Annotated in this window: 107 protein-coding genes, 1 tRNA gene and 1 riboswitch (2 of these 109 cut by a window edge); of the genes, 61 read left to right on the top strand and 47 right to left on the bottom strand. The window is 69.6% G+C overall.

What is annotated here, in order from left to right:
* Positions 1–181, bottom strand: the start of a protein-coding gene (locus AC4FS1_RS07525) for a glycosyltransferase family 2 protein (RefSeq protein WP_491153835.1). 647 nt of this gene lie to the left of the window's left edge; the window shows 181 of its 828 coding nt (coding positions 1–181); it begins with the start codon at positions 179–181; its stop codon lies off the left edge, out of view.
* A 160-nt stretch (positions 182–341) separates the two neighbouring features.
* On the opposite strand from AC4FS1_RS07525, the gene AC4FS1_RS07520 reads away from it, so the two are divergent.
* A complete protein-coding gene (locus tag AC4FS1_RS07520; RefSeq protein WP_491153834.1) occupies positions 342–839 on the top strand; it encodes a GtrA family protein in 498 nt (165 codons plus the stop codon).
* A gap of 9 nt (positions 840–848) precedes the next feature.
* Here the strand turns inward: AC4FS1_RS07520 and AC4FS1_RS07515 are convergent, their stop codons facing one another.
* Complete coding sequence (locus AC4FS1_RS07515) at positions 849–2,279, bottom strand: DUF2142 domain-containing protein (RefSeq protein ID WP_491155671.1); 1,431 nt, start codon at positions 2,277–2,279, stop codon at positions 849–851.
* Between the two features lie 371 nt (positions 2,280–2,650).
* Here AC4FS1_RS07515 and glf point away from each other — a divergent pair, with 371 nt between their 5' ends.
* From glf to AC4FS1_RS07480, 7 genes are read left to right on the top strand one after another with little or no spacing between them, the layout of a single operon-like run.
* Positions 2,651–3,787 (top strand): UDP-galactopyranose mutase, encoded by a 1,137-nt coding sequence (glf, locus tag AC4FS1_RS07510; RefSeq protein WP_491153832.1) that lies wholly within the window; start codon positions 2,651–2,653, stop codon positions 3,785–3,787.
* 30 nt (positions 3,788–3,817) lie between these two features.
* Positions 3,818–4,546, top strand: coding sequence for a glycosyltransferase family 2 protein (locus AC4FS1_RS07505; protein ID WP_491153830.1), 729 nt, complete (start codon positions 3,818–3,820; stop codon positions 4,544–4,546).
* Entirely contained in the window at positions 4,543–4,980 is a 438-nt protein-coding gene (locus tag AC4FS1_RS07500; RefSeq protein ID WP_491153828.1) for a DUF2304 domain-containing protein, read from the top strand. The genes AC4FS1_RS07505 and AC4FS1_RS07500 overlap by 4 nt, the downstream gene beginning before the upstream one ends.
* Complete coding sequence (locus AC4FS1_RS07495) at positions 4,964–6,202, top strand: hypothetical protein (protein WP_491153826.1); 1,239 nt, start codon at positions 4,964–4,966, stop codon at positions 6,200–6,202. Before AC4FS1_RS07500 ends, AC4FS1_RS07495 begins: the two co-directional genes overlap by 17 nt.
* Before the next feature lie 59 nt (positions 6,203–6,261).
* Positions 6,262–7,287 (top strand): GDP-mannose 4,6-dehydratase, encoded by a 1,026-nt coding sequence (gene gmd, locus AC4FS1_RS07490; RefSeq protein WP_491153824.1) that lies wholly within the window; start codon positions 6,262–6,264, stop codon positions 7,285–7,287.
* A gap of 6 nt (positions 7,288–7,293) precedes the next feature.
* Positions 7,294–8,232, top strand: a complete 939-nt coding sequence (locus AC4FS1_RS07485) for an NAD-dependent epimerase/dehydratase family protein (protein ID WP_491153822.1) — start codon at positions 7,294–7,296, stop codon at positions 8,230–8,232.
* Positions 8,229–9,416: a DegT/DnrJ/EryC1/StrS family aminotransferase gene (locus AC4FS1_RS07480; RefSeq protein WP_491153820.1), complete on the top strand. Its 1,188-nt coding sequence runs from the start codon at positions 8,229–8,231 to the stop codon at positions 9,414–9,416. Before AC4FS1_RS07485 ends, AC4FS1_RS07480 begins: the two co-directional genes overlap by 4 nt.
* Before the next feature lie 6 nt (positions 9,417–9,422).
* Here AC4FS1_RS07480 and AC4FS1_RS07475 read toward each other — a convergent pair whose 3' ends face one another.
* Both AC4FS1_RS07475 and AC4FS1_RS07470 read right to left on the bottom strand, forming a co-directional pair.
* A complete protein-coding gene (locus AC4FS1_RS07475; protein ID WP_491153818.1) occupies positions 9,423–10,478 on the bottom strand; it encodes a glycosyltransferase family 4 protein in 1,056 nt (351 codons plus the stop codon).
* Positions 10,479–10,565: 87 nt separating this feature from the next.
* Positions 10,566–11,468, bottom strand: a complete 903-nt coding sequence (locus AC4FS1_RS07470; protein ID WP_491153816.1) for a glycosyltransferase family 2 protein — start codon at positions 11,466–11,468, stop codon at positions 10,566–10,568.
* 28 nt (positions 11,469–11,496) lie between these two features.
* Between AC4FS1_RS07470 and AC4FS1_RS07465 the strand changes: the two genes are divergently transcribed.
* Both AC4FS1_RS07465 and AC4FS1_RS07460 read left to right on the top strand, forming a co-directional pair.
* Positions 11,497–12,288 (top strand): ABC transporter permease, encoded by a 792-nt coding sequence (locus AC4FS1_RS07465; RefSeq protein ID WP_491153814.1) that lies wholly within the window; start codon positions 11,497–11,499, stop codon positions 12,286–12,288.
* Positions 12,288–13,034 (top strand): ABC transporter ATP-binding protein, encoded by a 747-nt coding sequence (locus tag AC4FS1_RS07460; protein ID WP_491153812.1) that lies wholly within the window; start codon positions 12,288–12,290, stop codon positions 13,032–13,034. The genes AC4FS1_RS07465 and AC4FS1_RS07460 overlap by 1 nt, the downstream gene beginning before the upstream one ends.
* Here the strand turns inward: AC4FS1_RS07460 and AC4FS1_RS07455 are convergent.
* The 4 genes from AC4FS1_RS07455 to AC4FS1_RS07440 are packed head-to-tail and all read right to left on the bottom strand — an operon-like array spanning position 13,019 to position 18,702.
* The gene (locus tag AC4FS1_RS07455; RefSeq protein WP_491153810.1) at positions 13,019–13,996 is read right to left on the bottom strand and encodes a glycosyltransferase; all 978 of its coding nucleotides are present in this window, start codon (positions 13,994–13,996) and stop codon (positions 13,019–13,021) included. The two genes, AC4FS1_RS07460 and AC4FS1_RS07455, sit on opposite strands and share 16 nt — an antisense overlap.
* A complete protein-coding gene (locus tag AC4FS1_RS07450; RefSeq protein ID WP_491153808.1) occupies positions 13,993–15,903 on the bottom strand; it encodes a glycosyltransferase in 1,911 nt (636 codons plus the stop codon). The genes AC4FS1_RS07455 and AC4FS1_RS07450 overlap by 4 nt, the downstream gene beginning before the upstream one ends.
* A 52-nt stretch (positions 15,904–15,955) precedes the next feature.
* Entirely contained in the window at positions 15,956–17,302 is a 1,347-nt protein-coding gene (locus tag AC4FS1_RS07445; RefSeq protein ID WP_491153806.1) for an O-antigen ligase family protein, read from the bottom strand.
* Entirely contained in the window at positions 17,299–18,702 is a 1,404-nt protein-coding gene (locus AC4FS1_RS07440; RefSeq protein WP_491153804.1) for an O-antigen ligase family protein, read from the bottom strand. Before AC4FS1_RS07440 ends, AC4FS1_RS07445 begins: the two co-directional genes overlap by 4 nt.
* 42 nt (positions 18,703–18,744) lie before the next feature.
* On the opposite strand from AC4FS1_RS07440, the gene manA reads away from it, so the two are divergent.
* From manA to AC4FS1_RS07420, 4 genes are all read left to right on the top strand, one after another.
* Positions 18,745–19,914 carry a mannose-6-phosphate isomerase, class I gene (manA, locus tag AC4FS1_RS07435; protein WP_491153802.1) on the top strand — a complete coding sequence of 390 codons (1,170 nt, stop codon included), beginning with the start codon at positions 18,745–18,747 and terminating at the stop codon, positions 19,912–19,914.
* Between the two features lie 144 nt (positions 19,915–20,058).
* Positions 20,059–20,385, top strand: a complete 327-nt coding sequence (locus AC4FS1_RS07430) for a WhiB family transcriptional regulator (RefSeq protein WP_491153800.1) — start codon at positions 20,059–20,061, stop codon at positions 20,383–20,385.
* A 67-nt stretch (positions 20,386–20,452) separates the two neighbouring features.
* The gene (locus tag AC4FS1_RS07425) at positions 20,453–23,281 is read left to right on the top strand and encodes a glycosyltransferase family 2 protein (RefSeq protein WP_491153798.1); all 2,829 of its coding nucleotides are present in this window, start codon (positions 20,453–20,455) and stop codon (positions 23,279–23,281) included.
* The gene (locus tag AC4FS1_RS07420; RefSeq protein WP_491153796.1) at positions 23,278–24,672 is read left to right on the top strand and encodes a DUF5719 family protein; all 1,395 of its coding nucleotides are present in this window, start codon (positions 23,278–23,280) and stop codon (positions 24,670–24,672) included. Before AC4FS1_RS07425 ends, AC4FS1_RS07420 begins: the two co-directional genes overlap by 4 nt.
* A gap of 111 nt (positions 24,673–24,783) precedes the next feature.
* Here the strand turns inward: AC4FS1_RS07420 and AC4FS1_RS07415 are convergent, their stop codons facing one another.
* A complete protein-coding gene (locus AC4FS1_RS07415; protein WP_491153794.1) occupies positions 24,784–25,215 on the bottom strand; it encodes a metallopeptidase family protein in 432 nt (143 codons plus the stop codon).
* A 69-nt stretch (positions 25,216–25,284) separates the two neighbouring features.
* Here AC4FS1_RS07415 and AC4FS1_RS07410 point away from each other — a divergent pair, with 69 nt between their 5' ends.
* Positions 25,285–25,491, top strand: coding sequence for a DUF3499 family protein (locus AC4FS1_RS07410; protein ID WP_491153792.1), 207 nt, complete (start codon positions 25,285–25,287; stop codon positions 25,489–25,491).
* Between the two features lie 512 nt (positions 25,492–26,003).
* Here AC4FS1_RS07410 and AC4FS1_RS07405 read toward each other — a convergent pair.
* Positions 26,004–26,822, bottom strand: coding sequence for an RDD family protein (locus AC4FS1_RS07405; RefSeq protein WP_491153790.1), 819 nt, complete (start codon positions 26,820–26,822; stop codon positions 26,004–26,006).
* A gap of 16 nt (positions 26,823–26,838) precedes the next feature.
* On the opposite strand from AC4FS1_RS07405, the gene AC4FS1_RS07400 reads away from it, so the two are divergent.
* The 3 genes from AC4FS1_RS07400 to katG all read left to right on the top strand — a co-directional run bounded on the left by AC4FS1_RS07400 (position 26,839) and on the right by katG (position 31,231).
* Positions 26,839–27,834, top strand: a complete 996-nt coding sequence (locus AC4FS1_RS07400; protein WP_491153787.1) for a stage II sporulation protein M — start codon at positions 26,839–26,841, stop codon at positions 27,832–27,834.
* 677 nt (positions 27,835–28,511) lie between these two features.
* Positions 28,512–28,973 carry a Fur family transcriptional regulator gene (locus tag AC4FS1_RS07395; RefSeq protein ID WP_491153785.1) on the top strand — a complete coding sequence of 154 codons (462 nt, stop codon included), beginning with the start codon at positions 28,512–28,514 and terminating at the stop codon, positions 28,971–28,973.
* Positions 28,970–31,231: a catalase/peroxidase HPI gene (katG, locus tag AC4FS1_RS07390; protein ID WP_491153784.1), complete on the top strand. Its 2,262-nt coding sequence runs from the start codon at positions 28,970–28,972 to the stop codon at positions 31,229–31,231. Before AC4FS1_RS07395 ends, katG begins: the two co-directional genes overlap by 4 nt.
* 64 nt (positions 31,232–31,295) lie before the next feature.
* Here katG and AC4FS1_RS07385 read toward each other — a convergent pair whose 3' ends face one another.
* Genes AC4FS1_RS07385 through AC4FS1_RS07365 form a run of 5 tightly spaced genes read right to left on the bottom strand, consistent with a single transcriptional unit; the run spans position 31,296 to position 36,724 of the window.
* Positions 31,296–32,597 (bottom strand): DUF58 domain-containing protein, encoded by a 1,302-nt coding sequence (locus tag AC4FS1_RS07385; protein WP_491153782.1) that lies wholly within the window; start codon positions 32,595–32,597, stop codon positions 31,296–31,298.
* 2 nt (positions 32,598–32,599) lie between these two features.
* Positions 32,600–33,589, bottom strand: coding sequence for an AAA family ATPase (locus AC4FS1_RS07380; RefSeq protein WP_491153780.1), 990 nt, complete (start codon positions 33,587–33,589; stop codon positions 32,600–32,602).
* Positions 33,586–34,752 (bottom strand): DUF4350 domain-containing protein, encoded by a 1,167-nt coding sequence (locus AC4FS1_RS07375; protein ID WP_491153779.1) that lies wholly within the window; start codon positions 34,750–34,752, stop codon positions 33,586–33,588. The genes AC4FS1_RS07380 and AC4FS1_RS07375 overlap by 4 nt, the downstream gene beginning before the upstream one ends.
* Positions 34,749–35,396, bottom strand: a complete 648-nt coding sequence (locus AC4FS1_RS07370; RefSeq protein ID WP_491153777.1) for a DUF4129 domain-containing protein — start codon at positions 35,394–35,396, stop codon at positions 34,749–34,751. The genes AC4FS1_RS07375 and AC4FS1_RS07370 overlap by 4 nt, the downstream gene beginning before the upstream one ends.
* Entirely contained in the window at positions 35,393–36,724 is a 1,332-nt protein-coding gene (locus AC4FS1_RS07365) for a glycerophosphoryl diester phosphodiesterase membrane domain-containing protein (RefSeq protein ID WP_491153776.1), read from the bottom strand. Before AC4FS1_RS07365 ends, AC4FS1_RS07370 begins: the two co-directional genes overlap by 4 nt.
* Before the next feature lie 156 nt (positions 36,725–36,880).
* Between AC4FS1_RS07365 and mtrA the strand changes: the two genes are divergently transcribed.
* From mtrA to hpf, 5 genes are all read left to right on the top strand, one after another.
* Positions 36,881–37,561, top strand: coding sequence for an MtrAB system response regulator MtrA (gene mtrA / locus AC4FS1_RS07360; protein ID WP_491153775.1), 681 nt, complete (start codon positions 36,881–36,883; stop codon positions 37,559–37,561).
* A 7-nt stretch (positions 37,562–37,568) separates the two neighbouring features.
* Positions 37,569–39,233, top strand: a complete 1,665-nt coding sequence (gene mtrB, locus AC4FS1_RS07355) for an MtrAB system histidine kinase MtrB (RefSeq protein WP_491153774.1) — start codon at positions 37,569–37,571, stop codon at positions 39,231–39,233.
* On the top strand, positions 39,230–40,894 hold the full coding sequence (locus tag AC4FS1_RS07350; protein WP_491153772.1) for an LpqB family beta-propeller domain-containing protein: 1,665 nt from the start codon (positions 39,230–39,232) through the stop codon (positions 40,892–40,894). Before mtrB ends, AC4FS1_RS07350 begins: the two co-directional genes overlap by 4 nt.
* An 89-nt stretch (positions 40,895–40,983) precedes the next feature.
* The gene (locus tag AC4FS1_RS07345) at positions 40,984–41,646 is read left to right on the top strand and encodes a ComF family protein (RefSeq protein WP_491153770.1); all 663 of its coding nucleotides are present in this window, start codon (positions 40,984–40,986) and stop codon (positions 41,644–41,646) included.
* A 108-nt stretch (positions 41,647–41,754) separates the two neighbouring features.
* Positions 41,755–42,414, top strand: a complete 660-nt coding sequence (hpf, locus tag AC4FS1_RS07340; RefSeq protein WP_491153768.1) for a ribosome hibernation-promoting factor, HPF/YfiA family — start codon at positions 41,755–41,757, stop codon at positions 42,412–42,414.
* A 132-nt stretch (positions 42,415–42,546) separates the two neighbouring features.
* Here the strand turns inward: hpf and AC4FS1_RS07335 are convergent, their stop codons facing one another.
* On the bottom strand, positions 42,547–43,860 hold the full coding sequence (locus AC4FS1_RS07335) for a hypothetical protein (RefSeq protein WP_491153766.1): 1,314 nt from the start codon (positions 43,858–43,860) through the stop codon (positions 42,547–42,549).
* Between the two features lie 182 nt (positions 43,861–44,042).
* Between AC4FS1_RS07335 and secA the strand changes: the two genes are divergently transcribed.
* The 3 genes from secA to AC4FS1_RS07320 all read left to right on the top strand — a co-directional run bounded on the left by secA (position 44,043) and on the right by AC4FS1_RS07320 (position 48,661).
* Complete coding sequence (gene secA, locus AC4FS1_RS07330) at positions 44,043–46,874, top strand: preprotein translocase subunit SecA (protein WP_491153764.1); 2,832 nt, start codon at positions 44,043–44,045, stop codon at positions 46,872–46,874.
* Positions 46,875–46,977: 103 nt separating this feature from the next.
* Positions 46,978–48,204: a pyridoxal phosphate-dependent aminotransferase gene (locus AC4FS1_RS07325; RefSeq protein ID WP_491153762.1), complete on the top strand. Its 1,227-nt coding sequence runs from the start codon at positions 46,978–46,980 to the stop codon at positions 48,202–48,204.
* 109 nt (positions 48,205–48,313) lie between these two features.
* Positions 48,314–48,661, top strand: a complete 348-nt coding sequence (locus AC4FS1_RS07320; protein ID WP_491153760.1) for a hypothetical protein — start codon at positions 48,314–48,316, stop codon at positions 48,659–48,661.
* A 12-nt stretch (positions 48,662–48,673) separates the two neighbouring features.
* On the opposite strand, the gene AC4FS1_RS07315 is transcribed toward AC4FS1_RS07320, so the two are convergent.
* Positions 48,674–49,114 (bottom strand): Rv3235 family protein, encoded by a 441-nt coding sequence (locus tag AC4FS1_RS07315; protein WP_491153758.1) that lies wholly within the window; start codon positions 49,112–49,114, stop codon positions 48,674–48,676.
* Positions 49,115–49,263: 149 nt separating this feature from the next.
* On the opposite strand from AC4FS1_RS07315, the gene AC4FS1_RS07310 reads away from it, so the two are divergent.
* On the top strand, positions 49,264–49,881 hold the full coding sequence (locus AC4FS1_RS07310; RefSeq protein ID WP_491153756.1) for a hypothetical protein: 618 nt from the start codon (positions 49,264–49,266) through the stop codon (positions 49,879–49,881).
* Positions 49,882–49,886: 5 nt separating this feature from the next.
* On the opposite strand, the gene AC4FS1_RS07305 is transcribed toward AC4FS1_RS07310, so the two are convergent.
* A complete protein-coding gene (locus AC4FS1_RS07305; RefSeq protein ID WP_491153755.1) occupies positions 49,887–50,168 on the bottom strand; it encodes a helix-turn-helix domain-containing protein in 282 nt (93 codons plus the stop codon).
* A 97-nt stretch (positions 50,169–50,265) separates the two neighbouring features.
* Here AC4FS1_RS07305 and AC4FS1_RS07300 point away from each other — a divergent pair, with 97 nt between their 5' ends.
* From AC4FS1_RS07300 to AC4FS1_RS07290, 3 genes are read left to right on the top strand one after another with little or no spacing between them, the layout of a single operon-like run.
* A complete protein-coding gene (locus AC4FS1_RS07300) occupies positions 50,266–50,895 on the top strand; it encodes an SAF domain-containing protein (RefSeq protein ID WP_491153754.1) in 630 nt (209 codons plus the stop codon).
* Positions 50,892–52,148, top strand: a complete 1,257-nt coding sequence (locus AC4FS1_RS07295; RefSeq protein ID WP_491153753.1) for a CpaE/TadZ family protein — start codon at positions 50,892–50,894, stop codon at positions 52,146–52,148. Before AC4FS1_RS07300 ends, AC4FS1_RS07295 begins: the two co-directional genes overlap by 4 nt.
* Before the next feature lie 9 nt (positions 52,149–52,157).
* Positions 52,158–53,651 (top strand): sensor histidine kinase, encoded by a 1,494-nt coding sequence (locus tag AC4FS1_RS07290; RefSeq protein ID WP_491153751.1) that lies wholly within the window; start codon positions 52,158–52,160, stop codon positions 53,649–53,651.
* A gap of 125 nt (positions 53,652–53,776) precedes the next feature.
* On the opposite strand, the gene AC4FS1_RS07285 is transcribed toward AC4FS1_RS07290, so the two are convergent.
* Positions 53,777–54,025 carry a WhiB family transcriptional regulator gene (locus AC4FS1_RS07285; RefSeq protein WP_019182239.1) on the bottom strand — a complete coding sequence of 83 codons (249 nt, stop codon included), beginning with the start codon at positions 54,023–54,025 and terminating at the stop codon, positions 53,777–53,779.
* 213 nt (positions 54,026–54,238) lie between these two features.
* On the opposite strand from AC4FS1_RS07285, the gene AC4FS1_RS07280 reads away from it, so the two are divergent.
* Complete coding sequence (locus AC4FS1_RS07280; RefSeq protein WP_491153750.1) at positions 54,239–54,625, top strand: histidine kinase; 387 nt, start codon at positions 54,239–54,241, stop codon at positions 54,623–54,625.
* A 13-nt stretch (positions 54,626–54,638) separates the two neighbouring features.
* Here the strand turns inward: AC4FS1_RS07280 and bcp are convergent, their stop codons facing one another.
* Genes bcp through aroA form a run of 3 tightly spaced genes read right to left on the bottom strand, consistent with a single transcriptional unit; the run spans position 54,639 to position 57,510 of the window.
* Positions 54,639–55,112 carry a thioredoxin-dependent thiol peroxidase gene (bcp, locus tag AC4FS1_RS07275; protein WP_491153748.1) on the bottom strand — a complete coding sequence of 158 codons (474 nt, stop codon included), beginning with the start codon at positions 55,110–55,112 and terminating at the stop codon, positions 54,639–54,641.
* A complete protein-coding gene (gene rsgA / locus AC4FS1_RS07270; RefSeq protein ID WP_491153746.1) occupies positions 55,109–56,161 on the bottom strand; it encodes a ribosome small subunit-dependent GTPase A in 1,053 nt (350 codons plus the stop codon). Before rsgA ends, bcp begins: the two co-directional genes overlap by 4 nt.
* A gap of 14 nt (positions 56,162–56,175) precedes the next feature.
* Positions 56,176–57,510 (bottom strand): 3-phosphoshikimate 1-carboxyvinyltransferase, encoded by a 1,335-nt coding sequence (aroA, locus tag AC4FS1_RS07265; protein ID WP_491153745.1) that lies wholly within the window; start codon positions 57,508–57,510, stop codon positions 56,176–56,178.
* Between the two features lie 103 nt (positions 57,511–57,613).
* Here aroA and AC4FS1_RS07260 point away from each other — a divergent pair, with 103 nt between their 5' ends.
* The 3 genes from AC4FS1_RS07260 to AC4FS1_RS07250 all read left to right on the top strand — a co-directional run bounded on the left by AC4FS1_RS07260 (position 57,614) and on the right by AC4FS1_RS07250 (position 59,872).
* The gene (locus AC4FS1_RS07260; protein ID WP_491153743.1) at positions 57,614–58,210 is read left to right on the top strand and encodes a sigma-70 family RNA polymerase sigma factor; all 597 of its coding nucleotides are present in this window, start codon (positions 57,614–57,616) and stop codon (positions 58,208–58,210) included.
* A 12-nt stretch (positions 58,211–58,222) separates the two neighbouring features.
* Entirely contained in the window at positions 58,223–58,462 is a 240-nt protein-coding gene (locus tag AC4FS1_RS07255; protein ID WP_491153741.1) for a zf-HC2 domain-containing protein, read from the top strand.
* Between the two features lie 108 nt (positions 58,463–58,570).
* Complete coding sequence (locus AC4FS1_RS07250) at positions 58,571–59,872, top strand: GNAT family N-acetyltransferase (protein WP_491153739.1); 1,302 nt, start codon at positions 58,571–58,573, stop codon at positions 59,870–59,872.
* A gap of 74 nt (positions 59,873–59,946) precedes the next feature.
* On the opposite strand, the gene AC4FS1_RS07245 is transcribed toward AC4FS1_RS07250, so the two are convergent.
* A complete protein-coding gene (locus tag AC4FS1_RS07245; RefSeq protein ID WP_491153737.1) occupies positions 59,947–63,705 on the bottom strand; it encodes a multifunctional oxoglutarate decarboxylase/oxoglutarate dehydrogenase thiamine pyrophosphate-binding subunit/dihydrolipoyllysine-residue succinyltransferase subunit in 3,759 nt (1,252 codons plus the stop codon).
* 142 nt (positions 63,706–63,847) lie between these two features.
* On the opposite strand from AC4FS1_RS07245, the gene guaB1 reads away from it, so the two are divergent.
* From guaB1 to AC4FS1_RS07230, 3 genes are all read left to right on the top strand, one after another.
* On the top strand, positions 63,848–65,305 hold the full coding sequence (gene guaB1 / locus AC4FS1_RS07240; RefSeq protein ID WP_491153735.1) for a GMP reductase: 1,458 nt from the start codon (positions 63,848–63,850) through the stop codon (positions 65,303–65,305).
* A gap of 135 nt (positions 65,306–65,440) precedes the next feature.
* Positions 65,441–66,784, top strand: a complete 1,344-nt coding sequence (locus tag AC4FS1_RS07235; protein WP_491155670.1) for a hemolysin family protein — start codon at positions 65,441–65,443, stop codon at positions 66,782–66,784.
* Positions 66,781–67,827, top strand: a complete 1,047-nt coding sequence (locus AC4FS1_RS07230) for a hemolysin family protein (RefSeq protein WP_491153734.1) — start codon at positions 66,781–66,783, stop codon at positions 67,825–67,827. Before AC4FS1_RS07235 ends, AC4FS1_RS07230 begins: the two co-directional genes overlap by 4 nt.
* Before the next feature lie 7 nt (positions 67,828–67,834).
* On the opposite strand, the gene AC4FS1_RS07225 is transcribed toward AC4FS1_RS07230, so the two are convergent.
* A complete protein-coding gene (locus AC4FS1_RS07225; protein WP_491153732.1) occupies positions 67,835–68,902 on the bottom strand; it encodes an NADH:flavin oxidoreductase/NADH oxidase in 1,068 nt (355 codons plus the stop codon).
* Between the two features lie 30 nt (positions 68,903–68,932).
* On the opposite strand from AC4FS1_RS07225, the gene AC4FS1_RS07220 reads away from it, so the two are divergent.
* The 4 genes from AC4FS1_RS07220 to AC4FS1_RS07205 all read left to right on the top strand — a co-directional run bounded on the left by AC4FS1_RS07220 (position 68,933) and on the right by AC4FS1_RS07205 (position 72,627).
* Entirely contained in the window at positions 68,933–69,778 is an 846-nt protein-coding gene (locus AC4FS1_RS07220) for an ADP-dependent NAD(P)H-hydrate dehydratase (protein ID WP_491153730.1), read from the top strand.
* 61 nt (positions 69,779–69,839) lie between these two features.
* Positions 69,840–71,063 carry a hypothetical protein gene (locus tag AC4FS1_RS07215; protein ID WP_491153728.1) on the top strand — a complete coding sequence of 408 codons (1,224 nt, stop codon included), beginning with the start codon at positions 69,840–69,842 and terminating at the stop codon, positions 71,061–71,063.
* 9 nt (positions 71,064–71,072) lie between these two features.
* Positions 71,073–71,390 (top strand): thiamine-binding protein, encoded by a 318-nt coding sequence (locus tag AC4FS1_RS07210; protein WP_491153726.1) that lies wholly within the window; start codon positions 71,073–71,075, stop codon positions 71,388–71,390.
* Positions 71,391–71,409: 19 nt separating this feature from the next.
* Complete coding sequence (locus AC4FS1_RS07205; RefSeq protein ID WP_491153724.1) at positions 71,410–72,627, top strand: MFS transporter; 1,218 nt, start codon at positions 71,410–71,412, stop codon at positions 72,625–72,627.
* Positions 72,628–72,668: 41 nt separating this feature from the next.
* Here AC4FS1_RS07205 and metX read toward each other — a convergent pair whose 3' ends face one another.
* Positions 72,669–73,874: a homoserine O-acetyltransferase MetX gene (gene metX / locus AC4FS1_RS07200; protein WP_491153722.1), complete on the bottom strand. Its 1,206-nt coding sequence runs from the start codon at positions 73,872–73,874 to the stop codon at positions 72,669–72,671.
* 130 nt (positions 73,875–74,004) lie between these two features.
* Here metX and AC4FS1_RS07195 point away from each other — a divergent pair, with 130 nt between their 5' ends.
* Positions 74,005–74,946, top strand: a complete 942-nt coding sequence (locus tag AC4FS1_RS07195) for a hypothetical protein (protein WP_491153721.1) — start codon at positions 74,005–74,007, stop codon at positions 74,944–74,946.
* 90 nt (positions 74,947–75,036) lie between these two features.
* Here the strand turns inward: AC4FS1_RS07195 and AC4FS1_RS07190 are convergent, their stop codons facing one another.
* A complete protein-coding gene (locus AC4FS1_RS07190; protein ID WP_491153720.1) occupies positions 75,037–76,359 on the bottom strand; it encodes a bifunctional o-acetylhomoserine/o-acetylserine sulfhydrylase in 1,323 nt (440 codons plus the stop codon).
* Between the two features lie 127 nt (positions 76,360–76,486).
* On the opposite strand from AC4FS1_RS07190, the gene AC4FS1_RS07185 reads away from it, so the two are divergent.
* Positions 76,487–77,257, top strand: a complete 771-nt coding sequence (locus AC4FS1_RS07185) for an SDR family oxidoreductase (RefSeq protein WP_491153718.1) — start codon at positions 76,487–76,489, stop codon at positions 77,255–77,257.
* Between the two features lie 91 nt (positions 77,258–77,348).
* Here the strand turns inward: AC4FS1_RS07185 and AC4FS1_RS07180 are convergent, their stop codons facing one another.
* Positions 77,349–78,842 carry an MFS transporter gene (locus tag AC4FS1_RS07180; RefSeq protein WP_491153717.1) on the bottom strand — a complete coding sequence of 498 codons (1,494 nt, stop codon included), beginning with the start codon at positions 78,840–78,842 and terminating at the stop codon, positions 77,349–77,351.
* Positions 78,843–79,021: 179 nt separating this feature from the next.
* Between AC4FS1_RS07180 and AC4FS1_RS07175 the strand changes: the two genes are divergently transcribed.
* The 3 genes from AC4FS1_RS07175 (at position 79,022) to AC4FS1_RS07165 (ending at position 80,969) form a co-directional block, all read left to right on the top strand.
* Entirely contained in the window at positions 79,022–79,519 is a 498-nt protein-coding gene (locus AC4FS1_RS07175) for a phosphoribosyltransferase (RefSeq protein ID WP_491153716.1), read from the top strand.
* Between the two features lies 1 nt (position 79,520).
* Entirely contained in the window at positions 79,521–80,216 is a 696-nt protein-coding gene (locus AC4FS1_RS07170) for a uracil-DNA glycosylase (protein WP_491153714.1), read from the top strand.
* 141 nt (positions 80,217–80,357) lie between these two features.
* On the top strand, positions 80,358–80,969 hold the full coding sequence (locus AC4FS1_RS07165) for a GNAT family N-acetyltransferase (RefSeq protein WP_491153712.1): 612 nt from the start codon (positions 80,358–80,360) through the stop codon (positions 80,967–80,969).
* A gap of 2 nt (positions 80,970–80,971) precedes the next feature.
* Here the strand turns inward: AC4FS1_RS07165 and AC4FS1_RS07160 are convergent, their stop codons facing one another.
* The 8 genes from AC4FS1_RS07160 to AC4FS1_RS07125 all read right to left on the bottom strand — a co-directional run bounded on the left by AC4FS1_RS07160 (position 80,972) and on the right by AC4FS1_RS07125 (position 88,515).
* Complete coding sequence (locus tag AC4FS1_RS07160) at positions 80,972–81,337, bottom strand: protealysin inhibitor emfourin (protein WP_491153710.1); 366 nt, start codon at positions 81,335–81,337, stop codon at positions 80,972–80,974.
* A complete protein-coding gene (locus tag AC4FS1_RS07155) occupies positions 81,318–82,379 on the bottom strand; it encodes a M4 family metallopeptidase (RefSeq protein WP_491153708.1) in 1,062 nt (353 codons plus the stop codon). Before AC4FS1_RS07155 ends, AC4FS1_RS07160 begins: the two co-directional genes overlap by 20 nt.
* A 126-nt stretch (positions 82,380–82,505) precedes the next feature.
* Entirely contained in the window at positions 82,506–83,297 is a 792-nt protein-coding gene (locus AC4FS1_RS07150; protein ID WP_491153706.1) for an ATP-binding cassette domain-containing protein, read from the bottom strand.
* Positions 83,294–84,097: an ATP-binding cassette domain-containing protein gene (locus tag AC4FS1_RS07145; protein WP_491153704.1), complete on the bottom strand. Its 804-nt coding sequence runs from the start codon at positions 84,095–84,097 to the stop codon at positions 83,294–83,296. Before AC4FS1_RS07145 ends, AC4FS1_RS07150 begins: the two co-directional genes overlap by 4 nt.
* Entirely contained in the window at positions 84,094–84,981 is an 888-nt protein-coding gene (locus AC4FS1_RS07140) for an ABC transporter permease (RefSeq protein ID WP_491153702.1), read from the bottom strand. The genes AC4FS1_RS07145 and AC4FS1_RS07140 overlap by 4 nt, the downstream gene beginning before the upstream one ends.
* Positions 84,978–85,928 (bottom strand): ABC transporter permease, encoded by a 951-nt coding sequence (locus tag AC4FS1_RS07135; protein WP_491153700.1) that lies wholly within the window; start codon positions 85,926–85,928, stop codon positions 84,978–84,980. Before AC4FS1_RS07135 ends, AC4FS1_RS07140 begins: the two co-directional genes overlap by 4 nt.
* Positions 85,925–87,439, bottom strand: a complete 1,515-nt coding sequence (locus AC4FS1_RS07130) for an ABC transporter substrate-binding protein (RefSeq protein WP_491153698.1) — start codon at positions 87,437–87,439, stop codon at positions 85,925–85,927. The genes AC4FS1_RS07135 and AC4FS1_RS07130 overlap by 4 nt, the downstream gene beginning before the upstream one ends.
* A gap of 128 nt (positions 87,440–87,567) precedes the next feature.
* Positions 87,568–88,515 (bottom strand): alpha/beta fold hydrolase, encoded by a 948-nt coding sequence (locus tag AC4FS1_RS07125; RefSeq protein ID WP_491153696.1) that lies wholly within the window; start codon positions 88,513–88,515, stop codon positions 87,568–87,570.
* 79 nt (positions 88,516–88,594) lie between these two features.
* Here AC4FS1_RS07125 and AC4FS1_RS07120 point away from each other — a divergent pair, with 79 nt between their 5' ends.
* The 3 genes from AC4FS1_RS07120 to AC4FS1_RS07110 all read left to right on the top strand — a co-directional run bounded on the left by AC4FS1_RS07120 (position 88,595) and on the right by AC4FS1_RS07110 (position 90,337).
* The gene (locus AC4FS1_RS07120; protein WP_491153694.1) at positions 88,595–89,071 is read left to right on the top strand and encodes a carboxymuconolactone decarboxylase family protein; all 477 of its coding nucleotides are present in this window, start codon (positions 88,595–88,597) and stop codon (positions 89,069–89,071) included.
* Complete coding sequence (locus tag AC4FS1_RS07115) at positions 89,068–89,793, top strand: tyrosine-protein phosphatase (protein WP_491153693.1); 726 nt, start codon at positions 89,068–89,070, stop codon at positions 89,791–89,793. Before AC4FS1_RS07120 ends, AC4FS1_RS07115 begins: the two co-directional genes overlap by 4 nt.
* Positions 89,794–89,872: 79 nt before the next feature.
* Positions 89,873–90,337: an SIP domain-containing protein gene (locus AC4FS1_RS07110; protein ID WP_491153691.1), complete on the top strand. Its 465-nt coding sequence runs from the start codon at positions 89,873–89,875 to the stop codon at positions 90,335–90,337.
* Positions 90,338–90,744: 407 nt separating this feature from the next.
* Here the strand turns inward: AC4FS1_RS07110 and AC4FS1_RS07105 are convergent, their stop codons facing one another.
* From AC4FS1_RS07105 to AC4FS1_RS07090, 4 genes are all read right to left on the bottom strand, one after another.
* A complete protein-coding gene (locus tag AC4FS1_RS07105; RefSeq protein ID WP_491153690.1) occupies positions 90,745–91,200 on the bottom strand; it encodes a Fe-S oxidoreductase in 456 nt (151 codons plus the stop codon).
* Positions 91,197–92,006: an arginase family protein gene (locus tag AC4FS1_RS07100; protein WP_491153688.1), complete on the bottom strand. Its 810-nt coding sequence runs from the start codon at positions 92,004–92,006 to the stop codon at positions 91,197–91,199. Before AC4FS1_RS07100 ends, AC4FS1_RS07105 begins: the two co-directional genes overlap by 4 nt.
* Before the next feature lie 154 nt (positions 92,007–92,160).
* Complete coding sequence (locus tag AC4FS1_RS07095; protein ID WP_491153686.1) at positions 92,161–92,922, bottom strand: PspA/IM30 family protein; 762 nt, start codon at positions 92,920–92,922, stop codon at positions 92,161–92,163.
* A 95-nt stretch (positions 92,923–93,017) separates the two neighbouring features.
* Entirely contained in the window at positions 93,018–95,072 is a 2,055-nt protein-coding gene (locus AC4FS1_RS07090; RefSeq protein ID WP_491153684.1) for a TPM domain-containing protein, read from the bottom strand.
* Positions 95,073–95,186: 114 nt separating this feature from the next.
* Between AC4FS1_RS07090 and AC4FS1_RS07085 the strand changes: the two genes are divergently transcribed.
* The 6 genes from AC4FS1_RS07085 (at position 95,187) to AC4FS1_RS07060 (ending at position 99,837) form a co-directional block, all read left to right on the top strand.
* Positions 95,187–96,020, top strand: coding sequence for a DUF3097 domain-containing protein (locus AC4FS1_RS07085; RefSeq protein ID WP_491153682.1), 834 nt, complete (start codon positions 95,187–95,189; stop codon positions 96,018–96,020).
* Positions 96,021–96,125: 105 nt separating this feature from the next.
* Entirely contained in the window at positions 96,126–96,860 is a 735-nt protein-coding gene (gene trmB, locus AC4FS1_RS07080; protein WP_491153681.1) for a tRNA (guanosine(46)-N7)-methyltransferase TrmB, read from the top strand.
* Positions 96,857–97,729, top strand: coding sequence for a CPBP family intramembrane glutamic endopeptidase (locus AC4FS1_RS07075; RefSeq protein WP_491153679.1), 873 nt, complete (start codon positions 96,857–96,859; stop codon positions 97,727–97,729). The genes trmB and AC4FS1_RS07075 overlap by 4 nt, the downstream gene beginning before the upstream one ends.
* 154 nt (positions 97,730–97,883) lie before the next feature.
* Positions 97,884–97,948: riboswitch (guanidine-III (ykkC-III) riboswitch) on the top strand.
* A gap of 8 nt (positions 97,949–97,956) precedes the next feature.
* Complete coding sequence (locus AC4FS1_RS07070; RefSeq protein ID WP_491153677.1) at positions 97,957–98,277, top strand: DMT family transporter; 321 nt, start codon at positions 97,957–97,959, stop codon at positions 98,275–98,277.
* 108 nt (positions 98,278–98,385) lie between these two features.
* Complete coding sequence (locus AC4FS1_RS07065; protein WP_491153675.1) at positions 98,386–99,675, top strand: hypothetical protein; 1,290 nt, start codon at positions 98,386–98,388, stop codon at positions 99,673–99,675.
* A gap of 86 nt (positions 99,676–99,761) precedes the next feature.
* Positions 99,762–99,837, top strand: a tRNA-Arg gene (locus AC4FS1_RS07060).
* Between the two features lie 25 nt (positions 99,838–99,862).
* Here the strand turns inward: AC4FS1_RS07060 and AC4FS1_RS07055 are convergent.
* A complete protein-coding gene (locus tag AC4FS1_RS07055; RefSeq protein WP_491153674.1) occupies positions 99,863–100,987 on the bottom strand; it encodes a site-specific integrase in 1,125 nt (374 codons plus the stop codon).
* Positions 100,988–101,050: 63 nt separating this feature from the next.
* Positions 101,051–101,635, bottom strand: coding sequence for a hypothetical protein (locus AC4FS1_RS07050; RefSeq protein ID WP_491153673.1), 585 nt, complete (start codon positions 101,633–101,635; stop codon positions 101,051–101,053).
* A 127-nt stretch (positions 101,636–101,762) separates the two neighbouring features.
* Here AC4FS1_RS07050 and AC4FS1_RS07045 point away from each other — a divergent pair, with 127 nt between their 5' ends.
* Entirely contained in the window at positions 101,763–101,942 is a 180-nt protein-coding gene (locus AC4FS1_RS07045) for a DNA-binding protein (protein ID WP_474591279.1), read from the top strand.
* A 19-nt stretch (positions 101,943–101,961) separates the two neighbouring features.
* The gene (locus AC4FS1_RS07040) at positions 101,962–102,663 is read left to right on the top strand and encodes a hypothetical protein (protein ID WP_491153670.1); all 702 of its coding nucleotides are present in this window, start codon (positions 101,962–101,964) and stop codon (positions 102,661–102,663) included.
* 145 nt (positions 102,664–102,808) lie between these two features.
* Here the strand turns inward: AC4FS1_RS07040 and AC4FS1_RS07035 are convergent, their stop codons facing one another.
* From AC4FS1_RS07035 to AC4FS1_RS07020, 4 genes are all read right to left on the bottom strand, one after another.
* The gene (locus tag AC4FS1_RS07035; protein ID WP_491155736.1) at positions 102,809–103,003 is read right to left on the bottom strand and encodes a hypothetical protein; all 195 of its coding nucleotides are present in this window, start codon (positions 103,001–103,003) and stop codon (positions 102,809–102,811) included.
* Positions 102,921–103,376 (bottom strand): DUF6578 domain-containing protein, encoded by a 456-nt coding sequence (locus tag AC4FS1_RS07030; RefSeq protein WP_491153669.1) that lies wholly within the window; start codon positions 103,374–103,376, stop codon positions 102,921–102,923. The genes AC4FS1_RS07035 and AC4FS1_RS07030 overlap by 83 nt, the downstream gene beginning before the upstream one ends.
* A gap of 154 nt (positions 103,377–103,530) precedes the next feature.
* A complete protein-coding gene (locus AC4FS1_RS07025) occupies positions 103,531–104,583 on the bottom strand; it encodes a hypothetical protein (protein WP_491153667.1) in 1,053 nt (350 codons plus the stop codon).
* A gap of 305 nt (positions 104,584–104,888) precedes the next feature.
* Complete coding sequence (locus AC4FS1_RS07020; protein ID WP_491153665.1) at positions 104,889–105,239, bottom strand: PadR family transcriptional regulator; 351 nt, start codon at positions 105,237–105,239, stop codon at positions 104,889–104,891.
* 211 nt (positions 105,240–105,450) lie between these two features.
* Between AC4FS1_RS07020 and AC4FS1_RS07015 the strand changes: the two genes are divergently transcribed.
* From AC4FS1_RS07015 to AC4FS1_RS07000, 4 genes are all read left to right on the top strand, one after another.
* Positions 105,451–106,050 carry an RNA polymerase sigma factor gene (locus tag AC4FS1_RS07015; protein WP_491153663.1) on the top strand — a complete coding sequence of 200 codons (600 nt, stop codon included), beginning with the start codon at positions 105,451–105,453 and terminating at the stop codon, positions 106,048–106,050.
* On the top strand, positions 106,013–107,212 hold the full coding sequence (locus tag AC4FS1_RS07010; protein WP_491153661.1) for a hypothetical protein: 1,200 nt from the start codon (positions 106,013–106,015) through the stop codon (positions 107,210–107,212). The genes AC4FS1_RS07015 and AC4FS1_RS07010 overlap by 38 nt, the downstream gene beginning before the upstream one ends.
* A gap of 441 nt (positions 107,213–107,653) precedes the next feature.
* Entirely contained in the window at positions 107,654–108,055 is a 402-nt protein-coding gene (locus AC4FS1_RS07005; RefSeq protein WP_491153660.1) for a hypothetical protein, read from the top strand.
* A 179-nt stretch (positions 108,056–108,234) separates the two neighbouring features.
* Positions 108,235–109,473 (top strand): Fic family protein, encoded by a 1,239-nt coding sequence (locus AC4FS1_RS07000; protein WP_491153658.1) that lies wholly within the window; start codon positions 108,235–108,237, stop codon positions 109,471–109,473.
* 882 nt (positions 109,474–110,355) lie between these two features.
* Here AC4FS1_RS07000 and AC4FS1_RS06995 read toward each other — a convergent pair.
* Both AC4FS1_RS06995 and AC4FS1_RS06990 read right to left on the bottom strand, forming a co-directional pair.
* Positions 110,356–111,276 (bottom strand): alpha/beta fold hydrolase, encoded by a 921-nt coding sequence (locus tag AC4FS1_RS06995; RefSeq protein ID WP_491153656.1) that lies wholly within the window; start codon positions 111,274–111,276, stop codon positions 110,356–110,358.
* Positions 111,276–111,900 carry the 3' portion of an SDR family oxidoreductase gene (locus tag AC4FS1_RS06990; RefSeq protein ID WP_491153654.1) on the bottom strand. The gene runs 158 nt beyond the window's last position, so only the last 625 of its 783 coding nucleotides appear in the window; the start codon falls outside the window, past its right edge; it ends in the stop codon at positions 111,276–111,278. Before AC4FS1_RS06990 ends, AC4FS1_RS06995 begins: the two co-directional genes overlap by 1 nt.

The following is a 111,900-nucleotide window of genomic DNA, read 5'->3' as shown; positions in this document are numbered from 1 at the left end:
GGATCACCCGCGGGTCGCCGCCGAACTCGGCCATGACGGCCGTGGTGTTGTCGGAGGAGGCGTGGTCGGCGACGAGAAGCTCGAGGTCCACATCCTGATCAAGCACCGAACGCAGCGTCTCGGCAAGCGTGCGGCCGTTATTGTACGCGGGCACGACCACGCTCAGCAGGGGAACGGACACGATGCGGGGGCTCCTTCCGCGCGGCTCCGGTTGACGGCGTACTCTGGCGCCGTTGGGGCTGCCGATGGCCGCGGACGGTCAGCAATCGACTTTACCGGAGGTGCTCAGAGCGTTGCCTGAGCGCGCCGGAGCGGGGGAATCCGGAGTGTATCTTTGCGTGATGCGACGCCTTGTCCGGGAGGCCTCCCGCCGGCCGGAGGTGAGGTACCTCGTCTTCGGCGGACTCAATACCGCCTTCTCCTACGGACTGTTCACCATCGCGCTGCTCATGCTGCATGCCGCAGCCGTTCCCGGCGACTACGCGATCGCGATCACCTTCAGCTGGCTGGTCTCCAACCTCACGTCGTTCGCGCTGCAGCGTCGCTTCGTGTTCCGCGGAACCGGCCACCCGGTGCGCGAGCTGTTGCGGTTCACTTCGGTGACGTTCGGTTCCTTCCTCGCGAACCTCGCGCTCAGCTGGTTCTCGGTGACAGTGCTGGGCTTCGACGGTGCCGTGGAGAAGCTGATCAGCCAGCTCGTGGTGACCGTGGTGCTCGTCGCGGCCACGTATGTCCTCCACAAGACGTTCTCCTTCCGGAAGGCGGGAGCGGCGCCCGCCGGCATGGTCGCCGTCGAGGAGATTCCTGATGCCGGCACGGACGCCGAAACGGAGCGGTAGCGGCTCCTGTCAGGTTCCAGGATCGACAGCCGCGGTCGCGGCACGTCTCCCGGGCTGGACAGACCGGTATTGCGTGTACAGAACCGCCAGCGCGCCGGCGAGGGCGACCGCGCCGATGATCCACACCGCCCACGCGGGCACCCACGTTTCCCACCACCACTCCGCACCGTCACCGAGTACCGCGGTGCGGGCGTCGAGGCCCGTCGCGTAGCGATTGATCTGTACGTGAAGTGCGACGGCATTCGTGAACGCCAAGAACGCCGTCCCGGTAACCACGAGGCCGGTCGGCAGAGCGGGTGCGACCCCCGCGCGGGTGCTCCACAGAGCCACGCCGACGAGGATGACCGCTAGCGGGAGGATGTACCTCGGCTGGACCTGCGTACCGACGAGCGCGCGGGACTGCCAGAGCAGGGCGAACGGAACCAGCCAGAAGGCGGCGAACGCCGCAACGGCCGCGACGCTCTTACGCGGTGTGAGGCTCCGCAGGCCGACCGAGATCGTCATCGCCATCACCGCGAAGCCCAGGACCCCCACCGCAGCCGGGAGTGGTGTGTCGAACCATCCCAATCCCCAGCCGCCGAAGATGCCCACCCACAGGTCGGGGATGCCGAGGAGATTCTCCACGTGCTGCCAGGCCGTCAGCGGCGGGCCGGTGGTCGACAGACCGTCTCGCACCGCCTTGGACTGACCTGCCGAGAGGTAGAAACCGACGCTGATGGCGACCACGGCGATCCCCGCGCCCAGGACCGGAAGGAGGCGCGCATCACGGCGCGCGCCCAGGACCGAGGCCACCAGCACGGCGAAGACTGCGAACGCAGCTGCGTCGGCGCGCGCCCCCGCGCCCAGGATCCCCGCGACGACTGCCAGACCCAGGAGGAGCCGACGTCGCCTTCCCTCCACGAGGGTGGCTGCGTAGAGCGACACCCACAGCACGGCTGCCGACATCAAGGCCCATGAGCTCGCGTTCGTGGAGGGGACGATGAACATCCCCAGCGGCACCATCGTGACGACCAAAGGCACCACCGCCAGCCGCCGGAGAGCCGAGGGCAGGGCGAAGGCGGTCGCGGTCATGAGCCCGGTGAACAGCGCGGCATTGAACAGCCGCATCGCCAGGACGGACAGGACAACGTCGGAGCCGGCGAACACCGACATCGCACCGTAGAAAAGCGGCGGGTAGAGGGGGCCGACATTGACCCGGTCCGTTTCGACGAGGCCGTCCGCGTCCCCTTCCCAGCACGCCCCGGATTCCGCCCCGTCTCGCGCGTAACACGGTTCGCCGACGAGGGGCGCGGGGACGCGGCGTGTGGCGGGGTCGCCCGAGGGTTCGCACAACCCAGGCCGCTCGCCCAGGCCGCACCAGATGCTTGGGAGATGGAAGTCATCGTCTGGGCTCGACCCCACAGGGGAAGACAATGCCCATGCCGCGAGGGAGACGAACACCAGCAGGGGCGCGAGGATCGCGAGCGGCAAACGTGCCCCGCGGCCTCGCCTCCCGTCGGCGGCCGGCCCGGCACGGGGCGCGGGCGTAGAAGCGGCTGGGCCACCGGGCGTCGGCTCGGCACGGAGCGTACGAGCTGCCGCACGACGAACGGAGAACACCCCGCAACACTAATGCGCGCTGGTGTCCAAGCCGCGGCGGCGCGCGAACGCGCGATGTGACGGTCGCCACTCCCAGGTCGCCGGTTCGCCGCGTCTCCTGGAGCGCTTCCAGGTTCGCGTGCGCGCCGCCGATAGGCTGTTGAGCGCCGCAGCGGACGACCCGCGCAGCCGTGTCGCGTTCCCGCGCGGTGCCTAGGAAGAAAGCGAAGTGGATGGACCTCCTCATTGTGGGCTCGGGCTTCTTCGGCCTCACGATCGCCGAACGCGCCGCGGCCACCGGTCGTAAGGTGACGGTGATCGATCGGCGGTCTCACATCGGCGGCAACGCCTACAGTGAGGACGAGCCGCAGACCGGGATCGAAGTCCACCGGTACGGTGCGCACCTCTTCCACACGTCGAACCCCACGGTGTGGGAGTACGTCAACCGGTTCACGTCGTTCACGGACTACGTCCACCGGGTATATACGACTCATCGTGGGGAGGTGTACCCGCTCCCCATCAACCTCGGCACCATCAATCAATACTTCCGTGCCGCGCACGCGCCGGACCATGCGCGCGCGCTGATCCAGCAGCTCGCAGTCGAGTACGACCCGAAGCAGGCTCGCAACCTGGAGGAGCGCGCGATCGGCCTCATCGGTCGTCCGCTTTACGAGGCGTTCATCCGGGACTACACCGCGAAACAGTGGCAGACCGACCCGGTGAACCTGCCGGCGGAGGTGATCAGCCGGCTTCCGGTGCGCTACACGTACGACAACCGCTACTTCAATGACACATGGGAGGGTCTGCCCGCCGATGGCTACACCGCGTGGCTGGAGCGGATGGCGGATCACCCCAACATCGAGGTCGTGCTGGACACCGACTTCTTCGACGAATCCCAGGCGCTCAACAAGCGGGCTACCGTCGGCCAGGTCCCAGTCGTGTACACCGGTCCTGTAGACAGGTACTTCGATTACGCTGAAGGCGCCCTCGGGTGGCGCACGCTGGACTTCGAGAAGGAGGTCCTGCACGTCGGCGACTTCCAGGGAACATCGGTGATGAACTATGCGGATGCGGACGTGCCGTACACCCGCATCCACGAGTTCAAGCACTTCCACCCGGAGCGCTCTGACCGCTACCCCGAGGACATGACTGTCATCATGCGTGAGTTCTCGCGCTTCGCGTCCCGGACGGACGAGCCGTACTACCCCGTCAACACACCGGAGGACCGTGCGCGCCTGATGTCCTACCGACAGCTCGCTGGCGGCGAGAAAGACGTGCAGTTCGGAGGCCGACTGGGTACGTACCAGTACCTCGACATGCACATGGCAATCGGCTCGGCCCTGTCCATGTGGAACAACAAGCTCGCATGATCGCCCGTCGTGCGATAAGGGGAGAGGTCGATGCAGGCAGTGAATGAGCGCGTCCTCGTGATCGTGCCGGCCTGGAACGAGGCGGGAGCCGTCGCTCAGACCGTCACCGAGATCCGCGCGTCGGACCCGTCATACGACGTCGTCGTCATCGACGACGGCTCGACGGACGGCACCGCGGAGGTGGCCAGGGAAGCGGGTGCGCTCGTCCTCGCGCTTCCGTTCAACCTCGGGGTCGGTGGCGCGATGAAGACCGGCTTCACCTATGCGCATCGTTATGGGTACCGGCGGGCGATCCAGGTCGACGCCGACGGTCAGCACAACCCCGCGGACATCGCCCGCGTGCTCGCAGGACTGGAACACGCCGATATCTCGATCGGTGCTCGCTTCGCCGATGTCGGCGACTACGCCGTGCGTGGCCCCCGGCGCTGGGCGATGGTGTTCCTTGCCAAGGTCGTCTCCGGCGTGGCTCGGAGCCGTCTGACCGACGTCACCAGCGGATTCCGTGCGGCGAACTCGCGCGCCATCGCGCAGTATGTGCGCTATTACCCCGCCGAGTACCTCGGCGACACTATCGACTCCCTCGTCGAGGCCATCCACCGTGGGCTGACCGTGACGCAGGTCCCCGTCGCGATGAGGCCCCGTGCGCACGGCGTGCCCAGTCAGAACCCCCTGGGTGCGACGGTGTATCTCCTGCGATCGGTGTTCGCACTCGGCCTCGCGCTCATGCGTGGCGTTATCCGCGGGAGGCTTCGCGCATGATCGCACTCATCGGCATCGCCTTCGCACTGGTGGTCCTCATCATCATCCTGTCGTTGCTGCTTCGCCGCCGGCTACGTGAGAAGTACGCGGTCATGTGGCTGCTCATCGGGTTGCTGTTCCTGATCCTGGCCGCTTTCCCGGGAACGCTGGGGTGGCTGGCCGGCCTGCTCGGCGTCGCTGTGCCCTCCAACCTGCTGTTCGCGCTCGTCCTGGCGCTGCTGGTCGGGGTGTCGCTGCACCTGTCCTGGGAGCTGTCTACCCTGGAGGAGGAGACGCGGCGCGTCGCCGAGGAGGTCGCGATCCTGCGCGGGGACGTGGCGCGCCTTCAGCAGCTCGGCGGCCCCCAGGGGGCGGGAGGCAGGGAACCGGCCGTGGCCGATGGTCGTGAATCGGCGGACGATCGCGAACCGGGCGGCGATGAGCGAACCGGCTGAACGCCGCTCGCGAGGACTGATCTACATCCTCGCGGCCACGGGCGTCGCCGGGGCGTGCGGCTACCTCATCCAGCTCCTGGCACCCGGTCTGCTGGACGACGCCGAGGACTATCTCGCCTTCAGTGTCTTCTGGAGCACGATCTACCTGTTCGTCTCCGCAGTGGGGGGTGTGCAGCAAGAGGTGACGCGGGCGACGCACCCGGCGACCGATCCGCCGCCGAGTGCGACTCTGCGGAACTTCACTCTCATCGCAGCCGCGGTCCTGGCCGTGGTGGCCGTCGCCGGCGGTGCGGCCTTCGGGCAGGTCGCCTTCGCCGCCGATCCGACCATCATGACGGTCGCTTTCGCCGTCGGCCTCGTTGGTTACCTGGCCACCGCCGTTCTGGCCGGGGTGCTCTACGGTCTGTCCGAGTGGCGGGCGATCGCCGCGTTAATGACGCTGGACGCGTTGCTGCGTGCGGCAGGAGTCTCGGTGGGGCTGCTCCTAGATGCCTCCGCGGGAATGCTCGCGATGCTCGTCGCGGTTCCTTTCGGCCTGGCCTTCGGGCTGGTGTGGCTGGCCGTGCGATCCCGTGTTATCGGACGCTTCGCCCTGGATGTCAAAGCGTCGCGGCTCACCTCCAACGTCGTGGGGACGGTTGGCGCCGCAGCCGCCACTGGCGTCATGGTGACCGGACTGCCTCTACTCCTGCGCGCCCTGATCCCGCAGGCCGATCCGTCCGTGCTGGCGGGACTGGTGCTGAGCATCACCGTGTCGAGAGCGCCCCTGATCGTCCCTATCATGGCGCTGCAGAGCTACCTCATCGTCGACTTTCGCCGGCGCAGCACGGTGGCGGTGCGGGTCCTCGCCTACGCCGGGGTCGTGGCGGCCGCCACGGCGCTGATAACCGTGGCCGCCGCGCTGTGGGGGCCGTCGTTGCTCGAGGTCCTCTCCGCGGGCCGATACCACGTGGGTCCGCTGACCGCGGCGGTCGTCGTCGTCAGTGCCGGGCTGGTGGGCCTGCTGTGCCTGACGGGGCCGGCGCTGCTGAGCCAGGGCCGTCACGCCGTCCACGTCGGGGGATGGGGGGTGGCAGCAGCAGCGACCATCGTGGTGCTGCTGATACCGGGGGAGACGGTCGCCCGGGTGCTCACGGCTCTCACCGTCGCTCCCGCACTCGGGCTGGTGGTCCACGCGGGTGGGCTCTTCTCCCGGAGCGGCGCGGCGAGCGCGGTTCGATAGACTTAGCGGATGCTGCGAGGTGCTCTCGTCGGCAACCCCATCAGGAGGTCATACCCCCCATGACGACGACTGCCCCGAGGCGTGCCCTGATCACCGGGATCACGGGTCAGGACGGCAGCTACCTCGCGGAGTTGCTCCTTTCGAAGGGTTACGAGGTCCACGGCCTCATCCGACGATCCTCCTCGTTCAACACCCAGCGGATCGATCACATCTATCAGCCCGCCCAGGCGGCGGACCACCGGCTGTTCCTCCACTTCGCCGATCTCTCCGACGGGTCCCGGCTGGTGACCCTCCTCAACGAGATCCGACCGCACGAGGTCTACAACCTGGCCGCGCAGTCGCACGTGCGGGTGAGTTTCGACGAGCCGGAGTACACCGCCGACACCACCGGACTGGGCAGCATCCGGCTTCTCGAGGCCATCCGCGCGGCCGACATCGATACTCGCTTCTACCAGGCCTCCAGCTCCGAGATGTTCGGTGCCACGCCGCCGCCGCAGAACGAGGAGACCCCCTTCTACCCGCGATCGCCGTACGGTGTCGCCAAGGTCTACTCCTACTGGATCACGAGGAACTACCGGGAGGCGTACGGCCTCTTCGCCGTGAACGGCATCCTGTTCAACCACGAGTCTCCGCGCCGCGGCGGAACCTTCGTCACCCGCAAGATCACGCGTGCAGTCGCACGCATCAAAGCAGGCCTCCAGTCCGAGCTGTTCCTGGGAAATCTCGACGCCGTTCGGGACTGGGGCTATGCGCCCGAGTACGTCGAGGGGATGTGGCGAATGCTCCAGCACGACGCGCCCACCGATTACGTCCTGGCGACGAACACGGCATACACGGTGAAGGACTTCCTGCGGTTCTCCTTCGAGCACGTCGGGCTGGATTGGGAGAAGTACGTCCGTTTCGACGAGCGCTACCTGCGCCCGACCGAGGTCGACGCCCTGATCGGCGACTACGGCAAGGCCAAGGAGCGGCTGGACTGGGAGCCGAAGGTGCACACGCCACGCCTGGCACAGATCATGGTCGACGCGGACATCGCCGCGCTCGAAATCGAGGGTCGCCACTTCGTCGACGAAGTCCAGAGCTGATTCCACGTGCGCGCGCTGCTCACCGGTGGCGGCGGCATGCTCGCATCGAGCGTCGCCGCCGCATGGCGGTCGCTCCGTCCTGACGACGAGCTCGTCGTCCTGGCGCGCCGCGACGCGGACCTGCGCGATCTGCGGGAGACCCGGACGGCGATCGATGCCTCCGCCCCCGACGTGGTGATCCATACCGCTGCGTTCGTCGGAGGCATCGGTGACAAGCTCGCGCGTCCGCTGCCCTACTTGATGGAGAACGTGCGGATCGACGCGAACGTCCTCGAGGCCGTGGTGACGACGGGCGTGGAGTCCTACCTGTACACCGCGAGCGCGGCGGCCTACCCGAGCGAAGCCGCCAACCCCATTCCGGAGAGTGCGCTGTTCGGCGGGCCGCTCGAATCGGCGAACGAGCCGTATGGGCTGGCAAAACTCACCGGCCTGACGGCGGTGGGCTATGCCGCGCGCGAGACCGGTCACGCGTACCGTGCCATCCTTCCCTCCAACCTCTACGGACCGCGCGACTCCTTCGATCCCGCGCGCGCCCACCTGATCGCGTCCACTCTGCTGAAGACCCACCGCGCGAAGGCGTCGGGAAGCGACGAGGTGGAGGTGTGGGGCGACGGGACGGCGCGCCGCGAGTTCACGTTCGCCCCCGACCTTGCGGGGTGGCTCGTGCGCGAACTGGACTCGATCGCGCGATGGCCCATGGCGATGAACGTCGGTGCCGGCATCGACCACACCATCAGCGAGTACTACGAGGTGGCAGCGGAGATCGTCGGTTTCGGGGGCCGCCTGCGGTTCGACCCGACCAAGCCCAGCGGCGTCGCACGTCGCCTCATCGACTCATCCCTCGCCCGCGCCCACGGCTGGTCCGCCAGCACAGCGTTGAAAGACGGTGTCATCGCGTGCTACCAGGCGTTCCTCGACCGATCCGCGAACGGAGAACCGTCATGACCGATGCCACCCCCGGCTATCCTCTGGCCACCACCACCTGGGACGAGGCGGAGTACGCCGCGCTTCAGCGGGTCATCGACAGCGGTCGCTTCACGATGGGACCGCTCGTGAAGGAGTTCGAGGCCGCCTTCGCCGCCCACTTCGGCTCGGCCTACGGGGTCATGGTGAACTCCGGGTCCTCCGCCAACCTCATTGCCGTCGCCGCGGCGGTACTGGACCCGCGTCTCGATCTCAGCCGAGGCGACGAGGTCATCGTTCCGGCCGTATCGTGGCCGACGACGTATTACCCGTTGACGCAGTACGGCCTGCGTCCACGGTTCGTGGACGTCGACCTGGAAACGCTCAACATCGATCTCGACCTCGTCGAGGCCGCCATCACGCCCGCGACGAAGGCCATCTTCGCGGTGAACCTGTTGGGCAACCCCAACGACTTCACCCGGTTACGCGCGATCGCCGATCGCCACGGCCTGATCCTCCTCGAGGACAACTGCGAGTCGCTGGGCGCCAGCAGCGACGGCATCAACGCCGGCACCGCGGGATTGGCGGGGACGTTCAGTTCCTTCTTCTCCCACCACATCGCGACGATGGAGGGCGGCATCATCCTCACCGATGACGAGCAGCTCTATCAGGAGATGATCTCGCTCCGCTCCCACGGGTGGACGCGCGATCTCCCCGTGATCAACCATGTGCACGACAAGACAGGGGATGGCTGGGACGACCTGTTCCGCTTCGTCCTACCCGGCTACAACGTCCGCCCGCTCGAGATGGAGGGCGCCCTCGGCTTGGAGCAGCTGAAGAAGGTGCCCGACCTCATCCAGGGCCGCCGCGACAACGCCGCCTACTTCCGTCAGCGCCTCGCGGGGGTCGAAGGCGTGCGCACGCAGCGTGAGACGGGCCAGAGCAGCTGGTTCGGGTTCTCCATGATCCTCGAGGGTCCTCTCGCCGGACGTCGCACCGACGTTGTGCGCGGGTTCGAACGCGCCGGCATCGAATCACGCCCCATCGTGGCGGGGAACTTCACCCGCAATCCTGTGATGGCCCACCTGGATGCCGTCGTACCGGACGCCCTGCCCGTCGCTGACAAGATCCACGTCGACGGGCTCTTCGTGGGTAACCACCACTATCCGGTCCACGAGGGGATCGACCGCATCGCGGATGCGCTCGAACATGTCGTCGCGGGCTGATAGGACTCAGCGGCGCCGCGGCTCGGCGAGGGCCCGCTCGAAGGAGCGCAGCGTGGCCTCCGCCGTGCGCTCCCAGGAGAACAGTGCTGCACGCTCGCGTCCACGCTGGGACAGTTCGGCCATGAGCTCGGGGGAGCCGGCGGCGGTGCGCATCGCCGACGCGATCGATTCCAGGCTGGTGGGGTCGATCAGCAGTGCCGCGTCCCCCACCACTTCCCGATAGACGGGGATGTCGCTGATCATGACCGGCAGGCCCGCCATCATCGCCTCCAGGGCGGGCAGTGAGAACCCGTCGGCGAAGGAAGGCATCGCGAGGATCGTTGCGCGCGAGTACAGGTCGCGCATCTCGTCGTCGTCGACCCACCCTTTCAACTGAACCCAGTCAGACATCCCCGTCTCCTCCACCACGGCACGCAGCGGGTCCTCGCCGTGGCTGCCGGTTATCACGAGGCGTGGACGCTCGGCTGCCGGGATCAGTGGAAGCGCGCGGATCAGCGAAGCCCAATTCTTGTGGGGGCGCCGGTTTCCCGTCGCGAGCACCATCGGGTGTGGCTGGGACGCGAGCGAGCGATCGGCGCCGGGAACCTTGGTGCCGGCGAGCGGGACCAGATCGACGCGATCGGAAGGCACGTGCAGGTAGCGCAGGATGGCCTGGCGTGACTCCTCGCTGATCGTCAGGATCCTCGTCGCGTTGCGGGCGGCCATCCGCTCCATCCACTTCACGGGCTCCGTGAAGAGAGGGGTCGACATGTACTCCGGGTGACTCCAATACAGCATGTCGTGCATGGTGATCACGGTGGGCATCGTCGTCCTGCGCGGCCCGAGGAGCGCCGGACAGTGCACGAGGTCCGCGCTGAACCTTTTCGCGGCGCGGGATACCGAGAACAACTCGCCCCAGGCCCAGATTGGCCGACTCTCGCCGCTGATGCCGGAGTCGACGGTCTCGCCGGGGAACCAGGTTCGATCCAGCCGATATCCCTCGCGGCTGAAGTAGCCGATGAACTCCCAGCCCTCGGCCATCGTCCCCAGGCGTTTGTACAGTTCACGGGCGTAGATTTCCATCCCGCCTTTCGTTCCTGTATAGGACAGCAGGTCAACGATCACACGGGGCACGGTCGGACAGCCTAACGGATGCGTCTGTGCGCGACCTCAGCCGAAGGCGAGCGCCAAGGCCGCTCGGCGCGCCGACGATGTCCCCTTGACCAGGACCGTCGGTAGCACCGAGAGGCCGTGCAGACGTGACATCAGCCGCCATCGGGCGGCGCGGTGCGCGCGGTGCCAACCACGCGCGCGAGCTGCCGCGGCGGTGGAGCGGTAGTACCCCCGCTCGTCGGTGAACCGCGTTCCGTCCAGGATCGTCTTCTGCGAGAGGCTCTCGCCGTGGCGTCGGTAGGAGAACGCCGCTCCGGGTTCATAGCGCAGGCCCCCACCGGCGAAGGCGATGTCGACGAGAAGTGCCAGATCCAGGATGATTGGCAGGTCATCTCGGAAGTCGATCTCGCGCAGGCGGTCGGTGCGGAACAGGAGCGATGGCCAGTACAGCCAATCCCCGACCAGCAGGCTGCGTGCCATCTCCTCGGCGCGCAGCGTGGTCGCGCGCCGAGGCGTCAGGATCCGCTGCTTGACGAAGTCGGCGAGTGAGGCCGTGGGGGAGCCGTCGGCGCCGATGACGTCGACGCCGATCTGGAAGACGTCCACGTCCGGATGGGCGCTTGCGAGCGCGCGCATACGGGAGACGAAGTCGGGGTGGAGCAGGTCGTCGCTGCCCATGATCACGACGTAGGGTCCATCCGCAGCCGCGACCGCCCGGCGGAAGTTGGCCGTGATCCCGATGTTCCGCTCGTTGCGAAGGTAGGTGACGCGCGGGTCATCGATCCCCTGGAAGTACTCCGGCACCGATTCGTCGGGGTAGCAGTCGTCGATCACGGTGAGGCGCCATGCGTCGTCGTCCTGAGACAGAACGGATCGGACGGCGGCGCGAAGGTCGTCGGGGTCGCCCCAGAAGGGCATGCAGATGTCGATGATCATGGGAGTCCGATGGGTGCGAACCACCAGCCTATCCGCCCTCTAGACTCTCTTCGTGACCACCGCCGCCGTGGGCGTACCCGGATCGGCCCGGCGCTACCTTCACTCGCTGTGGCTGCTGTCGGCCCGCGATTTGCGTGTGCGGTACGCCACCAGCGGCTTGGGTTACCTGTGGTCGGTTCTCGACCCCCTGGTGATGAGCCTCATCTACTGGTTCATCTTCACGCAGGTATTCCAGCGCTCCGTCGGCGAGGAACCGTACATCGTCTTCCTCATCACGGCCCTCCTGCCGTGGGTGTGGTTCAACGCCTCCGTCACCGACTTCACACGAGCTTTCAACAAGGATGCGCGGTTGGTGCGATCGACCTCCATTCCTCGCTCGATCTGGGTCAACCGCATCGTGCTGAGCAAGGGGATCGAGTTCCTCTTCGCCATCCCCGTGCTCGTGCTCTTCGCGGTCTTCGGCGGCGCGACCGTGGGCTGGGGCCTGCTGATGTTCCCGGTGGCTGTCGCGCTTCAGACGGTGTTGTTGGTCGGGCTCGGACTCCTCGTAGCGCCGTTGTGCGTTCTTTTCGGCGACCTCGAGAGGACGACGCGACTCGTTCTGCGAGTGCTCTTCTATGCGTCGCCCGTCATCTACGGCGTCGGTGATCTGCCCGGGATCTTCCCCCAACTCGCCGCGTTCAACCCGCTGTCCGGCATCTTCACCCTCTTCCGCGTCGGTTTCTTTCCCGACCAGTGGGACACGTTCTCCGTCGTCATGTCCGCTGTGATTTCGATCGGTCTCCTCCTCCTCGGGCTGTTCGCCTTCCCGCGGCTGGAGCGACCCCTGCTCAAGGAGCTGTGATGAGCACTCCGCACGCCGCCATCGAGGCTCGAGACCTCGGTGTCCGGTTCCGCCGCAACAAGCGGGGCAAGCGCACGATCAAAGACCTTTTCGCCGGCTCGTCACGGCGGACACGTCCCGGCGAATTCTGGGCCCTGCGCAACGTCACTTTCGACGTGCAGCCCGGCGAGTCGATCGGGGTGGTGGGGCGCAACGGTCAGGGAAAGTCCACGCTGCTGAAGCTGGTCGCCGGCGTGCTCCTTCCCGATGAGGGTGGGGTGACCGTCCGCGGGGGAGTCGCGCCTCTGATCGAGATCACGGGAGGATTCGTCGGTGACTTGTCGGTCCGCGAGAACGTGCGGTTGGCGGCCGGCCTACATGGGATGTCCCGCGCGGAGGTGAACCGCCGGTTCGATGGCATCATCGACTTCGCCGAGATTCGCGACTTCGTGGACACGCCGTACAAGCATCTGTCGAATGGGATGAAGGTTCGGCTTGCGTTCTCCGTGGTTTCTCAGCTGGACGAACCGACCCTGCTCGTCGACGAGGTCCTCGCCGTCGGTGACCGGGCGTTCCGGGAGAAGTGCTATCGCCGCATCGACGAACTGCTAGCGGAAGGCCGAACATTGTTCTTCGTGAGCCACAACGAGAAGGACCTCCGGCGTTTCTGCACGCGCGGCCTCTACCTCGACAAGGGCGCGCTCGCCATGGATGCGCCGATCGCTGAGGTGCTCGACCGCTACAACGCCGACTACGCGACCGGCTGAGACTCCGTCAAGGGTGGCATCGGCCGCCACGCTCGGTCACGGGCGATGCGCCCGCCGTCACGGAGCCCGCGGAACAGGTGGCTCGTGCCGCGCACTGTGCGCTCCACGGCCAACAGCCGGATGAGCTCCTTCACGAACGTCAGCGCAGTGCCCGCGGCGAAGGGGAGCGGCTTGTAGACGCCCAGCGCGCGATAGTACTGCTTGATATGGGCCCGGTTTCGCATGATGTAGTACCGGTACGCGTCACTCGACGCGTTCATATGACGGATGCCCATGTCCCACTGCTTGATCTCGCGCGTGCGGCGGAGGACGAATTCGTCCACGATCACCGACGTGGTGTGGCGCGAAGCGAGCCAGCCGTAGAGCTGATCGTCCCAGTAGATGAAGAAACGCGGGTCGGGGAGGCCGATCTTCGCGACGATGTCTCGGTGGATGAACATGCCCTCGAAGCACCCCGAGTTCATCTCCTTGTAGCCGGATTCGTCGAAGCTTGCGGGCGCGAACGGGATGGGGATGCCCATCGATTCGGCGACGCGGTACTGCCAGTAGAACTCGCTACCGTCGTAGTCGTAGCGGCGGCCCTGGATGCTGCGGAAGCGTGGCGTCCACGCGCCCATGCGCGCGAGCCCATCGGGGATGACCTCGACGTCGTCGTCCATGAGCCAGATCCACTCCGAACCGAGCTCATAGGCGGTCCGCATGCCCTCGCTGAAGCCGCCCGAACCACCGGTGTTCGTCTCGAGTTTCCGGTAGACGAGTTCAGTGCCGACCCGGGATCGGAACGACTCCACGACCTCGGTGGTGTCATCCACCGAGGCGTTGTCGATGATCACGACGTGGCCCGGCTTCGGATCCATCCGCTCGATGCTCGCCAGCAGGCGCGACAGTAACCCCGAGCGGTTGTAGGTCACGACGGCGATCGTCGCGGAGGCCGGGTCGAACGCTCTGCCGTTCTCGGTCATCGGGGGCTCCTGAAGGTGTTCCGCCACTCCGCCTCGGACACGAGGGCGGGAAGGGCGTCGCGATACCGCTGGGCGAGCGCAGACCATTCGCGACGGAGCCGCCGATGGAGGCGCACGCTGTCGATCAGCATCCGACGGAACTTCGTGCGGTCCCGGGTGTAGATGTTCTTGCCCGACCCGTCGGCGGCGCTGACAAGCGCGCTGTCATAGAGCGGCACCCGCCACCATTGCGCATCGCCTTTACCAAACTCGACCTCGGGCTGCGTGACGTTCTCCGGCTGGGGCTGGCGCAACCAGTGCGCCACCAGCGTTCGTAGCGTGAATGTCCGCAACGCGAGCCCGGTGGGGCTGTCGAATTCGTGCGTCCTCAGCCTCCGGAACACCTGTCGTCCGCGCCGGGACCGGAGTGGGACGCCCGAGTCTTTATGCACGACCGTCTCCGGGAACGACTTCGCCAGTTCGCGCGCCGCCGGCATCGCGGTGGCCAACCCTGCGCGCATGTGCTCGGGGCCCGAGAGGATGTCGCGGATGGCACGGTGCCGGAGGGCGACCGGGTAGTACTGCATCATCATGAGGTGCTTGAGGTCGACGCGCGTGCTGTGCCGCAGGAGCGTTCCGCCGCCCGGAGCATTCGAGTGCAGTAGCGCGGCGACGATGCGGTTGCGGGCGTGGAAGTACGCCTGCCAATCGATCGAGTCGTCCTTGCCCATCCACGACACGTGCCAGAGAGCCACTCCCGGCACTGAGACGGTCGGATAGCCCGCCTCCCGCGCGCGCAGGCTGAACTCCGCGTCGTCCCACTTGATGAACGCGGGGAGGGCGAGACCGACCTTGCGGATGACCTCGACCGGAATGAGGCACATCCACCAGCCGTTGTAGTCGGCATCCATCCGCATGTGCAGAATCGGTGACTGACGCAGATTCGCGACGCTGAAGTCGTGTGGCAGCTTCTCCTGGTACAGCGCCCGCCACATGAAGGGTGCTTCGTCAACCACCTCCGCCCACGCATGCAATTTGGGCCGGTCGAGGAGGTCGAACATGTGCCCGCCCACCAGGGTGGGAACCGACGCGTACTGACCGAACACGATGGAACGGCGCACAGACTCGGGTTCGATCCGCACGTCGTCGTCGAGGAGCTGCACGAAGTCGCTCTCCGGACGTTCGAGGGTCTCGAGCATCGCGCGCGAGAAGCCGCCCGACCCGCCCAGATTCGGCTGGCGGATCAGCTGGAGCGTTTCACCGAGGCGTTCCGCGATGCGGCCGAACCCCTCCTGCTCGGCAACGAGCTGTGTTCCCTGGTCGATGAGGAAGATCCGATCGACAAGCTCCAGCGCCTCGGGAGCGTCGGCGAGGCTTTCCAGCGTCGTAAGGCAGTAGTCGGGCTTGTTGTAGGTCGTGATGCCGATGCTCGCCTTGCCGGCGCGGACGGGTTCGTCTTCCGTGGTCCATTCGGCGCCCTCGAAGATGGCGGGTTCCTGATCGGCGGCGATATCGAACCAGATCCATCCGCCGTCGCTGTACTGCGTCAGCTCGAGGTCGAAGGAGGACTCCGACTCGCCGGAAACCTCCTGCGTCTCCAGTCGCTGTTTCACACCACTGCCATTCGAGCGGTAGACGAGGATCGTCGCAGCGCCGTTCAGCCGGACGGTGAGGCGAACACGCCGCACGGCGGTCCAGTGCTGCCAATAGGAGGCCGGGAACCCGTTGAAATAGGTTCCGAACGACACGCGCTGGCCCGCGGAAATCCGCGCTCGGCGCCGCCCCAGGACGTTGCCGAGCTTCGCGCGGTTGGACACCCGCACGGGCTCCTCGTCGATGACCGACCAGGTCTCGGGGTCCGCGTAGAGGGGGAGAAGATCGGGATCGCGTTCGATCGGGAACACGACATGCTGAAGGGTGTACGTCACGTGAAAAGTCTCCGGATGCTGCACCGGGCCGACGTTTCGGCCACGGTGAATCCTACCCGCGCGGCCCGCCCAAGCCCTGAGCGTCGCCCGACAGCGGCAGAATCTCGGGCGCAACGGGGTCATCCAGCGCGTCCATCCGCTCGCGCCACGAGCGCGATTGACCCGCGCGCATGGCGCACAGGACGAGCATGAACCACCCGAGACCGCTGAGGGTGAAGCTCTCGAAGAGGGAGTCGACGAGGAGGGCGACGAGGATGAGCGGCGTCCACGCGTAGACGACCGAACGGCGTTCGCTGGCGACCAGCCACGACCGCACGAGTGCCACCACGCCGAGGGCGAGAAAGAGCAAGAGCCCCGCCCACCCGATCTGCAGGAGGACGTCGAGGTAGGCGTTCAACGCGGATGCGTGCGATTGCCTCAGAGTCGCGTTGATCGCGTTGAACGGAAACTCGCCAGGGACCCAGGGACCGAACCATCCCCACCCCTGGACGGGACGGAACCGCACCAGCGGGACGAGAGTTCCCCACAGATCGGTGCGGAGAGACAGGTCGTTCTGCGCCCCGAGCCGATCGATGATCGGTCCCCGCAGCGCGTACCCGGCCCCGACGGCCAGCACGACCAGCCCGCCTATGGTCCACTGCAGAACGTTGCGGCGCTCCGGTGATGCGCTGCGGACCGCCACGAGTGCCGCCGTCGCCACGGCCACGGCGAGGGCGACGACGAACACGGTGGGGGAGTCGGTGAGCACGGCGGTGACCCCGCCCAGGACGACGGAGAACACCGCGACGCCGGTGCGGACCGAGAGGGTGCGGTACTCGATGAGGAACGTGATCAGGGCGAGCACGGTCACGAACCCCAGAACGTTGCGGGTGCCGAAGATGCCCTGGATCGGCCCGAACTCGGCGATGCGTCCCTGGATGCCGAGGAAGGGGACGGGCATGTCGAGGAGGATCCCGAACAGGATCTCGAGGCCGAGGGAGAGGGACAGCAGCCAGCGGAGGACGTCGCCGAGCGCCCGTACCGTCTGCAGCGTGTCGCGGACGAGCGCGACGACCACGGCGAGGAGCGCGACGGCGGCCAGCGCGATCCAGCCGGCCAGCGTGTCGCCGCGGTCGCCGGTCCAGGTGACGGATGCGAGCGTCCACGCCAGGAACACCACGAGCGTCGTGGGGGCGAGGCGCACGAGGGAGTACTCCGCGCGGCGGGAGATCAGCATCGCCAGCCCCAGCGCGCACAGCCCGGTGATGATCGTGACGAGGGTGACCTGGCCGGCCACACGCTCGATCGCGAACGCGCTGAAGACGGTGGCCAACGTCGCCAGCGTGTAGGCGCGCGCGAACGATGCGGATGCCAGGAGCCCGGACAGGCCGTGCGTCGGGTGCCGTGCCGAGTCGCTCACGGCACCGCGCTCTGCAGCTCGCCGCGTTCGATCGCCAGGCTCTGCTCGGCCGGGCCGACGCCCACGAGCGGCGCCTGCTTGATCTTGAAGGCGAACAGGATGAACAGCATCCAGCCCCACACGAGAAGCGGCCCCGACTCGGAGACCCCCTGCACGAGCAGGAGGGTGCCGACGAGGGTGGGGAGGAGGGTCAGCGGCGAGTAGGGACGGTCGGCGCGGAGGTCGAAGCGGGGGCGGTCGATCGCGAAGAACCACGCCCGCCAGATGAAGGCGAGGTACGCGAGCGCGAGGAGCACGACGCCGATCATGCCCAGCTGCAGATAGGCATCCTGCCACATGCTGTGCGCCTGGAGCACGGTCTGGCCGTGGTCGACGATCCATCCGTCGAACCGCGGCTCGTCCGGGAGCCAGGGCGTGGCGAATCCCCATCCGATGATCGGATGCTGCGACGCACGCTCGAGCACCTGCTGCCAGATGTCCTCTCGACCGGTGAGGTCGGCGGAGCGGCCGAGGATGCGGAACAGCGTGTCGCGTCCGAACCAGAGGGCCGCGGCGCCTCCGATGCCGACGACGGCGTACAGCACGTACCAGCGGGTGCGTTCCCCGGGGCGCCGGGCGGTGCGCATGAGGAGGACGGTGCCCAGCACCACGGCGACCGCGACCACGGACAGGTAGGCGGTGGCCGAACCCGCACGGACGAGGAGGAAGGCCGCGACGACCATCCACGCGATCAGCAGTTCGCGGCGGGGCGACCGAGCGGCGAAACGGATGGCGAAGACGATGAGCGCGAGCACCATGACGCCGGCGAGCAGGTTGGAGTTGCCGAAGATGCCCTGGATGCGGCCGTCCCAGTCGAAGAAGTTGTCGCGCGACCAGTAGACGATCGGGTCCATCTCCCCGACGGGCCGCTCCCATCCGGGGAGGATGGGGCCGCCGATGAGGATCGACACCGCCAGCTCGAACACGATGCTGAGCCCGATCACCCACTTGAGAGCGGAGGCGATGGTGCGGACGATCTCACGCCAGGTCAGCACGGCGGCGACGAACAGTCCCTGGAGGGTGGTGATCGCCAGGAGCAGCCACGTGAGAATCGACGTCACGGGCCACGCGCTCCACAGCACCGAAAGGGCCGCCCACGCCACATAGCCGAACGCCAGCCAGGGCATCCGCCGGCCCTGCACCGGGGGGCGGATCGAGAGCCACAGGATGACGGAGACGACCCCCGAGAGGACCGTCAGGGCCCCTGTGGCAACGTCGCCGAACGCGTGCACCCAGGCGGTTCCCCCGAGGGCGAGCAGCACGACGAAGACGCACCATCCCCGAAGGAGGAGGTGCCCGGTCTTCTCCCGCGCGGGAGCGGCAGGCGGCGCGGATGCGGGATGCTTCGTGTGAACCGCCATGGGACCTCAGGGTACCGCCCGCACCGGTCGTAGGCTGGGCGCGTGCTGACCCGCATCTCGAACATCCCCCGCGACTACGCCTGGGGATCACCGACGCTCATCGCCGAGCTGGAGGGGCGTGAGCCCACCGGCGCCCCCGAGGCGGAGGTGTGGTTCGGCGACCACCCGGGCTCACCGGCGCTGGTGCACGACGGGTCCGAGCGCACGCTCGACGCGTGGTTGCGGGCGGAGGCGCAGACGGCCGGCGTTCCTGAGCGGCTGCCGTACCTGCTGAAACTCCTGGCCGCCGGCGCACCGCTGTCGATCCAGGCGCACCCTTCGAAGGGCCAGGCGGAGGACGGGTTCGCCCGGGAAGAGGCGACGGGCGTGGCACGGGATGCTGCGGAGCGCAACTACCGCGACGACAACCACAAGCCCGAGCTGCTCGTGGCCGTGAGCGAGCGGTTCGACGCCCTCGCGGGGCTCCGCGACCTGGCGGCGACCCGACGGCTCGTCGACGCGCTCGGCGACACCTCCGGGCCGCGTGCTCTCGCGGCGCACCTGGCGGGCGAGGATGCGGAGGCCGCGCTCCGCGCAACGATCGGGTGGCTCCTCAGCGGCACGGCGGCCGGTGAGGTCGCCGACATCATCGCCGCGGCCGGCACGGCGTCCTCCCCGGAATTCGCCGCCGAGCTCGAACTCGCGCGCACCCTGGCTCGTGCCTATCCCGCCGACCCGGGGGTCGTGGTGGCGCTTCTCATGAACCTCGTGACCCTCCGCCGCGGCGAGGCGATCTTCGTTCCCGCCGGCGTCCTGCACGCGTACGTCGCGGGACTCGGCGTGGAACTCATGGCGGCGAGCGACAACGTCCTGCGCGGCGGCCTCACCACCAAGCACCTCGACGTGGAGGAGCTGCTGACGGTGCTGGACGCCCGCCCGTCCGACCCGCCTCTCCTCGCCCCGCAGGCGCTGGGGCGGGGCGTCGGGCTCTTCGATGCCGGGATCCCCGACTTCGCACTGGCCGCAGTGACGGTGGGAGAGGGCACCAGCGAGGTGGAGCTGGGCGGAGCATCCCTCGTTCTCACGGTCGAGGGGATCGTGGAGGTCACCGGAGCAAGCGGCGACCGGCTCACGCTCCAGCCGGGGCAGGCGCTGCTGGCGACCCCGGTCGAGAGCCCCCTGGTGTTCGCCGGAGAGGGTCACGCATTCGTCGCCATGCCGGGCCGAGCGTAACAACCGCGACACGCCGCGGGCGTGGTGAAGTTTGAAGTCCGCGTTGAGGCTTTAGTATCTGCGACTTGACCCGGGCGAATGACACGGGTGTAATTATGCATACACGCGGCCGGCGTGGCTGAGGGGCTCAGAGCGGGAGACGAGATGGCTGGATCACAGTATCGTTCCGGCGTACCTGAAAATTGGTTCGTCGATCCCGTCCACCTGGGGGTTCCGGGTGTCCGCCGCGACATCGATGTCGTCGACGACAACCCGCTTTCCTGGCAGTCCGAGGCCCTCTGCGCGCAGACCGACCCCGAGGCCTTCTTCCCGGAGAAGGGCGGATCGACCCGGGACGCCAAGCGTGTCTGCACCACGTGTGATGTCCGCGACGCCTGCCTCGAGTACGCCCTTCAGAACGACGAGCGGTTCGGCATCTGGGGCGGGCTCAGCGAGCGCGAGCGGCGCAAACTCAAGCGCCGCGCCGGCTGAACCGATCCGCCGTCCGCGGCGCGTGCGCCCGAGGGTGAGCGCGAGTCCCGCCTAGGCTGACTGCGCCATGCCCGACCGAGTTCACGCGATCCTCGTCGTGCGTCCGGAAGGTCGCACGCCCACATCCGCACATCTGCGCGCCACCCTGACGGCGCTCGCCGCACAGACCCGGCCGGTCGATGCGCTCACGATCGTGCTCTGCGGTGGCGGCAGTGATCTGCGCGACATCGCCGCGCGCTCCGGCGCTGAGGGCGTCATCACCGCCCCGCACGGCACGGGATTCGCTGCCGCGACGGCGATGGCCACCCCGCGCCTGACCGGCGACGCCGTCTGGCTGCTCGCGCAGGACACCGCCCCCGAGCCGGACGCTCTCACCCGCCTGGCCGGAGCGCTCGAGCTGGCAGCATCCGTCGCGTTCGTCGCGCCCAAGCTCGTGCAGTGGGAGGACCGCTCGGAGCTCGTGTCGCTCGGTGTGAGCATGTCACCCCTGGGCAGGACCGTCGATCTGGCCACCGGAGAGCTGGACCAGGGCCAGCACGATGCGGCCGAAGACGTGCTGGGCACTGATATCCGAGGTGTGCTCGTGCGCCTGGACGCATGGCGGCAACTGGGCGGGCTGGATGCGGGGCTCGCCGGCGCGGACGAAGGACTCGACCTCGGCGTCCGGGCGCGGCTGGCGGGGGAGCGGGTCACACTGGTCCCCTCCGCCGTGGTCGCCGTGGCCGGTGACGGAGTTGCGGGGCTTCCCTCCGAACGTCACTCGACGCGGCGCGAGTTCGCGATCCGCACCGCTGAGCTGCACCGTCGGCTCGTCTACGCGCCCGTCGTGGCGCTGGTTCTCCAGTGGCTCTCGCTTCTCCCGCTCGCCGTGTGGCGGACGCTCGCACACCTCGTCGCGAAGCAACCCGGACGCGTCGGCCCCGACTGGGCGGCGACGCTGCTCGTCATGGTGCGGTGGGGGGCGATCGCCCGCGCGCGCGGGCGCATCCGCGCGACGCGCCGCGCCGGATGGGCGCGCCTGACGCCGCTGCGTATCAGCCGGGCGCAGCTTCGCCTCCGATGGGAGGGGGATGGCGCCGACCCCGATGCGCCGGTGCGCTCCGAGCTGCGCTTCTTCACCGGCGGCGGCGCGTGGGCGGTGCTGGGTGCGGCGGCCGTATCGGTCGGCGTGTTCCCGGCTCTGCTGGCGTGGCCCGTCCTCGGCGGCGGCGCTCTCCTGCCGCTCCGCTCCACCGTCGCGCAACTGTGGGCCGATGCCGCGTACGGCTCACGCGCCCTCGGCCTGGGCGACGTCGCGCCGGCCGATCCGTTCGCCGCCGTGATCGCCGTGGTCGGGACACTGTGGCCGTTCGAACCGTCGCGGGCGCTCGTCCTCCTGTGGCTCCTCGCGCTGCCGCTCGCCGTGCTCGGTGCCTGGTTCGCTGCCACGCGCGTGACGGAACGGTCACTGCTGCGCATCGTCGCCGCAGTGGCCTGGGCGCTGGCTCCCGCCTTCCTCGCGGCGCTCGTCGAGGGGCGCCCGGCTGCCGTGCTCGTACACCTGCTGCTGCCGTGGCTGCTCTACACCGGCAGCGTCGCTCACCGCTCGTGGGCGGGCGCGGGCGGAGCATCCCTTCTCCTTGCCGCCGTGATCGCCTGCGCGCCGTCGCTGGCCCCGGCGCTCGTCGTGGCATGGCTGGCCGCGCTCGTCGCCGTGATCGCGGCACGCCGAGGGCACGGCGCGGCGAAGGTCGTCTGGCTCCTCGTCCCGTCGATCGTCCTCTTCGCGCCGCTGGTGTGGGAGCGACTCCGCTCCGGCGATGTCCTCGCACTGCTGGCCGACCCGGGGGTCGCCGTCGGCGGGGGAGTCGCGGCGGACGCGCCCGGTCGCCTCCTCCTGGCCGCCGGATTCCCCACGGCCGACCCGGGTGGGTGGGGCGCGTTCCTCGGCGGCGCGCCCGTGTGGTGGGTGCCGCTGCTGGTCACCCCGCTCGCCATCCTCGCCCTGCTCTCGCTCGTGACCCCTCGCTGGCCGGTCGGCGCGGCTCTCATCGCGCTCACTCTCCTCGGAACGGCGACGGCGTTCGCGGCCGTCGCCATCGCGGTGTCGTTCGCGGGCACGGCGGCAGTGCCGCTGTGGCCGGGTGCAGGGCTCAGCCTCGCGTGGGCGGGAGCCGTCGGAGCTGCCGTGCTCACCCTCGACACGGGACTGCTTCCGCGCCTGCGGATGCTGCGTCCCGCTGTCGCGTTCGTGCTTCTCCTGCCCCTGGTCGTGACGGCGATCCCCGCGCTCACCGCCCCCGCCCGCGACGCGGCCGTGCTCACGAACGGACCCGTGTCGACGCTGCCCGCGTTCGTGGCCGCGGAGGGGCGCGGTGATCCGCGCGTCGGCACCATCGTGCTGAACCCCGGCGGGGACGGAATGATCGTGCGGGTCGTGTGGGGCGGAAGTGAGACGCTCGGCGGGCAGAGCACGGTCCGCGCCACGCGCACCGAAGCCTCTGCGGCAGATCGCGAACTCGCCGACCTGGCGGCGGATCTCGTGACCTCGACGAGCCCGGAGGCCGTGCAGGCCCTTGCCGACCGCGGGATCGCATTCGTGCTCCTGGAAGCGCCGACCGGCGACGCCGAAGCCGTCCGGGCGCTGCGGCTCTCCGCATCCACGGCCCTCGACCAGCGCAACGGACTCGACGCCGTCGGGGATACGACGCGCGGTGCCCTGTGGCGTGTCACCGGCGACGTGCACCCGCGGCCAGACGACACGGCGGCGGTGCGCGACGCGTCGCGGCTCATCGCCTTGGCGCAAATCATCGTCGTCGCGATCTGCCTCCTGCTGGCGGTGCCGACCGCTGCCAGCCGCCGCCTCGCGCGACGGACGCCACGGATCGTCGGTCCTGCGGTGAAGGAGGCGCGATGACCGAGCGTCGCCCGTTCCGGTGGGTGCTCACGAGCACCCGGGTCGTCGTCGGCGCCGCCATCGCGGTGGCGATCGTGATCGTCGTCGGCATCGCGATCGCGTTCCCCTGGCCGACGGCCACGGCCGAGCCCGTCCGGCTGGAGGCGACCCCGGCGCCGTCGGACACCGTCCTGGCGTGCGACGGCCCGCTGCTCGCCCTCGGCCGGGTCGTGGAGCAGGCCGGGCAGCTGTCGGTCGCCGCCGACCAGTCCGTCGTGTCCGGCCCGGCGTCGGCTGGAGCGGCCGAATTCGCACTGACGACCGCGGCCGAGGGCTCGCAGCCTCTCGCGTTCAGCGTCGCCGCCGATGCCTCCGGGCCGGCGTCGTTCGCCGCCGCCGGGTCGAGCGCCGTCGAGGCGGCCGATCTGCGCGGCTTCGCCGCATCCCCCTGTCGTCCGCCGCTCCTGGAGTCCTGGCTCGTCGGGGGCGCCACCACCACCGGATCCGGCGATCTGCTGCTGCTGTCGAACCCGGGCGCGGTCGCGGCGACCGTCGAGGTGACGGTGTACGGAGCCGCCGGTCCCGTGGTCGCCCCCGGCGGTTCCGACCGCGTCGTCGCGGCGGGGAGCCAGGTCGTGGTGCCGCTCGCGGGACTCCTGCCCGATGAGGCGAGTCCCGTGATCTCCGTAACGGCGGTGGGGGCACCGGTGACGGCGGCGCTGCAGTCCAGCCTCATCCGCACGCTGGAGCCCGGCGGCGTCGACCAGGTCAGTCCCGTGGCCGCCGCGTCCGAGCGTCAGATCGTCGCGGGCGTGGTCGTTGCGGCGGAGGAAGCAGACGCGGCCGCCGGTGCGCGGACCATCACGCGCCTCCTCGCGCCCACGGCCGACACGCAGGCCACCGTGTCGGTGCGCGACAGCGACGGCCGCCGGGTGGGCGAGGATGCGACGGTGCCGCTCACCGCCGGGATCCCCAGCGAACTCGGCCTTCCGGGGCTTGCCGCGGGCACCTACACCGTCATCGTCGACGCCGACGTGCCGCTGGTCGCCGGCGCCTGGAGCACCACCGGCTTCGGCCAGGGGTCGGACTTCGGATGGTTCGCGGCGGCGCCGCAGATCGACCGGCCCACCGTCGTGGCGGTCCCGACCGGACTGTCACCGGTTCTCACCCTCGTGAACGACGGCGCCGAGGCGGTGACCGTCACCCTGACGAGCCCCTCCGGCACGAGTCGCGAGGTGGAACTGCCCGCCGAGGGGGCAGCGGAGGTCGCGCTCGCGGAGTCGGGCGTGCACGCGATCGACCCGGCCGGCAGCGTGCACGCGGCCGTGTCGTTCGGTTCGACCGGCGCGCTGGCGGGCTTCCCGGTGTGGGGAGCGGATGCTGCCGCCCCGCCGATCGTCATTTTCCCGTAGGCCGGCGGCCTGCGGGCCGCGGTCTCGCGTCCGGCGCCCCGAGGACTGCGGGCACGGGCTGCGGGCTCGCGCCCGCGCTGCGGCGGGCGGGCTCGCGCCGCCCGGTGGCGCCTAGAAGCGGAAGCGTTCGGGGCCGAGGTCCCACGGATCGCGGTCGAGGTACTCGGCGGCCGCACGGAAGACGGCACTCTCGATCATCATGCGGCGGTGCAGATCGTCGTCGCGATGCAGGTGGCTGAGGCGCTCGATCGGCACTCGGTAGAGGACGATCCGCTTCTGCTCGCGGAGCACCCGCCAGCGCGGGATCCCCTGCTCGTCTGTGGACGGCGGCAGCACGCCGATCTCGAACGACACGTCGCGCAGCTCGCTCCACGTCGCCCGGAGGAACTCGGCCGCGGTACCCACGGCGAGGTCGAACCGCTCCACGCGGGTGTCCAGCGGGGGGAGCGGGGGCCGAACGACAGGGCTGCGGTTCTCCCGGCCGTGACGGCCGTGCCGCGGAGCCCGGGCGCGAGTGCGCTCGCGAGAGCGTCGGCGAACCATGGCCCCATCCTATGACGCTGTCGGCGAGGCGACGGGGCCGTGTCCGAACGCGCGGATAGGCTGACGGCGATGCGCGACAGACTTTGTTCCAAGGTGGGATGCTCCCGCGATGCCGTGGCGACCCTGACCTACGACTACGCCGATCAAATGGCCGCGGTCGGCCCGCTGGGCAGTACCGGTGACCCGCACGCGCATGACCTGTGCGCCATCCACACCGACCGCCTGTCCGTTCCGCGCGGATGGGTCGTCGTTCGCCACGAGACCCTCCGCGTCTAACCCTCCGTCCGTCGGCGGCCCGGCCTCGCAGCATCCCCCGATTCGAGGCCTGCGGTGCGGCCCCCGCGCCGGCCCCGGGTGGACGCCGCACCCTGAACGGGTTTGGGGCGGAATCCGTGCCTTGGGGCACTCCGGGGCGCGCCCCAAAGCACGGGAAGCGCCCCAAACCCGAAGGCGAGCTGCGCGCCCGCACGCGAGTGGAAGCCGTGTTTCGGTGCGCGCCAGGTGCGACCCGCCCGGGTCCCGGGTGGACGCGGCGCGCCTTGACCGGGTTTGGGGCGGAATCCGTGCTGTGGGGCACCGCCGGGCGCGCCCCAAAGCACGGGAAGCGCCCCAAATCCACGCCGTGCACGGCGTGGGAGCGGGTGGAGCATCCCGGACGGAGGGCAGCGCGCCGCCGGGATGGGGCGCGGTGCGCGGCCGGGATGGGGCGCAGTGCGCCGCCGGGCGGGCGGGTGGGGTGGGGCTAAGTGCGCGGGCGGCGTGGGGTTAGGCGCGCGGGCGGCGTGGGGTTAGGTGCGCGGGAGGAGGGCGGCGACGCGCTGGTCCTCCAGGTAGAGCGCCCGCAATTCGCGCTCGCGTCGCACCCCCGCGATGCCGTGCAGCAGCACGTCGGCGTCGACCGGTGGGAGGGGAGCGACGAACGGGCGCGCCTCCGCTGCGAGGGTCTCGGCCAGCCGCACACGGGCAGCCGGCTGCAACTGCGGCGCCGAGCGCACGAATTGGGCGATGCGCGCGGCGAGGCGGTCAGGCAGGCGTGCGACGTCCGCGATAGTCGCCCATCCCGCGAGAGCAGCTGGGATGCCGGGCGCCGGCGGTGGCAGCGGCCGGGTACGTGTGCGCTCGCTGTACGTGCCGGCCAGCAGGTCGCCCAGGCGCTGGGCGCGGGGCGTGAATGCGCCGACCAGCGCGGCCAGCGAGCCCAGCGTGAACCACAGCTCGAGGACACCCACGAGCGCCCGGAGGAACGCGTGCCGGAAGCCGATGGCGCCGCCGTCTGCGCGGACGATCCGGCCGCCGATGGCGAGCTTTCCGAGACTCCGCCCCCGGGTTGCCGTCTCCACAGTGGTGGGAACGACGACGGTGACGAGGACGAGGACCGTGATCGCGAGGGGTGCGATGACTTCCTCCCCAAGGAGGCCCGCACTCACGAGCCACGAGAGAACGGTCGCGAGGAGGAGGAGAACCGCCACTCCGGCGAGGAAATCGATCAGCGCTCCGACGGCCCGCAGGAAAAATCCCACGGACTGCACGTCCAGGGCGACGGCCTCTCCCGTGACCGTCTCATCCTGTGCGATGCGCACCTGGGCGGGGGAGGGGTCAAGCGCCATGGGTACAGTAAAGCAAATGGACCTCGACGCCCTGACGGCCGCACGGCGGCAGGAGTGGGCGCGACTGGACGAACTGAGCCGCGCTCGACGCCTCTCTGGCGCGCAGGTGGATGAACTGGTCACGCGGTACCGCGCAGCATCCGCCGATCTCGCCGACATCAAGACCTCCGCGGGGCGCACGCCGCAGGGGGACTATGTCTCGACGCTGCTGGCGCGCACCCGACTGCGGCTGACGGGCGTGCGCGAGAACGCGGGCGCCCTCGTGCCGCGCTTTTTCGTCGGGCAACTGCCCGCCGCGCTTTATCGGGTGCGCTGGACGCTGCTCGCCGTCGCGGTCGGCTTCTTGGCCGTCACCATCCTCGTCGCAGTGTGGATCGCCGGTGACCCCGCAGCCGTCGCGGCGCTCGGCGACCGGGCAGAGCTCGAGACATACGCCGAGGAGGAGTTCACCGGGTATTACAGCGAGAACCCGGCGGCGGTGTTCGCCGGCACGGTCTGGACCAACAATGCGTGGATCGCGGCGCAGTGCGTGATCTTCGGCATCACCGGCCTCTGGCCGCTCATGGTGCTCGTGCAGAACGCGGTCGGCATCGGAACAGCCGCCGCGGTCATGTTCGCCTTCGGCCGCGGCGACGTCTTCTTCTCCTTCATCCTCCCGCACGGCCTGCTCGAGATCACCGCGATCCTCGTGGCGGGAGCGGCCGGGCTGCAGATCTTCTGGGCCTGGGTGGCCCCCGGACCCCGCCGCCGAGCGGATGCGCTCGCCTCGGCCGGCCGGTCCCTCGGCACGATCGCGATCGGACTCGTCTTCGTCCTCGCCGTCTCGGGCGTGATCGAGGGCTTCGTCACCCCCGCCCCGTGGCCGACGGCGATCAAGATCGCGATCGGTGCGCTGGCGCTCGCCGCCTTCCTCGCGTACATGCTCATCCTCGGTCGCCGCGCGGTCCGGGAGCGGGAGGACGGCGACCTCACCGAGTACGAAGCGGGCACCGCGCGGCTCGTCTCCGGATGACCGCGCGCAGGCCCGTCCGGGGGCCTGCGGCTCCCTGCGCCTCGGGTGGCGATCATCCCGAAGCCTCGGGCTTCTCCTGAAGTGTCCGCTCCTCCCGAGGTGCCCGGTCCTCCCAAGGCGCCCGGGGCGGCGTGGGTGGGGAGTGCGTCCTCCGTGTTGGTGAGCGCTCGGGGAGGAGATGTGCGTTTCGGAGGGCCCTTGTGCGGGTTTTGTTCCTCCCCAAGCGCCATCTCCTCCCGACGTGCCCGGTGCCCGGCGCCCGTGCGGGTGGGCGGGCTTCCGTGCCCGTGAGTGCCTCCTCCGCGTGGCTGAGAGCTCGGGGAGGAGATGGGCGTTTCGGAGGGCCCTTCTGCGGGTTTCCTTCCTCCCCAAGCGCCATCTCCTCCCCGAGGTGCGCGGTGCCGGGTGGGGTCGGCTTCCGTGTCGGTGAGTGCGTCCTCCGCGTGGCTGAGCGCTCGGGGAGGAGATGGGCGTTTGGGAGGGCCGTTGTGCGGGTTTGTTCCTCCCCTAGCGCCATCTCCTCCCGAAGTGCCCGGTGCGGGGCGGCGAGGGGCGGGGTGGGGCGCGGCACCGAGCACCGAGGCCCGGCACGACTCCCGGGGAGCCATCCGTCGGGCAGGCTCGCCGCACGACCCGGCCTTTTTTTGAACGAGTCAAAACTTCACTAGGCTCAGAGGATGCTCGACGGCCCCGACACGACTCCCGAGGCGCTGCTGCGCACCGCGGGTCTGCGCGTGACCTCGACCCGAACGGCCGTCTTCGACGCCCTGTCCGGCCGACCGCACGCCTCCGCCGAGGAGGTGTTCGACCGCATCCGCGTCACCCTCCCGGGGACGAGCAAGCAGTCGGTGTACAACGCCCTCGGCGACTTCGTGGATGCGGGGCTCGCCCGTCGCATCGAACCGGCCGGTCACCCCGGCATGTTCGAACTGCGCGTGGACGACAACCACCACCACATGGTGTGCACCTCCTGCGGGCGAGTCGACGACGTCGATTGCGTCGTCGGTGCTGCGCCCTGCCTGCACGTCCCCCAGGAGAGCGGATACGACATCCGCTCCGCCGAGGTGACGTTCTGGGGGCTGTGCCCGGACTGTCGAGCAGACACTTCACACCCGAACCCTCAGAGAGGATCCGAATGAGCGACATCGCCGCCCCCGGCTGCCCCGTTTTCCATGACGGCGCAGCTCCGGACGACAATCGCCTGCCCGTGGGCGAGGCACCTGCCGACAGCGAGCCGGCAGGGCCCCTGCCCCACCCGACCCAGGGGTCGGCCAACCGCGTCTGGTGGCCGAACGGCATCAACCTCAAGATCCTCGCCAAGAACAACGCCCAGCGCGACCCGCTCGGGTCGGACTTCGACTACAAGGCCGCGTTCCAGGCACTCGACCTCGCCGCGGTGAAGCAGGACATCCTCGAGGCGATCACGACCTCGCAGGACTGGTGGCCGGCGGACTTCGGGCACTACGGCCCGCTGATGATCCGCATGGCCTGGCACAGCGCCGGCACCTACCGCGTGACCGACGGTCGTGGCGGCGCCGGTGCCGGGATGCAGCGCTTCGCCCCGCTGAACAGCTGGCCCGACAACGTCAACCTCGACAAGGCGCGGCGCCTGCTGTGGCCCGTCAAGAAGAAGTACGGCCAGTCGATCTCGTGGGCCGACCTCATGATCCTCGCCGGCAACGTCTCGCTGGAGTCCATGGGTTTCTCGACCTTCGGCTTCGCCGGCGGCCGCGCCGACGTGTGGGAGTCGGATGACGACGTGTACTGGGGTCCCGAGACCACGTGGCTCGGCGACGAGCGCTACACCGGCAACCGCGAGCTGGAGAAGCCTCTCGCCGCGGTGCAGATGGGTCTCATCTACGTCAACCCCGAGGGTCCGAACGGTAACCCCGACCCGCTGCTGTCGGCGCGCGACATCCGGGAGACCTTCGGCCGGATGGCCATGAACGACGAGGAGACCGTCGCCCTCATCGCCGGCGGGCACACCTTCGGCAAGACGCACGGCGCAGCGCCCGATGACGCCGTCGGGCCGAACCCCGAAGCCGCCGACATCGAAGAGCAGGGCCTCGGGTGGCACAACTCCCACGGCACCGGCAAGGGCGATGACACCATCACCAGCGGTCTCGAGGTCACCTGGACCTACCACCCGACGCGCTGGGACAACGAGTTCTTCCACATCCTGTACGCGTACGAGTGGGAGCTCTTCCAGAGCCCGGCCGGCGCGCACCAGTGGCGGCCCAAGAACGGCATGGGCGCGGACATGGTTCCGCTCGCCCACTCCGAGGGCAAGCGCGAGCCGCGCATGCTCACCAGCGACCTGGCGCTGCGCGTCGACCCCGAATACGACAAGATCTCCCGGAAGTTCCGGGATGACCCGGTCGCCTTCGGTGACGCGTTCGCCCGCGCGTGGTTCAAGCTGACGCACCGTGACATGGGACCCAAGGAGCTCTACCTCGGCTCCGACGTGCCGCAGGAGACCCTGCTGTGGCAGGACCCGGTTCCCGCTGTCGATCACGCGCTCATCGACGCCACCGACGCGGCCGCGCTCAAGCAGCAGATCCTCGACAGCGGACTGACGGTGCAGCAGCTCGTCTCCACCACGTGGGCCGCGGCATCCACCTTCCGTGGCAGTGACAAGCGCGGCGGCGTCAACGGCGCCCGCATCCGCCTGGCACCGCAGAAGGACTGGGAAGTCAACAACCCCGAGCAGCTGCAGACGGTGCTGGGCGTTCTCGAGCGCATCAAGGCCGAGTTCGACGGTCAGCAGACCGGGGGCAAGAAGGTGTCGATCGCCGACCTGATCGTGCTCGCGGGCAACGCGGGCGTCGAGCAGGCCGCTCTCGCCGGCGGTGTGGAGGTCGAGGTGCCCTTCACCCCGGGGCGCACCGACGCGACCGAAGAGCAGACCGACGTGGATTCGTTCCGCTGGCTCGAGCCCATCGCCGACGGCTTCCGCAACTACATCTCTCGGGAGGCGCGGCTCCCCGCGGAGTACCTGCTGGTCGACAAGGCCAACCTGCTCACCCTCACCGCGCCGGAGATGACCGTGCTCGTCGGCGGTCTCCGCGCCATCGGGGCGAACTGGGACGCGTCGCCGTTCGGCGTCTTCACCGCGACGCCCGGCGCGCTCACGAACGACGTGTTCGTGAACCTGCTCGACCTCGGCACCACGTGGACGCCGCTGGACACCGGCAAGCATGCCTTCCAGGGCATGAAGGACGGCTCGGGCGAGCGGGTGGGTGTCGGCTCGCGCGTCGACCTCGTGTTCTCCTCGAACTCCGAACTCCGTGCCCTCGCCGAGGTGTACGCGAGCGACGATGCCAAGGAGAAGTTCGTGCGGGACTTCGTCGCCGCGTGGCGCAAGGTCACCGAGCTCGACCGCTTCGACCTGGTCTGAGTACACCGCATCCGAAAGGCCCGTCCCGAAAGGGGCGGGCCTTTCCGCGTGCGAGAGGACGGGACTACAGGCGGCCGGCGGCCTTCAGCGCGAGGTAGCGGTCGGCTACGCGCGGAGGGAGGTCGTCGGCGGATGCGGTGACCGCATCGCCGCCCGCACGCTCCACTGCCGCGGCGACGCGCCGGGCGTCCTGCTCGGCCCGCTCGGCGGCGGCGGCGGCGTAGACCTCGGCAGCGGTCGTGCGCGGCGGATCGGCCGCGGGAGCGTCGGACGCGGTCGCCACCAAGACCCGGGAGCGGGCGGCCAGCGCGGGCAGCGAGCCGAGGAAGCCCCGTGCCGCGGCCGGGTCGTCGTGCGCGGTGACCAGCACGACGAGGGAGGGGTGCGTGGTGAAGGTTCGCACGTGGGCGAGCGCCGCATCCCAATCGGTATCGAGGAGCGCCGGTTCGACCGGTGCCATCGCGTCCACCAGCGCAGGGAGGAGTGCCGGACCCTCCACGCGGGTTACGCGGGCTCGGACGACGCGGTCGAACATCAGCAGGTGCACGTGGTCGCCGGCCCGCTGGGCGAGCGCCGACAGCAGCAGCGCGGTCTCCATTCCCGCGTCGAGGCGGACGCCGTCACCGACGCGGGCCGCTGACGTGCGGCCGGTGTCCACGACGATCACGATGTGCCGGTCGCGCTCGGGCCGCCACGTACGAAGCATGGTGGTGCCGGCCCGCGCCGTCGCGCGCCAGTCGATCGAGCGGACGTCGTCGCCGCGGACGTATTCGCGGAGGCTGTCGAACTCGGTCCCCTGGCCGCGCACCTGCACGCTGGTGTTTCCGTCCAGCTCGCGCAGCCGGGCCAAGCGCGACGGCAGGTGCCGACGGGCGCGGAACGGCGGGAGCACGCGCAGCCGCCCCGGTGCGTCCAGGCGGGCCTGACGCCCGGCCAGACCCAGGGGGCCTCCCGCCCGCGCCACCGCGAACTCGGAGCGCAGCTCCCCGCGCCGCCTCGGCCGAAGGGTCTGCCGCAGGATGCGCCGTTCGCCCGCGGGGACGTCCAGCCGGAGCCGGGCATTCTCCGCTCCGGCGGTCGGTTGCCAGGCATCACGGAGCAGCCCGCGGAGCGGCTTCGGGCCGGGATTGGTCACCACGATCTCCGAGACGACCGGTTCGTCCCGCAGACTCCGGGCGGGGAGACGGCGCTCCAGGAGAAGGGCGCGAGGGTCGGCGGCCCCGGCGACATCGGCGGCAGCGAGGACGGCGCACAGCAGCATCCATCCGCCGACGACCGCCCACGGCGCCAAGCCCGCCGCCGTCAGGAGCACGACGGGCACCACCCCGAGGGCGACGAGGAGCGGAAGGCGGCCGGTGATGTACACGGTCAGAGCGGAACGCGGGTCTGCTGCTGGATGGACGCGAGGATCGCGTCGACCGAGACGCCTTCGATCTCGGCGTCGGGACGCAGCCGGATGCGGTGCCGCCACGTCGGTACCAGCATCGTCTGCACGTGGTCGGGTGTGATCGCGGGGTAGCCGCTCAGCCACGCCCACGCCTTCGCGGCGGCCAGGAGTCCGGTCGTGGCACGCGGGCTCACGCCCAGCGAAACGGAGGGGCTCTGCCGGGTGGCGCGCGCCAGGTCGACGACGTAACCGAGCACGTCGTCGGCGACCGTGACCGCTGCGGCGGCGCGCTGGGCCCCGAGGATCTCCTCGGGGGTGACGGTCTGCTCGACGCCGGCAGCATCCAGCGCCTGCGGATCGAAGCCGTTCGCGTGGCGGCGCAGTACCGCGAGCTCGGCATCGCGCCCCGGGACATCGACCAGGAGCTTGAGAAGGAAGCGGTCGAGCTGCGCCTCGGGGAGTGAGTAGGTGCCCTCGTGCTCGATGGGGTTCTGTGTCGCCGCGACGAGGAACGGCTCCGGAAGGGGCCGGGTCACCCCGTCGGTGGAGACCTGGCGTTCCTCCATCGCCTCAAGGAGCGCGGCCTGGGTCTTCGGCGGCGTGCGGTTGATCTCGTCGGCGAGGACGATGTTCGTGAACACCGGGCCGGCGCGGAACTCGAATTCGCCGCTGCGGGCGTCGTAGATCAGCGAGCCGGAGACGTCGCCCGGCATGAGGTCGGGGGTGAACTGGATCCGCTTGGTGTCCAGGCCCACGGCGCGGCTGAACGAGCGGACGAGCAGCGTCTTGGCGACACCGGGCACCCCCTCCAGCAGCACGTGCCCGCGCGCGAGCAGGGCGATCAGCAGCCCGGTGACGGTGCCGTCCTGGCCGACGACCGCCTTGCCGATCTCGCCGCGCACGCGGTGCATGGCTTCGCGGAGGGCCGCGTCGTCCGCGGGGTTCTCGCGTTCGATCCTGGCGTCGCTCATGGGGAGGGGGTCCCTTCCGGTCGGGTGGCAGCCGAGACGGCCGCTTCAAGGTCACGTAGGCGGTCGGAGAGGTCGACGAGCTCGCGGTCGGTGGCCGGCACCGAGGAGATCAGGATGCTGCGCACGGCGGCCGGGTCGCTCGCGAGGCGGCGGGCCGCCGCATCCGCTACCGCTCCTGCGTCCACGGAGGGTCCGAGGCCCAGGGTCCGGCCGATCCGCCCGATCGCGGCGGCGCGGAGCTGATCGGCCGCGTGCGCGGCGTCGCGGCTCTGCGCATACAGGCGCCCCCGCCCGACGGTCGTCTCGGAGGCGCGGACGGTGACCGGAAGTGTCTCCGCCACGAGCGGGCCGAATCGCCGCCCCTGCCAGATCGCCGCCGTGACGCCGGCCACCAGGAACAGCACGATCGCGGGGGTGACCCACGGCGGCGTGAGCTCGCCGAGCGTCGGCGGCGCGGCATCCGCGTCGGTCAGTGAGGGGATGTACCAGACGAGCGTGGGCTGCGACCCCAGCAGGGTCAGCGCCAGGGCGGCGTTCCCGGCTTCGTCGACCGCGTCGTTCGCGAGCAGGGTGCGGCCGTCGACTGCCGTGATCGTGCCGGACGCGTCCGTCGCCGTCAGGAGCGCGAATCCCTCGTCCTGCGGGTAGCACCCCGTGACGCCGTCGCCAGGGCTGAACAGCTCGCCGGCGAAGATCTCACCCGCGCGGCGCGCGGCGGGGAACGCGCACTCCGGGGCCAGGGGGGTGTCGGCGAAGATCCCGGCCGGGGCTGATCCGTCGAGCAGGAGCCGCAGGGTTCGTGACCGCGGCTCCAGCAGCACCACGTTGGCGGCATCCGCGGTGAGGTCGCCGACAGCTTCGTCGGAAAGACCGGGGACGTCGGGGAGGGCGAGGGTCGCGTCCCCTTCGGCCAGAGCCGCGGAGGCGGCGGCGCGATCCCGCGCGATCCGCACGTCGATGCCGTCCTCCGCCAGTGCGCGGGCGATCGCGCGGGCGCCGTCGGGTCCGGCCGACTCGGGATCGAGCGCGCCCCGCTCGGCCCAGGTGGCGGCCTGTGCGAGGAGGCTGCCGACGATGGCGACGAGGATGAGCGCCGCCGCGATCGCGGCCCATCCCAGCAGGCGTGTCCGCCGGCGCGGCGGGTGGAGCGTGGTCACGGTCATCGCGGTGCCTCGATCAGCGCCGGACGAGCCTCGGCGAGAGTGTCGTCGAGCCTCGCGATCGGGTCGTAGAGCGCTGCGGTGCCGGGGCGACGCAGGTAGCGGACGTCGTCGAAGGTGGCAGCGGCGGCCGCGAGGTCGGATGCTGAGGCGGGGAAGACCCGTGCGGCGTCCCGCGCGAAGGCCTGGGCCGTCGTTCCGGGCGGCGGCTCGACGATCACTCGTTCGGTCAGCCCGCGGGCCAGGGCGCGAAAGCGCAGCGCGATCGCGTCCTCCCAGCGTCCGCGCGCCGCCTGGGCGGCAGCATCCGCCCGCAACTGCGCCGCCGACCGAGTCCCGTCGGCGCCGAACAGGTCTCCGGGCCCCTGATGCGAGCGCGCGGCCGAGCGCGGGCGGCCCCAGACCACGATCGCGGCGACCGCGATCGCCACGACCACGATCGTCGCGACGACGGCCGCGGCCGGTCCCCATCCACCGGAGAGGTCGGGGTTGAGCAGACGCGTGAAGAACTCGCCGACGGCGCGGGCGGCGCGGTCGAGGAACGTCGGCTCGGCGGCGTCGTAGATCGGGTCGGCGAGCTCCCGGCGCAGCCGTTCCCGGGCATCCTCCGGATCCGGGAGCAGAGGAGCCGCGAGGGCGGGGGTCACCGCTGTCGTTCCGTTGGACCGGTATCGCTGGATGCCCCCGGAGGCGCCCAGGTGGTGGCGGGAGGCGGCGGCGCGGCGGGCGACGGGACGGCGGGCGGTGTGGCGGCAGGCGACGGGGCGGCAGGCGGCCCCGGGATCGGCGCGGAGGCGGGGGGCGGCCACGACGGAGTGGCGTAGGGCGGCAGGGGTGCCGTACCCGGCGGCGGCGGCGCGGACGCCGGTCCGGCGACGACGTACGCCGGCGCGACGCCGTACGCCGGTCCGGCGGCGGTCCCGGGACGAGCGCCGAGCTCGCGCCCGATGTGCACGCGGTACGGGTCGGGAAGGTCGGAGGCGCCCGCATCCCGCTTCTCGACGTAGGCGAGCAGGTCAAGGTCGAGACCCTCGTGCCGCATGCGGCAGTCCACGTAGATCAGTGCGGTCGCGGTGGACTGCACGATCAGCGCCACGCACTGGATGAGGATCGTCACGATCTGCGTGATCACTGCGGTGATAAGGAAGGCGATGATCGCGCCGGCCTCGGGGTCGCCCGTCGGGGTGACGACCGTGGTGAGTCCCAGTGTCGCGAACTGCAGGGGGATGCCCACCAGCTGCGCGAGCACGCCGAAGGTCAGCGAGATGATCACGATGATGCCGAGCGTCGGCCAGAACCGCGTGCGGGTCAGGCGCCAGGAGCGTGCAAGCGCCTGCCTGATGCTCGCCTGTTCCAGGATGATCACCGCGGGCACGAGGAGCAGCTTGGTGTTCAGCCACAGGCTCAGCGGGATCGCCGCGAGGAACGTGGCGATTCCGCCGAGGACGGCCAGAGGGAGCGCCGCATTGCCGAGCGCGAACAGGATCGCCACGACGATGGCCAACGCGACGACGACGGCGAGCAGCAGGAGGAACGTGTACGCGAGCAGGCGGCCGGCGACCGGACGGATGCGTCGCCACAGGGCACGCAGCGGCAGCTTCTCGGCGACCACCGCATGCGCGACCTCGGTGACGACCACGGCCTGTACGAGAACGCCCAGTGCGCCGGCGGCGAGCGACAGGACGACGCCGGTGATCGCCGTGATCGCGATGGATCCCGCCGTCACCGCCTCGAAATCGTCCGTGCCGGGGGTCAGCGTGTCCAGGCGCGAGAACGCCGCGAACGCGACACCGCCGGTCACGAGGATGAGGACGAGGAAGGCCAGCGCCTGCACGCCGAGCGCGAAGCCCAGGAGAACGCCGGGGTTCTGGCGCAGTGCGGTGAACGACCGGCCGAGCGTGGTGCCGAAGCCATAGGGATGCAGTGGCACGATGCCCGGTCGGGGGGCCGGCGTCCAGGCCGGATACGCGGTCACAAGCGCCTCCTCGTGCTGGGCTCGTTCTATCGTGTCACACGCGGGCGAGGCGCTCGGCGTGCGCTCAGTCGCGTCGACTACTGTGTGGAGAGCGCACGGGGAGGCTGTTGCGCCTGCCCGTTGCGCAGCGGGATGGATGTGAGGACGAACGCGCAGATGACTTCACGGATCCTGGTAGTCGACGACGACACTGCGCTGGCCGAAATGATCGGCATCGTGCTGCGGACCGAGGGATTCGAGACCGCGTTCTGTGCCGATGGTGCCGAGGCCGTTGAGGCGTGGCGGCGCGAGCGGCCCGACCTCATCCTGCTCGACCTCATGCTGCCGGGGATGGACGGCATCGAGGTGTGCAGGCGGGTCCGGGCCGAGTCGGGGGTTCCGATCATCATGCTGACGGCGCGCACCGACACGGCCGATGTCGTGAAGGGTCTGGAATCCGGCGCCGACGACTACATCGTGAAGCCGTTCAACCCGAAGGAGCTGGTCGCCCGCATCCGCACGCGCCTGCGTCCGGCCACCCCCGACGGCGGCGAGGTACTGCGGATCGGCGATCTGACGGTCGACGTCGCGGCGCACGAGGTACGCCGGGGCGACACGGTCATCGCGCTCACGCCCTTGGAGTTCGAGCTGCTCGTGGCGCTGGCATCCAAACCGCAGCAGGTGTTCTCCCGGGAGATGCTCCTCGAGCAGGTGTGGGGTTACCACTACAAGGCCGACACGCGTCTGGTGAACGTGCACGTCCAGCGGCTGCGCGCCAAGGTCGAGACCGACCCGGACAACCCCCGCATCGTCACCACCGTGCGCGGCGTCGGGTATCGCGCCGGCGCGGTGGTGTGAGGCCGGGATGACGGCGGTGGCGGCCCCGCGGCGAGCGGTGCCCACCGCCGTGCAGGGGTGGAAGTCGTGGCCGGGGCGGATCGCGAGCCTGTGGCGGCGGTCGCTGCGGTTCCGGACGATCCTCGTCACGCTCGGGCTGACGGCCCTGACGATCCTGATCGCGTGTGTCTGGATGGCCTTGGCGATTCAGAACGACCTGTTCCAGTCACGCCTCCGGCAGGCCCTCACCTCCGCCCAGCGGGCCACCGTCGCCGCGCAGATCCGGTTGGACGCCTCGGCCGAGACGGACGATCCCGTCACCGTGCAGAACCTCATGAACAGCGTGCTCCAGACGCTGTCGCAGCAGTCCGGTGCCGACGCCTTCGCGTCGTACCGGATCGATACGGATGCCTCGTCCCTCGCGCCGCAGAACGTCGACTCGGTCGGATTCGACCGCACCCTCGTGACCCCCGAGTTGCGCGAACTGGTGCGCTCCAGCGGTGAGGCTCAGTGGTGGCAGTCGGTCGGGTTGCGCACCGGGGACGCCGTGGGTCCCGGCATCCTGGTCGGCCAGCAGCTCGACGTGCGCGGGGTGGGTCCCTATGAGCTGTACCTCGCGTACAACCTGGATGCTGCGTCGGCCACCCTCACATTCGTGCAGGCGATGCTGTGGGTGGTGGGGCTGGTGCTGGTCGCGCTCATCGGCGGCATCACCTGGTTCGCGCTGCGGTCCGTGACCGTCCCCATCGGGGAGGCGGCCGAGACGAGCGCGCAGCTCGCCGCCGGCGACCTCGCGGTGCGCCTCCCGGTGCGCGGCGACGACGAGCTGGCGGTGCTCGGCCGCTCGTTCAACGCGATGGCAGACAGCATCGAGTCGCAGATCAAAGAGCTGGCTGAGCTCTCCCTCGTGCAGCAGCGCTTCGTCTCCGACGTCTCGCACGAGCTGCGCACGCCGTTGACGACCATCCGGCTGGCCGCCGACATGCTGAACGATCAGCGCGACGGCTTCGACCCCGCCACCGCACGGGCCGCCGAGCTGATGCATGCCCAGGTTCAACGATTCGAAACGCTCCTGACCGATCTGCTCGAGATCAGCCGATACGACGCGGGATCGGTGCAGCTCGAACTCGAACCCACCAGCCTCGCGCACCTCGCCGAGGACGTCATCGGATCGATGCACCAACTCGCGGAACGGCACGGGTCGGAAGTGCGTCTGCTGGCACCGGGTGGACACTCGCTGGTGGAGATGGACGCGCGCCGCGTCCGCCGCATCGTGCGCAACCTCCTCGGCAACGCCATCGAGCACGGCGAGGGGCGCCCCATCGTCCTCACCGTCGACAGCGACCAGAACGCGGTGGCGCTGGGCGTGCGCGACTTCGGACTGGGGATGCGCCCGGAGGAGGTCGAGCACGTGTTCGACCGCTTCTGGCGAGCCGATCCGTCCCGCACACGCACAATCGGCGGGACGGGCCTGGGCCTGTCGATCGCCCTGGGCGACGCGCGACTGCACGGGGGCCGGCTGGAGGTGTGGTCCGAGCTCGGACGCGGATCGCACTTCGTCCTGACACTGCCGCGTCGCGGCGGAGACCCCGCCGGGCCGTCTCCGATCCCGTTGGATGCCGACGAAGACGCTGCAACGCTGGAGGCGCTGGGTCTCACTCAGCCGATCGAGGTTCCCGGGGGCGGGTCATGAGGCGCCTGGCCGCCGTGGCCGCCGCCGCACTCGTGCTCCTCCTCACCGCGTGTGCCGGGTTGCCGAGCTCCGGCGCGGTGTATCCAGGGCGTTCCCCCGTCGACGTCCAAGCCGATCCCGACATCCTCTTCGTCCCCGACGAGCCGCAGCCCGGTGCGTCGCCGGAGGACATCATCACCGGGTTCATCCGCGCCGGTTCGGGACCGCAGGATTCTTGGGCGACCGCGCGGCTGTTCCTCTCCGACTCCTTCGCGCGGGAGTGGAACCCCCTCACGACGGTCACCGTCGACCGCCTTCGGGATCGCTCGGCGCCCACCGCGCCGGTCGACGGGGTCAGCACCGTGGAGATCACCCCGACCGGGCTCGTGGACTCCGAGGGCGCCTACGCTCCCCAGAGCGGCGGTTCGGCCACCCTGAGCTTCACTCTCGTGCAGGAGGACGATCAGTGGCGCATCTCGGAAGCGCCCGACGGCATCGTCCTGTTCGAGGAGACGTTCCGGAGCGTCTTCAGCTCGGTCTCGCTGGCGTACTTCGACCCGTCGTGGCAGTTCCTCGTTCCGGATGTCCGCTGGTTCCCCCGCACGAATCTGGCGACGTATGTGGCCGGTGCATTGATCGACGGGTCGCCGAGCCCGTGGCTGTCGGGCTCGGTGGTGACGGCTTTCCCCGAAGACGTCGAGACGGCTGCGCGCGCGGTGCCTCTGCCCGATGGGGTGGCGCAGGTCGATCTCTCCGGCGCTGCCCTGCCTCTCGGGCAGAACGTTCTGGATCGCATGCAGGCGCAGCTCGAGGCGTCGCTGCGGACGGCGGGTGTCACGAGCGTCCAGATGACCGCGAACGGTTCGCCCCTGGAGGCGCGCGCCGCCCAGACGCGTCCCACCCGGGTGGATGCCCAGTCGCTGGTGGAGCTGGCCGACGGGCGTTTCGGCTTCCTCGACGGCGAGGTCGTTGAGCCCGTCGAGGGCTTGTCGCAGGCGGTGGAGTCCGTGGATGCCGCGGCGGTCGAGGTGTCGGGCGACCTGGAGATGGCGGCGGTGCTCACAGCTTCGGGTGCCGCCGTGCGTGCCGGCGCGGACGCGACGACTGCCCTCCTCGACGAGCGCCCGGGACTGCTGGCTCCCACGATCGATCCCTTCGGGGTGGTGTGGGCCGTGCCCCGTGACCAGCCGTCGGCCGTCAGGGCGTACCCGACGGACGGCACCGCCGTGCCGGTCGAGTCGGCGTGGCTGCAGGCGGCGGCGATCTCGGCTCTGCAGGTCTCCCGCGACGGCGCGCGCGTCGCCGCAGCCGTGACCGTGCGCGGCCACACCGAGCTCTGGGTCGCCGGCATCAGGCGTACCGCGGAGGGAGCGAGCATGGCGCTGGGGGAGCCGCAGTCCGTCGCCACGGTCATGGGGGACGCGGCCGGCCTCGCCTGGCTGGACGACACGACCCTCGGCCTGCTGGTCCGGGCGGGCGGAGAAGTGTCGCTGCGTGAGCAGCCGGTGGGTGGCCCCGGCACGGATCTGACGATTCCCGCCGGAGTCTCCTCCGTGACCGGCGGCAACTCGAGTGCGCGGTTGCTGACGAGTGACGATGTCCTCTACGTGCGGCAGGGCCCGACGTGGCAGCAGCTCGCCGCAGATGTCCGGGTTCTCGCCGGGCAGCAGGGGATGCCCTAGCCCTCCTGCACAACGAGGCTGCGTGCGCGGTCATCCACCGATATCACCGGCGCGCGCGGGTGGCCCGGTGATACCGGCAGGCTGCGCGTATGGACCTGGCCCCGATGCGGCAGGCGCTCGCCGAGGCGCTAGCGTTCGTGCTGCCCGTCGAGTGCGCCGGATGCGGCGCATCCGACGTCGCGCTGTGTGACGTGTGCCGTGCGCAGCTGAGCGCCGCGCCCGCGCTTCGACGCCTGGACGGATTGCCAGTGCGCAGTGCGCTGGTCTACGACGGGACGGTGGCGCGGGTGATCCGTGCGCTCAAGGAGCAGGGCCGGACGTCGCTCGCGCGGCCGCTGGGGGCCGCGCTGCGCGACAGTGCCGCCTCGTGGGACCTCACCGACGTGACGGTGGTCGCCGTGCCCACCTCGGCGGCCGCGATGCGGCGGCGGGGCTACCGCGTGGCCGAACTCCTGGCCCGTCGCGCCGGCTGGCGGCCCGAACGCCTCCTTCAGGTGGGGCGGCGCACCGCCGACCAGCGGACCCTCGGCCGCACCGCCCGGGCCTCGAATGTCGCGGGCAGCATGCGCGCGCCGCGACCGATCGAGCGCCGTGTCCTCCTCGTCGACGATGTCGTCACCACCGGGGCGACGCTGCGCGAGGCCGACCGCGCCCTCCGCGCCGCGGGCGCCGAGGTGATCGGCGCGGTGACCGTGGCCGCGACACCGCGGCGGATTCTACGCGTCCGTGACACATCCGCCATTCCCCCGTGACACTTCCCGGAGACGCGGCTACCGTTGGGGGGACACAAGGCGACGGAGAGTCCGTCCTTGGCACCGTGAAACCCGGAACAGGGCGGACCCGGAACAAGGAGGTAACGGATGGACACGAGCATCGTCGGCGTAGGGGTTGGTATCACCGACCGCTTCCGCAGTGTCGTCGAGGAGAAGGCCGCCCGCATCGAGCACCTCTGTCCCCGGGCCGGGGTTCTCGAGGTGAAGGTCACGCACCGGGCTCACCACAACGGGCACATGGAAGACGACACGGTCGAACTGACCCTGTCCAGCAAGGGCCCGGTCGTCCGGGCTGAAGCGACAGACGCCGACAAGTTCGCTGCGCTCGACCTCGCGGTCGACAAGCTCAGCGAGCAGCTGCGGCGCGCGAAGGAGAAGCGCGTCGACAATCGGAACCATCCGCGAGGCGCGAAGTTCGAAAAGGGCACCGGGTCGCTGCAGGGCATCGACGTCGAACCGGCTTCGGTCGATGTTCTCCGGGCCGTGGCCACGGGGCAGATTCCCGTCATCGGCTCTGGCGACGACGAGCCCTACACCCCGGTGGTCATTCGCACGAAGCAGTTCGAGGCGGAGTGGATGACCGTCGAGGAGGCCGTCGACCGGATGGAGCTCGTCGGCCACGACTTCTTCCTCTTCATCGACGCGCGCACCGACCACCCGAGCGTCGTCTACCGCCGCAAGGGCTGGGACTACGGTGTGATTTCCCTCGAGACTGCCGCTCCGCCCGCCGCGAGGGTCGCTTCGTAGGCACCCCGCACGCGCACGAGAACCCCCGCTTCGGCGGGGGTTCTCTCGTTGAGTCGCCAACAAACGCGCGATTTTCGCGCGCGGGGCGACGGTTGCTGGCGAGTCGACGGGTGGGGGGTGGTGGGGAGCGGGTCAGCCGTCGAAGATGTCGCCCAGCAGCGAGCCGATGACGAGGCCGCCGAGGATGCCGCCGCCCATGCCGCCGCCACCCATGCCGCCCATGCCGCGCCCGCCACCACGGCCGCCCCAGCCGCCGTTGTTCCAGTCGTCGGGGCGGGAGGAGTCGATGTCCTGCTGCGCCAGCTGCAGTGCTTCGCTCGCCAGAGCGCCTGCGCGTCGTGCGACGGCCTGGGCCGCTTCGCGGTCGTCCTCGGGGATCGGACCCAGCGGGATCTCGCCCCTCAGCCGCTCGGCCTCGGCCAGCCGCGTGCGCGCGTCGGCCCCGATCCACCCGCGATGCCCGGCGATGACGCTCCGTGCGACGGAGATCTGGCGGTCCGCGTCATCGACCATATGCCGCACGTGCGCCTCGGAGATCACCGGACGCGCCGCCCGCTCGCGGGCCACATCCAGCGCCGCGTTCGCGGTACGCAAGCGGGAGAGCGCGCCGAAGGGGTCGTCCTTCGCGGCATTCGCGGGCAGGGAGGCCAGTGCCGCCTCGAGCTCCGCCATCGCCGTGGTGACGGTGGGGGTCATCGGGCCGTTTCGCGCCTCGACCAGGTCGCTGCGAGAGTCGTCGATGACGGCAGCGAGTGTGGATTCGGCGCGGAGCGCCTCGATCTCGAACGCGTCCACCGCGTCGAGGAGGGACTCGGCTCGGCGCACGGCCTCCGTTGCCGCTTCCAGCGCGACCGATGCCTGTTCCCGCTGGCCGGCCTCCCGTCGGCGCTGCGAGACGTCGGCGGAGTGGACGGCGAAGTCGAGGAGCTGGTCGGCCTCGTCGGGGTTGCCGTTGATCTGTCGGAGAGCCGAGGCGCTGTACCGGCCGGAAAGGCGAGCCACCGCCTCACGCGCGTTCGGGACACGCTCCTCCAGTCGCGCGCGGTCGGTGCGGATGCGCTGCAGGATCTCGGGCGCCCGGCGCACCGCCTCGATCGCGGGCTGCAGCGCGGTCGTCCGCTCCTCGAGGAGGTCTTCCGCCCATTCGCACAGCTGGATGATGCGGGCGTTACGCGTCCGGAGTTCTTCCGGTGTGTCGGGGATGTGGTCGTGGTTCAGCTGGTGCAGCTGGAACGCTTCGCTCATGTGCGTGCGCACGGCCGTCAGCGCGGAACGCAGATCAGCCGTGCGGACGTCGCCGAGCTCGGCGACGGCGAAATCCAGCTCGTCGGACGTCAGCCGGATGCGCTCATCGGCCGCGACCAGCGCGAGCTCCGCCCTCTTCGCGAGGTCGGCGTCCGCCGCATCCTGCTCTTCACGCTTGCGCTTACCCCAGAACCCGGCCATGACTCCGATCCTAGGAGTCGCGGAGCATAGGTGTGCCGCGTGTTCGCTGAGCGCGCTTCGGTCGGGGCGTTCGCAGGGTCTTCCGAGGTCACGAACGGATAACATGGCACGGTATGCCTGCGTGCAGGCGGGCGCCGTGTGCGAGTCGCACAGCGCCGAACCCGACAGATGGGAATTGCTCCGTGGCCAATCCTCTCGAAAGACTGCTCCGTGCCGGAGAGGGCCGGATCATCCGGCGCCTGCAGCAGGTGGTCAAGGCCGTCAACGCGCTGGAAGAGGACTACTCGCACCTCACCGACGACGAACTGCGCGGCGAGACCACCGAGTTGCGCGCGCGCTTCGAAGCGGGGGAGAGCCTCGACCGCCTCATGCCGGAGGCTTTCGCAGCCGTCCGCGAGGCCGCTCAGCGCACCCTCGGCCAGCGCCCGTACGACGTCCAGATCATGGGTGGTGCGGCGCTTCACCTGGGCAACATCGCCGAGATGAAGACCGGTGAGGGAAAGACGCTGACGGCGACGTTCGCGGTGTATCTCAACGCCATCGCCGGCCAGGGCGTGCACGTCATCACGGTGAACGACTACCTCGCGACCTACCAGTCCGAGCTCATGGGACGCGTGTACCGCGCCCTCGGAATGTCCACCGGCGTCATCGTGTCGGGGCAGACGCCCGAGGTCCGCCGCGCGCAGTACGCCGCCGACATCACGTACGGCACGAACAACGAGTTCGGCTTCGACTATCTGCGCGACAACATGGCCTGGCGCAAGGAAGACCTCGTACAGCGGGGCCACTACTTCGCCATCGTCGACGAGGTCGACTCGATCCTCATCGACGAGGCGCGTACGCCGCTGATCATCTCCGGCCCGTCCTCCGGGGAGGCGAACCGCTGGTTCGCCGAATTCGCCAAGATCGCCCGCACGCTCGAGGCGGGCGTGGACTACGAAGTGGACGAGAAGAAGCGCACGATCGGCGTACTCGAACCGGGCATCGAGAAGGTCGAGGACTACCTCGGCATCGAGAACCTCTACGAGTCGGCCAACACCCCGCTCATCTCGTTCCTGAACAACTCCATCAAGGCGCTCGCGCTGTTCAAGCGCGACACCGACTACGTCGTGATGAACGACGAGGTCATGATCGTCGATGAGCACACCGGCCGCATCCTCGTCGGACGCCGCTACAACGAAGGCATCCACCAGGCCATCGAGGCCAAGGAAGCCGTACCCGTCAAGGCGGAGAACCAGACCCTCGCCACGGTCACCCTGCAGAACTACTTCCGCCTCTACGACAAGCTCGCCGGCATGACCGGTACCGCCGAGACCGAGGCGGCCGAGTTCATGTCGACCTACAAGCTCGGCGTCGTTCCGATCCCGACGAACAAGCCGATGATCCGTAAGGACCAGTCCGACCTCGTCTACAAGAACGAGACCGCCAAGTTCGGGCAGGTCGTCGAAGACATCGCCGAGCGTCACGCCACCGGCCAGCCTGTCCTCGTCGGCACCACCAGCGTGGAGAAGAGCGAGTACCTGTCGCGACTCCTCGCGAAAAAGGGCGTCAAGCACGAGGTCCTCAACGCCAAGAACCACGCCCGCGAGGCGGAGATCGTCGCCCGCGCGGGGCGCCTGGGCGCCGTGACCGTCGCCACGAACATGGCCGGTCGCGGAACCGACATCATGCTCGGCGGCAACGCGGAGTTCCTCGCCGTCCAGGAGCTCAAGGCCAAGGGCCTCGATCCGGTGGAAACACCCGAGGCCTACGAGTCCGAATGGGATGAGGCCTACTCACGAGTCCGCGAGGTCGTGGCCGAGGAGGGTGCCAAGGTCGTCGAAGCCGGCGGCCTGTACGTGCTCGGCACGGAGCGGCACGAGTCCCGCCGCATCGACAACCAGTTGCGTGGTCGCTCGGGCCGCCAGGGAGACCCGGGAGAGAGCCGGTTCTACCTGTCGCTCACCGACGACCTCATGCGACTGTTCCAGTCGGGTGCGGCCGAAGCCATCCTGGCCCGGGCGAACTTCCCCGACGACGTGGCCATCGAGTCGGGCATGGTGTCGCGCGCGATCAAGAGCGCCCAGTCCCAGGTCGAGGCGCGCAACGCCGAGCTGCGGAAGAACGTCCTGAAGTACGACGACGTCCTCAACCGTCAGCGCGAGGCGATCTACGCCGATCGCCGCCACATCCTGCAGGGTGACGACATCGCCGACCGGGTGCAGCACTTCATCGAAGATGCCATTTCCGCGGTGATCGACGACCACACCGGCAGTGGGCACACCGAGAGCTGGGACTTCGACGCGCTCTGGACCGAACTGAAGACGCTCTATCCGGTGGGTGTGACCATCGATGAGGTCGTCGCCGAGGCAGGTTCCCGCGGGCGCATCACCCCCGAAGGGCTCAAGCGGGAGATCCTCTCCGACGCCCGCATCGCCTACGCCAAGCGCGAGGAGCAGCTGGGCGAGCAGGCCGTGCGCGAACTCGAGCGCCGCGTGGTGCTTCAGGTGCTCGACCGCCGCTGGCGCGACCACCTGTACGAGATGGACTACCTCAAGGACGGTATCGGCCTGCGGGCGATGGCGCAGCGCGATCCGCTGATCGAGTATCAGCGCGAGGGCTACCAGATGTTCCAGGCGATGATGGGGCAGATCAAGGAAGAGTCGGTCGGCTACCTGTTCAACCTCGAGGTCGAGGTCCGCCGTGTCGACGGCGAGCAGGCCGCTCAGGTCGAGGCCAAGGGCTTGGCCGCCGGACCGAGCGAGGCACAGCGGCTCGAGTACTCCGCGGCGAACGACGCCGGGGAGGTCGAGGTGCGCAACGACCGCGGGCAGGTGCAGCAGGGTGCCACGAGCCGCCTGCGGCAGGCTGCAGCGGCGGCCGGAGCCGCCCCCGCCGCTGCTGCCCCGGGAGGCGCTCCCGCGCGTACCGCCGAGGCTCCGCGTGGTGCCTTCGGGCAGCGCACGGACGGCGCCGCACCGGCCGCACCCGCCGCCAACCGCGCTCAGCGCCGCGCTGCCGACAAGAAGAAGTAGCCTCCGTGGCGTCGCACGCACAAGATGCGGCGACGCCACGGGAGCGCGATTGGACCGCCGTCCGCGGCGGACCGCGCCCCGACGGCGGAGATATCCTGATCCGATGAGCCCGCTGCGCCCCCTCGACCAGTCCTCGAAGCTGAAGGATGTCCTCTACGAGATCCGCGGGCAGGCACTGGTCGAGGCAGACCGGCTCGAGGCCGAGGGCCACAGCATCCTCAAGCTCAATACCGGCAATCCGGCGATCTTCGGGTTCGAGGCGCCGTTCCAGATCGTCCGCGACATGATCGAGGCGGTGCCCAACGCCCACGGCTACAGCGACAGCCGGGGGATCATGTCGGCCCGCCGCGCCGTGGTCTCGCGCTACGAGCAGGTTCCGGGATTCCCCCTGCTCGACCCCGACGACGTCTATCTCGGCAACGGCGTGTCCGAGCTCATCACCATGACGATGCAGGCGCTGCTGGATGAAGGGGACGAGGTGCTCATCCCCGCGCCGGACTACCCGCTGTGGACCGCCATGACGAGCCTGGGCGGTGGCACCCCGGTGCACTACCTCTGCGACGAGCTGAACGAGTGGCAGCCCGACCTGGAGGACATCCGTGCGAAGGTCACCCCGCGCACGAAGGCGATCGTGGTGATCAACCCGAACAACCCCACCGGAGCGGTGTATTCGCGCGAGGTGCTGGAGGGCATCGCGCAGATCGCGCGGGAGAACTCGCTCCTGATCCTCTCCGACGAGATCTACGACCGCATCCTGTTCGATGACGCCGTGCACATCCCGATGGCCGTGGTGGCTCCCGACCTGCTGTGCCTCACCTTCAACGGACTGTCCAAGACCTACCGCGTCGCGGGGTTCCGCTCCGGCTGGCTCGTGATCTCCGGCCCCAAGGACCACGCCCAGGGGTTCATCGAGGGCATCACGCTGCTGGCATCCACGCGGCTGTGTCCCAATGTCCCGGCACAGCACGCCGTCCAGGCGGCGCTCTCGGGTGTGCAATCGATCGACGCCCTGATCGCGCCCTCGGGGCGCCTCCTCGAGCAGCGCGACGCCGCGTGGGAGAGCCTCGAGGCGATCCCAGGGGTTTCGTGCGTCCGGCCGCGCGGGTCGCTGTACGCCTTCCCCCGCTTCGACCCGGAGGTGTACGAGATTCCCGACGACGGGAAGTTCGTCTACGACTTCCTCGTCGCCGAGCACGTGCTGCTCGTGCAGGGGACCGGGTTCAACTGGCCGACTCCTGACCACGTCCGCATCGTGACTCTGCCGGAGTCGCGCGTCCTCACCGATGCGATCGAACGCCTCGGGAACTTCCTGTCCTCGTACCGCCCCTAGCCGCGGCCGCGAGAAACGACATTCCGGGCGAGACGGCACGCGTCGCGCCGTTTCTGGTCCGGAATGTCGTTTCTCGTGAGGATGCGGCGGCGGGGCGTAGCCTTTCGGCATGGCGATCGAACTGAACCAACCCGCCCTGCGTCACGCGCGTGCGCTCATCCGCGACGGCAAGGTCGTCCGCGACGAGCGGGACGACTGGTCGGAGGCAGCGCCCAGCGCTGCTCAGGAGAATTCGTTCATCGAGAAAGAGGGCTGGACGGAGTATTCGCACTGGCACCTCGGCATCGACAAGGGCGAGAACCGGGAGACGAAGGGGGCGTACTCCTTCCCGTTCGGGGACTTCTCGAAGGTGCACCGCTCCGGCGTGATCTCCGGTGAGAGCCGCGCCGGTCAGTACGATCACGACGAGATCCGCGACGCGCTCCGTTCCCTTCTCGAGCTCATCGACGGCGACTGAGGCCCGCGGGAGTTAGAGCAACGCGAGGGATGTCGCCCGCCAGCGCCGATCGATACCCTGCAGGCGGACGGCGATCGCGCGGGTGCGCGCGGGGGAGGCGACGATGACCACGGCTTCGACGATCCCATCCGCCGGGACGCACGTGCGTACGGACACGATGGCGTGCACCGGCCGCGTTGCGGGAACTCCCCGCGCGCTGCGCGCCCGCGTGGCGAGGTTGGCACGGGTCAGCAGCACCCGGTAGGCGTCTTCGGTCAGCCAGCGCGCGAGCTGTTCGATCTCGCGGACCCCGGCGAGCACCTCGAGCACGCCGCGGGTGAGGTTGCGGATCAGCGGTTCCGGATCGGGGAGTGCGGCGGAGGAGGTTCGCTGCGGGGCGAAGAACTCGTCCACGTCGGCGGAGCGCACGCTGACGGGGTAGGGGCGGGCAGAGCCGGCCGGGTTGAGTGCCATGGGCGCGCCTATCTCGACAGGGGGGATGTCGCGAAGGGATGGGAATTCCGTGCGACTCAGTAGAGCACACGCGGGCCCGTCACAACAGATTCGGTTCGAGGTGTGGAGAACTTCTGTGCTCCCCGCCACGCGTGCCCTAACCTCGCGCCATGCGCTGGGATCGCTTCTTCGAAGACATCGAGGACCAGCTCGCCTCCGAGTGGGAGGCCGAGCGGGCGGCGCTGGAGACCGAGGCCGAACGCCTGCGTCTTTCCCGGGTCACCCTGCACGAGCGGCTGGCGGCGCTGGCGGCGGCCGACGGCGACCCGGTCGCCGCGGCTTTCGAGCTGCGTGGCGGCACGACCCTGACCGCACCCATCACCGGCCTCGGCGCCGACTGGCTTCTGGCATCGCCGTGGGGATCGCGGTCGGGTGCGGCGCTCATCCCGCTCGAGGCGATCACCGGGATCTCGATGGCCCACGCGCACCTCCTGCGCACGGCGCGCCCCGAGACGGCGACGGCAGGTTCCGCCATCTCCCGACGGGCCACCTTCGGTTTCGCAGTCCGCGACCTGGTCCGGCGGCGCGCCGGCGTGACCGTGCACGGTCAGGACGGACGTTCGGTGACGGGAACCATCGACCGCGCAGGGGTCGATCACCTCGACCTGGCCGTGCATGAGCGTGGTGCGGTGCGCCGCGCGGCCGAGGTCACGGGCTTTCGCATCGTGCCGTTCTCGGCGATCTCATGGATCGGGATCGACGGCACCGGCGACGCTCTGCGCGGCTGACGGCCTCAGTCGCCCCTGGGCACCCGTCCACGCCCCCACAACTCCGGAAAGCTCGCAGCGTTGGACTGCCGCCACAGCGCCATCCGGCGGGCTTCCTCCGCCTGGTCTTCGAGGTAGTCCTCGACGCTGGCCTCTTCCACGCGCCAGCGCGCCGGGCTTCCGACGCGCATACCGCGCAGCCGTCCCTCGTGCACCAGGGTGACCACTTCGTCCACCGACACGTCCAGCAGCTCCGCCACCTGTGCGGGGGCGAGCAGGCGCGTGCCAGAGGACGGGCGGTCGGGCATGTGCCCATTATGACCGGCCCTCGGGACCTCTCGCGCCGCCCCACGGTGCTGTGGATAATCACGGACGCCGGTGCGGGGATCGGAGCACGATGTCGGGATGACCGCGTCCGATCGTCCGCGTACGCGTCCGCGGCCCTTCTGGGGCGACGCGCGATTCCTGCTGGGGGTCCTGCTCGTCGCTGTTTCGGTGGGCGGCGTCTGGTTGGTCGTCGGCGCGGCGCGCCAGACGGCGCCCGTGCTGGCCGCCTCCCGCACGATCGTCCCGGGGGAGACGGTTGCCGCCGATGACTTCCGCACGGTGGATGTGGCGCTGGGCGCCGCCGGTGATGCGTATGTCGGCCCGGGCGCCTTGCCGAAGGGGGCCGTGGCCACCCGCACGATCAGCGAGGGTGAGCTCGTTCCCGCACAGGCCGTGGGCCCGGCCGCCGACTCACGGGTCACGACGGTCGTCATCTCCACGTCGGTCGATGTTCCCGCGACGATCACGTCGGGCACCCGCGTGGAGCTGTGGGTCGCGCCCGCCCTGGAGCGCGATGTGTTCGACACTCCGCGCATCCTCGTCGCCGACGCGACGGTGGCGAGTGTCAGCCGTGATGAGGGGGTGGTCGGCCAGGCCGGCGCGGCGCTGGAGCTCGTGATCCCGCGAGCCGACGTCGCGGCGACGCTCGAGGCGCTTTCGGGCGGCTCATCCCTCTCGGTGGTGCCGGTGGCGGGCGGGGCGCCGTGATCCGCGCGATCGTGGCGGTGGATGCGCCGCGCGGCGAGCATCTCGCGCGGGAGCTGGCCGACGAAGGCGTCGGCGTCGGCGCTGTGGTTCCCGCCGCGGCTGCCGCCGATGCCGTGCGGACGGCGGGGACGGTGGACATCCTGGTCCTGCAGACGGATGCGCGGACGCTCACGGCCGCGGTGATCGCGGACTGCGACGCCCGGGGCATCCGCATCGCCCCGCTCTGCGCCGACGAGCCGGGGCGCCGGATCGCCGCGCGCTTCGGACTGGCCAGCCCGCTTCCGCTGGAGGTCGAGGGGTGGGTGCTCGCCGACGCGCTGACGGTGCCGTCGACCCCCGCCGTGGGGGCAGCGCCCGCGCCCGCGGGGCGCATCGTGTCGGTGTGGGGGCCGCACGGTGCGCCGGGGCGTTCGACCCTCGCCATCGAGCTGGCCGCCGAATTGGCGCGGGGCGAACGGTCGGTCGCTCTCATCGACGCGGATTCCCACGCGCCCTCCCTGGCGTTGTCGCTCGGGCTCGCGGACGAGGGGCCGGGTTTCGCCGCGGCGTGCCGGCAGGCCGAACTGGGCGGGCTGGATGAGGTGGAGCTGACTCGCATCAGCGTGCCGCTGCACATTGCCGGCGGCACCGTGGAGGTTCTCCCCGGGATCAACCGGCCGGGGCGCTGGCCCGAGCTGTCGGAACGTCGCGTGGATGCTGTCCTGACCGCGTGTCGGACGTGGGTCGACACGACCGTGGTCGATGTCGCAGCCTCCCTCGAGCGCGACGAGGAGATCGTCAGCGACTTGGACGGTCCGCGTCGGAACGCCGCGACGTTGGCGGCTCTTCGCACATCGGATCTCGTCGTGGCGGTGTGCGCCGCCGATCCGGTCGGTGTCGCCCGTTTCCTCCGCGCCTACACCGAGCTGCGCGCCGCCATCGGCGCGACGCCTGTGGTCGTGATCGTCAACCGGCTGCGCGCGGGGACGCTGGGGATCGACGCCCGCGGGCAGGTGCGGCGGACGCTGGAGCGGTTCGCCGGAATCGAGGACGTGTGGTTCGTACCGCTGGATCCGCGCTCGGCGGATGCGGCGATGCTCGCCGCCCGCACCGTGGCCGACACCGCGCCGCGCTCGCCGCTTGCCGCGGCGGTGCGGCGTTTCGTCGGGGAGGCGGTGGAGCCCCCTCCGCGAGCCGTGGTCGCCGAGCGCCGCGGGCGGCGCCGCGAACGGCGGGGCGAGCGAACGGCGGTGGCCGGCCTCACTTCAACTTAGGCTGGGGAGGTGTCGACCCTCAGCGAACTCGTCTACGCGCATGGCCGTTCCACCGAGGCCGACGTCGAATGGCTCCACCGGCTCGTCAGCGACGGTCAGCTACTGGCCGACCTCGCCTTCGCCGACATCGTCGTGTGGGTTCCCACACAGGATGACTCGTTCATCGCGGTCGCGCACACCCGGCCCGGGGGCGCCGCGACCCTGTTCTACCGCGACATCGTCGGAGATCGCGTGCGGCCCCAGTGGCGCACGCAGGTGCGCGAAGCCTTCCAGAGCGGCCGCATCGTGGACTCGGCCTCGCCCGACTGGTTCGAGGAGACGCCCACGCGCGTCCGCGCCGTTCCGATCGTGCGCCAGCTCGCGTCACACGGAGCGGAGTCGGTGACGGTGGGGGTCCTCACTCGCCACACGAACCTGGGCGAGACCCGCACGCCCTCCCGTCAACAGATCACGTTCAACGATTGCGCCGATGACCTGTTCGGCATGATCTCCACGGCCGAGTTCCCGGATCTCACGGCCCCCACGGCGCCGCGCCGGGGAGCGCCGCGCGCGTCGGATGGCCTCATCCGCCTGGACGTCGACGGCATCACGACATTCGCGAGTCCGAACGCCCTGTCCGCCTTCAACCGCATGGGGTTCGACGACGAACTCGAGGGGGAGTCGCTCGTCGAAGTCACGACGCGGATCCTGCCCTCCAAACGACAGGTGGACGAGTCGCTCCCGGTCGTGGTCACCGGCCGCGCACCATGGCGCGCGGACATCGAGGCGCGGGGCGTGCAGGTATCCCTGCGCACCATCCCCCTTCGCGAACGCGGCAGGCGCATCGGAGCGATCGTGCTGTGCCGCGACGTCACCGAGATCCGTCACCAGGAGCAGGAGCTCCTGACCAAGGACGCCACGATCCGCGAGATCCACCACCGGGTGAAGAACAACCTCCAGACGGTGGCATCGCTGCTGCGGATCCAGGCCCGGCGCACGCACTCCGAGGAAGCGCGCGAGGCGTTGACGCAGGCGATGCGGCGGGTCTCGGCGATCGCGGTCGTGCACGACACGCTGTCGGAGGGCCTGGCGCAGAACGTCGACTTCGACGAAGTGTTCGCCCGCGTGCTGAAGCTGGTCGCGGAGGTGGCAGCGGCGCCGAACACGCGTGCGCGCACCCGATCGACCGGCCGGTTCGGTACGCTGCCCAGCGAATACGCCACGCCTCTTGCCCTCGCGCTGACCGAACTGGTCACCAACGCGGTCGAGCACGGGCTCGCCGGTCAGGAGGGCGATGTGGAGATCTCGGCGGTGCGCACCGACGAGCTCCTCGAAGTTCGCGTGCGGGACACGGGCGTCGGACTGCCCGAAGGACAGGTGGGCCGCGGACTCGGAACGCAGATCGTCCGCACGCTCATCCAGGGCGAGCTGGGCGGCACGATCGACTGGCACACGCTCGTGGGAAGTGGCACCGAAGTGACGATCGAGATCCCGATGCGTTACATCGACCGATCAGAGGCCTGAGGATGCGCCGGGGGAGCGCCCTCCGGGCCTGGGAAGCGCTTCGTCTCGGCGCGCCGACGGCGCGCTCACTCAGCCGTTCAGCCGCAACGCGCCAGGGCCGCCGCGCGGCGCTGACACGTTCCGACTCATGACGCGCGGCGCGCGCGGGCGGCGCGGCGCTTCAGCGCGCGGCGCTCGTCTTCGGAAAGTCCGCCCCACACGCCCGAATCCTGACCGGACTCGAGGGCGTACTGCAGGCAGATCTCGGTGACGGTGCACCGGGCGCAGACGGACTTGGCCTTCTCGATCTGGTCGACCGCGGGGCCGGTGTTCCCCACGGGGAAAAACAGCTCGGGGTCGACGGTCAGGCAGGCAGCTTTGTCGCGCCAATCCATGGTGGTGCTCCTTGATGGAAGTGAGTCAGATCCCGGACTCGGGTGTCCGATACTCTGGTGGGAGATGCAAGCTTTTCGCTCGCCCCACTTCGCTGTGGGAGCACACGGCTTTGTATATCGTCCCATAGGCAACCAGACCGATCAAGAGGTAAGCGGCAGGTTTCCAGCTCGTTACCAGGCTCCCGCGTGCCCTGAACCCGACAGGAGTCCCCCATGCCCGTCCGCCTGATCGCCGCAGCCGTGCTCGCCCTCGAGGCGGTCGGGGTGGTCGTGCTTCTGGTGTGGCAGGTCGCCGCGCTGCTTTCCGGCGACACCCTCTCCGTGGCCAGCGCCGTCGCGCTGGCGGTCCTCACCCTCGTGGGAGCGGTCGCAGTGGCGGGGTTTTCCATCGCCACGGCTCGAGGTCGATCGCTGGGACGCTCCGGCGGCATCGTCGTCCAGGCGCTCATCCTCGCCGTGGCGCTGGGCGAACTGGCGGGCGAGAACGCGAACCCGGCTCTGGCGGCGCTGATCGCCGCCCCGGCGGTGCTCGGCGGGGTGGCGTTGTTCCTCGCCGTGCGGGACGCCGGGCGGGAAGCCGGCGGACGCGAGGCGTCCTGACGGATGCTGCGGCTCAGGCCGCGTCGACGCCGAGCGTCTTCCGCAGCCGGGCCACGTGACCGGTGGCCTTGACGTTGTACTGGGCGTGCTGGATGACCCCGTCCTCGTCGATGACGAAGGTCGAGCGGAGCACTCCTTCCACCGTCTTGCCGTAATTCTGCTTCTCGCCCCACGCGCCGTACGCGTCATGCGCAGCATGATCGGGGTCGCTGAGGAGCGGAAACGCCAGTCCGTCGCGCTCGCGGAACTCGCGGAGCTTGGCCGGCTGGTCTCGCGAGACGCCGAGGACGGTGTAGCCCGCACCCTGGAGCGATCCCAGGCTGTCCCGGAAGTCGCAGGCCTGGGTGGTGCACCCGGGCGTCATCGCCGCCGGATAGAAGTACACGATCACGCGGCGGCCGCGGAAGTCGGAGAGCGAAACGGCATGGTCGTCCTGATCCTGGAGGGTGAAATCGGGTGCTGCGGCGCCGGGCTCGAGAGTACTCACCCCTCCACCCTATGAGTCGTGAACGTCATGAGCAGCCGCTGCAGCGAATCCAGACGGGCCGCACCACCGGGACCGAGGCGCCCCTCGGCGACGGCTTCCGCCATCGCGCAGTCCGGGGCATCCGGGAGATGGGTGCACCCGCGCGGGCATTCCTTGGCGATCTCGGCGAGGTCGGTGAACGCACCCAGGATGTTCGCCGGGTCGACGTGACCCAGACCGAACGACCGTACGCCCGGCGTGTCGATGACCCAGCCGGCGCCGCCGGGGCCGCGATAGCGGAACGACACGGTCGAGGATGACGTGTGCCGGCCGCGGCCCGTGACCTCGTTGACGTGGCCGATCGCACGCTCGGATCCCGTGAGGGCGTTCACCAGCGTGGACTTGCCCACGCCGGAATGACCCACGAAGACCGTCGAGTGCCCCACGAGAGCGGCGCCGATCCGCTCCAGCGGCACGTTGTCCGGCGCGCTGGTGAAGACCTCGAGGTCGAGCCCCTCGAAGTGCCCGAGGAACGCGGTCGGGTCGGCGAGGTCGGTCTTGGTGACCACGAGCAACGGGCGGATGCCGGCATCCAGGGCCGCGACGAGATAGCGGTCGACGAGCCGGGCGCGAGGCTCGGGGTCGGCGGCGGCCACGACGATGAGCATCTGATCGGCGTTGGCGACGATCACCCGTTCGACCTGGTCGGTGTCGTCGGCGCTGCGGCGCAGCAGCGACGTGCGCTCCTCGATGCCGATGATGCGGGCGAGGCTCCCCTCGGCGCCGGATGTGTCGCCCACCACGCGGGCGCGGTCGCCGTTGACGATCGGCTGCTTGCGTAGCTCCCGGGCGCGGGTCGCGGTGATGCGTCGCTCATCGGGGCCGTCCTCGTCGACGAGCACGGCGTAGCGACCCCGGTCCACCCCCAGTACGCGGGCGATGACCGCGTCGGCGTGGGCGGGTCGCCGCTTCGTGCGGGGGCGGTTGCCCTTCGGGTTCGGCCGAACGCGCACGTCGGTCTCGTCGAGGTCGTCGTCGTCCTCGGCTTCGAAGTCTTCGAGCCAGCTCATCGTCGTCGGCCGCGTCAGCGACCCTCCCGCATCCCCTGCCACAGCGACACGAACTGCGGCATCGTCTTGGCGGTCGTGCCGATGTCATCGATCCGCACGCCGGGGACACGCAGTCCGATGAGTGCTCCGGTGGTCGCCAGACGGTGGTCGTGGTAGGCCTTCCACACCCCGCCGTGCAGCGGCCGTGGGACGACGCGGATGCCGTCGGCCAGCTCGTGAGCTTCGCCTCCGAGGGCGCGGAGGTTGGCCACGAGCGCCGCGATGCGGTCGGTCTCGTGTCCGCGGATGTGACCGATGCCGTAGAGCGTCGTGGGGCCCTGGGCGAAGGCGGCGAGCCCGAACAGCGTCGGGGCGAGTTCCCCGGCGGCGGAGAGATCGAGGTCGATGCCCTCGATCGCGTCACCGGCGGTGACGGTCAGGTTGGTCGAGCGGCGAACCACTTTCGCCCCCATCTCGGCGAAGATCTCCATGAGCAGCGCTCCGGGCTGCGTCGAGTGCAGCGGCCAACCCGGCACGGTCACCTGGCCGCCGGTGACCATCGCGGCGGCCAGGAAGGGCGCGGCGTTGGAGAGGTCGGGCTCGATCGCGATGTCCTTCGCCCGGACGGGGGCGGGCGGCACGATCCACTCGCCGGGGGCGGGCCGCTCCACGTGGACGCCGCGGTGGCCGAGCGACTCGACGGTCATGTCGATGTGCGGGATGCTCGGGAGGCGCGGACCGACGTGGCGCAGGTGCAGTCCCACGTCGAACCGGGGGGCGGCCAGAAGCAGGCCGGAGACGAACTGGCTCGAGGCGCTCGCGTCGATCTCCACCTCTCCGCCGCGCACGTGACCATGGCCGCGGACGGTGAAGGGGAGCGCCCACCGCCCTCCGTCGTCGATGTCGAGGCCGACTTCGCGCAGGGCGGCGATGAGCATTCCCATCGGCCGGTGCAGCGCGCTCTCGTGGGCCGTGAGCGTCACCTCGCCGACAGCGAGTCCGGCGAGCCCTGCGACGAACCGCATGACCGTTCCCGCCTGACCGCAGTCGACCACCACGTCGCCGCGGAAGGGCGCGGACGGGCTGATGCGCAGGTCGTAGCTCTGCAGGTCGCCGCTCGGGACGCGGTTGACGGCCACCCCCAGGGTCGTCAGCGCCTCGACCATGCGCTCGGAGTCGTCGGAGTGCAGCGGGGCGCGCAGTGTGCTGGGCCCCTCGGCGATGGCGGCGAGGATCAGTTCACGGTTCGTCAGCGATTTCGAGCCGGGAATGGTGACGGTCGCGCGCAACGGGCCGGCGGCGACGGGCGCTTCCCATTCACCGCGTGGGGCGGTGGGTGGTGCTTTGGGGGAATAGCCGTCGAAGGTCATCGGTTCCACCCTAGTGAAGGAGGGGTAGATGATCGGGGTCCTTGACCGCACGAAAATTGACGCCCGCGTCGGCGATGGGCGGTCGGACGTAGACTTGCGTGTGATGAACGACAAGGCCGATGCCGTAGTCGACGTGCGCGCGCAGTTCGAGGAGCAGGCGCTCCCCTTCATGGATCAGCTGTACGCGGCGGCGATGCGTATGACGCGCAATCCCGCGGATGCGGCGGATCTCGTACAGGAGACCTTCGTGAAAGCGTTCGCCTCCTGGCGCACTTTCACGCAGGGAACGAACCTCAAGGCGTGGCTGTATCGCATCCTCACGAACACCTACATCAACACCTACCGCAAGAAGCAGCGGGAGCCCTACCAGGGGACCATCGACGACCTCGAGGACTGGCAACTCGGGGGAGCGGAATCGACCACCGCGACGAGCGCCCGCTCGGCCGAGGCGGAGGCCATCGATCGGATGCCTGCATCCGTCGTGAAAGACGCCCTCCAGTCGATTCCCGAGGATTTCCGGCTGGCGGTGTACTTCGCAGATGTCGAAGGCTTCGCCTACCAGGAGATCGCCGACATCATGAAGACTCCGATCGGCACGGTCATGAGTCGCCTGCACCGAGGCAGGCGAATGCTCCGTGAGCTGCTGACGGAATACGCGAAGGAGCGCGGCATCACTGCCGCGGCGCCTGCACAAAAGTGAGAGAGTGACGACATGAGCGACTGCGGCTGCGACAAGGCGCGACGCGACCTCGAGGAATACCTCCGCAATGAGGTCTGCAAGACGTCGTATGACGACATTTCCGAGCACCTGGCGCACTGCCCCGGGTGCCGGGATGAAGCGCATTTTGCGCGCACTCTCACCGAGGTCGTCGCACGGGCGTGCAAAGAGAACGCGCCCGCTGAGCTGCGAGACGTCGTGATCGCCCGGCTGCGGGCCGAACCCGTCTCCTGACCCTCGCGTTTCCCGGTGGCCGCGGTGCGGACATCGCGGCACGACCGGCCGTTAGCGTTGCACGCCACCCCCTTCGGTGACGTCTGAGGTCGACCGTAGGCTGGGGGTATGTCGCACTTGGACCACCGCTCGCTCGCCCTCGACCCGACATCGGCCGACTCGCTGGCCGCGGAAGGCCTGGATTACGCCCTCGTTTCGAACGACGGCGCGCCCTTCAATGCGTTTCTGCGTGCGGTGTCGCGCGGATTCCTCGAGAGCGAGCCGACCTCCGAGCAGGTCGAGGACTCGCGCTCCGCGCTGCACGAGCGGCGCCTCACGGGCGTGTTCGACGCTCGCGCGACCCATCCCGAGATGCCGGTCGGCACGGTCGACTCGTGGATCACGGAACTGACGACGGAGGCGGGGCGCACCGTCCCCATATGGGCGATCAGCGCCGTCACGGTGGCGCCGACGCACCGCCGCCGCGGGATCGCGCGGGCGATGCTCGGTGGCGAGCTGCGCACGGCGGCCGCCGCCGGCATGGCGATGGCCGGTCTGACGGTCACCGAGGCCACCATCTACGGCCGGTGGGGCTTCGGTCCTGCCGTCCTGACCTCCGACGTCTCCGTGGATGCGACGCGCGTGCGGTGGACCGGGCGCCGCCCGGCCGGTCGCCTGGATTTCGTCCTGCAGGACGAGCTGCCCGAGCGCCTGCACGCTCTTCACGAGCGGGCGCGTTTACAGCGTCCCGGCGAGGTCGCCGGGTGGCCGGGGCTGTACCGGCGCATGGCCGGACTCCGACCCGGCGCCGACGACGCTCGCAAGATCCGCGCCGTCGAGTACCGGAGCGAGGAGGGCCGCGAGGAGGGCCTGATGGTCTACTCGGTGGCGGAGAAAGGCGACGACCACGCCCGGCACGAGTTGCGCATTCACGTGCTGTTGACGACGCACGACGACGCGTTCGCCGCGCTGTGGCGGTTCGCGATCGAGCACGACCTCGTCGGCACTGTCACGGCGAGCCTCCAGCCTTCGCCCGCGCCGACGCGGTGGATGCTGTCCGACCAGCGTGCCGTGCGCGAGACCCTCACCGACCACCACTGGCTGCGTGTGCTCGATGTGCCGGCAGCGCTGGGGTCTCGCAGCTATGCCGCTCCGCTGGCCACCACCGTCCGCGTGGACGATCCGCTCGGATTCGCCGACGGCACGTGGCGCCTGGAGGTCGACGAGGCCGGAGCGATGACGGCGCGCCCTGTTGCGGGGCATCCCGACGTCGAGCTGAGCGTGGCAGCCCTCGGTTCCCTGCTGCTCGGTGGCGTCTCGGCGCGCACCCTGGCCGCCGCCGGGACGATCACGGCCGACAGTGCCGTCGCGGCGGCGCTGGATCGCGCATTCGCGCCCGCCGTGCCGCCGGTGCTCAGCATCTGGTACTGAGCCCCGCGGCTCTGAACCGAAGACGAAGGCCCGGGTCGTGCGACCCGGGCCTTCGTGTTCGGTTCAGTGACGCGTCACAGGGTGAGCGCCATCTTCATGACCGCGGCGTGCTCCTGCGCATGCACCTTCGGCGACCCGGTCGCGGGGGATGCGGCGGAAGACCGCGAGACCCGGCGGATGGTGCGGCCGCGGAGGTCCTTGACCACCTCGAGGGCGATGAACGGCCAGGCGCCCTGGTTCTCCGGCTCATCCTGCACCCAGACGAGTTCGGCGTTGGGGTAGGTGTCCAGCACGGCGTTGAGCTCGTCGATCGGGGCAGGGTAATACTGCTCGAGGCGCACGAGCGCGATCTCGGGGTTGGGGTTCTTGTCCAGCTCGCCCCGCAGATCCCAGTGGATCTTGCCGGCGTGCAGCAGTACCCGCTTGACGGCGGCGCGGTCGAGGCCGCGGTTGTCGTCGAGCACGGGCTCGAACTTGCCGCTGAGGAAGTCTTCGACCGGGCTGGTCGCGCCGCGCAGCCGCAGCATCGCCTTGGGCGTGAACACCACGAGGGGGCGGCGGGGCCGCTGGTACGCCTGGCGACGGAGCAGGTGGAAGTACGACGCGGGCGTGGACGGGCGCGCGACGGTCATGTTGTCTTGCGCGCACATCTGCAGGTAGCGCTCGATGCGGGCCGACGAGTGGTCGGGCCCTTGACCTTCGTACCCGTGGGGGAGGAGCAGGACGACGCTCGACTGCTGTCCCCACTTCTGGTCGGCCGCGGAAATGTACTCGTCGATGACCGACTGCGCGCCGTTCCCGAAGTCGCCGAACTGCGCCTCCCACAGCACGAGCGAGTCGGGACGCTCCACGGAGTAGCCGTACTCGAACGCCAATGCCGCGTATTCGCTGAGCAGTGAGTCGTACACGTAGAACCGGCCCTGGTTCTCGCTGAGGTTGGCGAGCGGGATCCACTCCTGGCCGTTCTCACGGTCGTGAAGGACCGAGTGGCGCTGGACGAACGTGCCACGGCGGGAATCCTGCCCGGCCAGGCGCACCGGAGTGCCTTCCAGCAGCACCGAACCGAACGCGAGCAGCTCGCCGAAGCCCCAGTCGATGTTGCCGCTGCGGCTCATCTCCAGGCGCTTGTCCAGCAGCTGCTGGAGCTTGGTGTGCACCGTGAAGTTCTCGGGCTTGTTGACGAAGGCGTCGCCGATCGAGTGCACGACCTCGCGCGGGACACCCGTCGTCTCGGGCGCGCCGCTGACCGGCTCATCCACGACGTCCGGATCGATCACCGGCGTCGCGCCGGTCTCGGCCTCGTGCGTCTGGGCGAAGGCCACCTCCAGGCGGCGCTGGAAGTCCTGCTTGGCCTGGTCGTACTCCTCTTCGGTGATGTCACCGCGGCCGACGAGCGACTCGGTGTAGAGGCGACGTACCGAGCGCTTGGCCTCGATCAGGTTCGTCATGAGCGGCTGCGTCATCGACGGGTCGTCGCCCTCGTTGTGACCGCGGCGGCGATAGCAGACGAGGTCGATGACCACGTCGCGGTGGAACTCCTGGCGGTACATGAACGCCAGCTCGGCCACGCGGACCACGGCTTCCGGGTCATCCCCGTTCACGTGGAAGACCGGCGCTTGGATCGTCTTGGCGACATCCGTGGCGTACACCGAGGTGCGGGCATCGGTCGGTGTGGTGGTGAAGCCGACCTGGTTGTTGACGACGACGTGGATGGTGCCGCCGGTGCGGTAGCCCCGAAGCTGCGACATCTGCAGCGTCTCGACGACGACGCCCTGGCCGGCGAAAGCCGCATCACCGTGAACGAGGACGGGCAGCCACGCGAAGGTGCCGATGGGCTTGCGGTCCTGCTTCGCCCGCACCACACCCTCGAGCACGCCATCGACGGTCTCGAGGTGCGACGGGTTCGCGGCGAGGTACACCGGAAGCTCTTCCCCGTCGTCGGCGACGAAGGTGCCCTCGGTGCCGAGGTGGTACTTCACGTCACCCGAGCCGCGCTTGCTGCCCACAGCGACCGAGCCCTCGAACTCGCGGAACACCTGGCCGTAGGTCTTGCCGGCGATGTTCGTGAGCACGTTGAGGCGACCGCGGTGGGCCATGCCGATCGCCGCACCGTCCAGGCTGGCGGATGCCGCGCCCTGGAGCAGTTCGTCCAGGAGCGGGATCAGCGACTCGCCGCCTTCCAGGCTGAACCGCTTCTGCCCCACATACTTCGTCTGCAGGAAGGTCTCGAACGCCTCGGCCTCGTTGAGCTTGGACAGGATCCGCAGCTGCTCGTCGTGGCCCGGCTTGGTGTACTTGACCTCGACGTTGTCCTGGAACCACTTCCGCTCGCCCGGGTCCTGGATGTGCATGTACTCGATGCCGATGGTGCGGCAGTAGGAGTCCCGCAGGACACCGAGGATGTCGCGGAGCTTCATCTGGCGCTTGCCGCCGAATCCACCGGTGACGAACTCGCGGTCGAGGTCCCAGAAGGTCAGGCCGTGCGACTCAATCTCCAGGTCGGGGTGAGTGCGCTGCATGTACTCGAGCGGGTCGATGTCGGCCATCAGGTGGCCGCGCACGCGGAACGCGTTGATGAGCTCGTGCACTCGCGCGGTCTTGTTGATGCGTTCCGACACATCGACGCTGATGTCGCCCGCCCAGCGGATGGGCGCATACGGGATGCGGAGGGCCGCGAAGATGTCGTCGTAGAAGCCGCGCTGGCCGATCAGCAGTTCGTGCACCGTCTTGAGGAACACGCCCGAGCCTGCGCCCTGGATGACACGGTGGTCGTACGTGCTCGTGAGGGTGATCGTCTTGCCGATGGCGAGCTCGTTCAGCGTCTTGTCGCTCGCCCCCTGGAACTCGGCCGGGTACTCCAGAGCACCCGCGCCGACGATGCATCCCTGCCCCTTCATGAGGCGGGGCACCGAGTGCACGGTGCCGATGCCACCCGGGTTGGTCAGCGAGATCGTGGTGCCCTGGAAGTCGGCGGCAGTGAGCTTGTTCGCGCGTGCCCGCTGCACGAGGTCTTCATAGGAGGAGAGGTACTCCCCGAAGGTGAGGCTCTCGGCGCGCTTGATGCTCGGCACGAGCAGCGCGCGCGTGCCGTCGGGCTTGGGCACGTCCACCGCGATGCCGAGGTTGATGTGAGCCGGGGCGACGATCGACGGTTTGCCGTCGACCTCGGCGTAGAAGACGTTCTGGCTCGGGAACTCCTTGAGCGCCTGGATGATCGCCCAGCCGATGAGGTGCGTGAAACTCACCTTGCCGCCGCGGGTGCGGGACATGTGGTTGTTGATGACGATGCGGTTGTCGATCATCAGCTTCGCCGGCACGGTCCGCACGCTTGTCGCCGTGGGGACGGTCAGCGACTGCTCCATGTTCGCCGCGAGGGACTTCGGCATCCCGCGCAGGGGCGTGACCGCGTCCTCCTCCAGGGCTTCGGCCGAGGCGGAGCGCTCGGGCCTCGGTGCCTGGGCGGGGATCGGCTGCGGTGCGGCCGGCTTCGCGGTGGTGCGCGCGACGGGCTGCGCGCCGACGACCGGGATGGGTGCGGTGACGGGCTTCGGCTCGTTGACCGAGGGGGAGGGGGCACCGGCGTTCGCCGCGGGTGCCGGGGCACCGGCGTTCGCCGCGGGTGCCGGGGCACCGGCGGGTGCGGGGGCCGCGGACCCCTGCGCGAGGGTGCCGCCATCCACGACCGGGTGGTAGGCCTCGAGGATCGGCCACCATGCCTGATCCACGGAGTTCTTGTCGACCTTGTACTGCTCGTAGAGCTCATCGACGAGCCATTCATTGGCCCCGAATTCGCCCTCGTTCGAAGTACCGACGCCTTGGACCTGGCTCGACACGGTCGATCGCCTGCTTTCCTCGATGAAGATCGGTGGTTTGCGCGGGATCTTCCGCGTGCACCGCCCCCCAGCTTATCCCAACCGGCCGAGCAGTCGCGGGGCACCTCGCCCCTCCTCGCAGGGGGGTGGGTACCGTGGAAGCATGGATTTCTACGGCGCGCGCCCCGAGGTCGACCTGACGTACTCGGACGTCTTCCTCGTTCCCCGTCGATCATCGGTCACCAGTCGCCTCGACGTCGATCTGACGCCCGGAGATGGAACGCCCGCGCGGCTGCCGCTGGTGTCGGCCAACATGAACTCGGTCACCGGCGCGCGTCTGGCAGCGACCCTTGCGCGCCGCGGTGGTTTGGGCGTGCTGCCCCAGGACATGCCGCTCCAGGAACTGGACGCGGCCATCCGCTGGGTCAAGGCTCAGCCGGTGCGGTGGGACACTCCGCTCGTGCTGCCGCCGTCGGCGACGGTCGCGGATGCCGCGAGGCTCCTCCCGCCCATCGACGGGCATGGCATCGTCGTGGGCGATGCGGCGGCCGAGCACCTCTCCATCGACGAGATCGTGGGTGTCGTGCCGGCCGGACGGCTCGGCACTGCGCTCCCCGACGCGCGTCTGGGTGATCTCGCCCGCGTCGGCGTCGCCTCCCTCGATGCCGACGATGTGGACAGCGCGCGCCAGGCATTCGACCTGCTGGTCGCGGCGGAGGCCGAGACGGTGTGCGTGCTGCATCACGGCCGGCTGGTGGGAACCCTGTCGCGGCGCAGCGCGCTCCGCGGGACGCTGTACCCGCCCGCCGTGGACGTGTCCGGCCGTCTGGCGGTCGCCGCGGCCATCGGAATCAACGGGGATGTGGCGGCCAAGGCCCGCGCGCTGGCCGCGGCGGGGGTCGACGTGCTCGTCCTCGACACCGCACACGGCCACCAGGACGGGATGCTGCGGGCGCTGCGCTCCGTGGCCGACCTGGGGCTCGGCATTCCGCTCGTGGCGGGCAACGTCGTCACGGCCGACGGTGTGCGCGACCTGGTGGGAGCCGGCGCGTCCATCGTGAAGGTCGGTGTCGGACCGGGGGCGATGTGCACGACGCGCATGATGACCGCGGTCGGGCGGCCGCAGTTCTCCGCCGTGCTGGAGACCGCGGCCGCCGCGCGGGAACTCGGCGCGCACGTCTGGGCGGACGGGGGCGTGCGGTACCCGCGCGACGTCGCCCTTGCGCTCGCGGCGGGCGCTGCATCCGTCATGGTCGGGTCGTGGTTCGCCGGCACGATCGAGGCACCGGGGGAGCTGCTCATCGACGAGCGGGGCCGCGCCTACAAGGAGTCGTGGGGCATGGCCTCCACCAAGGCCGTGCAGGGACGATTCGGGCGCCTCGACGCGTACGAGCGGGCCCGTAAGGAGCTGTTCGCGGAGGGGATCTCGTCGTCGAAGATCTACCTCGACCCGCTGCGGCCCGGGATCGAGGACCTCATCGACATGATCACCTCGGGTGTGCGGTCATCCTTCACCTACGCGGGGGCCTCCACCGTGGCGGAGTTCGCCGACCGGGCGCAGGTGGGCCTGCAGTCCGCCGCGGGGTATGACGAGGGCAAAGCGCTTCCCGTCGGCTGGTAGACGCGCTCTTCCACCCGGAGGACGCACCGCCGCCCAGGAGACCTGCCGTAGACTTTTTGGCACGATGGACGACCCTCCCCCTTGTAGACGCTCGCCCCACCGACCCGCCTCCCGGACGTACGGGGGTGACGCGTGATGGACTTCGTCATGTTGGGCGTGGGGCTTCTGCTCACAGTCGGAACCGGGCTCTTCGTCGCCAGCGAGTTCGCCCTGGTGAACCTCGACCGCGCCGACCTCGAAGCACGCCAGGCAGCCGGCGAGACGCGCCTGTCGTTGACGATCAGCGCGCTGCGCATCACGTCCACCCACCTTTCCAGTGCGCAATTGGGCATCACCCTCACCACCCTGCTCACCGGTTACACGATGGAGCCGGCGATCTCGAACCTCCTTCGGCCGGTGTTCCTGGGATGGGGGTTGCCCGAGGGTTTCGTGATGCCCTTCGCGACCGTGATCGGCGTCGCGTTCGCCACGGTACTGTCGATGATCCTCGGGGAGCTCGTGCCGAAGAATTTCGCGCTCGCCATCCCGCGACAGACGGCCAAGCTGGTGATGCCCTTCCAGGTGGCCTTCACCACCGTCTTCCGCCCCGCCGTCGCCGTGCTCAACGGCAGCGCCAACGGGATCCTGCGTTCCTTCGGCATCGAGCCCAAGGAGGAGCTGTCCGGTGCGCGCACGGCGGAGGAGCTGTCGAGCCTCGTCCGCCGCTCCGCGAACGCCGGCGTGCTCGAGGAAGACACCGCATCCCTCCTCGACCGGAGCCTGACCTTCTCGCGCCTGAGTGCCGCAGACGTCATGACGCCCCGTCCGAGCGTGCACGCGCTCGCCGCCGATGACACCGTCGAAGACGTCGTGCAGCTGGCCATGCGCACCGGGCACAGCCGTTTCCCGGTGTACCAGGAGTCGATGGATGACATCGCCGGCATCGTGCACCTGAAGGCCGCGATCGCCGTTCCGCGCGACCGGCGGGCGGATGTCCCGGCCGCGGCGATCGCGACCGAACCGTTGCGCGTGCCGGAGACCGTGCACCTGGACGCGCTCGTCGCCGAACTCCGCGCCCGGGGGTACCAGATGGCGATCGTCGTCGACGAGTACGGCGGCACGGCCGGTGTCGTCACCCTCGAGGACCTCGTCGAGGAGATCGTGGGCGAAGTGCTCGACGAACACGACCGGTCCCGCGCGGGAGTCGTGCGCACCGCCGGTTCGGTGAGCTTCCCCGGCGACCTCCGCCCCGACGAGGCGCTCGACCGCGCCGGTGTGCGGGTGCCGGAGGGTGAGGTCTACGACACCGTTGGCGGCTACATCATGAGTGTGCTCGAGCGTCTCCCCGCTGTCGGCGACGAGGTCACGACGGAAGACGGCACCCTCGCGGTGCAGCGCATGGACGGTCGTCGTATCGACCGGGTGCGCTTCACTCCGTCGCCGCGGGAGGACGACGTCGACGACCTCGTCCGCGCGGCGAAGGGGGGTGACCAGCGATGAACGACTGGGCGGGAATCGCATGGCTGGTGGTGCTGCTGCTGCTCAATGCCTTCTTCGTCGGTGCGGAGTTCGCCGTGATCTCCGCGCGTCGCTCGCAGGTCGAGCCACGCGCGGAGCGGGGATCGCGGGCCGCCAAGGTGGCGCTGTACGCCATGGAGCACGCGACGCTCATGCTGGCCACCTGCCAGCTGGGCATCACGATCTGCTCGCTGCTGATCCTGAACGTCTCGGAGCCGGCCATCCACCACCTGCTCGCCGCACCTCTGGGGCTGACGGGCCTGAACGAAGCGATGGTGGATGTCATCGCCTTCGTCGTGGCGCTGCTGGTGGTGTCGTACCTGCACGTCGTGATCGGCGAGATGGTTCCGAAGAACCTCGCGTTCTCGATGCCCGACCGAGCCGTGCTCTTCCTCGCCACGCCGCTGGTGTGGGTGTCGAAGGCGTTCTACCCGATCATCGTGGCGCTCAACTGGATCGCCAACCACGCGGTGCGCCTCTTCCGCGTCGAGCCGAGGGATGAGGCGGCCTCGACCTTCACGCTCGACGAGGTGGCGACCATCGTCAACCAGTCGCGCCGCGAAGGCGTCCTGGATGATGCGGCCGGGACGGTTGCTGCCGTCGTCGAATTCACGGACAAGAAGGCACGGGATGTGGCCGTGCCCCTCGGCGAGCTCGTGACGCTGCCGGAGACCACGACGCCCGCAGAGATCGAACGCGCGGTCGCCAAGCACGGCTACTCGCGGTATGTGGTCGTGGATGCCGATGGGATGCCCAGCGGGTACGTGCACCTGAAGGACGTGCTGCGCGCCGCCGAGAACGACGACGGGCAGGCGCGCCCGATCGCGGCGAAGCGGATCCACCACATGGTCCCCGTGATGGAGACCACCGACCTTGAGGACGCGCTCGCCCTCATGCGCCGCGCCGGCCGCCACCTCGCGCAGGTGCGCGACGAGCACGGCAACACCACGGCGGTGCTCTTCCTCGAGGACATCATCGAAGAACTGATCGGCGAGGTCCAGGACGCCACCGCGCGGCGCCCGTGAGGCGGCGTCAGGGGCGGGGGCGCGCCCGGAGGTACTGAGCCGGCCAGTCGCCCTCGGCCCCGAGGGCGACGGCGGCCCGCAGCCCGTAGTGCGGATCGCGCAGCCACTCGCGCCCGGCCATGACGGCGTCGACGTGGCCTCGCCCCACGAGCTCGTCGGCGAGCGCGGGGGAGTCGATCATCCCGACCGCGCTCGTGGGCACGTGGGCCTGGGCGTGCACCTCGGCCGCGAACTCCGCCTGGTAGCCCGGGCCGGTCGCGATGCGCTGGTGCGCGACGAGGCCACCGCTGGAGACGTCGATGAGGTCGGCTCCGGCGTCGCGCGCCGCGGCGGCGGCGGCGACCGAGTCGGCCACGTCCCAGCCGCCCTCGGCCCAGTCGGTCGCCGACAGGCGGACGAACACCACGGCGTGGGGTGCAGCTCCGCGCACCGCTTCGACGATGCGGCGGAGCAGGCGGATGCGGTTGTCCCGTGACCCGCCATACGCGTCGGTGCGCGTGTTCGACAGCGGTGAGAGGAATTCGTGCAGCAGGTAGCCGTGCGCGGCGTGGACCTCCAGTACATCGAAGCCGGCGTCCAGCGCCCGGCCCGCGGCCGCAGCGAAGTCGGCCACGACCCGGTCGATGCCCGCTTCGTCCAGGGCGACGGGCTCGGCGTACCCCTCGAAGGCGATGGCCGACGGTGCAACCGTCTGCCACCCGCCCTGGGAGGCGGGTACGGTGCCGCGTTCGCGGGTGAGGGGCGACCAGGTCGACGCCTTGCGGCCGGCATGGGCGAGCTGGATGCCGGCGACCGCGCCTCGCGAGTGGATGGCCGCGACGATCGGCTGCCACGCCGCGGCCTGCTCGTCGCTCCAGATCCCGGTGTCCTCCGGCGAGATGCGCCCCTCCGGTGAGACGGCCGTCGCCTCCGTCATCACCAGTCCCGCCCCTCCCGCGGCGAACTGCGCCAGATGTACGTGGTGCCAGTCGTTCGGCATCCCGTCGACGGCGCTGTACTGGCACATCGGCGATACCCACAGCCGGCTGCGGAACGTGGTGTCGCGGATCGTCAAGGGGTCGAACAGACGGGGCATACCGGATCTCCTCGCGGCTAGGGTGTGGGCATGGCGGTCGATGAGTGGCGCGTGAACGACGTCCGAGAGATGCTGCGCATGCCGACGGCCGCCGATGACAAGTATTCCCGCGGAGTCGTCGGGCTCCGAACCGGATCCGAACTGTACCCCGGCGCAGCTGTGCTGGGCGTGGAGGCGGCGTGGCGAACCGGTATCGGGATGGTGCGCTACCTCGGCCCCGCGCGCGTGAGCGATCTGGTGCTGGCTCGGCGTCCCGAGACCGTGACGTCGGCCGGGCGTGTGCAGGCGTGGGTCATCGGATCGGGGACGGATGCGGCGCAGCGCTCTCGTGAGGAGGAGGCGGCGCTGCGCGAACTGCTCGTCCAGGACGTGCCGGTCGTCGTCGACGCGGGTGCTCTCGATCTTGTTCCCGGCGCGACCGCGCCCCTCGTCGTGACTCCGCACGCGCGAGAGCATGACCGGATGCGCGAGGCGGCGGGCCTCGCCCCGATCGCCGCCGATGCATCGGAGGACGAACGCGGCGAGGCCGCGGCCGAGACAGCCGAGCATCTCGGAGTCACCGTGCTCCTCAAGGGGGCGACGACGCTCGTGGCCACCCCGTCGGGATGGCGGCGGCGCGTGACGAGCGGCACCCCGTGGCTTGCGACAGCGGGCACGGGAGACGTCCTCGGCGGCGTGGTGGGTGCCGTCGTCGCCGCCGCGCGCACCACGTCCGTCGACGAGTTGGGCGCGCTCGTCGCGACCGCCGCGTGGCTGCACGGTCACGCGGCCACCCAGGCAGCCGCGGTGATGGGCCCCCTGGGCGGGCCCATCACCGCGCTCGATGTCACCGAAGCGCTCCCCGCCGTCGTGGGGCGCATCATCACGTCCGCGTGACGGGTTCCCCAGCCGGCGCTCGACCGCGGGCGGGGCCGGGAACCGCCCATAGGATGTGAGCGTGTCCCGACGCGCGCCGCTGTGGATCGCGTTCGCGGTGGTGCATGCGGCCGTGGCGGTCTCCGGCTTCCACCTGCCCAGTCAGCCGATGGGCGACGTCTACAACGTCTACGAGCCCTGGTCGCGGCAGGCGCTCGCCGGCGAGGGCATCGTGGGAATCACGGAGTCGTGGGTGTACCCGCAGCTCGCGCTCGTGCCGATGGTGCTCGCGTGGGGCTTCGCGCTGCTGGGCTCGTACACCGTCGGCTGGGCCGCGCTGGCGACCGTATGCGACGCGCTCGCTTTCGCATTGCTCGTGGGCCGTGCGCGCTCCCGCGGGCGCCGTGCCGCCGCCTGGCTCTGGCTCGCCGCGATCCTCATGCTCGGCCCGGTCGCCCTGTACCGGCTGGATGCGGTGACCGTACCCCTGGCGATCGCCGGATGCCTCTGGCTCCGCGGCCGTCCATGGCTGGCCGCGACCCTGCTGACGGTCGCGACATGGATCAAGGTGTGGCCGGCGGCCCTCGGAGCCGCGGCCATCCTGGCAGTGCGGCGCCGGCTTCCCCTCCTCGGAGCGGCGCTCGCGGTGTCGGCAGCGACGCTTCTCGTCGTCGTCCTCGCCGGCGGGGGCGCTTTTGCGCTGGGATTCATCGGGGATCAGACCGGACGTGGGCTCCAGGTCGAAGCGCCGGTGAGCACCCTGTATGTGTGGGGAACCCTTCTCGGGGTCCCCGGGGCGGCGATCTTCTACGCGGCCGAGATCATCACGTTCGAAGTCACCGGGCCCGCCGCCGCCGCGGTCGCCGCCGTGATGACGCCGGTGCTCGTCGCCGTCGTCGGCGGGGTCGCGCTGATCGGCGCGCTCAAAGCGTGGCGCGGGGCATCCTTCGCCGCCCTCTTCCCGCCGCTCGCGCTCGCTCTGGTGCTCGCGTTCATCGTGACGAACAAGGTCGGGTCGCCGCAGTACATGACGTGGCTCGTGCCGCCACTTCTGTTCGCGGTCGTCCTCGACCGGTGGCGGTGGGCGGGGCCGGCTGCCGTGGTGCTTTTCGTGTCGGGGCTGACGCAGCTCGTGTATCCGGTCATGTACGACCGCCTGCTGGTGGCCGAACTCACGCCGGTCCTCGTGCTCACCCTGCGGAACGTGATCCTCATCGCGCTGTTCGCCTGGATGTGCGTGCGACTGGCGCGCGTGCCCATCGGCCGCACCGGTACCCGCTCGCGCCCCCGCACCCTGGCGGAGTAGCGTCGGGGCATGCTCGTAGCCTTCTCCGTCGCTCCCTCCGGTTCGTCCTCCGCCGACGGCTCGGTGCATGACGCCGTCGCCGCGGCCGTCCGCGTCGTGCGCGACTCGGGCCTGCCCAATCGCACGACATCGATGTTCACGGAGATCGAGGGGGAGTGGGAGGAGGTCTTCGATGTCGTTCGTCGCGCCACCGACGCAGTCATGCCGTTCGGCTCCCGCGTCTCTCTCGTCCTGAAGGCCGACATCCGCCCCGGCCGCACGGGCGAGATCGACGGCAAGATCGACCGTCTCGAGTCGGCCCTCGAATCGATTCGCGACACCGACTGATCGGTACTACCCTTTCCCGGTGACCTCCTCGACTTCCCCGAGGGGCGCGGCGACGTGGGCGCTCCTCGCTCTCGCCATCGGTAGCTTCGGCATCGGCATGACCGAGTTCGTCATCATGGGGCTGCTGCCGAACATCGCCGCCGAACTTCTGCCCACCCAGTGGGCGTCCGATTCCGACGACGCCATCGCCCAGGCGGGGTGGCTCATCTCCCTGTACGCCCTCGGTGTGGTCATCGGCGCGCCGACGATCGCGGGTTCGGTGGCGCGCTTTCCGCGGCACCGCGTGATGATCGCTCTCGCATCGGCGCTCACCGTGTTCAACGCGCTGACGGTGATCGCGCCGACCTACGAGCTGGTCGCCGCATCCCGCTTGCTGGCAGGACTCCCGCACGGCGCATACTTCGGCATCGGCGCCCTCATCGCCGCGGATCTGCTCGGCCCGAACAAGCGCGCGCAGGGCGTCGCGTTCGTGCTCACCGGCCTGACCGTCGCGAACGTCGTCGGGGTGCCCCTGGGGACGTTGCTCGGGCAGCAGCTGGGCTGGCGGAGTGCGTTCCTCGTCGTGACGGCGGTGTTCGCGCTGGCCACTGTGGCGATCGCGCTGACGGTGCCGCCGCATCCCGGGGACCCGGGACGGCGCCTGCGCGACGAACTCCGCATCTTCCGGATCGGACAGGTGTGGTTCGCCCTGGGGACCGGAGCCATCGGGTTCGGCGGATTCTTCACGATGGTGAGCTACATCGCGCCGATGGTGACCGATCTGGCCGGGTCTCCGGAGTGGAGTGTGTCGATCGTGCTCGTGATCGTGGGCCTCGGGATGACGGCGGGCAACCTCGTCGGCGGGCGCCTGGCCGACTGGAGCCTTCGACGCTCCATGCTCGGCGGTCTCCTCGCCCTGGCTGTCGCATCCGCGCTCCTCGCACTCACGGGGGCGTGGATCGTGACCCTCTGCGTGTTCACGTTCGCGGTGGCATTCGCCGGGGCGGCGCTGAGTCCCAGCATCCAGACCCGGCTGATGGATGTCGCGGGCGACTACCAGTCGATCGGGGCGGCGCTGAACCATTCCTCGCTGAACATCGGCAACAGCCTGGGCGCCTTCCTCGGCGGATTGACGATCGCGGCGGGCTGGGGGTTCGCGGCTCCCGCGTGGGTGGGTGCCGTCCTAGGGCTGGCCGGCGCCGGCCTCGCGGTGGTGAGCTTCCGGGTGGAGCGCTCGCGCGCTGCAGCCTCGCGCTGACAGCCCGCGCGGGGGCTGACTCCCGCGGGTGGGGCGGCGGCTCAGGTCGCGAGGAGCCGGCGGAGGTGTCCGCCGACGGCGGCGGTCTCGATGAGGAAGCCGTCGTGACCGAAGTCGCTGACCACCACGACGGCGTCGTCGCCGTCGAGGGTGTTCGGGATGCTGCGCGCGATCCGGTGCTGCCCGTCGATCGGGAACAGCCGGTCGCTGTCGATGCCGAGCACCAGCGTCGTCGCGGTCACCCCGCGCAGCGCCTCTTCGATGCCGCCGCGGTCGCGGCCGACGTCGTGCGAGTTCATCGCTTCGACCAGGGTGATGTAGCTGTTGGCGTCGAAGCGGCGCGTGAACTTGTTGCCGTGGAAGTCGAGGTAGGACTCCACCGCGAACCGCCCTCCGCGACCGAGCGGACTCACCCCCGACTGCCAGCTGCGCTGGAACCGCGAGTTCAGCTCGGAGGGGCTGCGGTAATTCAGCAGCGCCATGCGACGCGCCAGAGCGAGTCCGCGGTGCGGGCCGTCGCCGTCGCCCGCGTCGTAGAACTCGCCGCCGGCGAAGCGCGGGTCGATACGGATGGCTTCCAGCTGCACCGAGTTCAGGGCGATCTGGTCCGCGGTGTTGGCCGGCGGTGCGGAGAGGATGGCGGCGCGCTCGACGCGCTCGGGGCGGCCCGCGGCCCACTCCAGCGCATGCATCCCGCCCATCGATCCGCCGACCACGGCGGCCCAGCGCTCGATACCCAGGGCGTCGGCGAGGCGGGCTTGCGCGTCGACCTGGTCGCGGATGGTCAGGTACGGGAAGCGGGATGCCCACTCGTACCCGTTCGGCGCGATGCTGGCCGGACCCGTGGAGCCCTGGCATCCACCCAGCATGTTGGGAGCGACCACGAACCAGCGGTTGGTGTCGATGGGCGCGCCCGGGCCGACGAGGTCATCCCACCATCCGTCGGTGGCGTGGCCCGGCGCGGCCGGTCCGCGGACGTGGCTGTCGCCGGTGAGTGCGTGCAGGATGAGGACGGCGTTGTCGCCCGTCGCAGACAGCTCGCCCCAGGTCTCGTACGCGAGCCGGAAGCCGGGGAGTTCTGCCCCGCCCTCGGTGCGGAAGGCGCCGAAGGCGGCGAAACGCCGGTCGCCGACGGGGTCGCCGTCGCGCCAGGCGCCGGTGGCGGGGGGACGCCCCAGGAGGAGTCGGGCGTCGGCCTCCGTGACCGGTGCCGAGGGCACCGTGTCTTCGGAGGTCTGCCAGTCCATGGCTCCATTGTCTCGGAGTCGCGGCGTCGCCCGGTCAGTGTTACGCGCACCCGCTGCGCCGCGCGCGTGTCTGGGCCCCGCGCGTGTCCGGGCCGCGCGCGTGTCCGCGCCCCGCGGTACGCTCCCGCGCATGGACGTAACCGCATACCTCTTGGAGGGTGACCCCGCGATCCGCTGGCAGGTGCTGCACGACCTGGTCGATGCGCCGGCCGACGAGGTCGCCGGTGCTCGCGCGCTGGTGGCGACCGAGGGGTGGGGCGCTCGTCTCCTGGCCGAGCAGGCCGATGACGGCCGGTGGGACGGCGGAACCTACAAGCCCGGCTGGGTCGATGACTCGCGCCCCCACTTCGACGTGTGGACGGCCACGCACTTCTCGCTGCAGACCCTGATGCAGTACGGCCTCGATCCCGGCAGCGACGCGGCGCGCACCGCGATCGACCGGGTGCGCGTCTCTGTGCGCTGGGAGCATGAGGGCGAGCGCTACTTCGACGGCGAGACGGAACCCTGCATCAACGGGATCGCCCTGGCCGTCGGGGCATACTTCGGCCAGGATGCCGCACCCATCGTCGCCACGGTGATCGCCGGACAGCTCCCCGACGGCGGATGGAACTGCTGGGATGAAGACGGCACCAGTCGGTCCTCCTTCCACTCCACCCTGTGCGTGCTGGAGGGCCTGCGCGCGTGGGAGCAGGCGACCGGAGGGTCGGGCGAGCTCCGCGCGGTGCGTCGGCGCGGCGAGGAGTTTCTGCTCGACCGGCGGCTCCTGCGCCGCGCGACGGACGGCGAACTCGTCGACGTGCGCTTCACCCTCGCCTCCGCGGCACCGCGCTGGTACTACGACTACCTGCGCGCTCTGGATTACTTCCGCCTCGCCCGACCCGAGCGCGACGAACGCTGCGCGGAAGCGGTCGAGCTGTTGCGGTCGCGCATGCTGCCCTTCGGCATGTGGAAGGAAGAGAACACGCACCAGGGGCCGCGGCTGTTCGCCGAGGACGCCGAAGCGGAGGGCTTCCCGAGTCGTTGGGTGACGCTGCGCGCATTACGTGTGCTGCGGTGGTGGGACGCCGCCTGAGCCGCGCAGCTCGGAAACGACGGATGCCTCGACCGCCGAAGCAGTCGAGGCATCCGCAGGCCGGCGCGCCGGCACCGGACGGGCCGGGGATCAGACGCGAGCGGCCTCCACCGAGCGGCGGGCGGCGGCCAGTGCCTGGTCGAGGTCGGCCTTGAGGTCGGCGATGTTCTCCAGCCCCAGCGACAGACGTACGAGGCCGGGTGTGACCCCGGCGGTCAGCTGCTGCTCGGGCGTGAGCTGCGAGTGCGTGGTCGACGCCGGGTGGATGACGAGCGAGCGCACGTCACCGATGTTGGCGAGGTGGCTGAAGAGCGTGAGCGAGTTGACGAACTCGCGCCCGGCCTGCACCCCTCCCTTGAGCTCGAAGGAGAGAACCGCGCCGACGCCCTTGGGGGCGTAGCGGTTCGCCGCGGCGTACCAGGGCGACGTGGGAAGGCCCGAGTAGTTGACCGACGCGACATCGTCGCGCGACTCGAGCCACTCGGCGATCTCCTGCGCGTTCTGCACGTGACGCTCGATACGCAGCGACAGGGTTTCGATGCCCTGGATGAGCAGCCAGGCGCTGTTCGGCGAGATGGCGGCGCCGAGGTCGCGGAGCAACTGCACGCGCGCCTTGATGATGTACGCGAGGGAGTCCCCGACAGCCGTGGTGTAGCTGGCGCCGTGGTACGAGGGGTCGGGTTCGGTGAGGCCCGGGAACTTCTCGACGTTCTCCGACCAGGCGAACGAACCGCCGTCGACGATGATGCCGCCGATGACGGTGCCGTGTCCGCCGAGGAACTTCGTCGCCGAGTGGATGACGATGTCGGCGCCGTGCTCGAACGGGCGGATGAGGTAGGGGGTGGCGATCGTGTTGTCCACGATCAGCGGGACGCCCGCGGCGTGCGCGACGTCGGCGACGGTGCGGATGTCGAGGACGTTGATCTTCGGGTTACCGATGGTCTCGGCGAAGAAGAGCTTCGTGTTGGGGCGTACCGCCGCGCGCCACTCCTCGGGGTCGTCCTGGTTCTCGACGAACGTGACCTCGATACCGAGCTTGGCGAGGGTGTACTTGAACAGGTTGTACGTTCCGCCGTAGATCGAGCTCGACGAGACGATGTGGTCTCCCGCCTCAGCGATGTTCAGCACGGCGAACGTCTCCGCTGCTTGACCGCTGGCCACCAGCAGCGCGCCCGTGCCGCCCTCGAGGGCCGCGACGCGCTGCTCGACGACATCCTGGGTGGGGTTCTGGATGCGGGTGTAGATGTTGCCGAACTCGGCCAGCGCGAACAGGTTCGCGGCGTGGTCGGCGTTGTCGAAGACGTACGACGTGGTCTGGTAGATCGGCGTCGCACGAGCCTTGGTCGTGGGGTCGGGCTGGGCGCCCGAGTGGATCTGCTTGGTCTCGAACTGCCAGTTCTCGGGTGCGGACATGTTCGTACTCCTGCGTGTCTCGGGGCAACGGCAGGGCACCATCACCAGGAGCGAGGTTACGAAGGGGAAGCGTCGACGACAAGCGGTGGGAAATGTGACGTAACAACCGCCGGGGTAGCGTGGCGGCATGACACGACGTGCAGTGGTGACCGGCGCGAGCTCCGGGATCGGCGAGGCGACGGCACGGCTGCTGCGCCGTCGCGGTTGGGACGTGGTCGGCGTCGCCCGGCGCGCCGACCGGCTGCAAGCCCTCGAGACGGAGATCGGGATCGTCGGATACGCCGCCGATCTCACGCGCGCCGAGGACGTTGCGGCCCTCGCCGAGTGGCTCGACGAATCCGGGCCGGTGCACGCCCTCGTGCACATCGCCGGGGGAGCGCGCGGTGCCGATGCGGTCGCCGAGGGACTGGCCGAAGACTGGCGGTGGATGTTCGAGGTCAACGTGGTCTCGGCGCAGATGCTCGTTTCGGCGCTCCTGCCCTTGCTGCGGCGAGCCGCATCCGCCGATGGATACGCAGACACGCTCTTCGTCACGTCGACGGCGGCGCAGACGGCGTACGCGGGCGGCGGGGGGTACAACGCTGCGAAGGCGGGTGAGGCGATGCTCGCCAGCGCCCTGCGCCTCGAGCTGAACGGCGAACCGATCCGCGTGACGCAGATCGCGCCGGGGATGGTCTACACCGAGGAGTTCTCGGTGAACCGTCTGCGCGGCGACCGCGATGCTGCCGAGAGCATCTACGACGACGTCGAGAACCCGCTCACCGCGGACGACGTCGCGGACGTCATCGCCTATGCACTGGACGCTCCGGGGCACGTCAACCTCGACCTCGTGACCATGCGCCCCGTCGCCCAATCGGCCCAGCACCTGCTCGCCCGAGGCCCCCTCCGCCCCCGCTGACCCCCCGCCCCGCCCCCTGGCGCGTGATGTCTCACGTCGGCAGGTTTCGGCGCCTCGGAAGCTGCAGAGGTGAGACATGGCCGGCGGAGGTTCAGAGCACCTGAGCCTGACCTGCCGCGGCATCCGCCTCTTCGGCGTCCGTGTCGGCGAAGGCCACCTTCGGGACGAAGAGAAGCAGGAGCGCGGCGAGGAATCCGCCCGCCGCGCACACGATCCACACCGTGAGGTAACCGACCAGCGGCGCCGCCGTGGATGCGACGGCCGCGCCGGCCGCGCCGGCGAGCACCACGCCGAACACGGCCGACGCGAACGTGCCGCCGATCGTCTTTGTCGTGTTGGTCAGCGCCGACGAGATCCCCGTCTGCCCGCGCGGAGCGGCGGCCGCGGCGGCGGCGGGCATCGCGGCCACCAGCGCGCCCGACCCGATCCCGGCGATGGAGAGATTGAGCAGAACCTGCCACAGTTCGATGTGGAACGGGACGAACAGCGTGTACCCCACGCCCACCAGGACGGCGGCGCCGATCAGCATGAACCGGGGATTCGCGCGCCGTGATGTGAGCGCGAACAGCACGGCGCCGACGATCAGCGACACGAGGTAGACGCCGATGACGTTGGAGCGATCCGTCGCATCCAGGCCCAGCCCGTATCCGAGCGATGAATCGGTTCCCGCATACGTGGCGAGCGGACCCTGCGCCCCCAGCAGGCTGATGCCCACGAGGAATGCCGTGGCCTGTACCGGCCACATCTGCGGCCGGACGAGCACACGGATGTCGATCGCGGGATCGGACTGGCGCAATTCGTACCAGACGAAAACCGCGAAGGCGGCGACGCCGGCGAGGACCAGAGCGGCCACGACGCCGATCCCGGGTCCGTCCGGCACACGCAGGAACGACAGCCCGCCGGTGACCAGAAGCAGAGCGAACGCGAGGATGACGAATCCGCCCAGATCGAGGCGACGTCCCGGCACCGGCTCCGACTCGGGCACGCCCAGCCAGATGACCAGCGACACGAGCGTGACGGCGATCGCGGGGATCATCAGGGTCAGCTGCAGGTTCTCGCTGGATGCGGCGAACAGGCGCCCCGCGGCGAGGGCGCCGATGATCGCTCCGGCCTCCAGCCCCACCACGAGGAGGCCGGCCGCGCGACGTGTCTGGGAGACACCGCGGGACTGGCGGCGTCCGCGCTCGAAGATGAGCGCGATCTCCAGCGGCAGCCACACGACGTAGAACCCCTGCAGCGACCACGCGAGCAGGAACGTCCAGAAGTTGTCGGCGAAGACGAGCCCCCAGCTCGCGCCCGCGGTGAGCAGCGCGGAGATCAGCAGGATCTTCTTGTGCCCGAACATGTCGCCGAGCTTCGCCAGGATCGGCAGGACGAGGGCCGACAGCAGGAGCTGCCCGGCCTCGAACCAGTTCACATCGGCGTCGTGGATGCCGAGGGCGATGACGATGTCGCTGAACAGGGGAACGTAGTAGCCCTGCAGGATGCCGCTGACCAGCTCGACAACGATGAACCAGCCGATGAGCCCCGCGGTGACGCCCAGCCCGGAGCGGCGCACGGCCGCAGACGTGGAAGCTCGGGTCACGCGCCGAGGATACACCGCGCCTCGCGGGGCGCCCGGCGACGGCTCCGCACGACACTCCGGGGATTCGTGGGGGGGCTCGCGACCGCAGGCAGCGTGTCGGCACCGGGAGGCCGAGGCATCGGGAATGACGTGCGCCTCCCCGGACCTAGAGTTGAAACACAGCAGCACCGGGAGGGCATGTGGGCGAGGTCAGCGGAGAGCACGAGATCCTGACGTGGGACCAGTTCGGAGAGGCATCGCGCGATCTGGCTCGCGCCATCCTCGCGGACGGGTTCGTACCGGAGGTGGTCGTGGCGATCGCGCGCGGCGGGCTTCTGCCGGCCGGCGCCATTGCTTACGGCCTGGGGGTCAAGAACTGCGGGGCACTCAACGTCGAGTTCTACACCGGCATCGGGACGGTGCTGGATGCTCCGGAGGTGATCCCTCCGGCGTTGGACATCGATTACCTCGAAGGCCGTCGCGTGCTGCTCGTGGACGACGTCGCCGACAGCGGCCGGACCCTGGCGCTCGCCGTGAAGCTGCTGCGCGACCGCGGCGCCGACATGCGCTCCGTCGTGATCTACACCAAGCCCACGACCATCATGCGGCCGGACTACGCGTGGAAGGACACCCCGCTGTGGATCGATTTCCCGTGGTCGGCCCGCGGGTCGGTGCTCGATGAGGCCGTCGGGGCCTGAGGTGGCGATGAGCCTCGCCGAACTCGCTGAGGCGGGGCTCGTGGATGCAGGCTGGGCGGCGGCGCTCGAACCGGTTGCGCCGCAGATTGCGGCTCTCGGCGACCGGCTCCGCGCCGAGGTCGCCGCCGGGCGCAGCTACCTTCCGGCGGGCGAGCGCGTGCTGCGGGCTTTTCAGCGTCCGCTCGCCGACGTCAAGGTCCTGATCGTCGGGCAGGACCCGTACCCCACGCCGGGGCATCCGATCGGTCTGTCGTTCGCCGTCGACGCGCACGTCCGTCCCCTCCCGCGGAGTCTGACGAACATCTACACGGAACTGCAGGCAGACCTCGGCATCGCGCCCGCGGGCCATGGCGACCTGTCGGCCTGGAGCGATCAGGGGGTGATGCTCCTCAACCGCGTCCTCACCGTCGCACCCGGGGCGTCTGCGTCCCACCGCGGGTGGGGGTGGGAGAGCGTCACCGAACACGCCATCCGCACTCTCATCGAGCGCGACGCCCCCCTCGTCGCGATCCTGTGGGGACGGGATGCGGCGAACCTGCGGCCGATGCTCGGGAAGACGCCGATCGTCGAGTCGGCGCATCCCTCGCCCCTGTCGGCGAGCCGCGGGTTCTTCGGCTCGCGCCCGTTCTCGCGCGCGAACGCGTTGCTCGAAGCCCAGGGTGCTGCTCCGGTGGACTGGCGCGTGCCCGCGGCGTGACCGCCGCCGCTCAAGCGAGAAACCACAATGCGGGCGAGACATAACGCCGCGCGTGGTTTCTCGTCCCGAACGTCGTTTCTCGAGGCAGGAGCGGGCGGGAGCGACGGGGGGGGACGCGGGCGGCGGGCTAGAGTGGCAGCCGTGCTGGAGGACGAGTACGACAAGAGCCGCCGCCGTCTTCCGCGGCACCTGCGGCCCGCGCCGAAGCCCGAGACGCCGTTCGCGTACACGATCCGCGCGGCCGAGGAACGGGACATCCCGCACATCCGCGAGATCTACAACTACTACGTGACGAACTCCGTGGTGACCTTCGACGAGAAGCCGTGGAAGGTCGGCGCCTGGCGAGAGAAATTCGGGCACCTCGCGAAGCTCGGGATGCCGTTCCTCGTCGCGGAAAGCCCGTCCGGTCAGATCCTCGGGTACGCACTGGTGCAGCCGTGGAAGTCGAAGTCGGCCTACCGCTACACGGTGGAGGACTCCATCTACCTCGGGCAGGCCGCCGCCGGGAAGGGGCTGGGGTCGGCCCTCCTCTCAGCCCTCCTCGACGCGTGTCAGGATGCCGGCATCCGCGAGGTCGTGGCGGCGATCAGCGACAAGGGGGCCGACGCGTCCATCCGCCTGCACGAGAAGTACGGATTCACCGAAGTGGGCCGGATGGGTCGGGTCGGCTTCAAGTTCAACCGCTGGCTGGGCGTCATCTACCTGCAGAAGAGCATCCCCAAGCGCAAGAAGCGATCGCTCCTGGGCGGCTGAGGTCAGGATGCGGCGGCCCGCACCGCATCCACGAGTTCGCGCCACGGGCCGTCCAGTCGGGCGTCGGGCAGCTCCGCCTCGTGGAGGGGAGTGGGACCGTCCTCGACGCGGATGATCCAGACGTATCGGTCGGCTCCGGCAGACCCGCCTCCGGCGTCGTCCCACGGGCAGCGGTCGACCAGCGTCCGCCAGCGCGGGGTGTCATCCGGCGCCGGCTCGGCGCGCCACTGGCGCCGCCTCCCGGCGATCCCGCCGGAGCGGATGACGGTGATCACGACCATGCGCGTCTCGCCCCCGTGGGGCGGGTCGGCGCGGCCGTCCGCACCGTCGTGGGCGCGCGATCCGTCGTCAGGTTGCGGGTGATCCATCCTCGATGACGCCGACGCCCACCCATCCGTCGTGGACCGCGGCGACCTCCTCCGAGTTCTCACCGTACTCCGACGCCGCGGCGTCGAGCGTGGCGCGCGCGAAGCCGGCGAAGTCGATCGTGGCGCTCAGCCCGTCGGTGAGTGTGCGGTACCAGATGCGCCCGGCACGCTCCCAGGCGTTGCCACCCAGCCTCGCCGCCGTGAGGGAGAACGCGCGATTGGGGATGCCGGAGTTGATGTGCACTCCGCCGTTGTCCTCCGCGGTGTCGACGTAATCGCGCATGTGCCCCGGCTGGGGGTCGCGGCCGAGGACGTCGTCGTCGTAGGCGGTGCCGGGGTCTTTGACCGACCGGAGCGCGACCCCCTCCACCGCATCCGTGAAGATCCCCGCTCCCACGAGCCACGACGCCTCGTCGGCGGTCTGGCCCGCCGCATGCTGTTCGGCCAGCACGCCGAACACGTCGGACAGCGATTCGTTGAGCGCACCGGACTGCCCCTGATACTCCAAGCCGCCCTCCGCCTCGGTCACACCGTGGGCCAGTTCGTGCGCGATCACCGAGAGCGAGCGGGTGAACCCCGTGAACACCTCGCCGTCGCCGTCGCCGAACACCATGCGCTCGCCGTCCCAGAAGGCGTTGTCGTACTCGATGCCGTAGTGGACGGTGGCGAGCAGGGATCCTCCGGCGCCGTCGATGGCGTTGCGGGCGAAGGCATCCCAGAAGAAGTCGAAGGTCGCACCGAGGCCGTCGAACGCCTCGTCCGCCGCAGCATCCCCCGTCGCAGGGTCGTCCTCGCCGCGCACACGCACTCCGGGGAGCTGTTCCCGGTTCTGCGCGTCGGAGATCACCCGGTCGGGGGCGGGGGAGGTCTCGGCCACCAGGATGCCGGACTCCTCGATCGACAGCCGCAGCCGGGTGCGCCCGCGCGGCGGACGTGGGAGCGCGAGGGTGCGCGCGGCCGCGGCGGCGGCACGGGCGAAGTGCGGTTCGCCCGAAGACGCGATGCGGGTCAGCAGATACGGCGGGACGATACCGGGGGTCATGACCCGACCCTACGACCGACCCCCGACTCCGTCGCGTTCGCGAAACGCGGGCTTTCGGCCGAGGCGCGGGTTCTTCGGACGCGATTGCCCGCGTGCGGGCCCATTGCCCTCCGGCCGGTTGGCGCGCTACGTCCGGATGCGGGGGATCGAGGCGAGGAGCGAGCGGGTGTAGGAGGCTTGCGGTTGCAGCAGGACCTTCTCGGTGGGGCCCTCCTCGACGATGCGACCGTCCTTCATCACCACGACCTGGTCGCACAGGTTCTGCACGACCCCGATGTCGTGGCTCACCATCAGGAGCGTCAGCCCCGTCCGCGCACGCAGGTCGCCGAGGAGCCGCAGGATCTGCGCGCGCACCGTGACATCGAGGGCCGACAGCGGCTCGTCGCCGACCAGCAGCCGCGGCCGATGCACGATCGCCCGCGCGATCGCGATGCGCTGCCGCTGGCCGCCGGAGAACTCGTGCGGATACCGCTCGGCCATCCCGGCTTCCAGCCCGACCTCTTCGAGCACTTCGCGCACCCGGGCGCGGCGGTCACCGGGAATGTCCAGCGCCCACAGCGGTTCACCCACGATCCGGCCGATGCTCATCCGCGGATCCAGCGACGCATAGGGATCCTGGAAGACGATTCCGGTATCGCGGCGCAACCAGTGCAGCGACCGGGCGCTGCGGCCTGCCTCGACGGCGCGCCCGTCGAAGTGGACGGTGCCCGCGGTGGGAACATCCAGCGCGAGGAGCAGGCGCATCAGGGTGGTCTTCCCCGAGCCGGATTCTCCGATGACTCCGACCGAGGAGCCGGCGTCGACATCGAGATCGGCGTCATCCAGCGCCGTGGTCACCGTGCGAGCGGCGAACAAGGTCCGGCGCGGCGCGACGAAGCGGCGGGTCAGCCCCCGCGCCCGCAGGAGCGTTTCGCTCATGCGCCCGCCCCCCGGTGGCCGTTCTCGGGATGCCACAGCGTGGCCGTGGCATCGCGCAGGAGAGCCTGTGTGATCGGGCTCGCCGGGGCTGTCAGCAGCTGCGTGAGCGGTCCCGATTCGACCACGCGACCGTGCTCGAGCACGACGGCGTCGGTGGCGACCTCGCTGAGCACCGCCAGATCGTGCGTGATGAACACCAGCGACATGCCGGCCTGGGCCGTGAGCGACCCGAGCAGGTGCAGTATCCCGGCCTGGATGGTGACATCCAGCGCCGTCGTCGGCTCGTCGGCGATGAGAAGCCGCGGGCCGCAGGCGAGAGCCATGGCGATCGCAACCCGCTGACGCTGCCCGCCGGAGATCTGGTGCGGATAGCGCGCCACGATGCTCTGCGGGTCGGGGAGGGCCACACGCTCCGCCTCGGCGATCGCCCGGCGCCGCGACTCGGCGCGGGAAACGCGTTCGTGGATGCGGATGGACTCGGCGATCTGGCGGCCGACGGTGCGGATCGGGTTCAGAGCCGTCGCCGGCTCCTGGAACACGATGCCGATCTCGTTCCCACGGAGGTGCGCGAGCTCGCGGTCGGGAAGGCCGAGGATCTCGCGGTCATCCCAGCGGACGCTGCCGGTCGCGCGGGCCCCGTCGGGCAGGAGCCCCAGGATCGCGAGGGCGGTGAGCGACTTGCCGGAGCCGGATTCTCCGATGAGCCCCAGCCGCGCACCGTCCGGGACGTCGAAGGAGATGCCGTCCACGACACGGCGGCCGCCGATCTCGATGGCGAGGTCGCGGACTTCGAGGCTCATGCCACCACCTCCGGCACGTGGATGCGCGCAGTGGGGGAGCGTTGGGAGAGCGTGGGATCGGTGGCCTCACGCAGCCCGTCGCCGAGGAGGTTCAGCCCCAGGACCGTGAGCGTGATGGCCAGCCCCGGCCACACGACCGACAGCGGATGCACCGTGATGTACCGCTGCAGATCGGCCAGGAGTACGCCCCACGACGGCTCCGTCACGGGAGCGCCGAACCCGAGGTAGGACAGGCCCGCCTCGGCCAGCACCGCCACCGCCATGCCCCACGACAACTGCACGATGAACACCGGAGCGACGTTGGGGAGCAGGTGCCGCCAGAGGTTCTGGGCGGGGGTCAGGCCGCTCGCGCGTCCGGCGAGCACGAAGTCGCTGTGCAACACCCGGCGAAGCTCCGGGCGGGTGACGCGCGCGATGTTGACGCCGAACCCGATGCCCACGGCCCAGATCACGACCCACAGCGACCCGCCCCACACCGCGGAGATCATCATGGCGATGATGAGCACGGGGAAGGCGATGAGGATGTCGACGAGCACCGCAACGCTCTCGCGCACCCAGCGTCGGGTCAGGGCGCCCAGGGCGGCGAGGAAGAGGCCCAGGAGGGTCGCGATGACGCCGGCGCCGACGGCCACCACGATGGTCGTGCGCGCCCCGGCCATGAGAAGGCTCAGGATGTCGCGACCCAGGTTGTCCGTGCCCAGCAGATTCGGCCACCCGGGCGGCGCCCAGGCATCGCCGAGCTCGACCCGCTGCGGGGGGAAGGGGGTCCAGAACGCTGCCACGACCGCCGTGATCAGGATGACGGCCACCACCACAAGCCCGAAACGCCCGGTTCCCAGTGCCCACAGTCGCCCGAGCCACGCCATCCGTCCACGCCCGTTCATGCGCTGTCCCGCTGGCGGGGGTCGACGGCGCGGTGAAGGAGATCGACGAGGAATCCGATCATGAGCACGAATCCCGTCAGCACGAGCAGCTCGCCCTGCACCTTGGGGAGGTCGCGAGCGCCGACATCGGTCACCAGCATCCGCCCGATCCCGGGCAGGGTGAACAGCTGCTCGATGACGACCGCGCCGACGAGGATGCCCGCGATCTGCAGGCCCAGGACGGTGACCACCGACAACGCCACGTTGGGGAGCCCGTGCCGGATCAGCGCCTGAGCGCGGGTGAGGCCTTTGGCCGCTGCGGTCCGGACGTAGTCCTGGCCGATCGCCTGCAGCGTCGCGCTGCGCAGGAACCGCAACAGCATCGCGCCCTCGACGATGCCGATCGTCAGCGCCGGCAGCACGAGGGCGCGGATCGCCGCTCCGGGGTCGCCCCACCCCGCGCGCGGGAAGCCCTGCGCGGGAAGCCATCCGAGCCAGACCGCGAAGACGACCACCAGCATCATCCCCGCCCAGACGACGGGGACGGCGGCCAGAGCCTGCGCGATCACGCTCATCCCGGTGCCGTCGGGACGTCCGCGACGAACGGCGGACAGGACGCCCAGGGGCACCGCGATGAGCACGGCGATGACGAGCGAGAGGATGCCGAGGGGCACGGTCACACGGGCCTTGTCGGCCAGTTCGCTCATCACGGACGCGCCCGAGAGCAGCGACGAACCGAGGTCCCCCCGGAAGATCCCGCCGATCCATTCGACGTACTGAAGGGGCAGCGGCACATCGAGGCCCAGACGCTCTCGGATCGCGGCGACCTGCTCCGGTGACGAATCGGTCCCGGCGATCAGTTGCGCGACGTCACCCGGAAGGACCCGCAGCGAAACGAAAATGAGCACGCTGGCCACGACGAGCCCGACGATCAGCAGGGCCAGCCGGGTCAGCGCATACCGGATCACTCCGAAGAGACTGTCACACCGGCGAGGTCGATGCGGGAGTTGATGGAGTCCTCCGGGAACCCGGACACCCCGGCGCCGACCGCCGTGACCGTCGCGCCGGTGTACAGCCAGTCAGCGGCATGGTCCTCCGACACGAGGCGTGCGGCTTCGGCCAGAAGCGCGGCCGACTCCTCCGCATCCACCGTGCTGAGGGCTTGCGCGTACAGCGCCTGCACGTCGGGGTTGTTGTAACCGAAGTAGTATTCCGGATCGGCGAAGTTGCCGAGGTCCCGCGGCTCGACGTGCAGCACGAAGCTGAGGTCGTAGTCATGGTTGGTGTAGACGTCCTGCAGCCAGGTCGGGAACTCCACCGACTCCACCTCGAGGGTGACGCCGATCTCGTCGAAGTCCGAGACGAGCACCTGCGGCACCGTGGTCCCGTAGAACGACGGGATGGTGAGGGTGAGATCGAGGTCGTCGACCCCGGCCTCCTCGAGGAGTTCGACCGCCCGCGCCGGGTCGTACGGTGCGACGTCCGACAGGTCTTCGTACCCGGGGTCGAGGGCCGGGATGGGGCCGTACTGCGTTTCGCCCGCACCCAGGGCCTCCACGAGCGCCTCGTGGTCGATGGCGAGACGCAGCGCTTCGCGCACCCGCACATCGTCCAGCGGAGCACGCGTGTTGTTGAAGGCGAGCGTGCCCTTGTCGGTGGTCTGCCCCGTCGTGAGGGTGAACTCCGTGCCCTCCAACTGCGCAGCGAGGTCGGGCTGCACGGCGGTCAGCACGTCGAGCGAACCGTCGAGCGCCGCGTTCACTCCGGCTGTGAAGTCGGGGATGTACTGCAGCACCACCTCGGCGACGCCGGCCGGGTCGCCCCAGTACGCGTCATTGCGGGCGAGCTCGATGCTCTCGCCCTGGTTCCAGGCCGTCAGCGTGAACGGGCCGGTACCGTTGGCGGCGGTCTGCAGGTCGGTGGTGTCACCCGTCTTGAACACCAGGCCGCCAGGACCGGTCAGGGAGAACAGGAAGTTCTGGTCCGGCTGGGTGAGCGTGATGACGACGGTGGAGTCGTCGGCCGCGGTGATCGAGGCGACGCCGGCGAATTCCGCGTTCCCGGCGATCTCCGGATCATCCTTCACCTGCGTGAGCGAGGTCACGACGTCATCGACGGTGAGCGCGGTGCCGTCGTGGAAGGTCACCCCCTCGTTGAGGGTGAAGGTGTAGGTGAGGCCGTCGTCGGAGACGGTGTACTCGCTGGCAAGCGATTCCACGATCTCGTTCTCCTGCGTGCGCGTCACCAGGCCCTCGTAGACGTTGTCGATGAGGATCTGTTCGAGCGCCGCACCGCTGGTGCGGCGGATGTCGAGGTTGGTCGGCTCCAGCACCAGGCCGACGGTGAGCGTGGCATTCGGGTCGGGGTCGCCGGCCGATGAGCTGGACGGGGCGGTGCCTCCGCCTCCGGCGCAGGACGCCAGCGCGAGCGTTCCGGCAAGCAGGAGGGCGGACGCGGCGAGGGCGGTGCGTCGTGGCATGGGTAATCCTTTCGCAGGCCAGCGGCGCCATCGATGATGTCGGACGCCGCTGGAGGCAACTCGGTGCTATCAGCCTATTGCGGGCTCTTCCGCCGGGGTCGTTGTATTACCCAACGCCAGCGGACTGGTCATTCTTCCCCGGGCCGGGCGAGGTCCCGCAGGAGCTGTCCGAGAGCCAGCGGTGCGTCCTCTTGGAGGTTGTGTCCACCGTCGAGTGTCACCACACGCGCCGCAGGGATGCGGCGCACGAACTCGTCGGCATCGGCCGGGGTCACGTAGCCGCGCTCGCCGCGGACGAGCGTGATCGGCGCGGACACGGCGGCGAGGTCTTCCCATCCCGTTGCCGACAGGAGGGTACTCACGGCGTCATCGGATGCGGGTGCCGCCGCGCTCGCGTTGGCCGCGGCCGCGGCCAGGTGCGCGAAGTGATGTTTCCACTCCACGCGACCGTCGGGCCGCACGCGCGAGTTGAGGTACACCCCGCGTTCGGCCGTTCGGCGTGACCCGCCGCCCAGACCGAAGGACAGCGCCCGGTCGACGAGCTCGTCGCGCGAGGCCCAGTCGGTCGGCCCGGCGAAGAACGACCGGATCTGCGTCGGCCCGGCGTCCGGGTCGACGCCCGGCGTGATGTCGACGATGACGAGCTGCCCGACCGAGTCGGGGCGCGCAGCGGCGACCGGGGCTGCGGTGAGTCCGCCGAGCGATTGCCCGACGAGGAGCTGCGGCCGGTCGGTCCATGCGTCGAGCGCGGTGACGACATCGGGCGCGAGGACGCGGCCCGCGTAGGCCGCGTCGGTGCGCCACGACGAGTCGCCGTGTCCCGGGAGGTCGAGCGCGAGAGCGGGGAGGCCGAGCGCGAGCACGGTGGTGTCCCACGTGTGGGCGTTCAGCCCTGCGCCGTGCAGGAAGGTCACCCGGGGTGGGGCATCCCCGTACCGCAGGGCGCTGAGCGTGCGCCCGTCGTCAAGCGTCAGGGCGAGTCGCTCCACCCGGGGGAGGGGGCCCGGGATCGCGTTGTCGGCCGCCTGGGCAGGCAGGAACGAGAACTCGTCGAACACATCGGTGGATTCGGTCACGCAGCATCCTTCGGGCCAGAGGTCTGGGCACCATTGTGGTACCCGCTCCGAGCGGGCGCGCGCACATTACCCTGGATGCATGAGCGAAGAGGAGCGGGTGCATCTGTCGCGCTCGGCCCCGAAGGCGTACCTCGCGCTGTCGGGTGTAGCGAAGACGGCGGGATACTTGGCGGCCGAGGCGGGCATCGACCCAGCGCTGAAGGAGCTCGTCCAGATCCACGCATCGCAACTGAACAAGTGCGCCTACTGCGTCCGCATCCACTTCGATCGGGCCGTCGAGGCGGGTGTCTCGCCGGACACCATCTCGCAGATCCCGGTGTGGCGTGAATCGGGCGTCTTCTCCGAGCGGGAGCGTGCCGCGCTCGAACTCGCGGAGTCGTTCACGCTCATCTCACAGGCCGGGATTCCCGACGAGGTGTACGACCGGGTGGGCGGCATCTTCACCGAGGAGGAGTATGTCGCCCTCAGCTGGGTGCTCATCTCCATCAACGCGTTCAACCGGGTCGCGACCGCCGGGCGCTACGCGGTGCCGCGGCTCGAGGACCGCACGCCATGACGGAGGGGCAGTCGCTCGTCTCCGGCTCCATGAACTTCCGCGATGTGGGCGGCCTCCCCGCGGGCAGGGGCCGCACCCGCTCCGGGGTGCTCTACCGCTCGGGTAATCTCGCGCACGTGGATGACGCCGGCTTCGAGGCTCTCCGCGGGCTGGGTCTTCGCCGCGTGATCGATCTCCGCGACGACGAGGAGGTGCGCTGGGCGCCGAGCCGCCTCGACGGACTCGACCTCGTGACCCAGCGTGTGCCGCTGTTCCTCGGATCCGTCACGTCGTTCTTCGAGGACGACGTGAGCCTCCCGGGGCTGTACTCGAGCCTCATCGAGGACTCCTCGGATCAGGTGGTCGAGGTCGTGCGAGGCGTGCTGAACGACCAGCCCGTGCTCGTGCATTGCACGGTCGGCAAGGATCGCACCGGTGTGACGGTCGCGCTCACCCTGGCGGCGGCCGGCGTCGACACCGACGCGATCGTCGCGGACTATGCGCGGACGGAGGCGCTTCTCCCGGCGTCCCGCAACCGGGACGTCGTCGCGCGGCTCCGGGCGATGCATCCCGAGGCCATACATCTCGAAGACTTGGCGACTCGCTCGCCCGCTCCGGTCATGCGGGAGCTCCTGGGACAGCTGGATGCGGTGTTCGGCTCGCCCACGGACTACCTGCGCGCGCACGGACTCGCTGAGGACGAGATCGCGGAGCTGCGTCGCATCCTCGTCATCGAGGGCTGAGTTCGTTACCCGAGCAACGACTGCGAGTTGGTGGAGGCAAGGTTAGGCAACCCTTTGCTTCGGTTATAGTGATGTTGCCATGTCTGCCTCCCTCGAACACAACCCGACTGTCTGCCGCGCGTCGCGTCACACGCGCGTGCAGCACCTGGTGACCGCGGACGAGAACTCGCTCGCGGAGCTGGAGGCGCTTCTCGCGACGCTGCCGATCTGCTCGACCGGCCGCGTCTTCGTGGAGGTTCCCGACGAGTCCTGGGTCGGTGCCGTCTCCGCGCCGGCACGCATGACCGTGACGTGGCTCGACCGCTCACGCCGCAGCGGCGCCCCCGGCACGAGCCGTGGCTGCGCGGCAGGGGAGGCCCTCGCCCGGGCCGTCTCCGGTTGGGCGGGCGAAATGCTCGGCTCCGAAGACGACGCCACGCGCGTGATCCTCCTGGGTGGTTATCTCGGCACGGCCGAGATCGTCGATGAGCTCGTCGAGCGCCGCGGGGTGGCGTCGGACTCGATCCACACGCCCGAGCGCTTCGGCCTCGCCACCGCCCGCTGACCCGCGGGTCGCCCCCGGCCCTTCCCCTCGGAAATCGAGGAGATCTCGCGGATCGAGGACGCCAGCGCCTCCGGCAGTCCTCGATTTCCGAGATCTCCTCGTTCCGCTCACCGGGCTGAGCCCCTGACGGCACTCGAGCGCCCCTTCCCCCGGACGCTGAGCGAGCGTCCGCCCCCGGACCCTGCGCGAGCGTCGCCCCCGGACGCTGCGCGTCGGCCCCCAGACCTACGCGCGCGTCGGGCCCCGGACGCTGAGCGAGCGTAGCGAGACGAAGCGTCAAGGCCGCAGAGGCGCCCTTCGTCTCGGTCGCTGCGCTCCCTCGCTCAGGGGCCGGGACCGGCCCGGTGGCGCCCTTCGTCTCGGTCGCTGGGGGCCGGGACGGACCCGGGTGCTGCCGCGGCGCGCGCTCAGGCGTCGCGCGGGATGTAATTCCCGTCGGCCAGGCCGGCCTCGATCTCGAAGCGGTTGCGGAGCGGATCCCGGCCCGAAATCCCGTAGAGCACGGGCATCAAGAACCCGAATCGGCGCCACTGTCGTGCATGTGCGGCCTCGTGTCGGAGCAGCGCGGGGGTGACCTGCCCCGAGCCGGTGAGGAAGCATCCGCCGACCGTCACGCCGCCGCGGGCATGCGTCCAGCGCGGCATCCCGCGGAACACCCAGAGACCCTCTCGGCGCTCGACGCGCCCCGTGCTCCAGAGCGACCCCCAGACCCATCCCACGGCGCTGCCGTATAGGTACCCGAGGTGGCTGATCGGCGAGTCGAGGAGCACCTGCGGCAGCAGCCTCTCGATCCGACGGCTCCGCGCCACCGCGACGTCGGCCCGTTCTCGCCAGCCGGCCGGCGGGCGGGCGATCGGGCTCACGCGACGGCTCCGATGAGGCGCAGGATCGCCCCGAGGTCGTCGACGACGGCAGCCGGGCTCACCGGCGCGAACCCGGCGATCGTCGCACCGACGAGTTCGGAATCGGCGCGAAGCCGCTGCAGCGAAGCGACGAGGTCGGCTACCGGGACACCGAAGGGGATGCCCCAGGCCGAGCCGCTGAATTCCGACGGGTCGAGGACGTCGAGGTCGAGGTGGACATACACGCGGGATGCCCCGGTCGCGGCCACCGCGGCAGCCAGCGCTCCCGGGTCGGCGAGGTCGTTCTCGGTGAGGTGGCGCACGCCGTGTTCGGCGATGAACGCGTCCTCCGCCGCATCCCGCTCGCGTGCCCCGACGAGGATGACCCGTGCGGGTGGCACCGCGGCCGTGCCGAGAGCGTCGGGCACGCCGCCGACGAGCGCGCGCAGGGCCATGCCGGCCAGAGACCCGGACGGGGAGCTGCCGGGATCGTTGAGGTCGGCGTGCGCGTCGATCCAGACGATGGCGAGATCGTCAGCGGTGTGACGCGCGGCGGCGGCCACGCTGACACTGCAGTCGCCGCCGACCACCACGACGCGATCGGTCGTCGTGGAGAGCGCGTCATCCATCAAGGCCGCGGTGCGGCGCAGCGCGCTCAGACGGGCGACGCCGGTGCCCTGAGAGTCGCCGGCTTCCATCGGCACGTCCAGCACGACGGTCGCCGCGCGGGGGAGGTCTCCCGCGATCGCCTCCGCTCCGTCGTGCAGGAGCATCGCACGCGTCGACGGACTGCCCTGCCATTGCGGCACCACTACGAACCGGGTCACGGGTTCATCCTGCCATCGTTGGACGGCACGGACTCGCCGCCCCGGGGTGCGAGCTGGCCGCTCACCCGCACCGACCCGCGCCCCGCCGTGGCATTCCTCCGGATGAACGACGATGGGACGCCGCAGAAGCGGCGTCCCATCGAAGGAGAGCGGGTCAGACCGTGTCGGGGCTCGGCGCGGTGATGGCCTGCTGCGGCTGGGCCGAACCGCCGGACTTCAGCGCCGACAGGCGGGCCTCCACCTCGGTCAGCTCACCGAGGTCTTCCAGGCTGTTGAACTGCGCGTCGATGCTGGATGCGGCGAGCTCCTGCTTGCCGGCGGCCAGCGCCTCCTCGCGGCGGATCTTGTCTTCGAACCGGCCGAGCTCGCTCGTCGGGTCGAGGACGTCGATCGACTTGACCGCGTCGTGCACCTTGATCTGAGCCTCGGCCACCTTGGCCCGCGCGAGCAGTTCGCTGCGCTTGGACCGCAGCTGCTCGAGCTTGCCCTTCATGCCGTTGAGGCCGTCCTTGAGCTTGTCGACGACCTCCGTCTGCGAGGCGATGGTCGGCTCGGCCGACTTCGCTTCGCCCTCGGCGGAGATCTGACGCTGCAAAGCGATCTTCGCGAGGTTGTCGAACTTGTCCGCCTCGCCGGCGTTACCGGCGGTGCGCAGTTCGTCGGCCTTGCGGCTGGCGGCGAGGGCCTTGTTGCCCCACTCGGCAGCGGCCTGAACGTCCTCCTGGTGGTCGCGCTCGAGGAGGCGCAGATTGCCGATCGTCTCGGCGATGGCCGACTCGGCGTCGGCGATCGAATTGGTGTAGTCGCGCACCAGCTGGTCGAGCATCTTCTGCGGGTCCTCGGCCTGGTCGAGGAGTGAGTTGATGTTCGCCCGCATGAGGGTGGAGATGCGACCGAAGATGGACTGCTTGGCCATCGCGGATTTCCTTTCCTGTCGACGTCGTATCAAGTCTGTCGGCGTTTCCTATGGGATTCGTGGGATGCGGCGGATGAGTAACGCATGGCGGGACGTCAGAAGCGGCCACCTCCTCGGCGAGAACGGGATCCTCCGCCGAAACCGCCGCCTCCGCTCCGGCTGCGACCGCCGCCGCCGAAGCCGCCTCCGCGAGACGACCCGCCGCCGAAGCCACCGCCGAACCCGCCCCCTCGGCTGCCTCCGCCGCCCAGGATCGAGTTGAGCACGATGCCGCCGAGGATGGCGCCCATCATGCCGTCGCCGCCGGAACCACCGCCGGAGCCCTGCCCGTAGCCGCCGCCGAAGGCCCCGACGTCGTCCTGTGCGGCGCGGGCAGCGGATGCGGCGAGCTGCGCGGCGCGCTGCGCCGCGGCAAGGGCAGCAGCCGCGTCCGATGCGCGCAACTGCTCGGCCTGTGCAAGCGAGGCGTTCGCTTCGGCCAGGCGCGTGCGCGCTTCGGCGCCCACGGCCCCGCGGCGAGCGCCGATGAAGTCCTCCGTCGCGGAGACCTGTGCGCGTGCCTGGAGGAGCGTCTGGTCGATCTGCTGCTCCGCACGGCGCCGGCGTTCGGCCGCATCCCGGCCCTCGGCGATGGCCGCGTCCAGCGCCGCGTTCGCGGCATCCAGCCCGGCGAGAGCCTCCAGCGGTCTGCGGCCGGCGGAGGACAGGGCCTGACGTCCCCGCACGAGTTGCTCGCGGGCGGCGGCCACGGCCACGGCGATCTGCCCGTTCGGGTCCGGCAGACCCGATGCGGCCGTGATGTCGTTCTCCACCTCGCGCAGGAGTGTCGCGGCACGGGTGCCCGCGGCGGCCAGGTCGGCGCCGACCCGTTCCACGGCGTCCTCGAGGAGCTTCGCCTGCGCGACGGCTTCCTGGGCGGCGCGGATGCCCACCGCGGCCTCACCGGCACGCCCCGCACCGAGGTCGGACTGCGCCTCGGCAAGCTGCGCGTCGGCGAACGCGATCCGTTCCCGCGCCTGGGCGGGATTGTCCGCGACCGTGGCGAGGGCCTCGTCGGCGTATTCGGCGTGCAGCGCGGTGAGCCGTGCCTCGGCCGCGGCGACAGCATCCGCCACCGCCGCTCGCTCCTGCTGGGTCCGGGCGAGTTCTTGCGGGGCGTTGCGCTCCAGATCGCGCAGGGCATCGAAGGACTCGGCCTTCTCGTCGAGTGCTTCGTTGGCCGCTGCGGTCAGGGCGAGGATCTCGCCGCGCCAGGCCCGCACCTGCTGTTCGGTGTCGGCGGTCGCGTCGTCGAGCAACTGCTGCAGGGAGAACGCACGATCGAGGTCGGCCTTCGCTTTGGCGAGCACGCTCGCGAATTCCGTCACGGCCTCGTCGCCGAACTGCGCGCGGGCGAACCCGAGTTCTTGCTCACTCGCCTTCACCGCGTCGTCGGTGGCGACTAGCGCCGAGCCGGAACGTCGTTCGAGTTCCTCCAGGCTCAGTTGCTCCGCGGGAGGCGGACCGGATGCGGCGCCCTTGCGCCGGCGAGCGGCGAGCCAGATCAGCACGCCGGCGAAGACGGCGACGAGCAGGACGACCAGTCCGATGAGCGACCAGTTCATCCCGCCGGATGCGGCGGCGCCGGTGCCCCCGGTGCCCCCGCCGACCGCGTCCGTGAGTCCGTCGGCGGCCGCGTCGATCGCGCCGGCCCAGTTCTCGTCGCTCAGCATCGGCTGGATGCGCTGCTGCTCGATCGCGCCGAGCTGATCGAACGACACCGGCCCTTCGGAGAATCCGGAGAGGTAGAAGGCGCGCCCGTCGACGGCGACCGCCAGGAGGTACTGGTTGGGGCCGAGGTTATTGAGATCGGCGGTCGTGTTCGCCCAGTCCTCCGCGTCGGAGGGGTCGGTGAAGTCGTCGACGAAAACCGCCCACAGATCGACGTCGGTTTCGTCCGACAGCTGCGCGAGGCGGCTCTCGGCCTCATCCCGCGCGCCCGGGCTGAGCACACCGGCTTGGTCGAGCACCGACTCGCTGCCGAGCGGGAGGGGGTCGGTCGCTGACGCGGCGGGCGCGGCCGCCAGCCCGATCGCCACGGCGAGCGTCGAGACCAGTACTGCAGACCAGCGCGCGCGCATCGTTCTCCTGGTGTGGGCGGAAACAGCCACTTCGAGTCTATGCAGGACCACGAATATGCGGATAGCGGTTGCGCTGGCGCGCGGCGTGGTCCTGTCGGCCGCCAGGTCGCCCGGGTTAGGGTCGGGGATTCGAGGAGGGGTGCAATGGACGATCGCTACGGCACCGACGTGCTCGCCAAAGGATGGCGCGATGCCGGGCGCAAGGTGGTGCCCCAGGTACCGGCGGAGCGCGAGCTGGTGGTGGAAGTGGCCGGCGACGGCTTCTGCGGAGCGGTGACGAAGGTCGCCTCCGGAACGGTGGAACTGGAAGACCGCCACGGCAAGCGGCGTCTGTTCCCTTTAGGCGCGGGATTCCTCGTGGATGGCGCTGCTGTGGTGCTGACGGCGCCGAAACCGGTCGCGCCCGCCGGTCCGAAGCGCACCGCATCCGGTTCCTTCGCCGTCGAAGATGCCCGCGCGCGTGTGGCCCGGCCCAGCCGCATCCTCGTCGAGGGTCGCCACGATGCCGAACTCGTGGAGAAGGTGTGGGGCCACGACCTGCGCGTGGAGGGCGTGGTCGTGGAGTACCTGCAAGGTGTCGATCTTCTCGCCGACGTCCTGGATGCCGAACCGCCCAGCGCCGAGCGTCGTTACGGGGTGCTGGTCGACCATCTCGTTCCGGGGTCGAAGGAGACGCGCGTCGCCCAGGCGATCGCGCGGGGGAAGCACGGGGCGCACGTGCGGATCGTCGGGCACCCGTTCGTGGACGTGTGGCAGTGCGTGCGCCCGTCCTCGCTCGGGATCGAACGCTGGCCCGAGGTGCCGCGGTCGATCGAGTGGAAGGTCGGCGTCTGCCGCGCCCTCGGCTGGCCCGCGGACGACCAGGCCGACCTCGGGCGCGCGTGGCAGCGCATCCTCGCCAAGGTTTCGTCGTACCGCGACCTGGAGCCCGCGCTCCTCGGCCGGGTCGAGGAACTCATCGATTTCGTGACGGCGTAGGCGATGGCCGGTCGCGCGTCCGGCCGCTCGGCGGTCTCACCCTCCGCCGCACGGGCGGCAGCAGCCGATGCGGACGCCACGGGCGGCCTCGGTAGCCTGGACGGTATGCCCGCTCCTCCCGCCGCGCCCGGCGTCTTCCGCGACCGTCCGGTGTCGTTCGTACGCCGCAGCGGCCGCATGTCCGACGGGCAGGAACGCGCCTGGGCCGACCTGTCGCCGTTCTACCTTCTGGAGGCGCCGCGGGATGCTGCGGCGACGAGCGTACGCGCCGGCTCCGAGATCGACCCCACGGTGGTGTGGGGGAGGACGGCGCCCCTGATCGTCGAGGTCGGCTCGGGTCAGGGTCACGCGATCGTGCACGCGGCAGCGGCGCACCCCGACACCGACTTCCTCGCCGTGGAGGTGTTCAAGGCCGGCCTCGCGCGCACGATGCTCGACGCGGACCGTGCCGGCGTGCGCAACCTGCGCCTCGTGGAGGCGAACGCGCCGGAGGTGCTCGCGCATCTCCTCCCCGCAGCATCCGTCGACGAGGTGTGGGTGTTCTTCCCCGACCCGTGGCACAAGAACAAGCACACCAAGCGGCGCCTGGTGGCCCCCGAATTCCCTCCTGTGGTCGGCTCCGCCCTGAAGCCCGGGGGGATGCTGCGCCTCGCAACGGACTGGGAGGATTACGCACGCCAGATGCGCGACGTCCTCGACGCGTCGCCCCTGTTCGAGCGCGCCTTCGACGGCGACTGGGCGGAGCGGTTCGAGGCACGCGTGCTCACGGCGTTCGAGCGTAAGGGCGCGCGCGCGGGGCGGGACATCCGAGACCTGACCTACCGCCGGGTGGGAGCATGACCGCGCACGCCGACGCGGCGGTCCCGGTCCGGCCGGCCCTGTCGTGGGCGCTCGGCCCCGCGCTTCTCGTATGCCTCGCGGCGCCGGCGTTCTTCGTTCTGCAGATCGCGTGGCTGGGGTGGATTCTCCTGGCCGCAGCCCTCGTCGGCGCCTGGCTCGTCGACCGGCGTGCGGGCACCGCATCCCTTCGCCGCGGCGGTGCCGACGAGCCGCCGAGCCTGCTGCGTGACCTGTCGCTCATCGCTCTCGGGCAGCTGATCGTCAGTGCCATCCCGCTGAAGGCCGAGCTGGACAACCTCGCGATGGTGAGGTTCGGTCTGGCGCTCGGGGGAGCGGTGGTCGTGCCCTACGTGATCTCGCGCTACGTGTACCGCGACTACGCCATCCGCTTCCCCTGGCGCGGGGGCGGGCGATGGACGCCGTTGCAGTGGGGCTGGCTCGTCGCCGTGCTCGCGCTCGGGTGGCTGATCCTGCCGTTCTACTTCATCACCTCCGGCGTGTACATGAACTGGCCGGTCGTGGATACCCCCGAGATGATCGCGCGGCTGTTCGTCGGTGTCGGCGCGGTAGGGATCTGGGACGAGCTGTTCTTCATCTGCACCGTGTTCGTGCTGCTGCGCCGGCACTTCCCCGACTGGCTGGCGAACCTGCTGCAGACCGTCGTGTTCGTGTCGTTCCTGTGGGAGCTCGGCTACCAGGCGTGGGGGCCGGCGCTCACCATCCCGTTCGCGCTCGTGCAGGCGGTCCTCTTCCTCCGCACCCGCTCCCTCGGATACGTCGTCACCGTGCATCTGCTCTTCGACGCGGTCGTCTTCGGCGTTCTCGTGCACGCCCACAACCCCGGCCTCCTCCCGATCTTCCTCCTCTAGCCCCCGCCCCGCCCGCGCGCACGCCCCCGCCCCGCCCGCGAGAAACGACGTTCCGGACGAGAAACGACGCGAGGCGTTGTGTCTCACCCCGAACGTCGTTTCTCGCTTCAGCGACGGGCGCGCAGGGGGTGCACAGGGCACGTGGGTAGCCTGGGAGCGGATGCCGACCGCATCCCCGGACGAGGGATCAGTACCCGGTAAGCGACAAGACTGGCCGAGGAGCTGTCATGTCGTGGATCGTTCTCATCGTCTCCGGAGTGCTCGAAGCGGTCTGGGCGACCGCACTGGGCAAGTCCGAAGGCTTCACGAAACTGTGGCCCACCGTGATCTTCGGGGTCGCCGTGGTAGCGAGCATGGGCGGGCTGGCGTGGTCGTTGCGCGAGATCCCCACGGGCACGGGATATGCGGTGTGGGTCGGGATCGGAGCATCCCTCACCGTCGTTTACGGCATGCTCACCGGCGCCGAAGCCGTGTCGCTGATCAAGGTCCTCCTCATCTTGGGTCTCGTCGGCTGCATCGTCGGGCTCAAGCTCGTCAGCGACCACTGACCCGCGGCATCCGGGACTCCGCACCGCGTCACCGTCGCGCCACCCGCGGTTCACCGGTCGGGCACACGCCGCTGGCAGGATGCGGCGGACCCCCGCGAAAGGTTCCGTGTGAGCACCCTGCCGAGCGACCGCCCCGCCTCTGTCCGATCCCCGCTCCGTTCCCCCCGCCGGTCCCGCCCCGTACGGATGCTGCGCCTCGCCGCCGCGGACCTCCTGCGGTCGCCGCGCGGCGTGGAGCCGATCGAGCGGCGGGACGTCGCGCGGATCGTGACGCTGTGGGTGACCGCCCGCACGGTGAATCTCTCGCTGCTGTTCGGCTTCTACGCGATGGCCCGCGCCGCCCGCTGGGGGTTCGGACCGGACGACCGCCGCGTCGGCACGTTCCTCGACTTCCTCACCGGTTGGGACGCCGATCGCTACGGCACGATCGCGATGGAGGGCTACCCCGACCGCTTGCCCGTCAACGAATCCGGCGACATCATGCCGAACAACTGGGCTTTTCTCCCCGTGTTTCCTTACCTGACGCGGTACGGGCACGACGCCACGGGAGTGCCGTGGCAACTCGTAGCCGTCACGGTAGCGATCATCGCGAGCCTCGGCGCCACGTGGATGCTGTTCGTCCTCCTCCGCCGGGTGACCAATCCCCGAGCGGCCTGGTGGGGGGTCACGTTCTTCTCCTTCGCGCCGCTGGCGTTCGTCTACGTGCTCGGGTACAGCGACGGGCTCGCGCTCTTGCTGACCTTCGCCGCCCTCGTCCTCGCCGTCGACCGCCGCTACGTGTGGATCGGCCCGCTCGGCGTGATCGCCGCGTTCACGCGGCCGGGGGCGCTCGCGCTCGCGCTGGCCCTCGGCATCCTGTTCGCCGTGCGGATGCTGCGCCGCCGTGTCGACCCGTTCCCTCCCGCGCAGGTGATCGGTCTGTTCCTCGCCGGCACGTCGACCGCGGCGGCGGGGCTGGCGTGGACGGTGATCGCGGAGCGCAAGACCGGTGTCGACAACGCCTATATCCGCACGGAGCTCGGATGGTGGCTCGGGTCGGTCGGCAATGACCCGTTCGTGCCGTTCACGCCGTGGTTCCGTCAGGCCGGCACCCACCTGGGGGTGATCGGGATCGCGCTCGTCGTAGCGCTTCTGGCCGGGTTCGCGGCGTTGCTGTGGTCACGGTCGGTGCGCCGACTCGGGGTGGTCATCGTCGCGTACACGCTCAGCTACGGCCTGTATCTGTTCGCGGTCTTCCTGCCGCAGAGCAGCACGTTCCGGCTGCTGGCGCCGCTGTCGCCCCTGCTGGGCGACGAGCGCCTGACGGCGACGCCACGCCGCCGCGTCGGCATCCTTGCCGGATGCCTCGCGCTGCAGGTGGTCGCCGTGTGGCTGCTGTGGACGATCAACCACCCGTGAGGCGTGAGGTGCGCGCCGGGGGGAGGCGGCGTGAACCCTCCCGCGGACGGGACCGGCCCTGCGCCGGTGATAACCTCGATCAGTACGCCTCCGTAGCTCAGGGGATAGAGCGTTGGTTTCCGGTACCAAAGGTCGCTGGTTCGATTCCAGTCGGGGGCACCAGTCGGGACAAGGGATCGCGGGCCGTTCAGGCCTTGCGATCCCTTTCTCGTGACAACGCGGTGACAACATTTGCGGAGCGCTTCGCCTGATCGAGAGCTGCCGCGACCGCGTCGAGATCGTCATCGAACAGATCCGCGTACACATCGAGAGTCATCGCGGCGGACGCGTGGCCAAGCATCCGCTGTACCGCCTTCACGTGCGCCCCGGCTTGCACAGCGAGGCTCGCGGCCGTGTGTCGCAGGTCGTGGGGTGTGACCCTCGGGAATGTCGGATCGTCTTCCTGCGCCGCACGGACGGCGACCGTGAACCATCCGTTGCGCGACGCCGGCAGCTTGACGTGTTCTGACCCATTGCCGAACAGCAGTTGATCGCGGGCCTTTCCCTCAGCGAGCTGCGCGAGTGGCAATGCGAGGAACTCGGGATAGGGCACAGAGCGGGAGCGGTGCGTCTTGGGAGTGCCGACGTGAACCTCGGACGACACGAGCACCGCGTTCTCCTCGACGTTCACGCGACGCCTGAGCGTGTCGACGTGCCGGATGCGGAGTGCGGTGGCCTCGCCCCATCGCAGGCCCGTGTAGGCCAGGAAGAGCACGAGCGTGGGGTGTCTGGCGTGGTCTGCGAGGGTCTGCACTTGAGCGTGATCGAGGTAGTGCCTGCGTCCACTGCGGGTCTTGATCGGCAGAGCAATATCGCGGGCGACGTTGCGCGAGAGGCGGCGGTCGTGGACTGCGCCGTCGAGAATGCCAGCGAGAATTCCCTGCGCACGCCTCACTGTGGTCGATCCACCCGTCATCGCGGAAACCCACGATTGCACCTCGGAGTGTCGAATGCTGCCCACCGTGCGCGCGCCCCACTTCGGCTGGACGTGCTTCCGCCACGCAGACTCAAGCGGCCGGAACGAAGACGGCTTCAGGACACCCCGCCGCTGCTGGAGCCACTCCTCCCCCATCGTGTCGACGGTCACCGCGGCGGCGGTCGGATCGATGAACTCGCCGCGGCTCTTGGCGATCGCGACCTGGGCGAGCGCGAGTTCCGCGTCGCGCTTGGTCCGGAATCCGCGCTTGGTGCGCTGCGACTGGTCGGGCGCTCGATAGCTGATCCGGTACATGCGCTTGCCCGCCGCGGTTGTGTAGGGGTGAATGCTACCCATCGCCCCACACCTCCTTGAACTGAACGGTTGTGTGTTCGTTGGGGCGACTCAGCACCGGTCCACCTACCTGCCGATTGAGGGTCCGCCGGGTGCTGGTGCGCCCGTGAAGGGTCCGGTCGCGGATGTATCCGGGAGATCGATTCCGGGTGCGAGTCCTTCGAAGCGCGCCCGGTTCATCAGTCGTGTTGCCGTGCTCTGACTCACGCCCAGGCAGTCGGCCACTGCCTTCAGTGGCGGCAGATTGATGACCGCCGCCAGCCGATAGGTTGTCGACGCGTCCACAACACTGGCCGTCAGGTCGCGGTCTTCGCGTTCCTGCATGCGTCGAAGATAGTCGGCGCCTGTTGCGACCGGGTGGTCTGGCTCAGCGACTGCGGATACCTGCAAACCGCTCGCCTGGAGCGCGTACTGCACACGCACCTCGCGCAAGGTCAGGCTGGTCACCTCATCCCCGTCGCCCTCGCGGAGAACCCTCACCTCCGCGGCGACCGTGCGACTCAGGCGTGCGTCGAAGGCGACGTGCACACGAACGGCGCCGGGCACCCCCGGTTCGCCGCGGAGCACGATCGTCCACGACGCCGGAACACTCACCCCGTTGCCCACGTCGACGCGCTCGTCGCTGACGTCGACGTTCTCGAGGTGCACCATGCGCCCAGTATCTCAGGCATCCACTTGCCGAACAAGGTATGACATGACGCATTCATGACACATATGGTTCAGTTCGGTGCTACGGTGTGCGCATGCGCTGACAAAGGTGGCTCACGAAGGAGAAGAAATGAACCGCTCGCAGAACTCACTCGCCCTCACGTACAAGGACGCTGCCCTGCTGGTAGGCGTCGAGTATCGGACCATCAAGCTCGGGGTGGAGCGCGGCACGATCCCCACCGTCCAGCTCGGGCCGCGCCGGATGATCCCCCGCGCGGCGCTGCTGAGGATCTTCGGCGTCGAGCCCTGATCCGGACCACCCGACGGTCATGGTCGACGCGCGACTGCCCGCCGAGTGGCTGGGCAGCCTCCGAATCGACAAGCTGAGCGACCGCGCGTTCCGCGTCCTCGCCGGCGCACTGATGTGGTGCAACGGGCAAGGAACCGACGGAGCAGTACCAGCTCGCTACACGAAGTACCTTCATCCCGACGGCGATGACCAGGATGCCTTTGACGAGTTGGAGGCCGCCGGCCTGTGGTCGCGTGTGGAGGACGGCTACCTCCTGGCCGGCTGGTCGGATGATCTCCACCAGTCCACCGCCGAAGAGATCCACCGCTACCGAGACGCCGCCAAGCGCCGCCAGCAGGCGTATCGCGACCGCCTGAGGGGTCCGAACCTCGAGTCCGACCGAGCGACCGCACACGAGCCACGAGCCATGCGTGACGTGACGCATAACGCGACGCGTGACGTGACGGCGAACCTAGGCTCAGGCTCTTTAAGCGAGACAACAAGAAGGGGTGCCTACGTGACGCGTCACGTCACGCGTCACGCAGACTCCTCTTTCTGCTCGAAGCATCCGACCGGCACATCGAACCCCTGCGGTGCCTGTGCGCGCGCCAGAACGGCACACGAGGCCCGCCAGAACACGATCCCCGGCTTGGGTTGGGACTGTGCCGTCGATGGCCACAAGCTCGTCGTCGACGGCACCTGCGCAGTATGCGACTACCGTCCCCGTGCAAACGCCGCGTAGCCGCATCGACGTGCACCCCAGTGGCCGACGAGGAATCTCTGGTCAGCAACGAGTGAGCAATCGCTAGCAGAGCGCAGGCGAAGCAAGCGGCCGACGACCGCGGCTATTCAGTCGATCGCGAGTCCCCATGCCGCAAGGGGATCGGTCAGCGAACTTCTTGCGCCTGCTCTTGGACGTCGACCAGCCAGCCCGCTAGCGTGCGTCGACGCTGCTCGGGTGGTGGATCGGCAGCGGGGTCCACGGCTGACGAGAGTTGCTCAGTTTGATCGGTGATGGCTTGCCCGACGCCTCGCGTCGGCGTCAGCATGGCAGTCCCGGGCAATGGCACGATCTCGATCATGTACCGCGACGGTCGCGTACCCCAGAACACGCCTTCTCCGGACGCGCGACCGACCATCGGCCACTCGCCGCCGTCGGGCGGGCATGGTCGCGTCCGGCGGTGCGCCGTGGCCGGGTCTGCGCAATGACGGTCGTTCTATGACCTCGCGCGTAACCGTGTAAACCGCCACCACTCGGCCGCGCACCCGATCGGGAAACTCCTCCTCGTGGTGCGACTCCATCGCATCCACCGTGGCGAGGACCTCCGGACCGAGGACGTCAGTCAGGGCCGGGTACGCGGTCCGCGACTCGATACCGAATTCGACCTCGTCTCCCACGGCGAACGGATCACCGCAGCACGCCCACTCCCACTCGGTCAGCCACACGCGCGTCATAGCCGCAACGCTAACCCGACCCGTTCGTTCGCACAGGGTTGACGCATTCGCGGATCGGCATGCGCGCCAGCAGTTTTTGCGTTCTAGCGATGGGTCGGGGGCATCTTTGGGGATGACTCAGGCGAACTGCATGTTGCCTATCGCAGCGGGTTGATCAGAATGGGGTGGACATTTCGGCCTGCTCGCGAAGAGCGATCTGCGTGGTCTTCGGACGAGATCTGGCGAACACGATCGCGAGGATGATCGCCACGATTGGGACGGAGAAGGCGAGCATCGGAACGACCGTCATGCCGAACAGTGCCGCGTACCCGAGGCCCAGGGCGGCGCCGACAGTGACTCGGACGGAAAGGGCTCCGCGCAGGCGTGGGATGCTCCACCAGGCGACAGCAGCGCCGACAAGGGCAGCCGACAAGCTCATCCAGAGAGGCATCTGCGGGCCCGCGGGCGCGTAAACGTATGCGATGGCGACGGCTGTGAGACCGAGGACTACGAGGCCGAGCGGCCCCCAAACCGCTACCCGATGGTGGCGTGTCGGGACGATAAGAGCGATCGCCGTCAGAAGCGGGATCGCTGCGGCGAGGAGAATCGTGATGCCCTGGCCCATCGCGATGGTTGTGTCAACGGCGCCCGCCGACCACCCGGCACCAGTGAACGCATATGCGACTCCCACCGCGCCGAAGACAGCGCTCATGACGGTGAGCCAGCGGACTGCGCCTCGAACCTCGGAAGGCCGCGATCTGTTCGGTGCGACCGACGGAGAAGAGAGTGGGACGCGCCGGCTGCTGATCGTCCGAAGAGCCACGATCGCGACGATTGCCGCAGTTACGGTCGACAACGTGGGATTGATGAGGGACAGGCCCAGGGCGGGTGCGGCCACCGCGCCGGCGAGGGCGGCCAGAGGGAGCCGGCCGAACCATGGCCAACGGGTTCGGTAGAAGAGTCCGTCGACACCAAGCCCAATGCCCGCAGCCCCGACGACCCAAGCCGATACGAAGAGCACGCCCCACGCCGCTGCCAGACCGGTCTCGGGCTGATTAGCGTCAGCAAGGCGGAAACCCCACGCCCAGGACAACTGCGCTAACGCGGCGAGCAACAGCGCTAACAGAAGTACGGGGAGAACAAGGAGTGCACGTGGCGGCGTGACCCACCGTCGCTCCCTGGCGACCGCGACCAACCCGAACGCGGCCAGCATCGGAGCCACGCTCATGCTTGCAAGCCAAACCACCCAACCGGGGCCGGGCCCACCGCTCACGCCTGCCAAGAGTCCTATCCAGGACAAAGCACCGAGCGCTATTGCTAGCAACGACGTCCACAACGCCACCCGCGCATCCAAACGGAGACCCACTCCGTTGACGAACGCAGAGAACCGGTCGGCCCGTGACGGAGCGGTGCGGCGTTCGTGATCCGCGTGATCCCGCAAGCTATCGACGAACACGTCACCATTTGCCCGCCGCCACCATGCCGGATACCAGCGCAACGGTCGCTGAAACTCGTCCTGCTTCTGGGGGCTTGTCACGCGAATCCCCCCGCCGGCGTCTGAGCAAACCCATGCACGGCGAGTCGCGTCCGCGCCGCTCGAGCAGACCGTTCCATGAGATCGACCTCCGCCGACAATCGCGCTGCGCCGCCCTCCGTGATCACGAAGTACCGACGCGCGCGGCCAGCCACGATCTCTTCACCGTCCGGTGCGATCGAACCTTCCGACTCAAGCCTCTCCAGTGCCGCATACAAGCTAGCCACCTTCAACGAGACCCGACCGCCAGTAGCTTTCGTCGTTTCCCTGAGAATCTCATAACCGTGCCGCCGCCCCGAAGCGAGAGCAGTAAGGATCCAGAACGATGGTTGCGACAAGGAAGCGCTCATGAACTCAAGCATATTCCAGAAACAAGAATATGCTAGCCGTTCCTCTATGCACCAATGACGAGAAGGACTCAAGTCATCCACGTTCGATCTGACCTCGAGAGGCAAAATCGGGAGCGTCGCGGTGACCGATCGGCTACCGCGAACGAGTCACCTCGGCCGGGCCGCAGAAATCTGCCGTGAACTCAAGTGGCCGAATCGGACAATACTTAGTGTGACCACCCACGACGGCGAGATCATCCGCCGCTCCCTCGAGCAGCCAGCGGCGTTCGCCGAGCTGTACGACCGGCACGAGCGCGTCATCTTTCGCTATGCGGCCCGTCGGATCGGTGCGGGCGAGGCGGATGACATCGCCTCGGAGACGTTTCTCGTCGCGTTCACGCGCCGGCGAGCCTTCACGGGCAGCGAGGACGCGCGCCCGTGGTTGCTCGGGATTGCCACCACACTGATGCGGCAGCACGCGCGGACGGAAGCGAAGGCGTGGCGGGGCATGCTCGCGTCGGACTTGGCCCGCACCGACATTGACCAGATTGACGCCGCCGACGCTCGCCTCGACGCGAAGCGCCTCACCCGCCGCCTCGGCAGAGCACTCGCCCGCCTACCTGCCGGCGACCGCGACACCCTTCTGCTGCACACGTTCGGGGATCTCGATTACGAGGGCATCAGCGAAGCGCTGAGCGTTCCGGTCGGCACCGTCCGTTCACGACTGAACCGCGTGCGCCGCAAGCTGCGCGCTGCTGTCGAACCGATTTTGAATCAAGAGAAGGAACAGAGCCATGGACGAAATCTCGCTCCTGCGCCGAGCGCGGACTGATATCCCCGAGCGCACTCCGGCGAGTGTTGCTCGCGGGCGGGCGGCGCTGTTCGCTCAGATCGAGGCAGAAACACCGTACGCGCCGTTTTCAGCTGTAGGGGACGACACATCCTTCACCCCTTTGCCGCTGCGGCGCCGTCGACGCCGCACTGTGGCGTGGACCGGGTTCTCTGCTCTGGGCGCCGGCGCCCTGACCGTCGCGCTCGTTAGCGGCAACTTGTTCGGAATCGGAGGCTGGCATGGCGGAGCCGATCCGGCAGCCGCCGACGCACTGAACGCCGCCGCCATCGCCACCCTCCAAGTCACCGACCCCACGCTGAGCCCCGGGCAGTTTTTGCGCGTGCGCACTGACGCCGTGTACATGACACAGGCATATCTCGACGAGGACGTAGACGCCGCTCGCGTGGACGGCGCGGTGGAGGATCTCAACACGGTCGAGGCTCAGTACTTCATGGCACGGGAGCAGTTGGAATTGTTCCGCCCCGCGGATCGCAACGACACCTGGTGGCGGATCCAGTGCCGGACTAGCGTGGCCCAGACCTTCGGCCCGAAATCCGAGCTAGCGGCGAAGCAGAGCCCCATATTTACGGAAGGGCCCATCGGGAACCTGATTGAACTGCCCGCCGGGAGAATCAAGTACGAATTGCCAGACGGGGGGGTCAAGATCAGCGACCCGTGGAACGGGTTCTCCGTCCCGGGTGGATCGAGCGATGACTTCAGCCAGCTTCCCTTGGAACCAAGCGAGCTACTTGCCGAGATCTATCGTCTGACCACGGGGCAAGGCCCGTCCCCCGACGGCGAAGCACTTGTCTGGATCGCGGACACCCTCCGGGGGGGCGCCGTGCCGGCTGAATACCGCGCCGCCATGTATCAGGCGGCCGCGCTGATCCCGGGCGTGACCATCACAGACGAACAGGCGACCCTCAACGGAAGCACCGGCACGGCCATCGGGCGTGATGAAACGAACAATAGCTTCCGACAAGAGATCATCATCGACCCCGCAACCGGACAATTCATCGGAGAGCGGACGATAGCGCTAGAAGGCTACGGCGCCATAGCCGCGGGCGACGACCCAGCCGCTGGCACCACTGTTGGATGGACGGCTGTCACGACCGAGATCGTCGACGCTGCGCCGACCGACGTGTCCACCTGCAGCATGTGACCGAGGGTGTGTCGGTGAACAACCAATCCAGCGTGCAGCCCATCAGCCCGTCCGACATCACGCTTCCGCCCACCGCCCAGATCGACCTCACCTGACTCCTGTCCGCCACAGGGAAAGGTGACCCCGTCCAAACGTCCGCAGAGGGGTCCTTCATCGCTGGCGTTCATGAAGAGGCGCACCAGTGGCGGGGCTGATGTCCGCAAGACCTGCCCGAACCTGATTCGCGGCAAGGTGCGTCATATGCAACAAGATGCGATGGCACGAGAACGAACTGGTCGCACCAAGTCAAGACAACATCGGCGACCGCAAGATCCTCCACCACGACGCACGACGACAGCGGGCAGAAGTTGAGAGCAGCCCTATGAGCAATGCACGCAGGCACTTTGAGTGAGCGACTCCTGATTCCTTGCAATGTCTGGGATGCCGTGTAAACCAGGTTGCATGGCACGAAGCAGGTATACGAAGCCAAGAGCGCGACGCGAGGAAGCATATCGCCGGCAACGAGAGGCGAACGACGCGGCCGCCGAGGTGGCACGTGAGCGAGCAAAGGCGCTGGTGGAAGCGGAGCGCTCGGTCGCAGCACAGCGAGATCTCCGACTCGTGTGGGGTGGCCGCGAAGACGGACTCTCGCGGCTTCGTGACATCTCACGCCAGCTCGAGAAGCTGCACCGAGCGGAACTCGCCCTTCTTCGGGAACGCGACGAGTTGGTGCACGCTCTGCGACGAGTCGACGTCTCGTGGGCGCTGCTATCCACGTGGTCGGGTCTGAGCCGCCAGGCGCTCAGTAAGCGACCGATTTCGACCCGACCATCGTCCAAAGAGGGCCCCGAAGACTTCCAATAGTGGACGCATGGTGACACCGCAAGTGCGGGGTATCAGAGACGGCACCAACAGCTACACGGCTAAATGTTGGTATCGGTTGGTGGTATCAACACTTCGCCACAGCGCGCTGACCTTGAGTTCTGTCGGGGGGCAAGGCCATTACCAACATTTAGCGTCATAAGTGTTGGTAGGATTGATCTATGCCCACACCTTCCACCCCTGCGAGCATTCCCATCGGGGCGGTCTCGTACGAGACATTCGACTGGAAGCCGCAGGCGCCCGAGATGCACTCGCGTGCTGAGGTACTGCGCCAGACCGGCCCGTATGACGCCACCGTCACGGCACCGATCCTGGACTGGAATCCACGCATCCCTGGTGATGTCTCCGCTGACGTCGAGGACGCGACACGGGAGCTCGTGACATTCGACAAGCACGCAAAGAGCCGGCTGGGTACCGACAACCCGGCGCTGGGGCCGATGACGGCGATCCTGCTGCGCACAGAGTCGGCGTCCAGTTCGCAGATCGAGCAATTGACGACGTCGGCGAAGCAGCTCGCCCTCGCCGAGATCGACGAGGGCGACAAGGCAAACGCGCTCACCGTCATCGGCAACGTCCGCGCCATGGAAGCAGCGCTGCGACTCTCGGATCACATAAGCGAGGACTCGATCCTCGCGATGCACAAGGCGCTGATGCTCCACCAACCGGGCTTCGAGGAGGACGCCGGCCGCTACCGCTCCGAGCAAGTGTGGATCGGCCCCGGTGAGGCTGGCCCCCGCCTCGCAGAGTTCGTAGCTCCCCACCATGACCGCATTCCCGGCGCCATCGCGGACCTGGTGGACTTCGCAAAGCGCCAGGACATCTCCGTGCTTGTGCAGGTCGCCGTCGCGCACGCCCAATTCGAGACCATCCACCCCTTCCCCGATGGCAACGGCCGGACGGGGCGTGCGCTCGCCCAGTCGATCCTGCGTAACAAGGGACTCGTCGGGTCCACTGCCGTGCCGATATCGGCTGGACTCCTGGTCGATACCGAGCGCTACTTCGCTGCGCTCACCGCGTTCCGGTCCGGAGATGCCGAGCCGATCGTTAGCGAGTTCGCCTCGGCCAGTCGGATCGCCGCCACCACAGGGACCCAGCTCGTCGACGACCTCGTTGCACAACTCGACGATTCCCGCCAAAAGTTGAAGGGTCTGCGTTCCGATGCGGCGGCGTGGAGGATCCTCCCAGCTCTCGTCGGTCAACCCGCGGTGAACACGAAGTACCTCATGAGCAACCTCGGCTTGGGTGAGATGGGCGCGCTTCGCGCGTTGGACACCCTCACCGATCGCGGCGTGCTCACCGAGAGCACGGGGAAGAGCCGGAACCGCGTGTGGCAGCACCGCGGGATCCTCGACGTGCTCGACGGCTACGCCGAGAAGATCCGGCGGATGTCGCTGCGATGAGGTCCGACGTCGTCAACGACGTCAGCATCGTGTAGATCGACATGATCGTCGTCGCGACAATCATCGTCATCAACATGATCAACACCGTGACCTCGTCATGACGTCGTCATGACCTCGGCGACGGCCCCGGCGGTGACGAAGGAGGTCTCGGCGGCGACAGCGGATCCCGAACAGAGCCAGTCCTAGTCAGTTGGGTCATTATTTGCACCCAGAAAGATCGGAGTTCGAATGCCCGATCCTGTGCTCCCTTGGATCCGGCATCGTTTCGGACACGGTTTTCGCCGCGGGCTGGCAGTGATCACGACAGGCCATCGCCTCGACGGCCCATCCTCGGCCTGCGCTTGGCGATGTCAATGTCGTTCATGCTCGCTTCGCTGCGCGTGCTCCACATTGACATCCCCGGCGCTCCGGCCGTGGCTAGCCGCCTATCGAGCCGACGCCCCACCAATGACCTCTCAGCGCCGCTCACACTCGGCAGTTCGTACAAGCTGGCCCTCGTTCGTCGACTGTTTTTCGGCGAGCGAAAGGCCGTGTTGGGCGCACGACGTCAGAGGCGGTGAGCCGGGGGGTGCTCAACGGCCGCCGACCGCCGTCTTTCTCTGTTACGCGTGACAACATCGTGACAACACTCTTTGAGAATCTATCCGCAGACCGATGATCCAAAAGGTCTGTGGCTCCGCGGAATCATGCGGTTTTCGCTGGTGATCGCCGCCATTCGCCGACGTGAATGAGGTTTCCGGTACCAAAGGTCGCTGGTTCGATTCCAGTCGGGGGCACCAGTCGGAAAAGGGACCGCGGGTCATTCAGACCCCGCGGTCCCTTCTCGTTACAGCACCCGGTGAACAGGTCCGCGGTGCCGGGTTTATGGGAAACGCGGGGCGCTCACGGTGTGCCGGCGCCGTTGCCCGGCGGCTCCGCAACCGCGAGGATCGCATCGGCGAACGCGCGCGGTTGCTCGGCGGGAAGATTGTGACCGGCGCGTGGAACCTGCCGGTGTTCCCGCCAGCCGGTGAAGAAACGTGCGTGCTGTGAGCCGTCCGTCGCCGGGAAGTTCCCGTCGGCGAGCCCATCGAGCGTCACGGTCGGAACGGGGATCGGAGGCAGCGTCGCAAGCCGCCGTTCCGCATCCTCATAACGTGCATCCCCGGGTGAGAGCCCGAGCCTGTGCCGGTAGGAGTGGATCACCACGTCGACGTAGTCGGGATTGTCGAACGCAGCTGCAGCGCGGGCGAGATCATCCTCGGTGAACCGCCAGTCGGGCGAGTTGCGTCTCCAGAGCACCTCGGCGATCTGTCGACGGTTGGCGTCGAGCCCTGCCCGGCCCCGCTCCGTCGCGAAATACCAGAAGTACCAGAATCCGGCTTCGAGGTCGGGGCGGATCGGAGTGCGGGATGCGGCGATGTCCTGGATGACATACCCGTTCACCGACACCAGGCCGGAGATGCGCTCCGGTTGGAGCGCGGCGACGACGCAGGCCGCACGGCCGCCCCAGTCGTAGCCGGCGAGGATCGGCTCGTAGAGGTCGAGCGCGTCCAGAAAGGCCAGGAGATCCGCGCCGAGTGCGGCCTGCTGACCCGAGCGGAAACCCGTGTCGTCGAGGAATCGCGTGGGGCCGTGCCCGCGGAGGTAGGGCACGAGCACACGGAACCCCGCGTCGGCGAGCAACGGCACGACATCGACGTAGCTGTGGATGTCGTAGGGAAATCCATGGAGGAGCACGACAGGCGCAGCGGTCGGGTCCCCAGTATCCACGTACCCGACGGACAGGTCGCCGGCGGCGACGGTCGTGAAGGGAAGCGACATCACAGGTCCTCGGGGAGAGGGTTCGAGCCGGTCGTCGCGGAGTCACGCAGCAGTGAGAGGAGGGCCTCCAAGTGGGTGGGGAACACTCTCGCGCCGCGGCCGGGGAGCAGATCGCGCGTTCCGACACGTCCGCCGAAGTACAGTGCGCGGGGGTCTCGCAGCACCCGACGGGAGTCGTTGCGCGCCACGAGCCCCCGGCGGACGAAGTCGTCGAGGGGGAGTCGGTCGGGCCCGGCGATGCGGATGTCGCCGTTCAGCGGCGGGGCGCTGGCGGTCTCCACGAGCGCATCAGCGACATCGTCAGCGGCGATCGGTTGGACGATGATCCCCGGCAGCCGCACCGTGTCCTCGACCGTCGCCACATCCGCGATCTCGCCCAGGAACTCGAACACCTGCGTCGCGTGGACAAGGGTGTAGGGCTGGCCGGACGCTCGGATGAGCTCTTCCTGCACCCGTTTGGCCGCGTAATACGGGATCGTCGGACGGTGCTGAGTGCCGACCGGCGTGAGAGCGATATGGTGCCGGACGCCGGCCTCGGCACCCTCCCGGAGGAGGTTCGCGGTGGAGCGGGTGAAGAAGACGCGGACCGACTCCGCGTCGTAGATGCGCGGCCGGGTCACGTCG

Source organism: Microbacterium sp. Z12_35, assembly GCF_058310475.1.
This window is presented reverse-complemented; position numbering and strand designations above follow the sequence as displayed.

Excerpts from the sequence above, each read along its gene's own strand:
- AC4FS1_RS07520 (WP_491153834.1), top strand. The coding sequence starts at position 342 with ATGCGACGCCTTGTCCGGGAGGCCTCCCGCCGGCCGGAGGTGAGGTAC.
- glf (WP_491153832.1), top strand. The coding sequence starts at position 2,651 with ATGGACCTCCTCATTGTGGGCTCGGGCTTCTTCGGCCTCACGATCGCC.
- AC4FS1_RS07505 (WP_491153830.1), top strand. The coding sequence starts at position 3,818 with ATGCAGGCAGTGAATGAGCGCGTCCTCGTGATCGTGCCGGCCTGGAAC.
- AC4FS1_RS07500 (WP_491153828.1), top strand. The coding sequence starts at position 4,543 with ATGATCGCACTCATCGGCATCGCCTTCGCACTGGTGGTCCTCATCATC.
- AC4FS1_RS07495 (WP_491153826.1), top strand. The coding sequence starts at position 4,964 with ATGAGCGAACCGGCTGAACGCCGCTCGCGAGGACTGATCTACATCCTC.
- gmd (WP_491153824.1), top strand. The coding sequence starts at position 6,262 with ATGACGACGACTGCCCCGAGGCGTGCCCTGATCACCGGGATCACGGGT.
- AC4FS1_RS07480 (WP_491153820.1), top strand. The coding sequence starts at position 8,229 with ATGACCGATGCCACCCCCGGCTATCCTCTGGCCACCACCACCTGGGAC.
- AC4FS1_RS07475 (WP_491153818.1), bottom strand. The coding sequence starts at position 10,478 with ATGGAAATCTACGCCCGTGAACTGTACAAACGCCTGGGGACGATGGCC.
- AC4FS1_RS07460 (WP_491153812.1), top strand. The coding sequence starts at position 12,288 with ATGAGCACTCCGCACGCCGCCATCGAGGCTCGAGACCTCGGTGTCCGG.
- AC4FS1_RS07455 (WP_491153810.1), bottom strand. The coding sequence starts at position 13,996 with ATGACCGAGAACGGCAGAGCGTTCGACCCGGCCTCCGCGACGATCGCC.
- AC4FS1_RS07440 (WP_491153804.1), bottom strand. The coding sequence starts at position 18,702 with ATGGCGGTTCACACGAAGCATCCCGCATCCGCGCCGCCTGCCGCTCCC.
- AC4FS1_RS07430 (WP_491153800.1), top strand. The coding sequence starts at position 20,059 with ATGGCTGGATCACAGTATCGTTCCGGCGTACCTGAAAATTGGTTCGTC.
- AC4FS1_RS07425 (WP_491153798.1), top strand. The coding sequence starts at position 20,453 with ATGCCCGACCGAGTTCACGCGATCCTCGTCGTGCGTCCGGAAGGTCGC.
- AC4FS1_RS07420 (WP_491153796.1), top strand. The coding sequence starts at position 23,278 with ATGACCGAGCGTCGCCCGTTCCGGTGGGTGCTCACGAGCACCCGGGTC.
- AC4FS1_RS07415 (WP_491153794.1), bottom strand. The coding sequence starts at position 25,215 with ATGGTTCGCCGACGCTCTCGCGAGCGCACTCGCGCCCGGGCTCCGCGG.
- AC4FS1_RS07410 (WP_491153792.1), top strand. The coding sequence starts at position 25,285 with ATGCGCGACAGACTTTGTTCCAAGGTGGGATGCTCCCGCGATGCCGTG.
- AC4FS1_RS07405 (WP_491153790.1), bottom strand. The coding sequence starts at position 26,822 with ATGGCGCTTGACCCCTCCCCCGCCCAGGTGCGCATCGCACAGGATGAG.
- AC4FS1_RS07400 (WP_491153787.1), top strand. The coding sequence starts at position 26,839 with ATGGACCTCGACGCCCTGACGGCCGCACGGCGGCAGGAGTGGGCGCGA.
- AC4FS1_RS07395 (WP_491153785.1), top strand. The coding sequence starts at position 28,512 with ATGCTCGACGGCCCCGACACGACTCCCGAGGCGCTGCTGCGCACCGCG.
- katG (WP_491153784.1), top strand. The coding sequence starts at position 28,970 with ATGAGCGACATCGCCGCCCCCGGCTGCCCCGTTTTCCATGACGGCGCA.
- AC4FS1_RS07380 (WP_491153780.1), bottom strand. The coding sequence starts at position 33,589 with ATGAGCGACGCCAGGATCGAACGCGAGAACCCCGCGGACGACGCGGCC.
- AC4FS1_RS07375 (WP_491153779.1), bottom strand. The coding sequence starts at position 34,752 with ATGACCGTGACCACGCTCCACCCGCCGCGCCGGCGGACACGCCTGCTG.
- mtrA (WP_491153775.1), top strand. The coding sequence starts at position 36,881 with ATGACTTCACGGATCCTGGTAGTCGACGACGACACTGCGCTGGCCGAA.
- mtrB (WP_491153774.1), top strand. The coding sequence starts at position 37,569 with ATGACGGCGGTGGCGGCCCCGCGGCGAGCGGTGCCCACCGCCGTGCAG.
- AC4FS1_RS07350 (WP_491153772.1), top strand. The coding sequence starts at position 39,230 with ATGAGGCGCCTGGCCGCCGTGGCCGCCGCCGCACTCGTGCTCCTCCTC.
- AC4FS1_RS07345 (WP_491153770.1), top strand. The coding sequence starts at position 40,984 with ATGGACCTGGCCCCGATGCGGCAGGCGCTCGCCGAGGCGCTAGCGTTC.
- hpf (WP_491153768.1), top strand. The coding sequence starts at position 41,755 with ATGGACACGAGCATCGTCGGCGTAGGGGTTGGTATCACCGACCGCTTC.
- AC4FS1_RS07335 (WP_491153766.1), bottom strand. The coding sequence starts at position 43,860 with ATGGCCGGGTTCTGGGGTAAGCGCAAGCGTGAAGAGCAGGATGCGGCG.
- AC4FS1_RS07325 (WP_491153762.1), top strand. The coding sequence starts at position 46,978 with ATGAGCCCGCTGCGCCCCCTCGACCAGTCCTCGAAGCTGAAGGATGTC.
- AC4FS1_RS07320 (WP_491153760.1), top strand. The coding sequence starts at position 48,314 with ATGGCGATCGAACTGAACCAACCCGCCCTGCGTCACGCGCGTGCGCTC.
- AC4FS1_RS07315 (WP_491153758.1), bottom strand. The coding sequence starts at position 49,114 with ATGGCACTCAACCCGGCCGGCTCTGCCCGCCCCTACCCCGTCAGCGTG.
- AC4FS1_RS07310 (WP_491153756.1), top strand. The coding sequence starts at position 49,264 with ATGCGCTGGGATCGCTTCTTCGAAGACATCGAGGACCAGCTCGCCTCC.
- AC4FS1_RS07305 (WP_491153755.1), bottom strand. The coding sequence starts at position 50,168 with ATGCCCGACCGCCCGTCCTCTGGCACGCGCCTGCTCGCCCCCGCACAG.
- AC4FS1_RS07300 (WP_491153754.1), top strand. The coding sequence starts at position 50,266 with ATGACCGCGTCCGATCGTCCGCGTACGCGTCCGCGGCCCTTCTGGGGC.
- AC4FS1_RS07285 (WP_019182239.1), bottom strand. The coding sequence starts at position 54,025 with ATGGATTGGCGCGACAAAGCTGCCTGCCTGACCGTCGACCCCGAGCTG.
- AC4FS1_RS07280 (WP_491153750.1), top strand. The coding sequence starts at position 54,239 with ATGCCCGTCCGCCTGATCGCCGCAGCCGTGCTCGCCCTCGAGGCGGTC.
- rsgA (WP_491153746.1), bottom strand. The coding sequence starts at position 56,161 with ATGAGCTGGCTCGAAGACTTCGAAGCCGAGGACGACGACGACCTCGAC.
- aroA (WP_491153745.1), bottom strand. The coding sequence starts at position 57,510 with ATGACCTTCGACGGCTATTCCCCCAAAGCACCACCCACCGCCCCACGC.
- AC4FS1_RS07260 (WP_491153743.1), top strand. The coding sequence starts at position 57,614 with ATGAACGACAAGGCCGATGCCGTAGTCGACGTGCGCGCGCAGTTCGAG.
- AC4FS1_RS07255 (WP_491153741.1), top strand. The coding sequence starts at position 58,223 with ATGAGCGACTGCGGCTGCGACAAGGCGCGACGCGACCTCGAGGAATAC.
- AC4FS1_RS07250 (WP_491153739.1), top strand. The coding sequence starts at position 58,571 with ATGTCGCACTTGGACCACCGCTCGCTCGCCCTCGACCCGACATCGGCC.
- guaB1 (WP_491153735.1), top strand. The coding sequence starts at position 63,848 with ATGGATTTCTACGGCGCGCGCCCCGAGGTCGACCTGACGTACTCGGAC.
- AC4FS1_RS07235 (WP_491155670.1), top strand. The coding sequence starts at position 65,441 with ATGGACTTCGTCATGTTGGGCGTGGGGCTTCTGCTCACAGTCGGAACC.
- AC4FS1_RS07230 (WP_491153734.1), top strand. The coding sequence starts at position 66,781 with ATGAACGACTGGGCGGGAATCGCATGGCTGGTGGTGCTGCTGCTGCTC.
- AC4FS1_RS07225 (WP_491153732.1), bottom strand. The coding sequence starts at position 68,902 with ATGCCCCGTCTGTTCGACCCCTTGACGATCCGCGACACCACGTTCCGC.
- AC4FS1_RS07220 (WP_491153730.1), top strand. The coding sequence starts at position 68,933 with ATGGCGGTCGATGAGTGGCGCGTGAACGACGTCCGAGAGATGCTGCGC.
- AC4FS1_RS07210 (WP_491153726.1), top strand. The coding sequence starts at position 71,073 with ATGCTCGTAGCCTTCTCCGTCGCTCCCTCCGGTTCGTCCTCCGCCGAC.
- metX (WP_491153722.1), bottom strand. The coding sequence starts at position 73,874 with ATGGACTGGCAGACCTCCGAAGACACGGTGCCCTCGGCACCGGTCACG.
- AC4FS1_RS07195 (WP_491153721.1), top strand. The coding sequence starts at position 74,005 with ATGGACGTAACCGCATACCTCTTGGAGGGTGACCCCGCGATCCGCTGG.
- AC4FS1_RS07190 (WP_491153720.1), bottom strand. The coding sequence starts at position 76,359 with ATGTCCGCACCCGAGAACTGGCAGTTCGAGACCAAGCAGATCCACTCG.
- AC4FS1_RS07185 (WP_491153718.1), top strand. The coding sequence starts at position 76,487 with ATGACACGACGTGCAGTGGTGACCGGCGCGAGCTCCGGGATCGGCGAG.
- AC4FS1_RS07160 (WP_491153710.1), bottom strand. The coding sequence starts at position 81,337 with ATGGATCACCCGCAACCTGACGACGGATCGCGCGCCCACGACGGTGCG.
- AC4FS1_RS07155 (WP_491153708.1), bottom strand. The coding sequence starts at position 82,379 with ATGACCCCCGGTATCGTCCCGCCGTATCTGCTGACCCGCATCGCGTCT.
- AC4FS1_RS07150 (WP_491153706.1), bottom strand. The coding sequence starts at position 83,297 with ATGAGCGAAACGCTCCTGCGGGCGCGGGGGCTGACCCGCCGCTTCGTC.
- AC4FS1_RS07145 (WP_491153704.1), bottom strand. The coding sequence starts at position 84,097 with ATGAGCCTCGAAGTCCGCGACCTCGCCATCGAGATCGGCGGCCGCCGT.
- AC4FS1_RS07140 (WP_491153702.1), bottom strand. The coding sequence starts at position 84,981 with ATGAACGGGCGTGGACGGATGGCGTGGCTCGGGCGACTGTGGGCACTG.
- AC4FS1_RS07130 (WP_491153698.1), bottom strand. The coding sequence starts at position 87,439 with ATGCCACGACGCACCGCCCTCGCCGCGTCCGCCCTCCTGCTTGCCGGA.
- AC4FS1_RS07120 (WP_491153694.1), top strand. The coding sequence starts at position 88,595 with ATGAGCGAAGAGGAGCGGGTGCATCTGTCGCGCTCGGCCCCGAAGGCG.
- AC4FS1_RS07115 (WP_491153693.1), top strand. The coding sequence starts at position 89,068 with ATGACGGAGGGGCAGTCGCTCGTCTCCGGCTCCATGAACTTCCGCGAT.
- AC4FS1_RS07110 (WP_491153691.1), top strand. The coding sequence starts at position 89,873 with ATGTCTGCCTCCCTCGAACACAACCCGACTGTCTGCCGCGCGTCGCGT.
- AC4FS1_RS07095 (WP_491153686.1), bottom strand. The coding sequence starts at position 92,922 with ATGGCCAAGCAGTCCATCTTCGGTCGCATCTCCACCCTCATGCGGGCG.
- AC4FS1_RS07085 (WP_491153682.1), top strand. The coding sequence starts at position 95,187 with ATGGACGATCGCTACGGCACCGACGTGCTCGCCAAAGGATGGCGCGAT.
- trmB (WP_491153681.1), top strand. The coding sequence starts at position 96,126 with ATGCCCGCTCCTCCCGCCGCGCCCGGCGTCTTCCGCGACCGTCCGGTG.
- AC4FS1_RS07075 (WP_491153679.1), top strand. The coding sequence starts at position 96,857 with ATGACCGCGCACGCCGACGCGGCGGTCCCGGTCCGGCCGGCCCTGTCG.
- AC4FS1_RS07070 (WP_491153677.1), top strand. The coding sequence starts at position 97,957 with ATGTCGTGGATCGTTCTCATCGTCTCCGGAGTGCTCGAAGCGGTCTGG.
- AC4FS1_RS07055 (WP_491153674.1), bottom strand. The coding sequence starts at position 100,987 with ATGGGTAGCATTCACCCCTACACAACCGCGGCGGGCAAGCGCATGTAC.
- AC4FS1_RS07050 (WP_491153673.1), bottom strand. The coding sequence starts at position 101,635 with ATGGTGCACCTCGAGAACGTCGACGTCAGCGACGAGCGCGTCGACGTG.
- AC4FS1_RS07045 (WP_474591279.1), top strand. The coding sequence starts at position 101,763 with ATGAACCGCTCGCAGAACTCACTCGCCCTCACGTACAAGGACGCTGCC.
- AC4FS1_RS07040 (WP_491153670.1), top strand. The coding sequence starts at position 101,962 with ATGGTCGACGCGCGACTGCCCGCCGAGTGGCTGGGCAGCCTCCGAATC.
- AC4FS1_RS07035 (WP_491155736.1), bottom strand. The coding sequence starts at position 103,003 with ATGATCGAGATCGTGCCATTGCCCGGGACTGCCATGCTGACGCCGACG.
- AC4FS1_RS07030 (WP_491153669.1), bottom strand. The coding sequence starts at position 103,376 with ATGACGCGCGTGTGGCTGACCGAGTGGGAGTGGGCGTGCTGCGGTGAT.
- AC4FS1_RS07025 (WP_491153667.1), bottom strand. The coding sequence starts at position 104,583 with ATGAGCGTGGCTCCGATGCTGGCCGCGTTCGGGTTGGTCGCGGTCGCC.
- AC4FS1_RS07020 (WP_491153665.1), bottom strand. The coding sequence starts at position 105,239 with ATGAGCGCTTCCTTGTCGCAACCATCGTTCTGGATCCTTACTGCTCTC.
- AC4FS1_RS07010 (WP_491153661.1), top strand. The coding sequence starts at position 106,013 with ATGGACGAAATCTCGCTCCTGCGCCGAGCGCGGACTGATATCCCCGAG.
- AC4FS1_RS07005 (WP_491153660.1), top strand. The coding sequence starts at position 107,654 with ATGGCACGAAGCAGGTATACGAAGCCAAGAGCGCGACGCGAGGAAGCA.
- AC4FS1_RS07000 (WP_491153658.1), top strand. The coding sequence starts at position 108,235 with ATGCCCACACCTTCCACCCCTGCGAGCATTCCCATCGGGGCGGTCTCG.
- AC4FS1_RS06995 (WP_491153656.1), bottom strand. The coding sequence starts at position 111,276 with ATGTCGCTTCCCTTCACGACCGTCGCCGCCGGCGACCTGTCCGTCGGG.